This window comes from Microbacterium sp. PRF11 (genome assembly GCF_031844085.1).
Taxonomy (GTDB): Bacteria; Actinomycetota; Actinomycetes; order Actinomycetales; family Microbacteriaceae; genus Microbacterium.
The window spans coordinates 732,831-847,601 of record NZ_JAUZUP010000001.1 but is presented as its reverse complement, the minus strand read 5'-3'; the positions used below and the strand labels follow the sequence as shown (position 1 = coordinate 847,601).

At 70.5% G+C, this 114,771-nt stretch carries 106 protein-coding genes (1 of these 106 cut by a window edge); 85 read left to right on the top strand and 21 right to left on the bottom strand.

All coding sequences use genetic code 11. The features are described 5' to 3' along the window. From Q9R20_RS03990 to Q9R20_RS03960, 7 genes are all read left to right on the top strand, one after another. Positions 1-167 carry the final stretch of an argininosuccinate synthase gene (locus Q9R20_RS03990; RefSeq protein WP_311248097.1) on the top strand. Its footprint begins 1,039 nt before the window's first position, so only the last 167 of its 1,206 coding nucleotides appear in the window; its start codon lies beyond the left edge, outside the window; its stop codon occupies positions 165-167. A 43-nt stretch (positions 168-210) separates the two neighbouring features. After that, positions 211-711, top strand: coding sequence for a TetR/AcrR family transcriptional regulator (locus Q9R20_RS03985; RefSeq protein ID WP_311248096.1), 501 nt, complete (start codon positions 211-213; stop codon positions 709-711). A 113-nt stretch (positions 712-824) separates the two neighbouring features. After that, positions 825-1,454, top strand: coding sequence for a GntR family transcriptional regulator (locus Q9R20_RS03980; RefSeq protein ID WP_295838629.1), 630 nt, complete (start codon positions 825-827; stop codon positions 1,452-1,454). Further along, a complete protein-coding gene (locus Q9R20_RS03975; RefSeq protein WP_311248095.1) occupies positions 1,451-2,977 on the top strand; it encodes an MmgE/PrpD family protein in 1,527 nt (508 codons plus the stop codon). Before Q9R20_RS03980 ends, Q9R20_RS03975 begins: the two co-directional genes overlap by 4 nt. Before the next feature lie 181 nt (positions 2,978-3,158). Then, positions 3,159-4,058 (top strand): methylisocitrate lyase, encoded by a 900-nt coding sequence (prpB, locus tag Q9R20_RS03970; protein ID WP_311248094.1) that lies wholly within the window; start codon positions 3,159-3,161, stop codon positions 4,056-4,058. A 198-nt stretch (positions 4,059-4,256) separates the two neighbouring features. Further along, positions 4,257-5,537, top strand: a complete 1,281-nt coding sequence (locus Q9R20_RS03965; RefSeq protein WP_311248093.1) for a citrate synthase/methylcitrate synthase — start codon at positions 4,257-4,259, stop codon at positions 5,535-5,537. After that, on the top strand, positions 5,537-6,715 hold the full coding sequence (locus Q9R20_RS03960; RefSeq protein ID WP_311248092.1) for a thiolase family protein: 1,179 nt from the start codon (positions 5,537-5,539) through the stop codon (positions 6,713-6,715). The genes Q9R20_RS03965 and Q9R20_RS03960 overlap by 1 nt, the downstream gene beginning before the upstream one ends. 97 nt (positions 6,716-6,812) lie before the next feature. Here Q9R20_RS03960 and Q9R20_RS03955 read toward each other — a convergent pair whose 3' ends face one another. Next, on the bottom strand, positions 6,813-7,247 hold the full coding sequence (locus tag Q9R20_RS03955) for a GNAT family N-acetyltransferase (RefSeq protein WP_311248091.1): 435 nt from the start codon (positions 7,245-7,247) through the stop codon (positions 6,813-6,815). 108 nt (positions 7,248-7,355) lie between these two features. Between Q9R20_RS03955 and Q9R20_RS03950 the strand changes: the two genes are divergently transcribed. Then, entirely contained in the window at positions 7,356-8,072 is a 717-nt protein-coding gene (locus Q9R20_RS03950; protein ID WP_311248090.1) for a Type 1 glutamine amidotransferase-like domain-containing protein, read from the top strand. A gap of 135 nt (positions 8,073-8,207) precedes the next feature. Here Q9R20_RS03950 and Q9R20_RS03945 read toward each other — a convergent pair whose 3' ends face one another. After that, positions 8,208-12,053 carry a choice-of-anchor I family protein gene (locus Q9R20_RS03945; RefSeq protein WP_311248089.1) on the bottom strand — a complete coding sequence of 1,282 codons (3,846 nt, stop codon included), beginning with the start codon at positions 12,051-12,053 and terminating at the stop codon, positions 8,208-8,210. A gap of 208 nt (positions 12,054-12,261) precedes the next feature. Here Q9R20_RS03945 and Q9R20_RS03940 point away from each other — a divergent pair, with 208 nt between their 5' ends. Both Q9R20_RS03940 and Q9R20_RS03935 read left to right on the top strand, forming a co-directional pair. Then, a complete protein-coding gene (locus tag Q9R20_RS03940) occupies positions 12,262-13,425 on the top strand; it encodes an acyl-CoA dehydrogenase family protein (protein WP_311248088.1) in 1,164 nt (387 codons plus the stop codon). A 218-nt stretch (positions 13,426-13,643) separates the two neighbouring features. Then, positions 13,644-14,432 carry an enoyl-CoA hydratase-related protein gene (locus tag Q9R20_RS03935; protein ID WP_311248087.1) on the top strand — a complete coding sequence of 263 codons (789 nt, stop codon included), beginning with the start codon at positions 13,644-13,646 and terminating at the stop codon, positions 14,430-14,432. A 4-nt stretch (positions 14,433-14,436) separates the two neighbouring features. Here Q9R20_RS03935 and Q9R20_RS03930 read toward each other — a convergent pair whose 3' ends face one another. After that, on the bottom strand, positions 14,437-14,964 hold the full coding sequence (locus Q9R20_RS03930) for a MarR family transcriptional regulator (protein ID WP_311248086.1): 528 nt from the start codon (positions 14,962-14,964) through the stop codon (positions 14,437-14,439). A 168-nt stretch (positions 14,965-15,132) separates the two neighbouring features. Between Q9R20_RS03930 and Q9R20_RS03925 the strand changes: the two genes are divergently transcribed. The 3 genes from Q9R20_RS03925 to Q9R20_RS03915 all read left to right on the top strand — a co-directional run bounded on the left by Q9R20_RS03925 (position 15,133) and on the right by Q9R20_RS03915 (position 18,734). Further along, the gene (locus Q9R20_RS03925) at positions 15,133-15,909 is read left to right on the top strand and encodes an electron transfer flavoprotein subunit beta/FixA family protein (protein ID WP_311248085.1); all 777 of its coding nucleotides are present in this window, start codon (positions 15,133-15,135) and stop codon (positions 15,907-15,909) included. Then, entirely contained in the window at positions 15,909-16,874 is a 966-nt protein-coding gene (locus tag Q9R20_RS03920; protein ID WP_311248084.1) for an electron transfer flavoprotein subunit alpha/FixB family protein, read from the top strand. The genes Q9R20_RS03925 and Q9R20_RS03920 overlap by 1 nt, the downstream gene beginning before the upstream one ends. A gap of 900 nt (positions 16,875-17,774) precedes the next feature. Beyond that, positions 17,775-18,734, top strand: coding sequence for a cytochrome b/b6 domain-containing protein (locus tag Q9R20_RS03915; RefSeq protein ID WP_311248083.1), 960 nt, complete (start codon positions 17,775-17,777; stop codon positions 18,732-18,734). 284 nt (positions 18,735-19,018) lie between these two features. Here the strand turns inward: Q9R20_RS03915 and Q9R20_RS03910 are convergent, their stop codons facing one another. Beyond that, positions 19,019-19,639 carry a TetR/AcrR family transcriptional regulator C-terminal domain-containing protein gene (locus tag Q9R20_RS03910; protein WP_311248082.1) on the bottom strand — a complete coding sequence of 207 codons (621 nt, stop codon included), beginning with the start codon at positions 19,637-19,639 and terminating at the stop codon, positions 19,019-19,021. Positions 19,640-19,693: 54 nt separating this feature from the next. Between Q9R20_RS03910 and Q9R20_RS03905 the strand changes: the two genes are divergently transcribed. Genes Q9R20_RS03905 through Q9R20_RS03895 form a run of 3 tightly spaced genes read left to right on the top strand, consistent with a single transcriptional unit; the run spans position 19,694 to position 21,622 of the window. Beyond that, complete coding sequence (locus Q9R20_RS03905; protein ID WP_311248081.1) at positions 19,694-20,299, top strand: biotin transporter BioY; 606 nt, start codon at positions 19,694-19,696, stop codon at positions 20,297-20,299. A 37-nt stretch (positions 20,300-20,336) separates the two neighbouring features. Continuing rightward, entirely contained in the window at positions 20,337-21,020 is a 684-nt protein-coding gene (locus Q9R20_RS03900) for an ABC transporter ATP-binding protein (protein WP_311248080.1), read from the top strand. Further along, a complete protein-coding gene (locus Q9R20_RS03895) occupies positions 21,014-21,622 on the top strand; it encodes a CbiQ family ECF transporter T component (protein ID WP_311248079.1) in 609 nt (202 codons plus the stop codon). Before Q9R20_RS03900 ends, Q9R20_RS03895 begins: the two co-directional genes overlap by 7 nt. A 114-nt stretch (positions 21,623-21,736) precedes the next feature. Here the strand turns inward: Q9R20_RS03895 and cofE are convergent, their stop codons facing one another. Continuing rightward, entirely contained in the window at positions 21,737-22,507 is a 771-nt protein-coding gene (gene cofE / locus Q9R20_RS03890; protein ID WP_311248078.1) for a coenzyme F420-0:L-glutamate ligase, read from the bottom strand. Between the two features lies 1 nt (position 22,508). Continuing rightward, positions 22,509-23,015: a GNAT family N-acetyltransferase gene (locus Q9R20_RS03885; protein ID WP_311248077.1), complete on the bottom strand. Its 507-nt coding sequence runs from the start codon at positions 23,013-23,015 to the stop codon at positions 22,509-22,511. Positions 23,016-23,173: 158 nt separating this feature from the next. Between Q9R20_RS03885 and Q9R20_RS03880 the strand changes: the two genes are divergently transcribed. Then, entirely contained in the window at positions 23,174-23,734 is a 561-nt protein-coding gene (locus tag Q9R20_RS03880) for an acyl-CoA thioesterase (RefSeq protein WP_311248076.1), read from the top strand. A gap of 9 nt (positions 23,735-23,743) precedes the next feature. Here the strand turns inward: Q9R20_RS03880 and Q9R20_RS03875 are convergent, their stop codons facing one another. Continuing rightward, positions 23,744-24,721 (bottom strand): acetylxylan esterase, encoded by a 978-nt coding sequence (locus Q9R20_RS03875; protein ID WP_311248075.1) that lies wholly within the window; start codon positions 24,719-24,721, stop codon positions 23,744-23,746. Positions 24,722-24,968: 247 nt separating this feature from the next. Here Q9R20_RS03875 and Q9R20_RS03870 point away from each other — a divergent pair, with 247 nt between their 5' ends. After that, positions 24,969-30,506, top strand: coding sequence for an alpha-L-arabinofuranosidase C-terminal domain-containing protein (locus Q9R20_RS03870; protein WP_311248074.1), 5,538 nt, complete (start codon positions 24,969-24,971; stop codon positions 30,504-30,506). A gap of 68 nt (positions 30,507-30,574) precedes the next feature. Here the strand turns inward: Q9R20_RS03870 and Q9R20_RS03865 are convergent, their stop codons facing one another. Both Q9R20_RS03865 and Q9R20_RS03860 read right to left on the bottom strand, forming a co-directional pair. Beyond that, complete coding sequence (locus tag Q9R20_RS03865; protein WP_311248073.1) at positions 30,575-31,198, bottom strand: NAD(P)H-dependent oxidoreductase; 624 nt, start codon at positions 31,196-31,198, stop codon at positions 30,575-30,577. A gap of 270 nt (positions 31,199-31,468) precedes the next feature. Continuing rightward, a complete protein-coding gene (locus tag Q9R20_RS03860; RefSeq protein ID WP_311248072.1) occupies positions 31,469-32,593 on the bottom strand; it encodes a S1 family peptidase in 1,125 nt (374 codons plus the stop codon). 232 nt (positions 32,594-32,825) lie between these two features. Between Q9R20_RS03860 and Q9R20_RS03855 the strand changes: the two genes are divergently transcribed. Beyond that, on the top strand, positions 32,826-36,536 hold the full coding sequence (locus Q9R20_RS03855; protein ID WP_311248071.1) for an aldehyde dehydrogenase family protein: 3,711 nt from the start codon (positions 32,826-32,828) through the stop codon (positions 36,534-36,536). A gap of 66 nt (positions 36,537-36,602) precedes the next feature. Here Q9R20_RS03855 and Q9R20_RS03850 read toward each other — a convergent pair whose 3' ends face one another. Further along, positions 36,603-38,270 (bottom strand): ABC transporter ATP-binding protein, encoded by a 1,668-nt coding sequence (locus Q9R20_RS03850; protein ID WP_311248070.1) that lies wholly within the window; start codon positions 38,268-38,270, stop codon positions 36,603-36,605. Positions 38,271-38,446: 176 nt separating this feature from the next. Between Q9R20_RS03850 and Q9R20_RS03845 the strand changes: the two genes are divergently transcribed. The 5 genes from Q9R20_RS03845 (at position 38,447) to Q9R20_RS03825 (ending at position 49,232) form a co-directional block, all read left to right on the top strand. Next, complete coding sequence (locus Q9R20_RS03845; protein ID WP_311248069.1) at positions 38,447-39,199, top strand: 5-oxoprolinase subunit PxpA; 753 nt, start codon at positions 38,447-38,449, stop codon at positions 39,197-39,199. Further along, positions 39,193-40,746 carry an urea amidolyase family protein gene (locus tag Q9R20_RS03840; RefSeq protein WP_311248068.1) on the top strand — a complete coding sequence of 518 codons (1,554 nt, stop codon included), beginning with the start codon at positions 39,193-39,195 and terminating at the stop codon, positions 40,744-40,746. Before Q9R20_RS03845 ends, Q9R20_RS03840 begins: the two co-directional genes overlap by 7 nt. A 273-nt stretch (positions 40,747-41,019) precedes the next feature. Then, complete coding sequence (rpoB, locus tag Q9R20_RS03835) at positions 41,020-44,517, top strand: DNA-directed RNA polymerase subunit beta (RefSeq protein WP_311248067.1); 3,498 nt, start codon at positions 41,020-41,022, stop codon at positions 44,515-44,517. Positions 44,518-44,573: 56 nt separating this feature from the next. Next, entirely contained in the window at positions 44,574-48,449 is a 3,876-nt protein-coding gene (rpoC, locus tag Q9R20_RS03830) for a DNA-directed RNA polymerase subunit beta' (RefSeq protein WP_311248066.1), read from the top strand. A 183-nt stretch (positions 48,450-48,632) separates the two neighbouring features. Then, positions 48,633-49,232 (top strand): hypothetical protein, encoded by a 600-nt coding sequence (locus Q9R20_RS03825; protein WP_311248065.1) that lies wholly within the window; start codon positions 48,633-48,635, stop codon positions 49,230-49,232. A gap of 8 nt (positions 49,233-49,240) precedes the next feature. On the opposite strand, the gene Q9R20_RS03820 is transcribed toward Q9R20_RS03825, so the two are convergent. Beyond that, on the bottom strand, positions 49,241-49,828 hold the full coding sequence (locus Q9R20_RS03820; RefSeq protein ID WP_311248064.1) for a hypothetical protein: 588 nt from the start codon (positions 49,826-49,828) through the stop codon (positions 49,241-49,243). Between the two features lie 119 nt (positions 49,829-49,947). Between Q9R20_RS03820 and Q9R20_RS03815 the strand changes: the two genes are divergently transcribed. The 48 genes from Q9R20_RS03815 (at position 49,948) to Q9R20_RS03580 (ending at position 91,116) form a co-directional block, all read left to right on the top strand. Beyond that, on the top strand, positions 49,948-51,033 hold the full coding sequence (locus tag Q9R20_RS03815; RefSeq protein WP_311248063.1) for an ABC transporter: 1,086 nt from the start codon (positions 49,948-49,950) through the stop codon (positions 51,031-51,033). Positions 51,034-51,043: 10 nt separating this feature from the next. Further along, positions 51,044-51,526 carry a hypothetical protein gene (locus Q9R20_RS03810; protein WP_311248062.1) on the top strand — a complete coding sequence of 161 codons (483 nt, stop codon included), beginning with the start codon at positions 51,044-51,046 and terminating at the stop codon, positions 51,524-51,526. Positions 51,527-51,582: 56 nt separating this feature from the next. Beyond that, entirely contained in the window at positions 51,583-52,245 is a 663-nt protein-coding gene (locus tag Q9R20_RS03805) for a spermidine/putrescine ABC transporter substrate-binding protein (RefSeq protein ID WP_295838720.1), read from the top strand. 102 nt (positions 52,246-52,347) lie between these two features. Continuing rightward, positions 52,348-53,484, top strand: coding sequence for a serine/threonine-protein kinase (locus Q9R20_RS03800; RefSeq protein ID WP_311248061.1), 1,137 nt, complete (start codon positions 52,348-52,350; stop codon positions 53,482-53,484). A 20-nt stretch (positions 53,485-53,504) separates the two neighbouring features. Continuing rightward, complete coding sequence (locus Q9R20_RS03795) at positions 53,505-59,426, top strand: Ig-like domain-containing protein (protein WP_311248060.1); 5,922 nt, start codon at positions 53,505-53,507, stop codon at positions 59,424-59,426. Positions 59,427-59,475: 49 nt separating this feature from the next. Beyond that, positions 59,476-60,441 carry a MoxR family ATPase gene (locus tag Q9R20_RS03790; protein ID WP_295838726.1) on the top strand — a complete coding sequence of 322 codons (966 nt, stop codon included), beginning with the start codon at positions 59,476-59,478 and terminating at the stop codon, positions 60,439-60,441. 40 nt (positions 60,442-60,481) lie between these two features. Next, positions 60,482-61,843 carry a DUF58 domain-containing protein gene (locus tag Q9R20_RS03785; RefSeq protein WP_311248059.1) on the top strand — a complete coding sequence of 454 codons (1,362 nt, stop codon included), beginning with the start codon at positions 60,482-60,484 and terminating at the stop codon, positions 61,841-61,843. Continuing rightward, the gene (locus Q9R20_RS03780; RefSeq protein WP_311248058.1) at positions 61,840-64,350 is read left to right on the top strand and encodes a transglutaminaseTgpA domain-containing protein; all 2,511 of its coding nucleotides are present in this window, start codon (positions 61,840-61,842) and stop codon (positions 64,348-64,350) included. The genes Q9R20_RS03785 and Q9R20_RS03780 overlap by 4 nt, the downstream gene beginning before the upstream one ends. Next, complete coding sequence (locus Q9R20_RS03775; protein ID WP_311248057.1) at positions 64,347-65,951, top strand: DUF5684 domain-containing protein; 1,605 nt, start codon at positions 64,347-64,349, stop codon at positions 65,949-65,951. The genes Q9R20_RS03780 and Q9R20_RS03775 overlap by 4 nt, the downstream gene beginning before the upstream one ends. Next, positions 65,948-66,832 (top strand): hypothetical protein, encoded by an 885-nt coding sequence (locus tag Q9R20_RS03770; RefSeq protein ID WP_311248056.1) that lies wholly within the window; start codon positions 65,948-65,950, stop codon positions 66,830-66,832. Before Q9R20_RS03775 ends, Q9R20_RS03770 begins: the two co-directional genes overlap by 4 nt. A gap of 357 nt (positions 66,833-67,189) precedes the next feature. Next, positions 67,190-67,558, top strand: coding sequence for a 30S ribosomal protein S12 (gene rpsL, locus Q9R20_RS03765; protein ID WP_013584051.1), 369 nt, complete (start codon positions 67,190-67,192; stop codon positions 67,556-67,558). A gap of 5 nt (positions 67,559-67,563) precedes the next feature. After that, the gene (gene rpsG / locus Q9R20_RS03760) at positions 67,564-68,034 is read left to right on the top strand and encodes a 30S ribosomal protein S7 (RefSeq protein WP_295838734.1); all 471 of its coding nucleotides are present in this window, start codon (positions 67,564-67,566) and stop codon (positions 68,032-68,034) included. An 87-nt stretch (positions 68,035-68,121) separates the two neighbouring features. Next, positions 68,122-70,236, top strand: coding sequence for an elongation factor G (gene fusA, locus Q9R20_RS03755; RefSeq protein WP_311248055.1), 2,115 nt, complete (start codon positions 68,122-68,124; stop codon positions 70,234-70,236). A 160-nt stretch (positions 70,237-70,396) separates the two neighbouring features. After that, entirely contained in the window at positions 70,397-71,590 is a 1,194-nt protein-coding gene (gene tuf / locus Q9R20_RS03750; protein WP_056226238.1) for an elongation factor Tu, read from the top strand. A 148-nt stretch (positions 71,591-71,738) separates the two neighbouring features. Next, positions 71,739-71,957 (top strand): Rv0909 family putative TA system antitoxin, encoded by a 219-nt coding sequence (locus Q9R20_RS03745; RefSeq protein WP_311248054.1) that lies wholly within the window; start codon positions 71,739-71,741, stop codon positions 71,955-71,957. Positions 71,958-72,393: 436 nt separating this feature from the next. Further along, a complete protein-coding gene (gene rpsJ / locus Q9R20_RS03740) occupies positions 72,394-72,702 on the top strand; it encodes a 30S ribosomal protein S10 (protein ID WP_013584016.1) in 309 nt (102 codons plus the stop codon). 8 nt (positions 72,703-72,710) lie between these two features. Next, on the top strand, positions 72,711-73,370 hold the full coding sequence (gene rplC / locus Q9R20_RS03735; protein ID WP_295838225.1) for a 50S ribosomal protein L3: 660 nt from the start codon (positions 72,711-72,713) through the stop codon (positions 73,368-73,370). A gap of 2 nt (positions 73,371-73,372) precedes the next feature. Further along, the gene (gene rplD / locus Q9R20_RS03730; protein ID WP_311248053.1) at positions 73,373-74,035 is read left to right on the top strand and encodes a 50S ribosomal protein L4; all 663 of its coding nucleotides are present in this window, start codon (positions 73,373-73,375) and stop codon (positions 74,033-74,035) included. Then, positions 74,032-74,331: a 50S ribosomal protein L23 gene (gene rplW, locus Q9R20_RS03725; RefSeq protein ID WP_144829723.1), complete on the top strand. Its 300-nt coding sequence runs from the start codon at positions 74,032-74,034 to the stop codon at positions 74,329-74,331. The genes rplD and rplW overlap by 4 nt, the downstream gene beginning before the upstream one ends. 24 nt (positions 74,332-74,355) lie before the next feature. Further along, positions 74,356-75,195 carry a 50S ribosomal protein L2 gene (gene rplB, locus Q9R20_RS03720; RefSeq protein WP_013584012.1) on the top strand — a complete coding sequence of 280 codons (840 nt, stop codon included), beginning with the start codon at positions 74,356-74,358 and terminating at the stop codon, positions 75,193-75,195. Between the two features lie 12 nt (positions 75,196-75,207). Continuing rightward, the gene (gene rpsS / locus Q9R20_RS03715) at positions 75,208-75,489 is read left to right on the top strand and encodes a 30S ribosomal protein S19 (protein WP_013584011.1); all 282 of its coding nucleotides are present in this window, start codon (positions 75,208-75,210) and stop codon (positions 75,487-75,489) included. Positions 75,490-75,511: 22 nt separating this feature from the next. Continuing rightward, on the top strand, positions 75,512-75,910 hold the full coding sequence (gene rplV, locus Q9R20_RS03710; RefSeq protein ID WP_013584010.1) for a 50S ribosomal protein L22: 399 nt from the start codon (positions 75,512-75,514) through the stop codon (positions 75,908-75,910). Then, positions 75,910-76,668: a 30S ribosomal protein S3 gene (gene rpsC, locus Q9R20_RS03705; RefSeq protein ID WP_013584009.1), complete on the top strand. Its 759-nt coding sequence runs from the start codon at positions 75,910-75,912 to the stop codon at positions 76,666-76,668. The genes rplV and rpsC overlap by 1 nt, the downstream gene beginning before the upstream one ends. After that, a complete protein-coding gene (rplP, locus tag Q9R20_RS03700; protein ID WP_056226254.1) occupies positions 76,668-77,087 on the top strand; it encodes a 50S ribosomal protein L16 in 420 nt (139 codons plus the stop codon). The genes rpsC and rplP overlap by 1 nt, the downstream gene beginning before the upstream one ends. Continuing rightward, the gene (rpmC, locus tag Q9R20_RS03695) at positions 77,087-77,398 is read left to right on the top strand and encodes a 50S ribosomal protein L29 (protein ID WP_013584007.1); all 312 of its coding nucleotides are present in this window, start codon (positions 77,087-77,089) and stop codon (positions 77,396-77,398) included. The genes rplP and rpmC overlap by 1 nt, the downstream gene beginning before the upstream one ends. Next, positions 77,398-77,730, top strand: coding sequence for a 30S ribosomal protein S17 (rpsQ, locus tag Q9R20_RS03690; RefSeq protein ID WP_295838215.1), 333 nt, complete (start codon positions 77,398-77,400; stop codon positions 77,728-77,730). The genes rpmC and rpsQ overlap by 1 nt, the downstream gene beginning before the upstream one ends. Positions 77,731-77,765: 35 nt before the next feature. Then, positions 77,766-78,134 (top strand): 50S ribosomal protein L14, encoded by a 369-nt coding sequence (gene rplN / locus Q9R20_RS03685; RefSeq protein ID WP_013584005.1) that lies wholly within the window; start codon positions 77,766-77,768, stop codon positions 78,132-78,134. A 2-nt stretch (positions 78,135-78,136) separates the two neighbouring features. Beyond that, a complete protein-coding gene (gene rplX, locus Q9R20_RS03680) occupies positions 78,137-78,496 on the top strand; it encodes a 50S ribosomal protein L24 (protein WP_094736303.1) in 360 nt (119 codons plus the stop codon). 2 nt (positions 78,497-78,498) lie between these two features. Further along, positions 78,499-79,089: a 50S ribosomal protein L5 gene (gene rplE / locus Q9R20_RS03675; RefSeq protein WP_295838209.1), complete on the top strand. Its 591-nt coding sequence runs from the start codon at positions 78,499-78,501 to the stop codon at positions 79,087-79,089. 92 nt (positions 79,090-79,181) lie between these two features. Further along, positions 79,182-79,580 carry a 30S ribosomal protein S8 gene (gene rpsH, locus Q9R20_RS03670; protein ID WP_013584002.1) on the top strand — a complete coding sequence of 133 codons (399 nt, stop codon included), beginning with the start codon at positions 79,182-79,184 and terminating at the stop codon, positions 79,578-79,580. A 6-nt stretch (positions 79,581-79,586) separates the two neighbouring features. After that, positions 79,587-80,123, top strand: coding sequence for a 50S ribosomal protein L6 (gene rplF, locus Q9R20_RS03665; protein WP_058623966.1), 537 nt, complete (start codon positions 79,587-79,589; stop codon positions 80,121-80,123). 2 nt (positions 80,124-80,125) lie between these two features. Further along, positions 80,126-80,485 carry a 50S ribosomal protein L18 gene (gene rplR / locus Q9R20_RS03660; RefSeq protein WP_311248402.1) on the top strand — a complete coding sequence of 120 codons (360 nt, stop codon included), beginning with the start codon at positions 80,126-80,128 and terminating at the stop codon, positions 80,483-80,485. Then, positions 80,482-81,162, top strand: coding sequence for a 30S ribosomal protein S5 (gene rpsE / locus Q9R20_RS03655; RefSeq protein ID WP_056226274.1), 681 nt, complete (start codon positions 80,482-80,484; stop codon positions 81,160-81,162). The genes rplR and rpsE overlap by 4 nt, the downstream gene beginning before the upstream one ends. Then, the gene (gene rpmD / locus Q9R20_RS03650; RefSeq protein ID WP_013583998.1) at positions 81,162-81,347 is read left to right on the top strand and encodes a 50S ribosomal protein L30; all 186 of its coding nucleotides are present in this window, start codon (positions 81,162-81,164) and stop codon (positions 81,345-81,347) included. The genes rpsE and rpmD overlap by 1 nt, the downstream gene beginning before the upstream one ends. After that, the gene (gene rplO / locus Q9R20_RS03645) at positions 81,347-81,880 is read left to right on the top strand and encodes a 50S ribosomal protein L15 (RefSeq protein WP_307446343.1); all 534 of its coding nucleotides are present in this window, start codon (positions 81,347-81,349) and stop codon (positions 81,878-81,880) included. Before rpmD ends, rplO begins: the two co-directional genes overlap by 1 nt. Positions 81,881-81,991: 111 nt before the next feature. Continuing rightward, positions 81,992-83,314 (top strand): preprotein translocase subunit SecY, encoded by a 1,323-nt coding sequence (gene secY / locus Q9R20_RS03640; RefSeq protein ID WP_056226277.1) that lies wholly within the window; start codon positions 81,992-81,994, stop codon positions 83,312-83,314. Beyond that, the gene (locus Q9R20_RS03635; RefSeq protein WP_311248052.1) at positions 83,311-83,907 is read left to right on the top strand and encodes an adenylate kinase; all 597 of its coding nucleotides are present in this window, start codon (positions 83,311-83,313) and stop codon (positions 83,905-83,907) included. Before secY ends, Q9R20_RS03635 begins: the two co-directional genes overlap by 4 nt. Position 83,908: 1 nt before the next feature. Further along, positions 83,909-84,748 (top strand): type I methionyl aminopeptidase, encoded by an 840-nt coding sequence (gene map / locus Q9R20_RS03630; protein WP_311248051.1) that lies wholly within the window; start codon positions 83,909-83,911, stop codon positions 84,746-84,748. Beyond that, positions 84,748-85,452, top strand: coding sequence for a thioredoxin domain-containing protein (locus Q9R20_RS03625; protein ID WP_311248050.1), 705 nt, complete (start codon positions 84,748-84,750; stop codon positions 85,450-85,452). The genes map and Q9R20_RS03625 overlap by 1 nt, the downstream gene beginning before the upstream one ends. A gap of 141 nt (positions 85,453-85,593) precedes the next feature. Then, positions 85,594-85,815 (top strand): translation initiation factor IF-1, encoded by a 222-nt coding sequence (infA, locus tag Q9R20_RS03620; RefSeq protein ID WP_013583992.1) that lies wholly within the window; start codon positions 85,594-85,596, stop codon positions 85,813-85,815. A gap of 58 nt (positions 85,816-85,873) precedes the next feature. Beyond that, positions 85,874-85,990 carry a 50S ribosomal protein L36 gene (gene rpmJ / locus Q9R20_RS03615; protein ID WP_005050492.1) on the top strand — a complete coding sequence of 39 codons (117 nt, stop codon included), beginning with the start codon at positions 85,874-85,876 and terminating at the stop codon, positions 85,988-85,990. Between the two features lie 148 nt (positions 85,991-86,138). Beyond that, on the top strand, positions 86,139-86,513 hold the full coding sequence (gene rpsM, locus Q9R20_RS03610; RefSeq protein ID WP_295838192.1) for a 30S ribosomal protein S13: 375 nt from the start codon (positions 86,139-86,141) through the stop codon (positions 86,511-86,513). A 36-nt stretch (positions 86,514-86,549) separates the two neighbouring features. After that, positions 86,550-86,948, top strand: coding sequence for a 30S ribosomal protein S11 (gene rpsK, locus Q9R20_RS03605; RefSeq protein WP_013583990.1), 399 nt, complete (start codon positions 86,550-86,552; stop codon positions 86,946-86,948). A 178-nt stretch (positions 86,949-87,126) separates the two neighbouring features. After that, positions 87,127-88,116, top strand: a complete 990-nt coding sequence (locus Q9R20_RS03600) for a DNA-directed RNA polymerase subunit alpha (RefSeq protein ID WP_056226291.1) — start codon at positions 87,127-87,129, stop codon at positions 88,114-88,116. A gap of 42 nt (positions 88,117-88,158) precedes the next feature. Beyond that, on the top strand, positions 88,159-88,722 hold the full coding sequence (gene rplQ, locus Q9R20_RS03595) for a 50S ribosomal protein L17 (protein WP_311248049.1): 564 nt from the start codon (positions 88,159-88,161) through the stop codon (positions 88,720-88,722). A gap of 89 nt (positions 88,723-88,811) precedes the next feature. Further along, entirely contained in the window at positions 88,812-89,669 is an 858-nt protein-coding gene (gene truA / locus Q9R20_RS03590) for a tRNA pseudouridine(38-40) synthase TruA (RefSeq protein WP_311248048.1), read from the top strand. Positions 89,670-89,731: 62 nt separating this feature from the next. After that, a complete protein-coding gene (locus Q9R20_RS03585) occupies positions 89,732-90,421 on the top strand; it encodes an endonuclease/exonuclease/phosphatase family protein (RefSeq protein WP_311248047.1) in 690 nt (229 codons plus the stop codon). Positions 90,422-90,486: 65 nt separating this feature from the next. Further along, positions 90,487-91,116 (top strand): hypothetical protein, encoded by a 630-nt coding sequence (locus tag Q9R20_RS03580; protein ID WP_311248046.1) that lies wholly within the window; start codon positions 90,487-90,489, stop codon positions 91,114-91,116. Here the strand turns inward: Q9R20_RS03580 and Q9R20_RS03575 are convergent, their stop codons facing one another. Both Q9R20_RS03575 and Q9R20_RS03570 read right to left on the bottom strand, forming a co-directional pair. After that, positions 91,117-92,235: a hypothetical protein gene (locus Q9R20_RS03575; protein ID WP_311248045.1), complete on the bottom strand. Its 1,119-nt coding sequence runs from the start codon at positions 92,233-92,235 to the stop codon at positions 91,117-91,119. Further along, a complete protein-coding gene (locus Q9R20_RS03570; protein WP_311248044.1) occupies positions 92,232-93,896 on the bottom strand; it encodes a PAS domain-containing sensor histidine kinase in 1,665 nt (554 codons plus the stop codon). The genes Q9R20_RS03575 and Q9R20_RS03570 overlap by 4 nt, the downstream gene beginning before the upstream one ends. A 174-nt stretch (positions 93,897-94,070) precedes the next feature. Between Q9R20_RS03570 and Q9R20_RS03565 the strand changes: the two genes are divergently transcribed. Next, positions 94,071-94,871: a fructose 1,6-bisphosphatase gene (locus Q9R20_RS03565; protein ID WP_311248043.1), complete on the top strand. Its 801-nt coding sequence runs from the start codon at positions 94,071-94,073 to the stop codon at positions 94,869-94,871. 43 nt (positions 94,872-94,914) lie between these two features. On the opposite strand, the gene Q9R20_RS03560 is transcribed toward Q9R20_RS03565, so the two are convergent. Continuing rightward, complete coding sequence (locus tag Q9R20_RS03560) at positions 94,915-95,994, bottom strand: hypothetical protein (protein ID WP_311248042.1); 1,080 nt, start codon at positions 95,992-95,994, stop codon at positions 94,915-94,917. Positions 95,995-96,137: 143 nt separating this feature from the next. Here Q9R20_RS03560 and Q9R20_RS03555 point away from each other — a divergent pair, with 143 nt between their 5' ends. Next, on the top strand, positions 96,138-97,607 hold the full coding sequence (locus tag Q9R20_RS03555) for a glycosyltransferase (RefSeq protein ID WP_396653654.1): 1,470 nt from the start codon (positions 96,138-96,140) through the stop codon (positions 97,605-97,607). Positions 97,608-97,695: 88 nt separating this feature from the next. Here the strand turns inward: Q9R20_RS03555 and Q9R20_RS03550 are convergent, their stop codons facing one another. Together Q9R20_RS03550 and Q9R20_RS03545 are read right to left on the bottom strand one after the other, a co-directional pair. Then, entirely contained in the window at positions 97,696-98,643 is a 948-nt protein-coding gene (locus Q9R20_RS03550) for a response regulator transcription factor (protein WP_311248041.1), read from the bottom strand. 121 nt (positions 98,644-98,764) lie between these two features. After that, the gene (locus Q9R20_RS03545; protein ID WP_311248040.1) at positions 98,765-99,790 is read right to left on the bottom strand and encodes a glycoside hydrolase family 6 protein; all 1,026 of its coding nucleotides are present in this window, start codon (positions 99,788-99,790) and stop codon (positions 98,765-98,767) included. A 74-nt stretch (positions 99,791-99,864) separates the two neighbouring features. Here Q9R20_RS03545 and Q9R20_RS03540 point away from each other — a divergent pair, with 74 nt between their 5' ends. Beyond that, positions 99,865-100,182: an ATP-dependent DNA ligase gene (locus Q9R20_RS03540; protein WP_311248039.1), complete on the top strand. Its 318-nt coding sequence runs from the start codon at positions 99,865-99,867 to the stop codon at positions 100,180-100,182. Between the two features lie 4 nt (positions 100,183-100,186). On the opposite strand, the gene Q9R20_RS03535 is transcribed toward Q9R20_RS03540, so the two are convergent. After that, positions 100,187-100,642, bottom strand: a complete 456-nt coding sequence (locus tag Q9R20_RS03535) for a MarR family transcriptional regulator (protein ID WP_311248038.1) — start codon at positions 100,640-100,642, stop codon at positions 100,187-100,189. Positions 100,643-100,831: 189 nt separating this feature from the next. On the opposite strand from Q9R20_RS03535, the gene Q9R20_RS03530 reads away from it, so the two are divergent. After that, the gene (locus tag Q9R20_RS03530; protein ID WP_311248037.1) at positions 100,832-101,164 is read left to right on the top strand and encodes a hypothetical protein; all 333 of its coding nucleotides are present in this window, start codon (positions 100,832-100,834) and stop codon (positions 101,162-101,164) included. A gap of 34 nt (positions 101,165-101,198) precedes the next feature. On the opposite strand, the gene Q9R20_RS03525 is transcribed toward Q9R20_RS03530, so the two are convergent. Next, positions 101,199-101,492 (bottom strand): hypothetical protein, encoded by a 294-nt coding sequence (locus tag Q9R20_RS03525; protein ID WP_311248036.1) that lies wholly within the window; start codon positions 101,490-101,492, stop codon positions 101,199-101,201. Positions 101,493-101,651: 159 nt separating this feature from the next. Between Q9R20_RS03525 and Q9R20_RS03520 the strand changes: the two genes are divergently transcribed. From Q9R20_RS03520 to Q9R20_RS03485, 8 genes are all read left to right on the top strand, one after another. After that, positions 101,652-102,029, top strand: coding sequence for a hypothetical protein (locus Q9R20_RS03520; RefSeq protein ID WP_311248035.1), 378 nt, complete (start codon positions 101,652-101,654; stop codon positions 102,027-102,029). Between the two features lie 6 nt (positions 102,030-102,035). Further along, positions 102,036-102,578 carry a 2'-5' RNA ligase family protein gene (locus tag Q9R20_RS03515; protein ID WP_311248034.1) on the top strand — a complete coding sequence of 181 codons (543 nt, stop codon included), beginning with the start codon at positions 102,036-102,038 and terminating at the stop codon, positions 102,576-102,578. After that, positions 102,572-102,949, top strand: coding sequence for a PPOX class F420-dependent oxidoreductase (locus Q9R20_RS03510; RefSeq protein ID WP_311248033.1), 378 nt, complete (start codon positions 102,572-102,574; stop codon positions 102,947-102,949). Before Q9R20_RS03515 ends, Q9R20_RS03510 begins: the two co-directional genes overlap by 7 nt. A gap of 247 nt (positions 102,950-103,196) precedes the next feature. After that, on the top strand, positions 103,197-103,688 hold the full coding sequence (locus tag Q9R20_RS03505; protein ID WP_311248032.1) for an FBP domain-containing protein: 492 nt from the start codon (positions 103,197-103,199) through the stop codon (positions 103,686-103,688). Between the two features lie 60 nt (positions 103,689-103,748). After that, positions 103,749-104,753: a right-handed parallel beta-helix repeat-containing protein gene (locus Q9R20_RS03500; protein WP_311248031.1), complete on the top strand. Its 1,005-nt coding sequence runs from the start codon at positions 103,749-103,751 to the stop codon at positions 104,751-104,753. Positions 104,754-104,834: 81 nt separating this feature from the next. Further along, positions 104,835-106,103: a glycosyltransferase gene (locus tag Q9R20_RS03495; protein WP_311248030.1), complete on the top strand. Its 1,269-nt coding sequence runs from the start codon at positions 104,835-104,837 to the stop codon at positions 106,101-106,103. Then, positions 106,093-108,165 carry a right-handed parallel beta-helix repeat-containing protein gene (locus Q9R20_RS03490; protein WP_311248029.1) on the top strand — a complete coding sequence of 691 codons (2,073 nt, stop codon included), beginning with the start codon at positions 106,093-106,095 and terminating at the stop codon, positions 108,163-108,165. Before Q9R20_RS03495 ends, Q9R20_RS03490 begins: the two co-directional genes overlap by 11 nt. Further along, positions 108,162-109,052 (top strand): helix-turn-helix domain-containing protein, encoded by an 891-nt coding sequence (locus Q9R20_RS03485; RefSeq protein ID WP_311248028.1) that lies wholly within the window; start codon positions 108,162-108,164, stop codon positions 109,050-109,052. The genes Q9R20_RS03490 and Q9R20_RS03485 overlap by 4 nt, the downstream gene beginning before the upstream one ends. A 39-nt stretch (positions 109,053-109,091) precedes the next feature. Here the strand turns inward: Q9R20_RS03485 and Q9R20_RS03480 are convergent, their stop codons facing one another. From Q9R20_RS03480 to Q9R20_RS03470, 3 genes are all read right to left on the bottom strand, one after another. Next, entirely contained in the window at positions 109,092-110,057 is a 966-nt protein-coding gene (locus tag Q9R20_RS03480) for an LLM class F420-dependent oxidoreductase (RefSeq protein WP_311248027.1), read from the bottom strand. A 104-nt stretch (positions 110,058-110,161) separates the two neighbouring features. Next, on the bottom strand, positions 110,162-111,184 hold the full coding sequence (locus Q9R20_RS03475; protein WP_311248026.1) for a TerC family protein: 1,023 nt from the start codon (positions 111,182-111,184) through the stop codon (positions 110,162-110,164). 222 nt (positions 111,185-111,406) lie between these two features. Next, the gene (locus tag Q9R20_RS03470) at positions 111,407-111,976 is read right to left on the bottom strand and encodes a TetR/AcrR family transcriptional regulator (protein ID WP_311248025.1); all 570 of its coding nucleotides are present in this window, start codon (positions 111,974-111,976) and stop codon (positions 111,407-111,409) included. A gap of 120 nt (positions 111,977-112,096) precedes the next feature. Here Q9R20_RS03470 and Q9R20_RS03465 point away from each other — a divergent pair, with 120 nt between their 5' ends. Next, a complete protein-coding gene (locus tag Q9R20_RS03465) occupies positions 112,097-114,706 on the top strand; it encodes an MMPL family transporter (RefSeq protein WP_311248024.1) in 2,610 nt (869 codons plus the stop codon). The last annotated feature ends 65 nt before the right edge of the window (positions 114,707-114,771 follow it).

The window sequence follows — 114,771 nt, the reverse complement described above, 5'->3', positions numbered from 1 at the left end:
GAGGATCTGCGCGAGTAGTGACACGAAGCTCGCCGAATTCCTTGTATCGGCACGACCTCGTCACCTATGGTTCGAGTTGCCGTTTTGATGAGACCAGCGCGGTGGGATTCATCGACATCTTCGGTCTCTCGTCGAGAGTGTGGACATCGGCTCAAGCGCATTCGTAGAGACCGGAGTGGGGGATGCCTCGCGATCGGCGGGTGTGTCCTCGTGAGGCTCCAGGTAGATGCGCCTCCCTGCACGTGGCGTCCCGCCGCATGTAACGCCTTCGGGAGCAAGCGCGGCCTGTTCGATGCGGTGCTCGCGGCCTATCTCGACGACGTGGTCCGCACGCGCCTGCGCCCGCTCGGCGGCGGAGACCCCGGCGCCCTCGAGGCCTACATCGACGACATGCGCTCGGCCATCGAGGCCGACACCCCGCGCGCGCGGCTCGGCTGTCTGCTGCTCAACGCGGGATCGTCCCCGCTCGCGAGCGACGACGCCGAGGTGCGCACGCTCGTCTCGGACTACGCCGCCGAGATGCGCGCCGCGATCCGCTCCGCGGTCGCCGATCGCCGTCCGGATCTCACCCCGGATGCCGTGGACGCCCTCGCCGCGGTCTGCGCCTCGCTCGTGGTGGCCGGCCTCACCCTCGCCCGCGCCGACCGCGACGCGGCGCTGGCGACGCTGGCATCCGTTCCGACGACGTTGGAGTCGTGGGGTCGCGGTTGACGCGTTCGTACGGAGGGTGGTCTGTGTATACCGAGACACAGCCGGGACCTCCCGAGAACCCCATGGCGCCCGCCGATTGCATACACTGGAGCCCGTGACGGCGAGGAGGCGCGATGCGGGCGAGTGAACGCGCCTATGCGACCCTCCTCGACGAGATCCAGACCGGCGCGCTGCCGCCGGGGACCGTACTGGGCGAGGTCGAGCAGTCCACGCGCCTCGGGGTCAGTCGCACTCCGCTTCGCGAGGCGCTGCGCCGGTTGGCATCCGATGGGCTCGTCGCCCAGGCGTCGGCGCGTGTGACGGTGGTCGCCGGGATCGACGCCGACGACATCCGTTCGCTGTTCGACCTGCGCCGGGCGCTCGAGACCGAAGCCGCGCGCCTGGCCGCCCGTCGCGGCGATCACGAGGTATTCCGGGCGCTCGCAAGCGAGTTCGCCGACCTCGACACCGCGGACGCCGATGCGTCGTACGCCCTGATCGCCCGCTTCGACTCCGCGATCGACGACGCCGTCGCCAACACCTACTTCTCTGCCGCGCTCCGCAGCGTCCGCACCCACCTCGTGCGGGTGCGGCGCATGGCGCGGTACAACCCCCTTCGGCTTTCCGCCTCGGCGCGAGAGCATCGATTGATCGCCGAAGCGATCAGTGGCGGCGACCCCGAACTCGCCGCCCACGCCACCCACGTGCATCTGCACAACGCCCTCACCACCATCCTCGAAGCCCTCACGGAGGACCCCTCATGACGATCACCCACCACGTGCGCGTGCACCGCAGCGACGAGAACCTCGCCCGCGAGGGGCAGCTCGCCTGGGCGCTCGCGCGCGTCGCTGTCGACCCGGTCGCGGTCGACGACGACGTGGTCGACATGATCGTCAACCGCCTGATCGACAACGCCGCCGTCGCTGCCGCGTCGATCACGCGTCAGCCCGTGAGCGCGGCGCGTCAGCAGGCCCTCGATCACGCCGTCTCGATCGGCGGACCGGGCGCCACGGTCTTCGGCTGCCTGCTCGAGCGCCGCACGAGCCCCGAGTGGGCGGCGTGGGCCAACGGCGTGGCCGTGCGCGAACTCGACTACCACGACACCTTCCTCGCTGCCGACTACTCGCACCCCGGCGACAACATCCCGCCCGTGCTCGCGGTGGCCCAGCACACCGGTCGCGACGGAGCCGCCCTCGTGCGGGCCCTCGCCACGGCGTACGAGATCCAGATCGACCTCGTCCGCGCGATCAGCCTCCACAAGCACAAGATCGATCACGTCGCCCACCTCGGGCCCGCCGCCGCCGCCGGCATCGGCACCCTGCTCGACCTCGACCAGGAGACGATCTACCAGGCCATCGGACAGGCCCTCCACACCACCACCGCCACGCGCCAGTCGCGCAAGGGCGAGATCTCGACGTGGAAGGCGCACGCCCCCGCCTTCGCCGGGAAGATGGCGATCGAGGCCGTCGACCGGGCGATGCGCGGCGAGACCTCTCCCTCGCCGATCTACGAGGGCGAGGACGGCGTGATCGCCTGGATGCTCGACGGCCCCGACGCCTCCTACGACGTGCCCCTCCCCGGTGAGGGCGAGAGCAAGCGCGGCATCCTCGCCTCGTACACGAAGGAGCACTCCGCCGAGTACCAGGCGCAGGCCTGGATCGACCTGGCCCGCCGCCTCGGCACGGAACGCCCCGATCTGCGCGACCCCGCGAATGTGGCATCCATCGTCCTGCACACGAGCCACCACACGCACTACGTGATCGGCTCGGGCGCGAACGACCCGCAGAAGTACGATCCGACCGCGTCGCGCGAGACGCTCGACCACTCGATCCCGTACATCTTCGCCGTCGCGCTGCAGGACGGTGCGTGGCACCACGTCGACTCGTACACCCCGGAGCGCGCGGGTCGCACGGACACCGTCGAGCTGTGGCACAAGGTGACGACGGCAGAGGATGCCGAGTGGACGCGCCGCTACCACTCCGAGGATCCGAACGAGAAGGCGTTCGGCGGCCGCGTCGTCATCACGCTGACCGACGGCTCGACCGTCGAGGAGGAGATCGCCGTCGCCGATGCCCACCCGCTCGGCGCCCGGCCCTTCGCGCGCGAGGACTACATCCGCAAGTTCCGCCTGCTCGCCGAGCCCGTGCTGCTGCCCGAGGAGATCGAGCGCTTCCTCGAGCTCGTGCAGCGCCTGCCCGAGCTGACCCCCGCCGAGGTCATGCAGCTCACGATCGTCGCGAAGCCCGGCGTGCTGGCGCTGGCGCCGGCGCCGAAGGGGCTGTTCTGATGTCCGGCCGCGGGTGCGCACCCGTGCTGCCGGGGCGCCCGGCCGGCGGTGCCGGGTCTCTCCGTCATCGAAATCCTGAGATTCGGAGGCGCGGCACGGCCGGAACCGCACCGGCGCGTGCCGCGAGGGCCCGCGGCCGCGCGATTCTCAGGAGTTCCGCGATCCCCCGGGGAGGAAAGTGATGCTGTACGCCCAGACCACCGCGGCCCAGAAGCGTCGCGCGCTACGCGAGAAGCTGGCATCCGGTGAGCTCGTGCGGATGCCGGGGGCTTTCAACCCGCTGTCGGCGCGGCTCATCGAGCGGAAGGGCTTCGACGGCGTCTACATCTCGGGCGCCGTGATCTCGGCCGACCTGGGCCTGCCCGACATCGGGCTGACGACCCTCACCGAAGTCGCCGGGCGCGGGCAGCAGATCGCGCGCATGACGGAGCTTCCGGCGATCATCGACGCCGACACCGGGTTCGGTGAGCCGATGAACGTCGCGCGCACGATCCAGACGCTCGAAGACGCGGGCCTCGCCGGCGCGCACATCGAGGACCAGGTCAACCCGAAACGCTGCGGCCACCTCGACGGCAAGAGCGTCGTGGACGCCGACACGGCGATCAAGCGCATCCGCGCGGCGGTCGATGCCCGGCGCGACCCCGACTTCCTCATCATGGCGCGCACCGACGTGCGGGCGGTCGAGGGACTGGATGCCGCGATCGACCGCGCGAAGGCCCTGGTCGACGCGGGCGCCGATGCGATCTTCCCCGAGGCCATGCGCGACCTCGGCGAGTTCGAGGCGATGCGCGAGGCGCTCGACGTGCCGATCCTCGCGAACATGACCGAGTTCGGGAAGTCGGAGCTCTTTTCGACACGGCAGCTGCAGGACGCGGGGGTGAACCTCGTCATCTGGCCGGTGTCGCTGCTCCGACTCGCGATGGGGGCGGCCGGCCGCGGCCTCGACGCCCTGGCATCCGATGGTCACCTGCGCGAGCAGCTCGGCGAGATGCAGCACCGCGCCGACCTCTACGACCTCATCGACTACGAGGGCTATACCCGCTTCGACGCCGACGTGTTCGACTTCACCGTCGAGCGCTGAGGCCCGAGCCGGCTGCGCGTGCCACCATGTCGCACCTCTCGCGAACCTCGTCCCACTTAAGACGGTGCTCGTCCCCCTTGTCGCCGGTGTGGGGTCGCCAGACCGGCAACAAGTGGGACAGGGTTCGCACCCCCGCCGCACCACCGTCACCACCGCATCCGGCAGCATGAACACTGAGCACGACTCAAGGGAGAGACGATGACCGACATCAAGAAGGGCCTCGCCGGCGTCACGGTCGACGAGACGGCCGTCAGCAAGGTGAACCCCGAGACGAACAGCCTGCTCTACCGCGGCTACCCCGTGCAGGAGCTCGCCGCCACGCAGCCCTTCGAGGCCGTGGCGTTCCTGCTGTGGAACGGCGAGCTTCCGGATGCCGAGCAGCTCGCCGCCCTGCGCCGGGTCGAGCGTCAGCACCGGGCGTTGGCCGACGACGTCCGCGCCGCGATCGACCTGTTGCCCACGAGCGCCCACCCGATGGACGAGGTGCGCACCGCCGTGAGCGTCATCGGCGCGCGCGAGACCGCGGGGATCTCGAACGTGATGGATGCCGTGGGCACACCCGAAGAGAACCTCGAGCGCTCGATCCGCCTGTGGGCGCAGCTGCCTGCCGTGGTCGCGTACGGTCAGCGCCGTCGGCGGGGCGAGGACCTGGTCGCCCCCCGCGACGATCTCGACTACGCTGCGAACTTCCTCTGGATGACGTTCGGCGAGGAGATCTGCACCCGGGCGGAGGTGGCTGATCCTGTCGAAGCCACCGGTACGGGCTCGGCGCCGGGCCCTTCGACGGGCTCAGGGTCCTCCGCGGGTGCTCCCGACCCGGTCGTCGTCGACGCGTTCAACCGCTCGATGATCCTGTACGCCGAGCACTCCTTCAACGCCTCGACCTTCACCGCCCGGGTGATCGCCTCGACCCTCAGCGACCTGTACTCCGCGGTCGTCGGCGCGATCGGCGCCCTCAAGGGACCGCTGCACGGCGGCGCGAATGAGGCGGTGCTGCACGTCTTCACCGAGATCGGCAGCGCCGAGAACGTCGGCCCGTGGCTCGACGCCGCCCTCGCCGAGAAGCGCAAGATCATGGGCTTCGGGCACCGCGTCTACAAGCGCGGCGACTCGCGCGTGCCGACGATGAAGGCCGCCCTGGACACGCTCGTGGCGCACTACGACCGGCCCGACGTCGCCGCGCTCTACGACGCGCTCGAGTCGCAGTTCGTCGAGCGCAAGGGCATCTACCCCAACCTCGATTACCCTTCGGGTCCGGCCTACGACCTCATGGGCTTCGACACCCTCACCTTCACGCCCCTCTTCGTCGCGGCGCGCGTGACCGGCTGGACCGCGCACATCCGCGAGCAGCAGGCGTCGAACGCCCTCATCCGACCCCTGTCGTTCTATGTCGGGCCCGACGAGCGGCACGTCGAGGGATACGTCCCGGATGCGGCGGACGTCGAGGCCCAGGAACGCCCCGAGGAAGCGGCGAGCTGATGTCGGGGCAGAAGATCGTCCTCGTCTCGGGCGCGCGCACGCCGATCGGCTCGTTCGGCGGCGCCCTGTCGGGCGTCGACGCGTACGAGCTCGGCGCGGTCGCCGTCAACGAGGCGCTGCGGCGCGCGGGCGTCGAGAAGGACGCGGTCGACGAGGTCGTCATGGGCTGCATCGCCCAGAACGGCCCCGACGCCTACAACGCCCGTCGCGTCGCGCTCGCCGCGGGGCTGGCGACGCGCGTTCCCGCCTTCACCGTGAACCGCCTGTGCGGTTCGGGTCTGCAGGCGGTCTGGTCGGCGGCCCAGGAGCTTCGCTGGGGCGGCATCGACGTCGCCGTGGCGGGCGGCGACGAGAGCATGTCGCGCACGCCTTTCCTCGACTACGGCGCGCGCGGCAACGCGCGGCTCGGTGACCGCACCCTGCTCGACGGCACCCTCGCGATCCTCACCGACCCGTTCAGCGGCCGGCACATGGGTACGACGGCCGAGGTCGTGGCATCCCGGTACTCCGTCACGCGCGAGGAGCAGGACGCCTTCGCCGTCGAGAGCCAGAGGCGGGCCGCGACGGATGCCGCCCACGCGGCCTTCGCGGAGGAGATCGTGCCCGTGACGACCGGCGGGAAGCGGCCGGTCGAGGTCGCGGTCGACGAACACCCGCGGCCGGGGACGACTCTCGAGGCCCTGGCCGGGTTGCGCCCGGCGTTCGAGAAGGACGGGTCGGTCACCGCCGGGAATTCCTCGGGCATCAATGACGGCGCCGCCGCGACCGTGCTGATGCGCGAGGACGACGTGCGCGATCGGGGCCTTACGGGTCTGGCGACGCTCGAGGCCGTGACGACCGCTGGTGTCGACCCCGAGATCATGGGCTACGCGCCCGTCATCGCGCTGCAGCGGTTGTGGGAGCAGACGGGGCTCACGCCCGCCGACGTCGACGTGATCGAGCTGAACGAGGCCTTCGCCGCGCAGGCGGTCGCGGTGATCCGCGACGCCGGACTCGACCCGTCGAAGGTGAACCCTTACGGGGGTGCGATCGCCCTCGGGCACCCGGTCGGCGCGACGGGTGCGATCCTCACCGTGCGCGCGGCCCTCGACCTGCAGCGCCGCGACCTCGAGTACGCGGTGGTGACGATGTGCATCGGCGGCGGCCAGGCCCTGGCCGCGCTGCTTCGCCGGTACTGACCCGGTCGCGCGCTCGCGCTGGCGTGCGCGCTCGAGCTCGCGTGAGTCGCCACGATTTGTCGCTCGCGGGTGTCCCGAAGCGACAAATCCTGGCGACTCACGCGCGGGGAACGAGGGTCAGGAAGACATCGACCTCGTCCTCGGAGTCCAGCGTGAAGCCGGCGCGCTCGTAGAGGCGTCGGGCGGGGCTGCCCTGCAGCACGTTCAGGCGCGTCGGGCCGTCGTGCGGCTCCGCGAGCACGCGCGCGAGCACCTCGCCGCCCACCCCTCGACCCTGCAGAGCGGATGCCAGGTAGAAGTGCTCGATCCAGCGCGCGGCCCCGTCGGGTCGGACCGTGATCGAGCCGGCATCCGCCCCGTCGACGACGATGATGCGCGTCCACTCCGGGCGGAAGCCTCCGCGAAGGCGCTGGCGCACCCGATGGTCGTCGAAGCGGCCGAGGCGTTCGAGGTCGGCGCGCAGCACCTCGGCGCGGAGCTCGACGAGCCACTCGATGTCGGAGGGCACGCTCGGCCGCAGTCGGATCTCCATCCGTCGAGCCTAGGACCGCGCGAGTCGCCGCGATCTGTCGCCTGCGGGTGCCCCGAAGCGACACATCCTGGCGACTCACGCGGAGCCCGACCCGGGGATACTGGGCGCATGAGTGTCTTCCTTCTCGGCGGCGGGCGCGACGTCACGCGCTGCGGTGATGTACTGCGTCCCTTCGTCGCTGAGGCGCGGGAGCGCGCCGGCGATCGCCCGACCGTGATCGCGGTGTTGCTCGTGCTCGAGCCCGACGACGAGGCCTCGGTCGCTCGCTTCGCGGCGGTGCTCGAGGCTGCGGGGGCGACGGCCGAGGAGCTGCGGGTCGCGACCATTGTCGAAGGCGAGGTCTTCGACACCGCGGTGCTCGACGCCGACGCCCTCTTCGTCGGCGGCGGCCTCACCCCGGCGTACCAGGCGGCGGTGGGCCCGATCCGGGATGCCGTGACCGACCGTGTCCGCCAAGGGATGCCGTATGCCGGGTTCTCGGCGGGCGCGGCCATCGCGGCCGGACCCGCGCTCGTCGGCGGATTTCGCGCGAGCGGGGTCGAGGTCGTGTCGGAGGATGCGGGCGAGGAGCTCGACGAGGTCGAGGTGCGCCCGGGCCTCGGGCTCCTGGACTTCGCCGTCGACGTGCACGCCGCGCAGTGGGGCACCCTCTCGCGTCTCATCGCCGCGGTCGAGGCGGGGCTCGTCTCCGACGGCGTGGCGATCGATGAGCACACCGCTCTGGTCATCTCGGCGCAGGCCGCCCCGGCCGTCCACGGCAGCGGGCAGGTGTGGCGGGTCGAGTCCGCGGCATCCGGAGCCCACGTTCAGGTGCTCCGCGCCTGACGCTCCGCCCGTTGTGGCCGCGTGAGTCGCCAGAATATGTCGCTTGCGCGGGCACCGAAGCGACGAATTCTGGCGACTCGCGCGAAGGGGAACGGCCCCCACCCGAGGGTGAGGGCCGTTCCGGAGGGCCGTGCGTCAGGCGGTGCGGCGGCGACGCAGTGCGAAGGCGAGACCGCCCGCGACCACGAGCATCCCGCCCGCGAGGGCGATGCCCCAGGGGCCCTGAGCGCCGGTCGCGGCGAGGGTGCCCTTGTGGACGACCTCGATCGCGACCGCGGGGAGCACCGTGCCGTCGGCGCGCGTGACGACGACCGTGTGCTGGCCCGGCGCGAGCGCCGCGGGGACGGTGACCCGGAAGGTCACCGCGCCCGACGTGTCGGCGGCGGGGATGCCGGTGACCACCGTGGGCGTGCTGTTCAGCGTGGCCGAGACCTGCTCGCCCGCGCGCAGACCCGTGACCGTGACCGTGAACGACCCGCCCTGCTCCACCCGCGAGACGCTCGCGGTGACGGTGACCGCGGCCGGAGCGGCGGTCGGCTCCGTCGTCGGTGCGGTGCTCGGCTGACCGGTCGCCCCGGACGTCGGGGTCGCGGTGGGCGTCGGGCCCGTGGTCGGCGCGACGGTGGGCGTAGGCGTGACGGTGGGCGTGGGCGTGACGGTGGGCGTGGGCGTGGGCGTGACCGTCGGGGTCGGGGTCGGGCTCGGCGTGCCGGTCCCCTCGTCGACCGGCTTCGAGCCGGTCAGGTACGCCCGGCCGAGCGGCGACGGCGCGACGCTCTTCTTCGCGGTGAAGAAGTCGACCGTGGCCTGCAGGTCGATCTGACCCGAGTCGGCCTTGCCCGTGCCCTGCGCGAAGGCGGTGAAGTTGTCGCCGCCGGCCGCGAGGAACGAGTTGGTGACGACGCGGTACGACGCCGCGGGGTCGATCGCCTTCCCGTTCAGCTGGATGGTCTTGATCCGCGAGCCCGCGGCCGCGGACGGGTCGTACTCGAAGGTGAAGCCCTTGGAGACGCCGAGCGCGAGGACCGGGCGCGAGGCGCCCGACGGCTGCCACTGCTGCTCGAGCACCTGCTTGAGCTGTGCGCCGGTGAGCGACAGCGTCACCAGCGTGTTGCCGAAGGGCTGCACGTTCGCCGCCTCGCGGTACGAGACCGAGCCGTTGTCCGAGCCGTACAGCAGGTCGGCGCGCAGACCGCCGGGGTTCATGAACGCGATCTGCGCGTCCTGCCCGTTGAACGAGGGGTTCTCGCTCGTGGCCCACAGGTACACGTCCGCGACGGTGTTGCCGAGCGTCGAGTACTGGCCGCGGTCCTCGTTGCCCGAACCGTTCTTCGCGCGGGTGATGTCGGCCGTGATCTTGCCGACCTCGACCTGGCCCTTGGTGTCGGCGGTGGCCTTGGCATCCGCCACGATCTTCGCTGTTGCCGCCTGGGGGTACGCGATGTACTGCGTGACGGCGGGCTCGAGCAGTGCGCGCACGCCCGGGGTGATCGAGACGAGCTTGCCGGCGGCATCCAGGTCGATGTCGAGCGTGCCCAGGTTCGTGCCGTACTGGCCGGTCTGGATCACCGAGCGTCCGCCGATGCTGCACGCGTACTTCTGGTGCGTGTGCGCCGAGACGATCGCGTCCACGTCGCTCGACGCTCCGCGCACGAGGTCGCCGAAGTCGCCCGACTCGGTGGCGATCTTGGTGCAGTCGGTGCCCTCCGAGCCCTCGTGGGCGAGCAGGATCACGATGTCGGCGCCCGCGGCGCGCGCGTTCTTCGCCTCGCGATTGGCGGCCTCGACCTGATCGCCGAACTCGATCGTGCTGATCTTCGACGGGTCGACCATGCCTGCCGTCTGACGCGTCACGGTGCCGACGAACGCGACCTTCGTGGCGCCGACCTGCTTGATCGTGTACGGCTTCAGGGCGGGGGTCTTCGTGCCCTTCTGATAGACGTTCGCGCCCAGGGCGAAGTCGCTCGACGCGCCGGTGTTGCCGCCGTAGGCGGGGATCACGCGGTCGGTCAGGTCGGCGAAGCCGCGGTCGAACTCGTGGTTGCCCACCGCGCTGACGTCGAGGGTCGCGGCCTTCAAGGCCTTGATGGTGGGGGTGTCCTGGTCGATGAACGACTCGAACGCGCTCGCGCCGATGTTGTCGCCGGCCGAGACGAACAGGGTGTTCGGGTTCTGCTGGCGGTATTTCTCGACGGCGCCGGCGAGCACTCCGGCTCCCGCGACACCACCGGTCTCCTGTAGCAGACGGCCGTGGAAGTCGTTGATCGTGAGGATCTGCAGGTCGGGCGTCTTCGGCTGCGTCGGGCGGACCTCGAACACCGTCGTGGTGCCCGAGACCTCGTTGCCCGTGACCAGCAGCGGAACGCCGGTGGGCGAGCGCAACGCCGAGACGAACGCGATGCCCTCGGGGCCGAGGTCGCCGGCCGCGGCGGTCTTGACGTCGGCGGAGGCGTCGCGGTTGTTGACGTAGGTGACGTAGGTCGCCTTGGTCGGGTCGGTGATGTCGTAGACCATCACACCGCCCGCGCGCTCGAGGCCGATGAAGGCGTAGGTGCGTCCGTCGACGACGCCGATCGTGACGTTCTCGGGCTCGGGTCCCTTGTCGTCGCTGCGGTCGTCGACGGTGTTGTTGTCGTTCGAGACGTTGAACAGCTGCGGGGCGACCTCTTTGAGCTTCTGCTCGAACTGGTCGCCCGAGTCGAACACGAGCTTGCCCGTCGTGTCCCAGATCGAGAACGAGCGGCCGCCGTAGGCGTACAGCTCGCTGTAGCAGCCGTCGGCGGTCTTGCCGAGGTCGGTGACGACCTTCAGGCGCCCGAGGTCGGTGTCGGCGGAGCGCCCGGCCAGCGGCGAGGTCGCGCAGACCGCACCCAGACCGTTCTTGCCGAGGTCCTTCACACGGGCTTCGTCGATGAACGAACCCCACTCGCGCCCGTCGCCCTCGTTCGCGGTGACGAGGTAGGTCGCGGCCTTGCCGTTCGTGCTCGCCGAGTAGGACGCGATGCCGTCGGGCATGTAGAGCCCCTTGAGGCCCGCGACCGTGCGGATGTTCGCGCCGTCCTTGTCGCTCGGGTCGAGGCCGACGGTGCCCCAGTCCTTGTACCCCAGGGGCAGGATGCCGGTGACCTCGGCCTTGGTGAGGTCGACCGTCGCGACGGCATTGGCCTCCTGCAGCGTGACGTAGGCCACGGTGCCGTCGGTGGTGATGTACTCGGGCTCGAGGTTGCGCGACACACGGTTGGTCGACAGGGTCGCCGGGTCCTGGCCGGGGGCGGCGACGTCGGGGCCGAAGACGCGCACCTTCGGGTCGAGCGTCTTGCTGCCGCCCGGCTCGAATGCGCGGAAGCCGGCGGTCTTGACGGCGCTCTGGGCGGGGGCGGCGAGAGCGGACGAGAGGGCGATGACGCTGACCGCGCCCTCGGGGTCGACCGAGAAGTCCGCTGCCGGCTCGCCCTCGTTGGCGACGACGGCGTAGGAGCCGTCCTTCGAGAACGTGACCATGTCGGGGAGGGCCCCGACGGTGACCTCGCCGAGCTTCGCGCTCGCGGCATCCGTCTTGTTCGCGTCGAAGAACACGAGGTGACCGGGGTCGGTCTTCGTGGTGGCCTCGAAGGCGATGACACCGAGGCCGTCGTCGCGCACGGCGACCGAGTTGGCGACGCCGTTCGAGGAGAGGTCGAAGAGCTTCACGGGCTTCTTCGGGTCGCGGTTGTCGAGCACCGTCACGGTGCCGGCCTGCGCGTTGACGACGAACAGGCGGTCGCGGTAGGCCTGGACGATCTCGGCGGCGGACTGCTTGTACACCCCCGTGTCGTAGGAGCCGACCGGGGTGACGGACAGAGCTGCACCGGCGGAGCTGTTCGAGACGGGCTGCGGGACGATCGCGGCGGAGGCCGCGGTGGCGCTCGACAGGGCGAGCGCGCACACCGCCGCGGTCGTCGCGGTGAACGCGGCGGCGCGGCGGAGGAAGGTCGAAGGCATGGCTGTGTCCTCGGGTTCGGGTGGGGATGCGATCGGCGCCAACGGCGCGATCCTGTGGATTCTGCCTGGGTTTCGTGTCGGTCCGGTGAACGGGCGGAGAACGCGAGCGCGGGGCGTCCCGTCGGTGATCAGGACCCCTATCAATTACTAGGACGTCCAGCTATCGTGGAGCACGCGACGCCGCCGTCGCTCCACGAAGGAGAGCCGCATGGACACCACCCCTGCTCCCGCGCTCGACGCCCTGTCCGCCGACGAACGCGCCGCCATCCTCGACGCCGTCCGGGACTTCGCCGCGACCGAGCTCGCCCCGCATTCCCTCGAATGGGATGCCGAGAAGCACTTCCCCCGCGACGTCCTGCGTCGCGCGGGGGAGCTGGGTCTCGGCGGCGTCTACGTCAACGACGACGTGGGCGGCGCCGGGTTGTCGCGTTCCGACGCGGTGGCGATCTTCGAGGAGCTCGCCTACGGCGACCCCACGGTGACGGCGTACATCACGATCCACAACATGGTCGCGTGGATGATCGACGCCTACGGCACCACCGCGCAACGCGAGCGTTGGCTGCCGGGTCTGGTCGCGATGGACGAGCTGGGCGCCTACTGTCTCACCGAACCCGGCGCCGGTTCCGATGCCGCAGCCATCACGACCTCGGCGATCCGTCACGGCGACTCCTACGTGCTGACGGGCGTGAAGCAGTTCATCTCGGGCGCGGGCGAGGCCGGCGTCTACGTCGTCATGGCCCGGACGGGCGAGCCAGGAGCACGCGGGATCAGCGCCTTCCTCGTGCCGGCGGACGCCGTGGGGCTGTCGTTCGGGCCGAACGAGAAGAAGATGGGTTGGAACGCCCAGCCGACCCGCGCCGTCGTCCTCGACGAGGTACGCGTTCCGGCCGAGAACCTGCTCGGCGGCGAGGGCCGCGGGTTCTCGATCGCGATGACCGCGCTCAACGGCGGGCGGCTGAACATCGCCACGTGCTCGATCGGCGGTGCGCGCTGGGCGTTGGACCGCGCGGTCGCCTACGTGCACGAGCGCTTCACGTTCGGCGAGGCGCTCGCCGAGAAGCAGTCGGTGGTGTTCGCGGTCGCCGACATGGCCACCGAGCTCGAGGCGGCGCGGCTGCTCGTCCGCGACGGTGCGGCGGCGCTGGATGCCGGGGCGCCCGACACCGCGACCCGCTGCGCCATGGCGAAGCGCTTCGCCACCGACGTCGGCTTCCGCGTCGCCAACGAGGCGCTTCAGCTGCACGGCGGATACGGCTACCTGCAGGACTACGGCATCGAGAAGGTCGTGCGCGATCTCCGCGTGCACCAGATCCTCGAGGGCACGAACGAGATCATGCGCCTGATCGTCGGCCGGAGCGTGCTGGCGGCGTGAGGGCCTCGCCTCCGGTTCGGCGTCCGTCGTTCGGGGCGGTTTTCGCCGCTCGGGGCGGACGTCTCCCGCCCCGAATCGCCGGATCCGTCCCGAACCCGTCCCGGACCGCCGGGAGGCGAACGGATGCCGACGTCTCGCGGCAAGACCCTCGGTCGATGTCGGAGGGGCGTGCGAGCATGCGAGGGCGGGGTCGTCCGCACCGTCACGACAGGAGTGAAATGACTGATCAGGATGCCGGGTACGAGACGATCCGCGTCGAGCAGCGCGGCCGCGTCGGGTGGATCACCCTCGACCGCCCCGAAGCGCTGAACGCGCTGAACACGCGGACGATGACCGAGGTCGTCGCCGCGGCCGAGGCGTTCGACGCCGACGAGGGCGTCGGGGCGATCGTCGTGACCGGCAGCGAGAAGGCCTTCGCGGCCGGCGCCGACATCAAGGAGATGGAGCAGAAGTCGGGCCTCGACATGATGCTCACCGACCACTTCGGCGGCTGGGCGCGCTTCGCCGCCGTGCGGACGCCGGTGATCGCCGCGGTCTCGGGATACGCCTTGGGCGGCGGGTGCGAGCTCGCGCTCATGTGCGACGTGATCCTGGCGTCCGACCGTGCGAGGTTCGGGCAGCCCGAGGTGCAGCTGGGCGTGATCCCGGGCATGGGCGGAACGCAGCGGCTCGTCCGCGCGCTCGGGTACTACAAGGCCGCCGAGCTCGTGCTCACCGGCCGCATGATCGACGCCGCCGAGGCCGAGCGCGCCGGGCTGGTCTCGCGCGTGGTCCCCGCGGCCGACCTTCTCGACGAGGCCGAGGCGATCGCCCGCACCATCGCCGAGAAGCCCCTGCCGGCCCTGTACGCGGCGAAGGCCGCCCTCGACGTCGCCCTCGAGTCCACGCTCGCCGAGGGCGTGCGCTTCGAGCGTCAGGCGTTCGCGGCCCTCTTCGACACAGCCGACCAGAAGGAGGGGATGGCGGCCTTCCGCGAGAAGCGGTCGCCGTCGTTCACGCACCGATGAGCGCTCAGAGCGGATCGGGCACGGGTGCGGGGTCGGCGAAGTCACCCGCGCCCTTGCGGAAGCGCGCGATGATCCGCACCAGCGCCGTCGCGTCGTCGTCGTCGAGGCCCAGGTCGGCGAACACCGCGTTCAGAGCGGCCGTGGCCTCATCGACTCGTCGGCGGCCGTCGTCGGTGAGCGCGAGCAGCGCCGCGCGCCCGTCGGTCGGGTGCGGCTCGCGCGTCACCAACCCGTCGCGGGCGAGGCGCTCGACCGTGTTCGTGACGCTCGTCGGGTGCACCTGGAGGCGCGCGATGGCGCTGGCCATCGGCATCCGTCCCTCGCGCGTGAACGCGAGCAGTCGCAGCATCTCGAATCGCGAGAACGACAGGTCGAACGGCTTCAACGCGCGATCGATGGATGCCATGAGCAACTGGTGCGCGCGGATGACCGAGGTCACGACCGTCATGCCGTCGGCCGCGTCGTCCCACCCGTGCGCGAGCCATTGGCGTTTGGCCTCGGCGATCGGGTCGACCGGCAGTCGTCGCGTCATCGGTCCTCCTCGCGTTTCACGGTACCGCTCGAGCGGCTCCGGTGTTCTCTCGCCGGTCTCCGGGGCCGGCCGTGAGCGGTGGCTGATCCTGTCGGAGCCTCCGGGCCCCGCATTCACACGCTGCCGCGCGGTCGCGGCATCCGTCCCCTCACCGAAGGAGCCTGGTCGATGAAGATCGTGGTGCTGATCAAAGAAGTCCCCGACACCTGGGGCGAGCGACGGCTCGACCTCGAGACCGGACTCGCCGACCGTGCCGCGTCGGCCGCGGTGCTCGACGAGATCGACGAGCGCGCGGTCGAAGTCGCCCTCGCCCACGCCGACGCGCACCCCGGCACCGAGGTCGTGGTGCTCACCATGGCGCCCGCCTCGGCTGCGACGACCGTGCGCAAAGCCCTCGCGATGGGGGCGACCTCCGCGGTGCACGTGGTCGACGACGCCCTGCACGGGGCCGACCTGCTGCTCACCGCCGACGTGCTCGCGGCCGCCGTCCGGCGCACGGGTTTCGACCTGGTCATCGCGGGCAACCTCTCGACCGACGGCGGCGGCGGAGTCGTCCCGGCAATGGTCGCCGAACTGCTCGGCGTGCCGCAGCTCACCGCGCTCTCGAGCATCGAGGTGACCGACGACGCCGTGTCCGGCGACCGCGTGAGCGATGCCGGGACGCTGCGGGTCTCGGCATCCCTGCCCGCGGTCGTCTCCGTCACCGAAGCGCTGCCCGAAGGGCGGTTCACCACGTTCAAGGGCATCATGGCGGCCAAGAAGAAGCCCTACGAGACCCTGGATGCCGCCGAGCTCGGCGTCGAGGCCGAGGATCCCGCCCAGGCGCGATACATCATGCTGTCGGTCGCCGAGCGGCCGCCGCGAGAAGCCGGGACGAAGATCGTCGACGAGGGCGACGCGGGCGAGAAGCTCGCGGCGTTCCTCGTGGCCGAGGGGGTCGCGTGATGAGCGTCGCGCTCGTGCTGCTGGAGGTGCTGCCGTCGGGGGCGCTCGCCGCGTCGTCCGCAGGGCTGCTCACGGCCGCGGCCGGAGTGGGGGAGCCCGTCGCGGTGATCGCCGCCCCCGCAGCGGCGCTCGATCGCGCCGCGGCGGAGGCCGCGGAGCTCGGGGCGGTGCGCGTCCTCACCGCCGAGACCGACCCCGAAATGCTCACCGGGCCGGTCGTCGACGTCCTCGCCGCCGCGGTGGCGGCGGAGGGTCCCGAGCTCGTGCTGGCGTCCCACGCGATCGAAGCGCGCGACGCTCTCGCCCGCCTGGCGGCGCGGTTGCGGCTGCCCCTTGCGGCCGACGTCATCGGCATCGCGCGCGACGACCTCGGCGTGGTGGCGCACCACTCGGCGTTCGGCGGGGCGTTCACCGTCGACGGGGCGCCGACGTTCGGACCTCTCGTCGCCACCCTGCGCCCGGGAGCCGTCGAGGGGCGCCTCGACCCGCGGCCGCTCGTTGCGCGGGGCCTCGAGGTGCCGGCATCCGCGATGCCATGCGCCCGGGTCGAAGCGTTCACCGAGACGGTCGCGCCCTCGACGCGACCCGAGCTGCGCGGGGCGGCCGCGGTGGTCGCCGGGGGCCGCGGCGTGGGCTCCAAGGAGGACTTCGCCCTCGTCGAGCGGCTCGCCGACGCGCTGGGGGCGGCCGTCGGTGCGTCGCGAGCGGCCGTCGACGCCGGCTACGTTCCCGCGACCGCGCAGGTCGGGCAGACCGGGGTGTCGGTGTCGCCGAAGCTCTACGTCGCGCTGGGGATCTCGGGCGCCATCCAGCACCGCGCCGGCATGCAGACCGCCCGCACGATCGTCGCGATCGACAAGAACCCCGACGCACCGATCTTCGACATCGCCGACTTCGGTATCGTCGGAGACCTGTTCACCGTCGTCCCGCAACTCATCAGCGCGCTCGAGGCCCACAAGAAATAGATGGCGTCCACACCCCGCACCCCGCGTCGCGGGCTGCCGCGCGTCCCCGGTGGGGAGCCGTGGCCGCCCGCGGGCTCCGACCTGCCTTCGGCGGGCGATGCCGGCGGCTCCGCCGTACAGGAGCCGTTCGTTCCGGCAGAGGATGCGGGGGAGAGCAGCGGATTCGGAGCGGCAGCGCCCGAGCGTCCGCATCCGGTGCACGGGTCCGCATCCGTTGAGGCTATGGATGGTGCGGTCCCGGCGGAGGTGGACGCCGGAGCGAGTGTCGTGCGCCGGGGGCTTCCGCGCGAGCCGGGCGGGGAGCCCGGGCCGCCGGCATCCGGCGGTTCTGGTGCGTCGGTGGTGGATGCGGGGGAGAGCAGCGGATCCGGAGAGGAAGCGCCTGGGCGTCCGCATCCGGTGCAGGGGTCCGCATCCGTCGAGGCTGTGGAGGCCGAGGTGGGTGGTGTCGTCCCGGCGGAGGTGGACGCCGTAGCGAGTGATGTGCGTCGGGGGTTGCCGCGCGAGCCGGGCGGGGAGCCCTGGCCACCGGCATCCACCGTTCCACCAGCTGCTGCGCGGCCCGGAACCGCATCGGAATCGGAGGACCGCAGCGGGATCGGGGGGTCTGAGCCCGTGCGTCCGCGTTCGGCGAGCCCGTCCGATTCCCGTGCGCCCGCAACGACACCGGCGCCCGCGGCGGTGAGCGGATCCGGTCCCCGTGCGGATGCCGAGACCCTGAGAGGAGCCGGCGCTGCGCCCGCCGCGACCCACGCCCCGCCCGCGGAGGATGCATCCGAGACGGCGCCCGCGCGTCCGCCCCTGACCGTTCCGCGCACCGTCTGGCCCGGCGCCGCGGCCCGCCGCCGGGCGACCCCGCCCGCCGGCACGGCCCGACCCCCCGCGGCCCGACCCGCCGGCGTGGCGCAGTCCGCCGCCGGAAGATCAGGGCCCGCCGCCCTCGGCGACTACTCGCCCGTCCAGCTGCTCGGCTCGGCCGCCGTGCTCGGGGTCTTCGCGCTCGCCCTCGTCGGCATCGCGGTGCTGCTCGCACGCTTCGTGCTCGCACTCGGGCCGGGGCAGGAGTTCCTCGCTGCCTTCCCGGGCGAGTACCACCTGCCCGCGTCCGCGCCCGTCGGCATCCCGGTCTGGCTGAACTGGTCGCACTTCCTCAACAGCTTCTTCCTCCTGCTGATCATCCGCACCGGCTGGCAGGTGCGCCGCGAGAAGCGGCCCGCGGCGTTCTGGTCGCCGCGGAACAACAAGAGGCGTCGCATCAGCCTCGCCCTGTGGTTCCATCAGGCGCTCGACATCCTGTGGATCGCGAACGGCGTCGTGTTCGTCGTGCTGCTGTTCGTCACGGGGCAGTGGATGCGGATCGTCCCGACCTCGTGGGAGGTTTTCCCCAACGCCCTGTCGGCCGCGCTGCAGTACGCCTCGCTCGACTGGCCCACCGAGAACGGCTGGGTCAACTACAACAGCCTGCAGCAGCTGTCGTACTTCGCGATCACCTTCGTCGCCGCACCGTTGGCGATCCTCAGCGGCGTCCGTCTCTCGGGGGTCTGGCCGAAGGATGCCGAGAAGCTGAACCGGCTGTATCCGATCGAGTGGGCGCGCAAGGTCCACTTCCCCACGATGCTCTTCTTCGTGGCGTTCATCGTCGTGCACGTCGCGCTCGTGCTCGCCACGGGAGCGCTGCGCAACCTCAACCACATGTACGCCGCTCGCGGCTCGGAAGACCCCGGGGCGTACACCAGCGACCCGACGGGCTTGCTGGTCTTCGCGGCATCCCTTCTGGTGATGGCCGCCGCGTGGGTGGCCGCGCGTCCCGCGGTGCTCGTGCCGATCGCGCGCCTGTTCGGCGAGGTCAAGCAGCGCTGAGGCCGTCGCCGGGCCGGGATGCCGTCGAGATCACGTGTCCTCGACGGGGGCACGTGCTGCTGCGTGTCGTCTCGACCGGGTCACGTGATCTCGGCGCCGCACCGTTCGGCCCGGCCGCGCGCCGCACCGTCCGGCCTCCCGCGCCCGAACGCCGTCGAGATCACGTGATCTCGACGAGAGCACCCGCTGTGGCGTGTCGTCTCGACCGGGTCGCGTGACCTCGGCCACACGGCCCCGCCCAGCCGCACCCGACCCGGCGCGCACCGCCCCGCCGCCGCCGCGTGTCAGACGCGACCGCGTGCGCGCAGGCCCGCGGCGATCAGGTCGAGGCCGAAGGCGAAGTCGTCGGCGTTCGGCGCGGCGTCGGAGGGCGCCCCGGCGGAGTCCTCGCGCGCCCCCGCGCTGTCGTACTGCAGGCGCTGCTGCTCGTGCCAGACGAAGCCCAGCACGTAGTGCAGCACCGTGGTCGCCGCGCGCCGCGCGGTGTCGGCCGGGAAGCCGTCGGCGGCGACCGCGTCGGCGAGTCGGTCGTGAGCGAGGCTCGAGCCGAGGCCGAGGGCGAGCGTGCTCGAGACCACTTCGGCGCCGTCGCGGTAGGCGAGGAGGGCGTCTCGCAGCGCGCCGGCGCGGGCGCGGAGGTCGTCCGCTGCCCCGGATGCCATGTGGCCGGCGCCGGCGCGAGAGCGCAGGTCGTCCGCCGTCCCGGATGCCATGCGGCTCACGATGCGGTCCGACAGCTCCGCGAGCAGCGTCTGCTTGTTCGGGAAATGCCAGTACAGGGCGCTGGGCTGCACGTCGAGAGCGGTCGCGAGGCGCCGCATGGTGAGGTCGGGCAGGCCGTGGTCGTCGAGGATGCGCAGGGCGGTGCGCGCGACGTCGTCGGCCGTATGTCCTCGCGATGCCATGGTCCTGAGTATAGTGAACGCCGTTCAGGTGAACAGTGTTCAGGAAGGAACCCCATGTCGCGATCCCTCGACGCCACCGATCTCGCCCGCGTCGCCGTCTTCGCCGCCCTCATCGCGGTGCTCGGGCTGCCCGGGAGCTTCCCGCTCGTCGGTGGCGTCCCGATCACGGCGCAGACGCTGGGCGTCATGCTCGCCGGCGCGGTACTCGGCCCGTGGCTGGGGGCCCTCTCGGTGAGCGTCCTGCTCGCGCTGGTCGCGGCGGGCCTGCCGCTGCTGGCCGGCGGGCGCGGCGGCTTCGGCGTCTTCCTCGGGCCGACCGCGGGTTACGCGCTCGGCTGGATCCTCGGCGCGTTCATCGTCGGCCTCGTCGTCCACGCTGGAGGACGTCGCCCGGTCGTGTGGCGCACGGCGCTGGGAATGGTCGCCGGCGGCATCGTCGCGATCTACGCCCTCGGCATCCCGGTCCAGAGCCTCGTGACGCGCCTGCCGCTGGGTGAGACGGCGCTGACGAGTCTCGTCTTCGTCCCGGGCGACCTCCTCAAGGCGGCCCTGGCGACGGTGATCGTCACGGCGCTCGTGCGCGCGTACCCGCGCGGTTTCCGTCGCTCCTGGCGCGCCGGGTCCGCGCGCGCCGACGTGCCCGTCGGCGCGGGGGTGTGACGGTCGGCGTCCGCGGCCGCGCTTCGTGGGCGGGGCGATGAGGCTCCGCTGCGCCGGCCTCGGCGTGCGGCTCGACGACCGGCCGGTGCTGCGCGCGGTCGACCTCGACCTCGACGCCCGCACGGTGGCCGTGGTGGGCGACAACGGCTCGGGCAAATCGACGTTCGCGCGCGTGGTCGCCGGGCTCGTGCGCCGCACCGAGGGTGCCCTCGAGGTGGGCGGTCACGACCCCGATGCGGATGCCGCGACGCACCGCCGCCGAGTGGCCCTCGTGCTCAGCAACCCCGACGCGCAGATCGTGATGCCCACGGTGTCCGAGGACGTCGCGCTCTCGCTCCGCCCCGAGCGCCTCCCGCGGACGGAGCGCGATCGCCGTGTCGCCGACACCCTCTCCCGGTTCGGTCTCGACGGACTCGGCGACCGGGCCGCCCACGACCTCTCGGATGGGCAGAAGCAGCTGCTCGCGCTGTGCGGCGCCTTCGTCCGCCGCCCCGAGCTGGTCGTCGCCGACGAACCCACGGCGTTCCTCGACGGACGCAACGCCCGCGTCGTGTCCGACCATCTCCTCGCCGACACCGGACACGCGCTCGTGGTCGTCACCCACGACCTCGCGCTGGCCCGCCGGTGCGAACGGGCGGTGCTGTTCGAGGAGGGCCGGGTCGTGGCATCCGGGGCCTCCGCGGCGGTCGTTGAGGCCTACGAGCGAGCGCTGGCGTGCTGAGCCTGTACCGCCCCGGTGAGGGGTGGATGCACCGGATGCCGGCGGGCCCGAAGATGGGGCTCCTGTCGCTCGTCGCGCTGCTGCTGGCCGCCCTGCCGTCGGCGTGGGCGGCGCTGCCCGCTGCCGTCGGCGCACCGGTGGTGCTGTATCTCTGCGCCGGCATGGGGCCGGTGCGGGGGCTGCGCGAGTTGGGGCGTCAGGTGTGGGCGCTGCGGTGGGTGATCCTGGTCACCGCCGGGGGTCAGCTGATTTTCCTCGGGCCGGAGGCGGCGACCGCCAACACGGCGCGGGTGGCGGCGGCGCTGGTCGTCGTGGGCCTGCTGCCGCTGACCACCCGTGTGTCCACCATGCTCGACGCGATGGAGCGCGGGATGACGCCGTTCGCTCGCGTCGGCGTCGACCCGGGGCGTGCGGCTCTCCTGCTGACGGTGACCCTTACGACGATCCCCGTGCTCGCGCGCCTGGCCGCCGAGGTGCGCGACGCGCAGCGGGCCCGGGGTCTGCGTCCCTCGCTCGGGCGTGCGGCGCTGCCGTTCCTCGTGGTGGCTCTGCGCCATGCCGACGATCTCGGCGACGCCCTGGCCGCGCGCGGCATCCGGTGATACCCGCGAGGTCACACGATCCGCACGAGATCACACGTTTCGGGGCCACCGGACGGGGTGATCTCGGACCGATCGTGTGATCTCGACGCCGGCCGACGGCACCGGCGCCGCGCGTCAGCGCCCCGCCGCGCGACCCGCAGCGAACCCCGCCGCGTACGCCTCGTCGGCGCCCTGGCGGAACATGTCGCGCGCGGGGTCGCGCACGATCGAACGGGCGCCGGGCAGGTCGAGGTCCCCCACGAGGTCTCCGCGGCCGCGCACGATGGCCACGGGTCGTCGCCCGGCCTTGCCCTTGACGAGGTCGGTGGCGGCGGCGATCTCGTCGGCCACGCACGGCAGAGTCACCACGAGGGGGCGGCCCTCGGCATCGGTGGTCCCGCGCAGGTCTTCAAAGACGTGCACGCCCGCGGCACCGATCGCGTGATCGGTCTGGCCCTCGCGCCACGCGCGGCCGAGCGTGTCGGTGATGATGACGCCCACGCGAGCGATAGCGCGCAGGCCCTCGGCCAGGCGTCGCGCCGAGGCGTCGGGATCGACCGGCAGCAGCAGCACGGTCCCCTCGGGGGTGTTGCTGGCGTCGACCCCGGCGGCGGCCGAGACGATCCCCAGCGGGTTCTCGACGATGCGCGTGACGTGCCCGGTGGGGGAGGTGCGGGATGCCACGAGCCGCACGGTCTCCCGGGTGATGGCGTCCTCGCGGTCGTCGGCGCGGATGATGCGCCCCTCGGCCTTCGACACGACCTTGCTGGTCACCACGACGATGTCGCCGTCGCGCAGGGCCGCGTCCGATCCCGGCGCCGCGTCGACGGCATCCCGGATCACCCGGACGAGGTCGTCGCCCGGGGTGATCTCGGGAATGCCGTCGAGGGCCCAGATCTGCAGCACGTCAGCGGACGAAGCGCACCTCGGTGAGCTCCTCACCGAGGAAGGGCTGCACCTGCGAGGCGCCGTCGAGCGAGAAGCCGTTGCGGGTGTAGAACCGGTGCGCGCGCGGGTTGTCGTCGGCGACCCAGAGATACAGGCCCTCGCCCTCCTCGACGGCGGCGTCGAACAGCTGCTGTCCGATGCCCGTGCCGTGGAACGCGTCGAGCAGGTAGATGAAGTACAGCTCCCGCTCGCGCGGGGCGTCGTCGTCGCGCGCGGGGCCGGAGCCGACGAAGCCGACGATCTCGCCGTCGACGAGAGCGGCGTGCATGCGGTAGCCGTCGCCCTGGGCGGCCCAGTGCGTCCACAGCTCGGCCATGCGCCGGGGGGAGACGGCCTCGAGGGCCGCCTTGCTGATCAGGTGGTCGTAGGTCTCGTGCCAGCAGGTGGCGTGCACGCGGCCCAGGGCCTCGGCATCCACATCTCGTACCGGACGGACGACGATGTCGGTTCGGGTTTCCGCAGTCATGGCGCGACTCTACGCGCGGGTCACCTCCGGGTGAAATCGGATGCCGTCGCCCCCGTGATGCGGTATGCCAGGCCGCCCGACCCGTCGGCGACCGCACTCTTGTCGGAACGGGACAACGAGATGGAGGATCCCTCGTCGGATCGCTACGCTCGCCCCTCGTGAACGTCCTCTGGCGCACCCTGCTCGTGCTCTTCCGTGCCCGTCTCAGCCTGCGCCGGGAGGGCCCGGTCGACCCGAACACGGTCGGCCGGATGCGCATCCGAGTGCTGCCCACCGACATCGACCTGCTGCGTCACCTCAACAACGGCCGGTACCTGTCGCTGTTCGACCTCGGGCGCTGGGACCTGCTCACCCGCAGCGGCCTGATGGCCGCCATGACGAAGCAGGGCTGGTACGCCGTCGTCGCCGCCGAGACGATCACGTTCCGCCGGTCGCTCGAGCTGTGGCAGCGCTTCGAGCTCGAGACGCGCCTCATCGGTCACGACGACCGCGCCGTGTACCTCGAGCACCGCGCCTTGGTGGGCGGCGAGATCTACGCCCGGGCGATCATCCGCGCGCGCATCCTCCGACGCTCGGGCGGCACGGTGCCGCACGACGAGCTGTTCGCCGCCGTCGGTCGCCCCGAGGGGCTTCCCGACATCGAGCCCTGGGTCCACGACTGGGCCGACGGATCGGCTCTGCCGTCGACGCGGCGCCCCGCGCCGAGCGTCTGGAGCTGAGCCGCCCGCTCAGCGTCCGACGCGCGCGTCGAGCCAGGCGACCTGCTTCAGGAAGTGGCGGTAGCCGCCGCCCTCGTGACCGTTGTACGGGTAGACCTCGATCGCCGAGTCCTCGGATGCCACCGCGTGATACGCCGCGAACACGCCCGACGGCAGCACGATGTCGTCCATCAGCCCGACCGAGAAGTACGCCGGCGCCGTGATCCGCCGCGCGAGGATCGCCCCGTCGACGTACGACACGGTCCGCAGCGCGGTCTCGGCGTCGTCGCGGTGCACCGAGAGGTACCGCGTGATCTCGGTGAAGGGCGGCAGGGGCGTGCGCAGGATGGCGTTCGGGAAGTCGCAGAGGAACGGCACATCGGGGAGCACCGCGGCGACTGCGTCGCCGGCGAGGGCTGCGGCGGCGATCGAGAGCCCGCCGCCCTGGCTCACCCCGGTGACCGCGATCCGGTCGGGGTCGACGCCGGGGAGGCTCCGCACCACGTCTACCAGGCGCACGGCGTCGGTGATGAGGCGCCGGTAGTAGTAGTCGTGGGGATCCCGGATGCCGCGGGTCATGACGCCGGGGAACGCTGCGGCCGAGCCGTGCGCGTCGGGGGTGACGCCCACGCTCCAGCTCGCCCCCTGCCCGCGGGTGTCCATGATGACGTGGACGTATCCGGCGTTCGCCCAGGTGACGCGCTCGCCGGGGAGGCCGCGCCCTCCGCCGTACCCGATGTACTCGATCACGGCGGGGAGCATCTCGTCTCCCGGGGGCCGGACGATCCAGCCGCGGATCTCGTCGCCCGCGAAGCCGCTGAAGGTGAGGTCCTCGATACGCAACGATCGAAACGGGCCGTCCACCGGGGTGATCCGCGGCGCCGCCGCCGCCGCGCGGGCCTCGGTCAGCGTCGCGTCCCAGAACGTCTCGAGGTCATCCGGCGCGGTCAGCTCGGGGCGGTAGGCGTGCAAGGCCTCGAGAGGCATATCGGTGAGGGTCACGGCCATGGGGTCCTCCTGACGGTCCGGTCCGACAGTAGCGAAAGCCGGAGGGCCGGGTCGGAAGGGCGATGAGACCGCGCGAAGCGCCTCGCCGTGTGAAGCCTCACATCGTCGAATCGGTTGCGCTGGTCACGATCGGGAAACGTGCTTGACGTAGACAACGCGAACCGCGGAAGATTGCGCAGAGTTAGCGCTCACATCTGCGCGACGTTCACCGGCCCCCGCCGGACACCCATCGTCGAGGAGGACGAATATGGTGCTGCCCCGATCCCGGTCGATCGACCGGAATCCCCGCCGAGGCGGCCGCCGCGCCGGCTCGCTGCTCGCCGCGGCAGCGGTCGTGCTGAGCGGGATCGTTCCCGCCGCAGCCGCGTCAGCGGCGCCGCTGCCGACGCCCCTGGCGTCGTACGACTTCGGCGCGACCACGGGCACCACCGTGCCTGACGCGTCGGGTCACGGACACGACGCGGTCATCCGCGGCACCGGCTCCAGCATCGAGGGCGACGCCCTCTCGCTCCCCGGCGGGGCGAACGGCTCGTCCGCCGCCTACGTCGAGCTCCCCACGGGCCTGTTCGACGAGCACGACACGGTGACCGTGTCCGCGTGGCTGCAGGACCGCACCGGCGCCGGCAACCAGGCGGCGATGTTCTTCGGCACGACCGAGAACCTGCCCTCGCAGTACTGGTTGCTCAACCCCTCCAACCCCGCCGGTCAGGTGAAGTCGGTGCTCACCGACGGCCCCGTCGGCACCCAGCCGTGGACCCTCGAGCGGGGTATCGCACCGACGAACGCCGCGCGCGGCATCCCCGGACCGGCCGCGACCGGCGAGTGGGCGCTGTACACCACGGTGATCACGCCCACCTCGATCACCGCGTACCTCGACGGCACGAAGATCGGCACCGTCGCGACCTCACGCACCGTCAGCGACTTCGGCTCGGGCCTGGTGTCGTACATCGGCAAGTCCTCCTACCCCGACCGCATCTGGAAGGGCGGGGTGCGCGACGTCGCCATCTTCGACAGCGCCCTCACCGACGACGACGTGAAGGCCCTCGTCGAGGCGGGCACCCCGTCGAACCAGGAGGACGTGGATGCCGCGGCCGCGGCCCTCGCGATCCCCGGTGCCGACGACGTGCGCGGCAACGTGACGCTGCCCACGACCGGCCGCAACGGAACGGCCGTCGCATGGGAGTCCTCGGACACCGCGGTCGTGACCGCCACCGGCGAGGTCACCCGCCCGGCCACCGGCGCCGCCGCGAAGAGCGTGACGCTCACCGCGATCGTGACGAAGGGCTCGAGCACTGCTGAGCGCACCTTCACCGTGAGCGTGCAGCCCCTCCCGAAGGCGGAGGAGCTGGGCGCCTACTTCTTCCCGTTCTTCACCGGGGAGAGCAGCACCACCGACGAGGAGATCTCGTTCGCGACCACCCGCGGGGACGACCCGAAGAGCTGGCTGACGCTGAACGACGGCAAGCCGGTGCTCACCTCCGATCAGGGGGAGCAGGGCATCCGCGACCCGTTCGTGATGCGCTCGCCCGACGGCGACCGCTTCTACATGCTGTCGACCGACCTGAACATGTTCGACCTGTACAACGGCGACTTCGGACGCGCGCAGGAGGTCGGCAGCCGCAAGCTCAACGTCTGGCAGTCCGACGACCTCGTCTCCTGGAGCCCGCTGCGTCAGATCACGGTGTCGAGCGAGCTGGCCGGCAACACCTGGGCTCCGGAGGCCACCTGGGACGCCGACCGGGGGGAGTACGTCGTCTACTGGGCGTCGAACCTCTACCCCAGCGCCGCGACTTCCGGCCGCCGGGCCGCCGACAGCTACAACCGCATGATGATGGTCACCACGCGAGACTTCGTCACCTTCAGCGAGCCGCAGCCCTGGGTCGACGTCCAGCGCGGAGCCGGTAAGGGCACGATCGACGCCACCGTCGTCCGCGACGGCGACACCTACTACCGCTTCATCAAGGACGAGGCGAGCATGACGGTGCGCCAGGAGCGCTCCACCGACCTGACCGCGACCGTGACCGGTTCGCTGCCCACCACCACGTCGGCCCCCGGCTGGCAGCTCGTGAAGGAGCAGATCGGCGTCGGCCAGCCCAACCCCTGGGGCGGCACGTTCACCAACGGCGAGGGCCCGACCGTGTTCGAGGACAACGCCGAGGCCGGCCACTGGTTCATGCTCATCGACCAGCCCAGCTACCACGGCGGTCAGGGCTACATGATGTTCGAGACCCGCGACATCGCCTCGGGGAACTGGACGTCGGTGCCCGACGCGCAGCTGCCCGACCGCCCGCGTCACGGCACGGTCATGCCGATCACCGCGACCGAGCAGCAGCGCTTGCTCGCCGCCTACCCCACCGATGAGACGGCCGACTACGCCATCACCGCCGACACGGCGAAGCAAGGTGCCGAGATCGACGACGCGATGTACGGCGTCTTCTTCGAGGACATCAACAACGCGGCCGACGGCGGCCTCTACGCCGAACTCGTGCGCAACCGCTCCTTCGAGTTCCTGCCCGTCGACAACCGGGGCTTCACCGGCATGACGGCGTGGACGCCGGTCGGGCTCGGCGGCGGTTCGGGCTCGGCGAAGCCGGTGAACGACGACAAACGCATGAACGAGCGCAACCGCACCTACCTGCAGCTCGATCTCGCCAGCGGGGCCGCAGGCACCTACGGCGTCGAGAACGCCGGGTTCGACACGGGCATCGCGCTGAAGAAGGACGCGCAGTACAAGCTGTCGTTCTGGGCCCGCACGACGGCCGCGGCCGGCACCCCGGTCTCGCTCGTGCTGCGCGCGGCCGACGGCACGTCGGTCTCGAACCCCTTCACGGCCACCGTGGGTGGCGACGGCTGGGTCAAATACACGGGGTCGGTCACGGCATCCGCCACCACCGACGCCGCGCGCCTGCTCGTGCAGGCGGCGGGCGCGGGGACGCTCCGCCTCGACGAGGTCTCGGTGTTCCCGACGGACACGTTCATGGGCCGCGAGAACGGTCTGCGCAAGGACATCGCGCAGAAGATCGCCGACCTGCACCCGAAGTTCGTGCGCTTCCCCGGTGGCTGCATCGTCAACGTCAACAGCCACGAGGACTACTCGGCGGACTCGAACTACGAGCGCGCCCGGTCGTACCAGTGGAAGGACAGCGTCGGCCCGGTCGAGACCCGTGCCACCAACGCCAACTTCTGGGGCTACAACCAATCGCTGGGCCTGGGGTACTACGAGTACTTCCAGTTCGCGGAGGACATCGGCGCCAAGCCCGTGCCCGACGTGCCCGCCCTGCTGAACGGCTGCGGTCAGGCTCTCCAGCCCACCGACCCCGCTCAGCTGCAGCGGCACATCCAGGACACGCTCGACCTGATCGAGTTCGCCAAGGGCGACGTCACCACGACCTGGGGCAAGCTCCGCGCCGACATGGGGCACCCCGCCCCGTTCGAGCTCGATCGCATCGAGATCGGCAACGAGGAGAACTACCCCGAGGCGTTCATGGCGAACTTCGTGAAGTTCCGGGATGCCATCAAGGCGAAGTACCCCGACATGATCCTCATCAGCAACTCGGGTCCGGATGCCGAGGGCGCCAACTTCGAGAAGCACTGGGAGCAGAACAAGGCGGAGAAGGTCGACATGGTCGACGAGCACTACTACCGCGACCCGTCGTGGTTCCTCTCCCACAACCAGCGGTACGACTCCTACGACCGCAACGGACCGAAGGTGTGGATCGGCGAGTACGCCTCGCGCGACAACCGCTTCGCCAACGCCCTGTCCGAGGCGGCCTACATGACGGGCCTGGAGCGCAACGCCGACGTGGTCAAGATGGCCTCGTACGCGCCGCTGCTCGCAGATGTCAGCAACACCCAGTGGCGTCCGGACCTCATCTGGTTCGACCGCGACCAGGTGTGGGGCTCGGCCAACTACGAGGTGCAGAAGCTGTTCATGACCAACGTGGGTGACCGCGTGGTGCCGACCACGGCGACCGGGGATCTGGCATCCACCGCCCTCACCGGGGCCGTCGGACTGTCGACGTGGAGCACCTCGGCGCGTTACGACGACGTCAAGGTGACCGCGCCCGACGGGTCGACGCTGTTCGCGGACGACTTCTCGGACAAGAACGACGACGGCTGGACGAAGCTCGCGAACGCGGGCTCGTGGTCGGCGGCCGACGGCAGCTACGTGCAGTCGTCGACGACGGCGAACAACACGCTCGTCGCCGGTCCCGAGCTCGCGGCGACCGACTACGACGTGTCGCTGAAGGCCACCAAGCTGGCCGGGGCCGAGGGCTTCCTCGTCGGCTTCGGCGTGCAGGGCTCGGCGGACTACCTGTGGTGGAACCTCGGCGGCTTCGGCAACTCCCGCAGCGTCGTGGAGAAGGCCGTGGGAGGGGCGAAGTCGATCGTCGCCGACACCGGCACGCCGCGCATCGAGACGAACCGCACCTACGACCTGCGCATCCAGGTGCGCGGCTCGCAGGTGACGCTCTTCGTCGACGGGGCGCAGCAGGGGCAGTTCACCAACACCGCGGTGGAGCCCTTCGCGCAGGTGATGACGAAGGACGAGTCCTCGGGTGACGTGATCCTCAAGGTCGTCAACGCCCAGGCGAAGGCCGCTGAGACGAGCATCGACCTCGGCGGGCTGGCGGTGCAGCCCACCGCCGACGTGACGACTCTCGAGGCGGCGCCGGGCGCAGTGAACACCGCGACCGACACCCCGGTGGCGCCGAAGACCTCGACGCTGCAGGTCTCCGGGTCGTTCACGCACTCGTTCGCGCCCTACTCGGTCACGTTCGTCCGCATGCACACCGCCCCGGCCGACACCACGGCGCCCACGGTGACTGTCTCGACCACCCCGGCCGTGGCCGACGGAGCGGAGGGCTGGTACGTCTCGCAGCCCTCGGTGACGGCGACGGCGAAGGACGACGTCGACGCGTCCCCGCGTCTCGAGGTCAGCACCGACGGAGGCGAGACGTGGGCTTCTTACACCGGGCCCGTGACCCCGGCCGACGGCTCATGGAACCTCGCGTTCCGGGCCATCGACGCCGCGGGCAACGTCTCGCCGAAGTCGACGGTCGCCCTCAAGGTCGACCGCACCGTGCCGACCATCACCGCCGACGTGGATGCCACGGCCCGGACGGTCCGGCTCACGGGGAGCGACGCGGGGTCGGGCGTCTCCCGTCTGGAGTACCGCGTGGGCGAGGCGGCGACGTGGACCACCGTCGCCGGTGCCGAGTCGGTCGTCACGGTCGGTGAGGACGCCACCACGGTGTCGTACCGCGCCGTCGACGTGGCCGGCAACGTCAGCGGCACCGGGTCGACCTCGGTGGGCGCGGAGGCGGGCGAGCCGACTCTGTCGGTGGCCGGCGACCTCGTCGCGGGCGGCGTGATCACCGTCTCGGGCACCGGATGGCCCGCCGACGCCGACGGTGTGCTGGAACTGCACTCGACCCCGGTCGAGCTCGGCACCGTGCGCACCGACGCGACGGGCGCGTTCCGCGTGAACGTGACGCTGCCCGCGGACGTCAGCGGATCGCACCAGGTCGTCGCCCGCATCGGCGGGGTCGAGGCCGCGGTCGCGGTCGAGATCCGCGCGGCGGCGACACCCGGCGGCACCGGGGGCGTCGTCCCCACGCCGGGAGCCTCGGCGGCGCCGGGTGTCTCGACCGGTGGTGCCCCATCGCCGCTCGCGGTGACCGGTGGCGTCGTCTCCGGCGGTGCGCTCGTGCTGGGTCTGCTGGCGGTGCTGATCGGTGCGGCGATGAAGCGCCGTCGTCGGGCGGTGGGCGGTGACGCCTGACGCTTAGGACATGAACGAGGTGCCCCGGTCGCGGATGCGGCCGGGGCACTCTCGTCTCCGCTCGCTCCTCAGTCGTCGGACGACGCGAGCCGGCGTGCCCGCTCGACGCCGTCCGCGATCGCCTCCTCGGCCGCGGGGTCCCACGTGCCGTCGACGATGAGCGAGCGCACGTCGCGCACGCCGATCGTGCGCAGGAAGAACTCCACGAAGGCGACCTGGTGGTCGAAGATCGACCCCGGGGTCGGCCCGTCCTCCCCGTAGTACTGCCCGCGGACGAACACGACGTCCGCGCGCGCCACGTCCACGGCCGGCCCGAAGTGCACGCCGTCGTACGTGAAGAGCAGGTTGCGCTGGGCGGCGAGGTCGATGAGCTGCTTCAGCTTGTACGGGATCGACCAGTTCCACATCGGCACGCCCAGCACGATGCGGTCGGCCTCGCGGATCCGGCGCGCGAGCGCGTCGATCTTCTCCCAGGCGCGGGCCTCCGCGGCATCCAGGTCCTCGCCGTCGACCCACTTGTACTTCGCGGCGATGACGCTCTCGTCGAACTCCGGAAGATCCTCGCGCCAGACGTCGAGCGTGTCGACCTCGGTATCCGGATGCCGCTCGCGCAGCGCCTCGATGAGGGCGGACGCGATGGTGACCGAGGCGCCGTCGTGCCGAGGGGAGGAGATGATGTGGAGGATGCGCATGCCGCCAGTGTCGCGCGCGCGTTCCGGCTCGGCGGCCGCTTGACGCCGACCGGTGCCGCACGTACGCCGGACCGCGCGGACTCGTCGAACTCCTGAGAGGCAGGCGCTCGCCCGGGGGCGCCCGCGGCGGGGCGTGAGGAAGCGGCAGGTGCCGCCGAGAGATCTCAGGAGTCAGGCGACGGCCGGCGCCCCCCCCGGCCACCCCGCGCCCACGACGAAGCCCCGGCCGCCGACGGCGACCGGGGCTCCGGGGTACCCGGGGGGAGGGGATCAGCTGGTGAGGAGCGTCAGGCCGTAGGTCTGCAGGATCTCGTTGACGGGCTGGAAGTAGGTCGTACCGCCCGAGGTGCAGTCGCCGGAGCCGCCGGAGGTGACGCCCTGCGCCTGGTTGCCGGCGAGCAGCGAGCCGCCGGAGTCGCCCGGCTCGGCGCAGACGTTCGTGCGGATGAGGCCCGACACCGAACCCTGCGGGTAACGCACGGTGGAGTTGAAGCCTTGGATCTGGCCGCAGTGCCATCCGGTCGTCGAGCCCGAGCGGCAGACGGTCGCGCCGACAGCGGCCTGGGTGGAGCCCTTCACCGCGACCGCGCCACCGGCGTAGTCCATGACCTGGCCGACGGGGGTGTGGTTGGGGGTGGCGACCCAGGCGTAGTCGTTGCCGGGGAAGGACGAACCGCGGAAGGTGCCGTAGTTCGTGCTGTCGCCGGTGACGCCGCAGTGTCCGGCGGTGACGAAGCCGCCCTGCACGGCGAAGCCGACGGAGCAGCGGCTGGCGTTGTTGATGAAGTACGACATGCCGCCGCGGATCGTGGCGAACGTCTCCGGCGCCTCGACGCCGGTCTGCAGGCGCACGGCGTCGGCAGGGGCGTCGAGCGTGGCGACGAAGTCGGCCGCCGCCTGGTCGCCGCCGACGACGACGTCGACGACGAGGTCGTTCGCCTCGACGTCGATCCACCAGGAGGGGATGACGTCGGGCACCGGGCTCGCCTCGATCTGCGCCGCGATGGCCTCGAGGTCGGCGAGCGAGTGCTCGGCCGCGACGGGCACGGCGCCCGCGTCGGCCGCGGCTTCGCGAGCGGCATCGGTGGTCGCGGCGGCGTACACGGTGCGCGTCGACTCGTCGAGCCAGGTGCCCGCGAAGGCGTCGCCGGATGCGGCCTCGACCTCGTCGGCGGTGCCGGCGGCGTCGGCCTGGAAACGCAGGACGTCCTGGGCTCCCGCGACATCGGTGCCGAGGTCGGCGGCCATCGCCTCGAGCAGCTGCGCGTCGACTCCGTCGACGGCGGCACCCGTGGGGGCGGCCGGGGTCTGCGCCAGCGCGGGGGCGGTGGCGGCGGTGGTCAGGAACAGGCCGAGGGCGGCAGCGCCGACGACCGTCTTCGAGAATCGGTTCACGTTGGAGTGACCTTCCATCCAGGGGGATAAATGGTGGGTACCCGCGGACATATAAACACGACAGGGCCGGAAAGCGAAGGAATTCCTCCACATTGGTGGCCCCGGTACAAAAATGTCGGCCATTCGGGGGACACGCGACGGGGCGCGGGCGAGAGGGCCCCCACGACCCCGATCCGCGGGTTGCGCGGCGGGCCGTCCGGCCGTCGCCCGGCCGGTCTTTAGGCTGACGGACATGAGCACGAACGACCCCGGCACCACCGGTCCTGCGCTCTCCGCCGACCTCGCCTCGCGCGCCGCGGCCGCGTCCGCGGCGTTCGCTCCGCGCGCCGACGCCCTCGCCCCGGCACGCCGGGGCGAACTGCCGGTCGACCCCGATGCGGCGGCCTTCGTCGCCGCCGCGGTCGACGGCGTTCTGCGCCCCGAGAGCATGAGCGCCGCCGCCGCCGCGCTGCATCGTCTCGCCGGGGAGATCCCCGCGTCGCTGCCGTGGTTCGTGCGCGGGGCCCTGCACCTCGGCGGTGCCGTCGCTCCCGTGCTGCCGACGCCCGCCGTGCCTCTCGCGCGGCGCGCCCTGCGCGACCTGCTGGGCGCTCTGGTGTTCGACGCCCGCCCCGAGCACCTCGGCGCCGAGCTCGCCGCCTCTGCCTCAGACGGCGTCGTCCTCGACCTGCGCCTGGACGGCCCCGCCGTGCTCGGCGACACCGCCGCCCGCCGCCGGCTCGACGGCATCCGCTCCCTCGTCTCGCGCGACGACGTCGATCGCGTGTCGTTCGCCGTCGCCGACGTGGTGCCGGGGCTCTCCCGGTGGGACTTCGACGCCGACGTCGAGCACGCCGCGGAGCGGGTGCTCCCGGTGCTCCTCGCCGCGGCGACGGCGGGCACCCACGTGACGCTCGTGGCTCCCGGCCGCGACGAGCTCGATCTCACCGTGGCGGTGCTCACGCGCGTGCTCGAGGAACCCGGTCTGCTCGACCTGCACGCGGGCATCGCGCTCCCGGTCGCCGCGGCCGAGACGCTCGATGCGGTCCGCGAGCTGGCCGCGTGGGCCCGTGTGCGCGTGAGCGCCGGTGGCGGGCGTCTGACGGTGCGGCTGAGCGATGAGCTCGCCGATGTCCCGGATGCCGTCCGCGCGGCCCGCCACGGATGGCTCGCCCCGGTCGCCACAGCGCGCGACGAGGTCGACGCCCTGCTCGTGCGCGCGCTGCGCGAGGCGCTCAGCGACCGCGGCCGCGAAGGCTTCGTCGTCGAGGTCGCCACCGCCGATCCCGAGCGCGCCGCTCTCGCCCTCGCGCTGGCCGACGACGCCCGAGCCGAGGACGGCCCGACCGACGCGCTGCGCCTGGTCGTGCCGCGCGGCGCCGCCTGGCGTCCCGACCGCGCGCACGTGGTCGCGGCGGCAGCGGTGCATCCCGACGACCTCGACGCGGTCTCGGCCCGGCTCGCGTCGCGTTACGCCGCCGAACTCGCCGAGGCCGCCGCCCTCCCCGTCGCCGTCCCTGCCGACGAGGACTCCCAGCCCGGCGACGAGGCCCCCGAGACCCGTGCCGTGTCCGCCCGCGTGCGGCGGGCCGTCGACGCTGCCGCCGTCCCGTCCCCGGCGCCCCGGCCCGCGCAGCGCCGCGCAGAGGACGACCCGGCGATCCTGCGCGATCGCGCCGACGACGACACCGCGGAGCCCGGGCTCACCCAGGCGGTGCTGGGCATCGCGCGGGAGGCCGCGGCATCCGGGGACACCTCCGCCCTGGGGCCGGACGTGCAGCAGATGCTCTTCGGCGGACAGGCCTTCGTCGACACCGCGGTCTTCTCGGCGCGCGAGAGTGCCGAGCTCGCCGGCGGGGCGCCCGGGTTCCGCAACGTCGCCGACACCGATCCGACGGTCGCGGAGGATCGCGCCTGGGCGTTGGCCGCCCTGCGCGGCGTCGCCGCGTCCACCGCGGGCGACGCGACCGCCGCCGCGGGTCGTGTCGACGACGAGGCGGGACTGGACGCCGTCATCGAGCGCGTGCGGACCGCGGCCGAGCCGTGGGGCGCGCTCGCCGCCGCCGACCGAGCCGCCGTCCTGCAGTCGGCCGCGCGCACGCTCGCCCAGCGCCGCGCCGAGTTCATCGAGGTGCTCGCCTCCGAGGGCGGGGCGCTTCTGACCGAGGCCGACGCCGAGGTGAGCCAGGCGGTCGATGCCGCGGCCTACTACGCGGCGACGGCCAAGGAGCTCGACCGCGTACCGGGTGCGGTGTTCGTGCCCGATCGGGTCACCGTCGTCGCCCCGCGCTGGAACGCCCCCGTCGGTCTGTGCGCCGCCGAGACGCTCGCGGCGCTCGCCGCCGGGTCCGGTGTGGTCCTCACACCCTCCCCGCGCGCCCGACGTGCCGGCGCCGTCGTCGCGGAAGCGCTGTGGGCGGCGGGGGTGCCGCGCGATCTGCTCGCCTACGTCGATCTCAACGAAGACGCCTCGGGGCGCGCGCTCATCGTGCACCCCGGCGTGGATCGGGTGCTGCTGGCGGGCGCGCGCGCGACCGCGGAGCGCTTCGCCGCGTGGCGACCCGCGCTGCCCCTGCAGGCGTTCACCGCGGGGCGCAACGCCGTGATCGTGGCCCCCTCGGCCGATCTCGATGCGGCGGTCGCCGACATCGTCGCGAGCGCCTTCGCCCGGGCGGGGCAGGCCGCCACCGCGGTGTCGCTGGTGATCCTCGTCGGCGCCGTGGCGCGCTCGACGGCTTTCCACGATCAGCTCAGGGACGCCGTGTCGTCGCTGCGGGTCGGTCCCGCCGACGACCCGCTGTCCGACATCGGTCCGCTCGTCGAGGAGCCGGCCGGTGAGGTGCGCCGCGCGCTGACCGTGCTCGGCGAGGGCGAGCGCTGGCTCGTCGAACCGCGTGAGCTCGACCTCGGTGCCGAGACCGCGGGTCGGTTCTGGTCGCCCGGGGTGCGTACGGGTGTGACGGCGGGTTCCCACCTGACGCGCGCGGCGGTCGCGGCGCCCGTGCTCGGCATCCTGCACGCCCCCACCGTGACGCGGGCGATCGAACTGCAGAACGCGATCGGTTCCGGCTTCCTCGCGGGGCTTTATACGCGCGACGCCGCCGACCTCGAGCTGTGGCTCGACACGGCGGAGGCGGCGGTCCTGCGCGCGAACCGACCGTCTCCGGGCGGCGTGGTGCAGCGCGAGCCGCTCGGCGGCTGGGGCGAGGCGAGTGTCGGCGACGGGGCGATGGCGGGCGGTCCGAACCGCCTCGTGACGCTCGGGTCGTGGCGGCCGAGCGCCGGTGGGGCGTCGTCGTCGACCCTGCACCTGCGCGGACTCGACAGCCGCATCACGGCCCTCATCGAGGCCGCGCAGCCGACGCTCTCGTACGAGGCCTTCGACTGGCTGCGCCGCGGTGCGCTGTCGGACGCCGTCGCGTGGGACCGCGAGTTCGGTCGCGTGCGCGACGTGTCGCGGCTCGGAGTCGAACGCAACCTCCGCCGTTACCGTCCGGTCGACGTCGCGGTGCGGGCGACGGGTGACGCGTCCTGGCAGGCGGTGTTGCGCGTCCTGGTTGCGGCGGTGCGGTCGGGCTCGAGCTTCTCGCTCAGCACCCCGGTGGGCCTGCCCGCGGCGGTGCGGCACCTGCTGGGCGACGGCGGTGTGGCCGTGTCGGTCGAGACCGACGCCGAGTGGCTGCAGCGTCTCGCCGGTGGAGGGACGGATGCCGCTGACGCCGCCGCCCTCGCGGGCGTTCCGCTTCCGCCGCGGATCCGTCTGGTGGGCCCGGCCGAGACCGTCGCGGCGCTTCGCGCGGCGGTCGCCGAGGTCGCCGGCGCCGACCTGTCACGGACGGTGTACGCCGACGAGGTCACAACGGCTGGGCGGCTCGAGCTGCTGCCGTTCCTGCGGGAGCAGGCCGTGTCGATCGGCGCGTTCCGGTTCGGCCGTCTCGACGGCTGGAGCGGCGAGGTCATCTGACCCGGCCTCCGCGGCGGGGCGCCGGCCCGCGCGGACGCGGGGCCGGCGCCGAACCGGCGCCGCGTCTCAGCCGGCGAGCCCCAGCTCGTTGCCCGGGATCGACGACAGCAGGCGTCGCGTGTACGGGTCGCGGGGGTTGGTGAAGACCTCTTCGCTGGATGCCGCCTCGACCAGACGCCCGTCCTTCATCACGCACACGTAGTCGCTGATCAGGCGCACCACCGCGAGGTCGTGGGAGATGAAGAGGTAGCTCAGGCCGTACTCGCGCTGCAGGTCGCCGAGCAGATCGAGGATCTGCGCCTGCACGAGCACGTCGAGCGCCGACACCGGCTCGTCGCAGACGATCAGCTCGGGCGAGAGCGCCAGGGCCCGCGCGATCGCGACACGCTGGCGCTGCCCGCCCGACAGCTCCGAGGGGTAGCGGCGGAGCATGGATGCCGGCAGGGCCACGTCGTCCATCAGCTGGCGCACGCGCTTCGAGCGCTCGGCCTTGGACCCTCGTTTGTAGAAGGAGAGGGGCTCCTCGACGATGCGCTCGATCGTGAACATGGGGTTCAGGCTCGAGTAGGGGTCTTGGAAGATCGGCTGCACCTTCTGGCGGAACTGCCGCAGGGCATCGCCCTTGAGAGCGGCGACGTCCTGCCCGTCGAAGGTGATCGAGCCGCTGGTGGGCTCGACGATGTTGAGGAGCATGCGGGCGGTCGTGGTCTTGCCCGAGCCCGACTCGCCGACGATCGCGACGGTCTGACCGCGGGGGATCGACAGCGAGACGTCGTCGACCGCGCGGAAGTCCTCGGCCTTGCCCCGTGCGGGGTACACCTTGGTGAGATTGGTGATCTCGACGATGTTGTCGCGGGCGGGTTCCACCGGTCGGTCGCTGCGGAAGTCCTCGGGCCGCAGCCGCACGGCCGCCACCGACGGCGCCGCCGCCACGAGCGACTTCGTGTACGAGTGCTGCGGGTTCTCGAGGATCTGCCGCGCCGGGCCCTGCTCGACGACGCGCCCTCGGTGCATCACGACGACCTTCGACGCCCGCTCGGCGGCGAGGCCCAGGTCGTGGGTGATCAGCAGGACGGCCGCGCCGAGCTCGTCGGTCTGCTTGTCGATCTGGTCGAGGATCGTCTGCTGCACCGTGACGTCGAGGGCGCTCGTCGGCTCGTCGGCGATCAGCAGGCGGGGCCGACAGGCCAGACCGATCGCGATGAGCGCACGCTGGCGCATGCCGCCGGAGAACTCGTGCGGGTACTGCGTCGCCCGCTTCTCGGCATCCGGGAGCCCGGCCGCCTGCAGCGCCTCGACGACGCGGCCCTTGACGTTCGAGCGGTCGGCCAGGCCGTGCGCGAGCAGCGTCTCGGCGACCTGCGTGCCGATCTTGGCGACGGGGTTGAGGTTCGACATCGGGTCCTGGGGCACGAGGCCGATCTGGCGACCGCGCACCTGCCGCATGCGGGCCTCGCCGAACGTCGTGAGGTCTTCGCCGTCGAGGAGGATCTGCCCGCGGGCGACGCGCCCTCCCGAGGCGAGCAGCCCGATGATCGCCATGGCGGTCGTGGACTTGCCGGATCCGGACTCGCCGACGATCGCGATGGTCTCCCCGGCGTGGATGTCCAGATCCACGCCGTCGACGGCCCGCACGGGGCCGTCCATCGTCGCGAAGTCGACGGCCAGGTCGCGGACCGAGAGGAGGGGGATGGGGGATGCCGGAGCGGGAGGACCGGCGACATCGGAGGTCATCCCTCCATCCTGACCGGTCGGTGCGGTTCTGCCCAGCCTTTCGCGCCGATCGTCACGCGGCCGTAACGCGTCGGCGATCGCACGGCTCCCGCAGATCGGACCCGGGCCGCCGGAGACGGAGGTTCCGCAGAAGACGCGCAACGCTCGGGCCGGCCGGCCGCCGCTACCGTGGCAGCATGCGCGTGGACCTCAACGCCGACCTCGGCGAGACCGTCGACGGCGTGCCCACCGCCGACGACGAGGCGATGTTCGCCGTGATCTCCAGCGCGAACGTCGCCTGCGGCTCCCACGCGGGAGACGCGGCCTCGATGAGGGATGCCGTCGAGCGCGCCGCACGTTTCGGCGTCGCCGTCGGCGCGCACCCCTCCTACGACGATCGCGCCCACTTCGGACGCGTTCGCCGCGACCCCGCGCCCGCCGACCTGCGTGCGAGCGTCGCCGCGCAGCTCGCCGCGCTCGCCGCGGCGGGGGCCGACCTCCGATACGTCAAACCGCACGGGGCGCTCTACCACGCCGTGATCGACGATCCGCGGCAGGCCCACGCCGTCACCGCCGCCGTCGCCGACCTGTCGGAGCGACTCGGACGCGCGCTGCCCGTGCTCGGCATGCCCGGCGCGATCGCCGAGGCCGCGGCATCCGCGGGTCTGCCCTTCGTGCAGGAGGCGTTCCTCGATCGCGGCTACACCGCCCGGGGCTTCCTCGTGCCGCGCGGCGAGCCGGGCGCCCTCGTCGAGGACCCCGCCGTCGTCGCCGACCGCGCCCTGCGCCTCGTGCGTGCGGGCGAGGTCGAGGCAGTCGACGGGACGCGCATCGCGGTGGATGCCGCGTCCCTGTGCCTGCACGGAGACACCCCGTCGGCGGTCGCGATGGCCCGCGCCGTGCGTGCAGCGCTCGACACCGCCGGGATCATGGTGCGCGCGCCGTGGTGACCCTGCTGCCGATGGGGGAGCGGGCCGTGCTCGCCGAGGTCGCGGACCTCGCCGCCGTCCTGGCTCTTCACGCGGCCCTCGACGCCGACGTCCTCGACGGCGTCGACGATCTCGTCCCCGCCGCGCGCACCGTGCTCGTCGTCTTCGACCCCGCGCGGGTGTCGTCCGAGAGCATCGGGTCCTGGGTCCTCCGTGCGGCAGGGCGAGCCCCGGATGCCATCGCCCCCGGTCCCCTCGTCGAGGTGCCGGTGCGCTACGACGGCGCGGACCTCGACTCCACCGCCGAGCTCCTCGGCATCCCCGTTCCCGATCTGGTGTCCCGCCACGCGGGGGTGGAGTGGACGGTGGCGTTCACCGGGTTCGCCCCGGGCTTCGCCTACCTGGTGAGCGCGGACTGGCCGTTCGACGTGCCGCGCCTGGCCGAGCCGCGCACGCGCGTGCCGGCAGGAGCGGTGGGGCTCGCGGGCGGGTTCAGCGGCGCCTACCCCCGCGAGACCCCCGGCGGGTGGCGGCTCATCGGGACCACCGACGCCGTGCTGTTCAACCCGGATGCCGCCGACCCCGTGCTCCTGCCCCCGCGGGCTCGCGTGCGGTTCGTGCCCGAGCGCGTCCGCCTCACCGCCGCCTCCGCGTCGACGGAGGCGGCCGAGCCCGTCGGGGCGTCCCCCGTCGCGGCGTCGTCCGCCGCGTCCCGTCCCGTCCTGCGGATCGACTCACCCGGCGGCGCCACCACCGTGCAGGACCTCGGCCGACCCGGCCGCGCGGCGCTCGGGGTCGCCCGCTCCGGCGCGCTCGACCGCGCGGCGCTGCGTATCGCCAACCGGCTGGTCGGCAACGCGGAGGGCGCCGCGGCCCTCGAGATCACGATGGGCGGTTTCGCCGCCCGTGCTGAGACCGACACGTGGGCCTGCGCGACCGGCGCTCTCGCCGACGTCACCGTCGACGGACGGGCGGTGGACGCCTACGCCCCCGTCCTCGTGCCCGCGGGCGCCGAGCTGCGCATCGGTGCCCCGCGTGCCGGGCTCCGCGCGTACCTCGCTGTGCGGGGCGGCATCCTCGCGCCCATGGCGCTGGGCTCGCGGGCGCGGGACGTACTGGCCGGTCTCGGCCCCGCACCGCTGACCGCCGGGGAGGAGCTGTCCGTCGGGGAGCCGGCATCCGCCGTCCCGACCGTCGACTCGTTCCCCTGGACGGTCCCGCCGCCCTCGATCGACGTGCTCATCGCCCCGGGACCCCGCGCCGACTGGTTCGCGCCCGGTGCGCTCGACACGCTGGCGGATACGGCGTGGAGCGTGTCGCCGCACGCCGACCGCGTCGGCATCCGCCTCGACGGCCCCGCCCTCGACCGGAGGCGCCACGACGAACTGCCCAGCGAGGGCATGCGGCCCGGCGCGATCCAGGTGCCGCCGCACGGGCGCCCGGTCGTCCTGCTGGCCGACGGCCCCGTGACCGGCGGGTACCCCGTGATCGCCGTGGTGTCGGATGCCGCGCTGGACGCGCTCGCGCAGGTGCGGCCGGGTGATCACGTGCGCTTCCGGCGCGTCTGACGAGGCCCGCAGAGGGGAATGAGCGACGGGCGCACGCGGTTATACCGCAGGTCCGCAAACGCGTCAAGAATTGGACTGGACACGGCGAGTCCTCCCGCGTATGCTTGGACTTTGCGCTCCTCGATTCCCCCTGCCCTCATATGGTGGTCGGCTGAGCCTGCCCGTCCCCGCTTCACCGCGGTGTGCGGCGAGCAGGTTTTCGGGGCAGGAACGCACTCCACCTGACGACAAGGAATCACGAGCCCCTCGCCCGGGCTTCTGGAGGTTATTCCCTTGGCTGCTGCGAGCAACGCATCCACCACCACCACCCCCAAGAGCGGACGCGGAGCATCCCGCCTCTCGTTCGCGAAGATCTCCGACAAGCTGACCGTTCCGGATCTGCTCGCCCTGCAGACCGAGTCGTTCGACTGGCTCGTCGGTAACGAAGCCTGGAAGGCGCGCGTCGCCGAGGCCCAGGCCGCCGGTCGCACCGACGTTCCCGAGATCAGCGGTCTGGAAGAGATCTTCGAGGAGATCTCCCCGATCGAAGACCTGAGCGAGACCATGCAGCTCTCGTTCACCAACCCGTACCTCGAGCCCGAGAAGTACTCGATCGAAGAGTGCAAGGAGCGCGGCAAGACCTACGCCGCCCCGCTGTACGTCGAGGCCGAGTTCATGAACCACCAGACCGGTGAGATCAAGACGCAGACGGTCTTCATGGGCGACTTCCCGCTCCAGACCGACAAGGGCACGTTCATCATCAACGGCACCGAGCGCGTCGTCGTGTCGCAGCTCGTGCGTTCGCCCGGTGTCTACTTCGACAAGACGCCCGACAAGACCTCCGACAAGGACATCGTGTCGGCGCGCGTCATCCCCTCGCGCGGTGCCTGGCTCGAGTTCGAGATCGACAAGCGCGACCAGGTCGGCGTCCGCATCGACCGCAAGCGCAAGCAGTCGGTGACCGTCTTCCTCAAGGCCCTCGGTCTGACCAGCGAAGACATCCTCGCCGAGTTCTCCGGCTTCGACTCCATCGAAGAGACGCTGTCCAAGGACACGATCCTCACGAAGGAAGACGCCCTCCGCGACATCTACCGCAAGCTCCGTCCGGGCGAGCAGGTCGCCGCCGAGGCCGCCCGCGCGCTGCTGGACAACTTCTACTTCAACGCCAAGCGCTACGACCTGGCCAAGGTGGGTCGCTACAAGATCAACCAGAAGCTCGGCCTCGACAAGCCGCTGAGCGACTCGGTGCTCACCGTCGACGACATCGTCGCGACGATCAAGTACCTCGTCCGCCTGCACCGCGGCGACGTCTCGTTCGACGGCGTCCGCGGCGGCCAGGCCGCCGAGATCCGTCTCGACACCGACGACATCGACAACTTCGGCAACCGCCGCATCCGCGCCGTCGGCGAGCTCATCCAGAACCAGGTCCGCACGGGTCTGTCCCGCATGGAGCGCGTCGTCCGCGAGCGCATGACCACGCAGGACATCGAGGCCATCACGCCGCAGACCCTGATCAACGTGCGCCCCGTCGTCGCCGCGATCAAGGAGTTCTTCGGAACCTCGCAGCTGTCGCAGTTCATGGACCAGAACAACCCGCTCGCGGGTCTGACCCACAAGCGCCGCCTGTCGGCCCTGGGCCCCGGTGGTCTGTCGCGTGAGCGCGCCGGCGTCGAGGTCCGCGACGTCCACCCGTCGCACTACGGCCGCATGTGCCCCATCGAGACGCCGGAAGGCCCGAACATCGGTCTGATCGGCTCGCTCGCCTCGTTCGCGCGCATCAACGCCTTCGGTTTCATCGAGACGCCGTACCGCCGCGTCGTCGACGGTCGCGTGACCGACACGATCGACTACCTCACCGCCAGCGAAGAGAGCGACCACATCGTCGCGCAGGCCGGTGTCGCCCTCAAGGCCGACGGCCACTTCGTCGAGGACCGCATCCTGGCCCGCCGCGGCCAGGGCGGCGAGGTCGACCTGTTCCCCGTCGACGAGATCGGCTACATGGACGTCTCGCCGCGCCAGATGGTGTCGGTGGCGACCTCGCTCATCCCGTTCCTCGAGCACGACGACGCCAACCGCGCCCTCATGGGTGCGAACATGCAGCGTCAGGCCGTGCCGCTCGTGCGCAGCGAGTCGCCCGTCGTGGGTACCGGTATGGAGGGCTTCGCGGCCATCGACGCCGGTGACGTCGTCACCGCCGAGAAGTCGGGCGTCGTGCTCGAGGTCTCGGCCGACGTCGTGACGGTCCAGCTCGACGAGGGCGGCACGCAGGACTACTTCCTGCGCAAGTTCGACCGCTCCAACCAGGGCACCTCGTACAACCAGCGCGTCGTCGTCTCCGCCGGCGAGCGCATCGAGGCCGGCGAGGTCATCGCCGACGGCCCCGCCACCGAGAACGGCGAGCTCGCCCTCGGCAAGAACCTCCTCGTCGCCTTCATGACGTGGGAGGGTCACAACTTCGAGGACGCCATCATCCTCAGCCAGGACCTCGTGAAGGACGACACGCTGTCGTCGATCCACATCGAGGAGTACGAGGTCGACGCGCGCGACACCAAGCTCGGCAAGGAGGAGATCACCCGTGACCTCCCCAACGTCAGCCCCGACCTGCTGAAGGACCTCGACGACCGCGGCATCATCCGCATCGGTGCCGAGGTCCGCCCCGGCGACATCCTCGTCGGCAAGGTCACGCCCAAGGGTGAGACCGAGCTGTCGGCCGAAGAGCGTCTGCTCCGCGCGATCTTCAACGAGAAGAGCCGCGAAGTCCGTGACACCTCGCTGAAGGTGCCCCACGGCGAGCAGGGCACGATCATCGCCGTCAAGGAGTTCAACGCCGAAGACGGAGACGACGAGCTCGGCTCGGGCGTCAACCGCCGCGTCGTGGTCTACATCGCCCAGAAGCGCAAGATCACCGAGGGCGACAAGCTCGCCGGCCGCCACGGCAACAAGGGTGTCATCGCCAAGATCCTCCCGATCGAGGACATGCCCTTCCTCGCCGACGGCACGCCGGTCGACATCATCCTCAACCCGCTCGGCATCCCCGGTCGAATGAACTTCGGTCAGGTCCTGGAGCTCCACCTCGGCTGGATCGCCCAGCAGGGCTGGAAGGTCGAGGGCACTCCGGAGTGGGCCGCGCAGCTGCCCGAGTCGGCCCGTGAGGCCGCCCCCGGCACGAAGGTCGCCACCCCGGTGTTCGACGGTGCGTTCGAGGACGAGATCGCGGGTCTGCTCGACTCGACGATCCCGAACCGCGACGGCGACCGCCTGGTCGACCGCTCGGGCAAGACGCGTCTGTTCGACGGCCGTTCGGGTGAGCCCTTCCCGGCGCCCATCTCGGTCGGCTACATGTACATCCTGAAGCTGCACCACCTGGTCGACGACAAGATCCACGCGCGTTCGACGGGCCCCTACTCGATGATCACCCAGCAGCCGCTCGGCGGTAAGGCCCAGTTCGGTGGCCAGCGCTTCGGTGAGATGGAGGTGTGGGCGCTCGAGGCCTACGGTGCCGCGTACGCGCTGCAGGAGCTGCTCACGATCAAGTCCGACGACATCCTCGGTCGCGTCAAGGTGTACGAGGCCATCGTCAAGGGCGAGAACATCCAGGAGCCCGGCATCCCCGAGTCGTTCAAGGTGCTCATGAAGGAGATGCAGTCGCTCTGCCTGAACGTCGAGGTCCTCTCGGCCGACGGCACCGCGGTCAATCTCCGCGACACGGATGACGACGCCTTCCGCGCGGCGGAGGAGCTCGGCATCAACATCTCCAGCCGCTTCGAGTCCTCGTCGATCGACGAGATCTGAGCTTCCAGCTCAGCGACCCAGCTCAGATTTCAGAGAATTCCGACACAGGAGAACCAGTGCTCGAATCAACCACTTTCGATCAGATCCGTATCGGTCTGGCCACCGCCGACGACATCCGTCGTTGGTCCTTCGGTGAGGTCAAGAAGCCCGAGACGATCAACTACCGCACGCTGAAGCCCGAGAAGGACGGCCTCTTCGGCGAGCAGATCTTCGGACCCTCCCGCGACTGGGAGTGCGCCTGCGGCAAGTACAAGCGCGTCCGCTTCAAGGGCATCGTCTGCGAGCGTTGCGGCGTCGAGGTCACCAAGAGCTCGGTCCGTCGCGAGCGCATGGGCCACATCGAGCTCGCCGCGCCCGTCACGCACATCTGGTACTTCAAGGGCGTGCCCTCGCGCCTGGGCTACCTGCTCGACATGGCGCCGAAGGACCTCGAGAAGGTCATCTACTTCGCCGCCTACATGGTCATCTCGGTCGACGAGGATGCTCGTCACCGCGACCTGGCCACGCAGGAGAACAACATCCGTCTCGAGCTCAAGACGCTCGGCGACCGTCGTGACGCCCGCATCGCGGCGCGCATGGCCAAGCTGGAGGAAGAGCTCGCCGCCCTCGAGGCGGAGGGTGCCAAGGCCGACCAGAAGAAGAAGGTCAAGGACGCCGCCGAGAAGGACATGACGGCGGCCCGCAAGAACGCCGACGAGCAGATCGCCAAGCTCGAGCGCGTGTGGGAGGACTTCCGCACGCTCGAGGTGGGCGCCCTGAAGCCGGAGGACGACGTCTTCCACGAGCTCCAGGACCGCTTCGGTCAGTACTTCGAGGCCCACATGGGTGCGGAGTCGATCAAGCGCCGCCTCGAGACCTTCGACCTGCAGGCCGAGGCCGACAGCCTCCACCTGCAGATCTCGGAGGGCAAGGGCCAGCGCAAGATCCGTGCGATCAAGCGCCTGAAGGTCGTCAACTCGTTCCTGCAGACCGGCATGACGCCGGCCTCGATGGTGCTCGACGTCGTCCCGGTGATCCCGCCGGAGCTTCGTCCCATGGTCCAGCTCGACGGTGGCCGCTTCGCCACCTCCGACCTGAACGACCTCTACCGTCGCGTGATCAACCGCAACAACCGCCTCCGTCGCCTGATCGACCTCGGTGCCCCCGAGATCATCGTCAACAACGAGAAGCGCATGCTGCAGGAGGCCGTCGACGCCCTGTTCGACAATGGCCGCCGTGGTCGCCCCGTCACCGGTACCGGCAACCGCGCCCTCAAGTCCCTGAGCGACATGCTCAAGGGTAAGCAGGGTCGTTTCCGTCAGAACCTGCTCGGAAAGCGCGTCGACTACTCGGGTCGTTCGGTCATCATCGTCGGACCCCAGCTGAAGCTGCACCAGTGCGGTCTGCCCAAGCAGATGGCGCTCGAGCTGTTCAAGCCGTTCGTGATCAAGCGCCTGATCGACCTCGGTCACTCGCAGAACATCAAGGCCGCCAAGCGCGCCGTCGAGCGCTACCGTCCCGAGGTCTGGGACGTGCTCGAGGAGATCATCCGCGAGCGTCCCGTGCTGCTGAACCGTGCACCCACCCTGCACCGTCTCGGCATCCAGGCGTTCGAGCCGCAGCTCGTCGAGGGCAAGGCCATCCAGCTGCACCCGCTCGTGTGCGCGGCGTTCAACGCCGACTTCGACGGTGACCAGATGGCCGTGCACCTGCCGCTGTCGGTCGAGGCCCAGGCCGAGGCCCGCGTGCTGATGCTCGCCTCGAACAACATCCTGAAGCCCTCGGACGGCCGTCCGGTGACCCTGCCCTCGCAGGACATGATCATCGGTCTGCACCACCTCACCACCCTCAAGGAGGGTGCCGTGGGCGAGGGCCGCGCGTTCGGTTCCGTGGGCGAGGCGATCCTGGCCAAGGACGAGGGCACCCTCGACCTGCAGGCCAAGGCGCGCATCCGCATCCCCGGGCTGACCTTCCTCGAGGGCCAGGCTCCCGAGGGCTACGAGGTGCACGGTCTCGTCGACGCCTCGCTCGGCCAGGCGATCTTCAACGACACGCTCCCCAAGGGCTACCCGTTCGTCCGCGAGCAGGCCGACAAGGGCAAGCTGTCGCAGATCGTCAACAAGCTGGCCGAGGAGTACCCCAAGACCGAGGTCGCGGCATCCCTCGACCGCATCAAGGACGCGGGCTTCTACTGGGCCACGCGTTCGGGTGTCACGGTCGCCCTGAGCGACATCCTGACCCCGCCGAACAAGGCGGAGATCGTCGCCGGCTATGAGAAGCAGGCCGCGAAGGTCCAGGGCCAGTACGAGAAGGGTCTCACCACCGACGCCGAGCGTCGTCAGGAGCTCATCAAGATCTGGACCGAGGCCACCGACGAGGTCCAGAAGGCGATGCGGGACAACTTCCCCGCCGACAACACCATCAACCGCATGGTCTCGTCGGGCGCCCGTGGTAACTGGCTGCAGATCCGCAACATCGCGGGTATGCGTGGTCTGGTGAACAACCCCAAGGGTGAGATCATCCCGCGTCCGATCATCTCCTCGTACCGCGAGGGTCTGTCGGTCGCCGAGTACTTCATCGCGACGCACGGTGCCCGTAAGGGTCTGGCCGACACGGCCCTCCGTACGGCCGACTCGGGCTACCTCACGCGTCGTCTCGTCGACGTCTCGCAGGATGTCATCATCCGCGAGGAGGACTGCGGCACGTCGAAGGGCCTCGAGCTCCCGATCGCCGCGGCCGACTCGACCGGTTCGCTGGTCAAGGACGCCAACGTCGAGAACTCGGTGTTCGCCCGCACGCTCGCCACGGCGGTCGTCGACCCGCAGGGCACCGTGCTGGCCGAGGCCGGCGACGACGTGGGCGACGTGCTCATCGACAAGCTGGTCGCCGGTGGCGTCGAGACGATCAAGGTCCGCTCCGTGCTGACCTGCGACTCGGCGGTCGGCGTCTGCGCGAAGTGCTACGGCCGTTCGCTGGCCACCGGCAAGATCGTCGACATCGGCGAGGCCGTCGGCATCATCGCGGCCCAGTCGATCGGTGAGCCCGGTACCCAGCTGACGATGCGTACGTTCCACACCGGTGGTTCCGCGTCGGCCGACGACATCACGCAGGGTCTGCCCCGCGTGCAGGAGCTGTTCGAGGCGCGTACCCCCAAGGGTGCGTCCCCGATCGCCGAGGCCGACGGTCGCATCACTATCGACGAGACCGAGAAGGCCAAGAAGGTCATCCTCACGCCCGACAACGGCGACGAGCCGGTGGTCTACCCCGTCCTGAAGCGTGCGACGCTCCTGGTCGAGGACGGCCAGCACGTCGCGGTCGGCGAGCCCCTCCAGGTCGGAACGCTCGACCCCAAGGAGGTCATGCGCGTGCAGGGTGCCCGCGAGGTGCAGAAGTACCTCGTCAACGGCGTCCAGGGCGTGTACCGCTCGCAGGGTGTGCCGATCCACGACAAGCACATCGAGGTCATCGTCCGGCAGATGCTCCGCAAGGTCACCGTCGTCGACCACGGCGACACCGACCTGCTGCCCGGTGAGATGGTGGACTTCAAGCGCTACCAGACCATCAACCGCGAGACGGTCGGCGAGGGCAAGCGCCCCGCGTCGGGTCGTCCCGAGCTGATGGGTATCACCAAGGCGTCGCTGGCGACCGAGTCGTGGCTGTCGGCCGCGTCGTTCCAGGAGACCACCCGCGTCCTGACGCAGGCGGCCATGGAGGGCAAGAGCGACCCGCTCGTCGGCCTCAAGGAGAACGTCATCATCGGAAAGCTCATCCCCGCCGGAACCGGTCTTGCGAAGTACCGCAACGTCACGGTCGAGGCGACGGAGGAGGCCAAGAGCGAGCGGTACCCCAACCGCATCTTCGCCTCGGACGGCGCGTACAGCGACGCCGACCTGAGCTACGTCGACTTCGACAGCTTCTCGACGGACGACTTCACGCCCGGTACGTACAACTGATCGAGGCGAGAGGAGAGCGAGCTCGCTTGCTCTCCTCTCGTCGATCGATGGATGCCGAGCCCCGGCGCGGCATCCTGATCCCCGAAGGCCCCCGGCTCGCGCCGGGGGCCTTCGTCGTGCTCGCGGCGTGTCGAGACGCGGCTCCGGCGGGGGAGTGCGCCTACCGTTGTCACGGAGGAACGCATGGCCCGGATCGGTGGACGAAGCCTGTGGTTGGCATGGCCCGTGGGGCTGTTGTGCGCGGCCGCCGTGTCGGGGTTGGGGCTGCTCGCCGCCCCCGGGATCCCCGGGGCGGTCGGCTTCGTCGGCGACACCCTGCGCGCGGCGACGAGCACGCCGGCCGTGACCGCCACGGCCGCACCCACGCCGGCGTCGGACTGCCGCCATCTGTACTCGCAGCCGATGTGGTCGTCGCTCGTCTGGTCGCCCGAGGCGCTGCTGACGCAGCGCCGTACGCCCCCGCTGTCGACGCCCGAGGCGGTGACGGCCGCGTCGCCCGCGGTGGTCGTGACGTGCCACTGGCGGGGAGAGGGCGGTCGTTCCCTCGAGACAACGGTCTCGACCGTCTCCGCCGAGGGCTCCGCCGCGGTCGTGGCGACGTTGACGGGCCAGGGATTCGCCTGCACGACGGAGGCGGAGGCGGTGCACTGCGAGCGCACGACGGCCGGGGTGACCGAGGTGCACGATCTGCTCGGCGACCGATGGGTGTCGTCGACCCTCACGGGCTGGGAACCGGTCGGCTACGCCGAGACGGTGGCATCCCACGCCTTCTTCGGGGAGTGACCGGGCGCTCAGCCGAAGATCGACGAGATGATGCTCCCGGTGTAGCCCGTCGGGGCGAGGTTGGAGTACTGGGTATCGATGAGGACGTCGTCGCGCCAGTAGAGCGTGCGCCCGTCGTTGACCGGGTACGTGTCGTTGATCCAGGTCTTCTCGCACCGCGTGCCGGCGTCGGGGGTGTAGCAGCTGAAGCCCTGCGTCGCGACGAGGTCGTTGAGCATGTCGAGAGCGGGGCCCCGGTCCATGCGCGAGATGCGGGTGGTCAGCCCGGTGGTGTCGGCCGCCGGGTCGCGCCAGATGCACGTGAGGGAGCCGTCGGACTGCACGCCGGAGGGACCGAGCGCGGGGTCGTTCAACGGGGTCGAGCCCAGCTGAGCCAGCACGTCGGCGGACAGCATGGACCGGCAGTCGGCCGGGATGCGCACCGCGGGCGCGGTCTGCGTGATCGTGGGGATGGGCGTGGGGCTCGTGGACACCACGGGCGGCGCGGAGGCGGTCGGTGCGGCGTCTTCGGCGGCGGGTGCGCACGCGGTCAGAGCGGCCAGGGCGGCGCCGACGACGACGGCGGTGAGGGCCGGGCGGAACACGCGACGGGACATGGGAACACCCTAAGGCGCACCACCGACACGGTCGAGACGGACTTCCGACGGCACGCCTGCGCGATCGGCCGCCTCGCGCGGGATAGCCTTGCGCCGCAATCACCGCGTGAGGAGACCCCATGAGCGACCACCAGTCGTACGGCGACCCCGTCGCTGAACCGAACGACTCCTACGGCGACCCCGTCGCCGAGCCGAAGGACGAGGCGCACGACGTCGTCGGGCGCGCCCACGAGGGGCTCGCCGACGCCGAGGCCGCCCGCCGCGACTCCGTCGACCCCGACGCGGCCGCCGCCGCCTGGGACGAGCGCGAGCAGCACGAGCGCGACGCCGCGTCCGCCGTCGCCGACCGTCGCGAGCACCCGGCGCCCGTCGTGCACGACGCCTCCCCGGTGGCGCCGCAGCAGAGCGCGTCCTCGTCCGTGGACCTCGACGACGAAGACGCACGCTGGGCGGCCTACGCCGCCTCGGCAGAGCCGCAGCACGACGCCGCGACCGCTCGTCACGACGTCGATCCCGTTCAGCGCGACGAGGCCCAGACCACCGTCTACCCGGCGGCCGGAGCCGCGGTCGCCGCGGGTGCCGCCACCGCCGGTTCGGCATCCGTCGCCGACGAGCCGACGCGGTCCACCGGTGCTCAGCAGCCCATCTTCGTGCAGGCGCCCGAGGCACCCCGCCCGCGCGGCAACCGCGGTGCGGCCGGGGCGATCGGTCTGCTCGCCGCCGTGGTCTTCGCCGCGCTGTACCTCGCCGCGATCCTGGGCCTGCAGCTGCTGACGGGCGAGACGCAGGCCGCCGACCTCGGTTCCGCCGCCCTTGCGGCCCTCACCACGTGGGGCCTGTGGGTTCCCACCGTGGCGTTCTACTTCGGGTTCTGGTTCCTCGGCGCCCTGATCAACCGCGGACGCTGGGGCCACTGGGTGGTCTGGGGTCTCGTGGTCGGCGTCGTGGCCTGGGCCGGACACCTGCTGGGCGTGCTCTTCGCCGCTCCGTTCTGGATGATCACGGCGCGCCAGTCGTTCGAGCTGCTGCAGGACAACGTCCTCGCACCGCTCGCGATCGTCGCCTTCGTGCTCGGCCGGGAGCTCACCATCTGGTTCGGCGCGTGGGTGTCGAAGCGCGGTCGCCGCGTGACCGAGATCAACGCCGAGGCGCAGCGCGAGTACGAGCGCACGCTCGAGGCCGGCCCGCAGCTCGCGCACCGCTGAGCGCGATGACATGACCGACGAACCGCGACCGGCCGGGGTGACCCCGCCGGTCGCGGTCGTCTTCGCCACGGTGACCTTCGTGGCGTCGGCGATCGCGGCCCTCGGGGTAACCAGTCTCGTGCTCGACGCCGACGTCATCCCCGTCCGCGGCCTCGGCGCGGTCCCCGGTGCGATCGGCTTGCTGGCGGCGACGGCGTCCTTCGCCGGGGTTCTCCTGTGGTCGCTCCGGGCGCAGCCGCCCACGTACCTCTCCGTCGTGCCGTGCGCGATCGCGGTGTACGTGGGCGAGGTGGTCGGCATCGTCATCGGAGCGCTGGTGAGCGGAGCGGATCCCGCGCGGGGGATCGCTGCGGCCGGCAGCGTCGCGGTGGGCTTCGCCGGGCCGGTCCTCGCCGGCGCCGGTCTGCTGTCGGCGCTGCTGGGGGTCTTCCTGGTGCGGGCGCGGTCTCGCGGTCCGCGGTGGGGCTGGGAGGACGACGACGACCAGTCCTGACGTCGTCCGCCGTGGCATCCGGCTCCTCCCGGGCGTGTCGGGCTAGCGTAGTCATCGTGGAGCGGTCGCTCGAGAACCAGGTCGGTCAGGCGGTGGACGCCTGGCTGCGCTGGTTGCCCCGGTGGGAGCCCGCGAACCATCGTGGCCGCGTCGCGCCCTGCCGGCGGTGCTTCGGTTCGCCCGTGCTCTCGGCGGCCGGGCTCGGTGCCGACGTGCCCCACGGCGTGCAGCACGGGCTGTCCACCCGTATCAAGGGCATCGTCGACCACGCCGTCGCCGAGTACACCTCCCGCAATCTCCCCATGCTGCAGGCGGAGCTCGATCAGCAGGCCGAACGCAACCGCCGCCGCACGTACCGGCCGGCCGAGGGCCTCGAACCCGAGTTCGAGGGGATGCCGCTGGACCCCGACCCCGAGCCGGGAGCACCGTTCCTGTTCACGCTCTCGGGGCTCGCCGCGGAGGAGGATGCCGGTATCCCGGCCCTTCCGCCGCTGTCCGACGCGGCGAAGGCGGCGCTCCGGCAGGAGGTCGGGCTCGCCGACGACTACGCCAACATGATCGGGCGCGAGGTGTGCACGATCCTGCTGCACCACCGCCTGCGTATCCAGGCCGCCGTCGCGGAGTACGTGGAGCCGCAGATCGCAGCTCTCCTGGACGACCTGACCCGGTCGCTGGACGCGCCGTTCGATCCGCGAGAGTCCGAACCGCCGGCATCCTGAGCGGCTGTGGATGATCGCGCGGTCGAGTCAGGCGGTTTTGTTAGCATCGACGGGTTGTCCGCTCGCCGATCCGCGGACGTCGTCGTTTCGGGAGGGGGCTCGATGCCGCAGCGGCTTCCGTCGTCGCCGCCCATCCTGCCCGGGCTGGCGTACATCCGTCCCCTCGGGTCGGGCGGCTTCGCCGACGTCTTCCTCTACGGCCAGGACATGCCCCGCCGCGACGTCGCGGTGAAGGTGCTGCCGAGCGACGTGCGCGACGCCGACCTGCTGCGCATGTTCAACGCCGAGGCCGACGTGCTGGCCCACCTCTCGGCCCACCCGTCGATCGTGACCGTCTACCAGGCGGGCATCTCCGCCGACGGGCGCCCCTACATCGTCATGGAGTTCTGCCCCGGCTCGCTCGCCCAGCGCTACCGGGTCGAGCGCATCCCGCTCGCCGAGGTGCTGTCCATCGGCGTGCGCATGGCCGGTGCCCTCGAGTCCGCGCATCACGCCGGTCTCATCCACCGCGACGTGAAGCCGAGCAACATCCTCGTCACGACCTTCGGCGCTCCCGTCCTCGCCGACTTCGGCATCTCGTCGTCCCTCGTGCGCCAGAGCGCTGACGAGATGATGGCGATGTCGGTGCCGTGGAGCGCGCCGGAGGTCGTGGCCGAGCAGACGGCGGGAACCGTCGCGAGCGAGGTCTGGAGCCTCGGGGCGACGGTGTACTCCCTGCTCGCCGGCCAGAGCCCGTTCGAGCGGCGCGAGAAGGGCCAGAACTCGCGCGAGCAGCTGCGCCGACGCATCGCGCGCGCCTCGTACACCCCGATCTCGCGCAGCGACGTCCCCGAGGCCCTGCAGACGGTGCTGGCGGCATCCATGTCACGCAACCCCTCCGACCGCTACCCCAGCGCGCGCGCGTTCGGCGAGGCACTGCAGGCGGTGCAGGTCGAGGTGGGCCTGCCGTCCACGCCCCTCGAGGTCCCCGCCGCCGAGTGGGCCCCCGCCGCACGCGCGGTCGACTTCGCCGACGGAACCCTGCGCGGACCCGCGCGATCGCGCATCGAGCGCGAAGGCTCGCGCAAGCTCCGCAATCCTTCGGGCGTCGCCGGATACGCCCGCGATGAAGACACCGACATCGCCGCCCCCGCCTCGCCCGTGTCACGGGCTCTGCCGTGGGTGCTGGCCTCCGCCACTCTCGTGACCGCCGGAGCCGTCGTGGTGGCGGCGCTGTTCGCCGTGGGGGTGCTGCGATGAGGCGGCGCACCATCGCGGGCATGGCTGCGACCCTGGTCACCGCCGCCCTCGTCGTCACGGCGAGCGTCGTGTGGCCCGGACTCGACGCGCAGCAGACACCCGAGGTCGACGCCTCGGTGTGGGCCCTGCAGACGGGCGACGGGCAGCGGTACGCGCGCGTCAACACCGCCGTCGGCGAGCTCGACACCGTCCGCACCGCGGGCAACCCGAGCCAGGTGGCGCAGGGCAGCGACGGCGCGTACCTGTTCACCGACAGCTACAGCAAACTGACGCGGATCGACGAGGCGCAGCCGATCGACCTGCAGCAGGAGCAGCTCGAGGCGGCACCCGACACCCCGCCCGGCACGACATCGGTCGCGACGGCGGGCGACTTCGCCGTCTACCGGACCGACACCGGCACGCTCTTCGCCAGTCGGCTCAGCCGTGCGGGCCAGGCGGCCACCGAGCTCGACCCCTTCGGCACCGCCGGTCAGGACGACGCGCCCGCCTACACGGCCGACGCCATCGCGCTCGACGCCCGCGGCATGCTCTTCGCCTACTCCTCGGCCGACGGCTCCGTCATCCGGTACGACATCGACGCCGACGAGCTGCGCGGGCGCGACGCCCTCGACGCCGAGGCCGCGGCCCCGGTCCTCTCGGCCGCGGGCGACACGTGGGTCCTCGTCGACGCCGATGCCGGCCGCGTATGGGTGCGCGGAGCCGAACCCACGAGCATCGACCTCGCCGACCAGGTCGTCGTCGGCGACGCCGACGCCACGGCCGACGCGGTGTACATCGCCGACGACCAGTCGCTATGGACCGTGCCCGCCGACGGCTCCGCGCCCCGCCGGGAGATCGGCGTCGGCGGCAACGTGCTCGGCCAGCCCGCGCGTCCGCTGTCGCACCAGGGCGTCGCCTACGCGGCATGGCTTCTCCCCGGCGATGCGCGCGGCACGCTGTGGCGGTCCGACCAGGGCGAGACCGCCCTGGATTACGCCGGGGCGACCATGCCCGACCAGCGTCGGCCGGTGTTCGTCGCGACCGATCACGCGGTCATCCTCAACGAGACGCGCACCGGGTGGGTCTGGACCGTCCCCGACGGGGCGCTCGTCGCATCGAGCCAGAACTGGTCGCTCGACGACCGCACCGAGCAGACCGCGGTGCAGAGCGAGGAGCAGCTCAGCGTCGTGCTCGACCCGAAGCCGCCGATCGCCGAGCCCGACGCGTTCGGGGTGCGCGCCGGACGTCTGGTGACCCTCCCCGTGCTGCTCAACGACCACGACCCCAACGAAGACGTCCTCAGCATCGTCGCCGAGAGCGTCACGGGCCTCGACCCCGGGTTCGGTGCTCTGTCGGTCACCGACTCGGGTCAGCAGCTGGCCGTGCGCGTCGCCGCGAACGCGACCGGCAGCGCCACCTTCAGCTACGCCGTCACCGACGGCACCGCCGCCGACGGACTCACCTCCGCCGCGACAACGGTGACTCTCACTGTCTCGGGGGCGGACGCCAACACCGCGCCGGTGTGGTGCGGGGTCGAGAAGTGCCTCCAGCCCTGGCCCGCACCGGAGGTCGCCCGCGGCGGCACCGTCACGGTGCCGGTGCTGCCGGGCTGGGTCGACCCCGACGGCGACCCGCTGCTCCTGCTGTCGGTCGACAACCCCGGAGGAGTCGGCACGGTCGCGGCGACGCCGTCCGGCGAGGTCGTCTACCAGCACGCCGACGACGGCTCGGGCGGCGAGCAGAACATCCAACTCGACGTGACGATCGCCGACACCCGGGGGGCGACCACCACCAAGCCCCTCGTCATCCGCGTCGCGCCCGATCCCGGCTTGGCGGTGCAGTCCTTCGCTGTCGTCGACACCGCCGGCTCCTCGCTCTCCGTCGACGTCGGGCCGCACGTGACCGGCACCGCAGGAGACGTCTCGCTCACGTCCGTGCGCGTCCTCGACGACGCGGCCGCGACGGCCACCGTCGTCGGCGGGAGCACGACCTTCGACTTCTCGGCGACGCAGCCGGGCGTGTACCGCGTGGACTTCACCGTCAACGGCGGCGGTCGCGACGCCAACGGCACCGCGCGCATCACCCTGCTCCCGCCCGACGCCTCCGCGCAGCTGTCGACCTCCCCCGTCGTGGCGTTCGTCCGCCCGCAGGAGGACGCCACGCTCGACGTGTTCAGCGCCGTGTCCAACCCGACCGGCCGGGTCCTGCTGCTGAGCGACGTGGGGGCCACCGCCGAAGAGGGCGCCTCCCTCACCGTCGACACGGTCGGACAGAACGACCTGCGCGTCTCGGGCAGCACTCCCGACGGCGCGGCGGGCCTGCTCGGAACCGTGGCGTACACCGTCAGCGACGGCACCGACGACGAGGGGTCGCGCGTCGCCGGCGAGGCCACGGTCTACCTGTTGCCGCCCGCACCCGAGATCGCCCCCATCGCCGTCGACGACTCCGTGACCGTGCGTGCCGGGGCGCAGGTCGACATCCCCGTGCTCGACAACGACATCTCGCCCGCCGGCGGACGGCCCACGATCGACCCCGCGAGCGTCCAGGCGCGCCCCGCCAGCGACGCCCTGGCCTTCGCATCCGGTGGACTGCTGCGCTACCTCGCGCCCACCACCCCGGGCGCCTACGAGGTCACCTACCGCGTCTACACCACCGGCACGCCCGCGCTGTGGGACGAAGCCACCGTGCGCATCACCGTGCTCGGCGGCGAGGCCAACCGGGCGCCCCTGCCCGACACCCTCGAGGGGCGCGTGCTCAGCGGCAGCACCACCTCGATCGACTTCCACGGCTTCGGCGTCGATCCGGACGGCGACGCCGTGACGCTCGACCGCATCGTCCAGCAGCCCGACCGGGGCACGGCATCCATCTCTCCCGACGGCTCGTCGATCCTGTACGCGTCGATCCCCGGCGACCGCGGACAGGTGTCGTTCCGCTACCGCGTCTCCGACTCCGCGGGCGCCTCGGGCGAGGGCACGGTGCGCATCGGAGTTCTGGATGCCGAGGCCAACCCCAGCCCGATCACCTTCACCGACTACGTGCAGGTGCAGGCCGGCCCCGACCGCACCATCCGCGTCGCACCGCTGGCCAACGACATCGACCCCACCCAGGGGCGGCTGACGCTGACCGGCGTGCGACCCGATCTCCCCGAGAAGCTCGTCGACGGCAGCGACAACGCCGAGTACTCCCGGCTCGACGGCTTCATCCAGACCGTCACCGACACCGGGGTCGTGCTGCGCGCCGGCGAACAACCGGGCACGATGTCGTTCCTCTACGACGTCACGAGCGATTCGGGCAACACCGGCCGCGGTCTCATCGTCGTCAAGGTCGTGCGCGAGAGCGTGCCCGACTTCCCGGTCGTCAGCGACACCGTGCTCACCGTCGAGAACCGCGACGATTTCTCCACCGGTGTCGACGTGATCGCCGGCAAGGCCACCTGGTCGGGTGGAGAGATCGGCGATCTCGCCGTGTCGCTGTGGGGCACTCCGACCGGCGTCCGGCTCGACGGGCGGCAGATCTCCGGCGAGCTCCCCGCCGCCCGCCGCATCATCCCGTTCGCAGTGACCGGCCGGGTCGGCGATGCCGATGTCACGACCTATGCGTTCCTGCGGGTGCCCGGCGACGACGACCTGACGCTCGCCCTGCGTCCCGGCGCGGCGCAGCGGGTCGACGAGCTGGCCTCCGTGCAGTTCGACATGGCGGCGCTCGTGGCGTTGCCGCGCCGCGCGACTCTCGAGGTCGGCTCCGAGGTGTCGACGACGGGTGTCCGTGGCGAGGGCCGGTGCTCCGTCTCCGGCTCGGTCGTCACCTACGACGCCGGCACCGGCTCGCCCTGGACCGACGCCTGCCGCGTGCCCGTCCGGGTCGCGGGGAGCGAGGAGTGGACGGTGCTGTCGGTGCCGATCGGCGTGGTCGCCCGCGACCCGCAGCCCGAGCTGCGCCCGGGCGCTCTCAGCGTGGGCCCCGGCGAGACGGCGACGTTCGATCTGCGCAACATGACCTCCTGGCAGCTCGGCCGCGAGGACTGGGCCGGCATCCGCTACGCGATGGAGTACTCCGGCTCCGCCTTCTCGGTGTCGCTCGACGGCTCGACGGTCACCGTCACGGGCAACGACCGTGCCGTGCCCGGCACCGAGAACGCCGCGCTCATCTCCGTCACCAGCCACACCGCCGTCGCCCCGGCGCGACTCGTCCTCCGGGTCGGTGCCGCACCCACGACCCTGCCGCAGGGCGGTACGACGTCGCAGCAGTGCTCGCAGGCGTCGGGCACGAGCTGTTCGGTCACCGTGGTCGGTGCGAGCGGCGAGGTCAACCCGCTGCCCCGCACACCGCTCGAGGTCGTGGCGGTCCGTCCCACCGCCGCCTGCACGGGCGTCTCGTTCGGCGTGGGGTCGTCGTCGAGCATCGTGGCCTCCTGGAGCCAGGACGCCCCCGGCGCCTCCTGCAGCGCCAGCGTGACCCTCCGCGACGCGCAGGGTCGCACCACGGCGTCCACCCGCGACGCCCGCGTCGTCCTCGATCTGCTCGGGTACCCCCGGCCGCCCGCCAGCGTGCGCCAGACCGCGTTCGCCGACGGTTCGCTCACGCTCCGGGTCGACCCGGGCGAGGCCGGCCGCGCGTACCCCGGCATCTCGGGCTTCACGGTCCGCACCAACGGACAGATCGTCGGTCAGTGCGCCGCCGACGGCTCCTGCCCGCCGATCTCCGCACCCAACGGCGAGCAGCGCGAGTACGTCGTCACGGCTGTGAACTCGGTCGGCGAGTCCCGCGGTGCCGTCCGCACCTCCGGCTGGGCGTACCGCGCACCGAACAAGCCAGGTGGGCTGGAGTTCACTCCCGTGCAGACCAACGGCGAGGGCAACGTGGCCGATCTCGTAGTCACGGGCGTCGACGGCGCCGAGACGGGGACGCTCGAGATCTCCAGCCCGGTCGGCGACAAGATCCAGGTCAATGTCGGACGCAACCAGGACACCGTGCAGGTGCGCCGCTTCAACGTCGGCTCCAACAACGCCACGAGCATCACCGTCCGTCCCGTCTCGCGTTTCACCACCCCGCCGGGTCTTGGCGGCGCGTCCAACGGCAGCGAGCTCGTGGGAACCGCCCACGGCGTGGGTGCCCCCACCAACCCGACGCTGACACTCACCTCGACCTCGAACGGTGACGGCACGGCCACGATCGACGCGCGCGCGACGGCGCAGCAGAACGGCACCGACAGCGAGGTGCGGTTCGACATCGTGCCCGAGGGGCGATTCTGCAGCCCCAAGGCGGGCGGCGACGTGACGCAGTTCCCGAGAGAGCGCGACGGCGAGACGTACCGGTACACGATGTGCGCCGAGTCGTTCTTCGGTGGGCGGTCGTTCGGCACGGTCACCACGACGCAGCAGGTCGACGCGTCCCAGAGCAAAGAGGCGCCCAAGGGGTACACGTTCACGGTCGGATCGCGTCCGAGCGTCAGCGAGTCGGGAAAACAAGCCGAGTGGAGGATCGCCAAGATCAACCAGGGCGATGCCCCGCCCCGCCGCAACGACGTTCTGTACGAAGGCTGGAGCAACGAGCAGAGCACCGTCTTCGACCGCGACCCCGAGATCAAGGTCTACTTCAAGCACCAGCTGTGGGGCACCGAGTCCCAGCGCGGCGCGGTCACCCCCGCGAGCGGCAGCGCCCCGTACCAGGTGCAGGCGCGATGGGACATCGGCGCCTGCGAGGCGGGCGGCACCCTGCGGGCCGACGGCTCGTCCGCGGGTGATCGCGCGACCTTTACGTTCACCTACGACAACGTGCGCTACCGCGATAAGAACGGCGCGACGCTCGAGCGGAATCCCGACAACCCGCGTCTCGTCCCCGCCGGAGCGACCGCCGTCGAGAACATCGGGGTCAGCGTCGACTGGTCGAAGCAGGGCTGGAACCTCGACAGGGCCACCTCGACCTTGTCCGGCGCGTGCAAGCCGGGCACCCCGGCATCCTGACCCCCTGCTCTTCCGAACCCACCCCCGACAATCCCTCGAAGGACTCGACATGACGATCACCCAGGAGCAGGCCACCTGGTTCTCCCAGACCTTCTCGCAGATCGCCGACAACGTCGAGCGCGCCGTCCTCGGCAAGCGGCACGTCGTGGAGCTGGTTCTGACGGCGATGCTGAGCGACGGGCACGTGCTTCTCGAGGACGTCCCGGGAACGGGCAAGACCTCGCTGGCCCGCGCGATCGGGCAGTCGGTGCAGGGTACGAACACCCGCATCCAGTTCACCCCCGACCTGCTGCCGGGCGACATCACGGGCATCACCGTCTACGACCAGAAGACCGGTGCGTTCGAGTTCCACACCGGCCCGATCTTCGCCAACATCGTCCTCGCGGACGAGATCAACCGCGCCAGCCCCAAGACCCAGTCCGCTCTGCTCGAGGTCATGGAAGAGGGCCGCGTCACCATCGACGGCGTCACGCGCGAGGTGGGTGTGCCGTTCCTCGTGCTCGCGACACAGAACCCCGTCGAGCAGGCCGGCACCTACCGCCTGCCCGAGGCGCAGCTCGACCGCTTCCTCCTGCGCACCTCCCTCGGCTACCCCGACCACGCGGCGACCGTGCGCATCCTCGACGGCGCCCCGATCGCGACGGGCGACCTGCGCCCCATCATCACGCCCCAGGCCATGGTCGGTATGGCCGACCTCGCGGCATCCGTGTACGTCGACGCGCTCGTGCTCGACTACATCGCCCGTCTCGTGGATGCCACCCGCACGGCCGACGAGGTGCGTCTGGGCGTGAGCATCCGCGGCGCTCTCGCTCTGACCCGCGCGACCCGTACGCGCGCGGCCTCGCAGGGGCGCACCTACGCCACGCCCGACGACGTCAAGGCGCTCGCGGTCGCCGTTCTCTCGCACCGGCTCATCCTGCACCCCGAGGCGGAGTTCGACGGTGTCACGCAGGAGGCCGTCATCGGGCAGGTGCTCCTCGACACCCTGCCGCCGACGCAGCGCGAGAGCGCGTGACGGTGCGTCCCCGAGCCCTCGCCCCCGCGGGAGGTGACCGATGCCCGACGTGAACCTCACGGAGTCGCGACTGACGCGCACCTCGTTCACCGGCTCGCGCACCTCGATCACGTCCACCTCGGTGCGCCGTCAACGGCGCATCGTCCGGGCCGTCGTGCAGATCGCCGAGGCCTGGCGGGTCACCACTCAGGCCGTCGCCGCCGCGGCGCGGTGGGCCGGCCGTACCGTGCGCCCGGCCGGGGCGGTCGCGGTCGCCGCGGCCGGGGGACTGTTCTTCGGTCTCGCGTTCGGGTGGGTCGAGTGGATGGTCGCCGGGTGCGCGGCCCTGCTGCTGCTCGCGATGAGTGTGCCGTTCCTGTTCGGTGCGCGCGCGTACGAGGTGGACCTCGCCCTCGCGCACGAGCGGGTGGTCGCGGGGACCGGGGTCACCGGCGAGATCGTGGTGCGCAACGACAGCGCCCGCCCCGCGCTCCCGGGTCGGCTCGACATCCCGGTCGGCAAGGGCCTGGTCGAGTTCGGGGTCCCGTTCCTTCGTCCCGGGCAGAGCACCGCCGAGCCGCTCGAGATCCCCGCCCTGCCGCGCGGTGTCGTGCGCGTGGGGCCGGTCACGACCGTGCGGAGCGATCCGGTGGGGCTGCTGCGCCGCGAACACGCCTTCGACGACGTGCACGACCTGTACGTCCACCCGCGCACGGTGAGTCTGCCCTCCACGAGCGCGGGTCTCGTGCGCGACCTCGAAGGCAACGCCACCCGGCGCCTGGTCGACGCCGACATGTCGTTCCACGCGATCCGCGAGTACGTCCCCGGCGACTCCCGCCGCCAGGTGCACTGGAAGTCGACGGCGAAGACCGGCCGGCTCATGGTGCGCCAGTACGAGGAGTCACGCCGCTCGCGGATGGCCGTCGTGCTCGCCGCGGCGACGCAGGAGTACGCGGATGCCGACGAGTACGAGCTCGCGGTCTCGGCCGCGGCGTCGCTGGGGCTGCGTGCGGTCCGCGATGCGCGCGACATCGACATCGTCACCGGTACCGAGATCCCGCGGGTCGTGAAGGGGCGGCTGCGGGCGATCCGCCACGTGCCCGTCGTGTCGCCGCGGGCGATGCTCGACGGGTTCAGCGGTCTCGACCGGCACGAGAACACGATGGCCGTCGAAGACGTGTGCCGCCTCGCCGCCGAGGCCAACGAGCGCTTGTCGATCGCCTTCCTGGTGGTGGGATCGACGGTTCCGCTGGCCCGCCTGCGACAGGCCGCCCTCGCCTTCCCGTCCGACACCGCGGTCGCCGCCGTCATCTGCGACGAGCGCGCGCATCCGCGAATGCAGAGCGTCGCGGGCTTGACGGTGCTGACGATCGGGACCCTCGACGACCTGTCGGGCCTGCTCGTGCGGGGGGCGACCTCGTGAGCGCGTCACGCGAAGACCGCCGCCCCCTTCGGCGCGACCCCTCGTCCGTCCCGCGGTGGACCGCCGGCGGGCTCTACGTCCTCGCCAGCGTCGTGCTGGCCGCGGTCGCGGCATGGCCCGTGTACGCGACGGGCTCCTTCCTGGTGCTCGTGGGCGTCTCGGCGGTCGTCGCCGCCGGCATCGTCGCCCTCGTCGTGTGGCGCCGGTGGGGCGGTTGGATCCTGGCCGCGGCCCTGTCGATCGCGTTCGCCCTGATCGCCGTGCCGCTGGCCGTGCCGTCGCGCCTGACGTCGCCGCTCGACGTGCTCCGGGGGGTGGGCGAGTCGTTCGCCGGCGTCCTGCTGGCGTGGAAGGACCTCGTCACGGTCGACCTCCCGGTGGGCACGTACCGCAACCTGCTCATCCCGGCCCTCCTGGTGTTCCTCGTGGGGACCGCCCTCGCCCTCGCCCTGGCCGTGCGTACCGACCGGCGAGCGCCGGCGGCGGTGGTCGTGGGGTTGGCGATGACCGGTTTCGGTCTGTTCTTCGGCCGCACCTCCCCGAGCGCACCGCTCATCCTCGGCCCCCTCGTGCTGCCCGCGCCGGTGGAGACGGCGGTGGGCCTGAGCGCGATGCTGGCGGCCGTGCTCTGGCTCGCGTGGCGGGCGCGCGATGAACGCGGACGGGCGCTGCGGCGTGCGAGCGACGTGTCGACCGTCGCGGTGGGACGCAGCTCCACCGCCGCGGATCGCCGGCGCGCGGCGCTGGGTGCGGCCATGCTGGCGATCGCCGTGGTGGCGACGGTCGCCGTCGTCCCGTGGGCGGCGCGCGACGCCGACCGCCAGGTGCTGCGTTCGATCGCCGGTCCCGAGCGGCAGATCGCCGAGGCCGTGAGCCCCCTGGCCGAATACCGCGCCCTGTTCTCCGACGCCCGCTCCGGGGACGTGCTCTTCCGTGTCACGGGAGACGGGGCACTGCCCGAACGCATCCGCATCGCCACTCTCGACTCCTACGACGGGGAGATCTTCCGCGCGTCGGGCGACGAGGGGTCGGGATTCGTCCGGCTCCCCTCCACCCGCGACGCGGGCGAGGGTCGCGCCGTGCAGGCCGACATCGAGATCGACGCCTTGAGCGGAATCTGGATGCCGACCGCCGGGCGCCTCTCCTCGGCCGAGTTCGAGGGCGAGCGGCGCGGGCAGCTCGCCGACCGTTTCTACTACAGCGCCGACGCCGAGGCGGGCGTCCAGACCGCCGACGGGGGCGTGCGCTCCGGCGACCGGTACCGCCTCACCGGCGTCGAACCCACCGCCGAGGATCTCGCGTCGATGACGGCGCCCGGCGACAGCGAGGGGATCGCCGGCGGCGACAATCTGCGCCGCTGGGTCGACGAGCATGCGGCCGGTTCGGACGGTGCGGCTCTGCAATCGCTCGTGCAGCTCCTCCGCGAGCGCGGATACCTCAGTCACAGCCTCGCGCCGGAGGGGGCGGCCCCGCCCGCCTGGACCGCGGATCTGCCGGGCTACCAGTTGCAGCCGAGTGCGTCCGGTCACTCGATCGCACGAGTGGACCGCATGTTCGAGCGGCTGCTCGAGCGCGAGGACGACCCGCGTGCGGCGGCATCCGACAATTACGTCGCCGCCGTCGGCGACGACGAGCAGTTCGCCGTCGCCGCGGCCCTCATCGCCCACGAGCTGGGCTTCCCGGCGCGCGTGGTCGTGGGGGCGCGGCTGGTGTCGACGGATTCCTCGCTCGCGACGTGCGAGGCGGGGGAGTGCCGCGCGCGCGATCTCAGTGCCTGGACCGAGGTGCGCGGCGACGACGGTCGCTGGGCCGCCCTCGACGTGACGCCGCAGTGGGAGAAGTCCCCGAGCCTCGAGGTCACGCAGCAGCAGGACCCGGAGAACGTCACCGAGGTGCGCCCCGACACCGTCGAGGAGGTCGTGCCGCCCGAGCCGGTGCAGGAGGACAACGCCAACGACGACGACACGCGATCCGACGATGCGCTGGACCTCACTGCCCTGTGGGCCGTGCTGCGCGTGGTCGGCATCGCCGTTCTCGTCCTCCTCGTGCTGTTCGGCCCCTTCCTCGCGATCGTCGTGGCCAAGGCGCTGCGCCGCCGCGGTCGTCGCCGCGACCCCGATCCGCGCTCGGCGATCGCCGGCGGATGGGACGAGTACGTCGACGCGGGGGTCGATTCCGGTCGCACGGTTCCGCGCGCGCCGACGCGGCGAGAGGTGGCCGAGGCCTTCGAGACACCGGCCGGAACCCGACTGGCCGACGACGCGGACCGCGCCGTGTTCTCCTCGGTCGCGGTGTCCGACGACGAGGTCTCCGCGTTCTGGCGCATCGTCGACGAGGAACGACGCGCGATGACGCGTCAGCGAGGCTTCTGGCGACGCGTGCGCGCGGCCGTATCGTTGAGATCGTTCCTGCGGTTCCTCGCCCCGCGCCGTTCACGGCGGGGGACGCCGCACCGCGACGAGAGGGGGAAGCGTTCCACCGCCCAGGGGGGACGCGACACGACATGACCGATTCGACCACGGTGGTTCTCGGAGCGACGTCGTTCGCGCTCGTCGTCGTGCTGTACGTGTGGTTCGCGCTCGCGCTCGCGGCGATGTTCCGCAAGATGGACGAGCCCGCGTGGCAGGCCTGGGTGCCCGTGCTCAACGTCGCCACGGTGCTCAAGCGCGGTGGCTTCTCGCCGTGGCTGGTGCTGTTGAACATCGTCCCGCTCTTCGGCGGGGTGGCGTTCATCGCCGTGTTCGTCGTGGCCGTGCACCGCATCAACACCGGCTTCGGCGTCGGCGGCGGGTACACCGTGGTCGGTGCGCTCTTCCCCGTCATCTGGGCCAGCATCCTCGGCTGGGGCTCAGCGCGGTACGCCGGTGCGCGGCGGTCCGAGCGCGTGAGCGAGGACTCGGCCCCCGTCCGCCGGGGGCGCGACTTCGACGGACCCTACGTCCCACTCATCGGCGGGTGGACGCCCGAGCCCGCGCTCTCCTCCGATCCCGGGGCCCCGGCATCGCGTCCCGCCGCCTCCGACTCGCCGTCGGAGCCCGTCGTCCAACCGTTCGCGGCCCCCTCGGGCTCGCTCGCCGACGCCGTGCCATCGACGAGCGACTGGGCGCCCCCGCTCGACTCGCGCCCGGTCTCGTTCGACGACCGCCAAGCTGCGCCTCCGGCCGCCGCTGCGGCTCCGGCCCCCGCGACGTCGGTGTTCGACGTGCTCGACGCCCTCCGCGACGGTGCCCCCGACGAGCAGTCGGATCGGGCGGTCCCGGATGCCGCGCCCCCGGCGTCGAATGCTCCCGCGGCCGCGTCGGCCGACGAAGACCGCCGCCGCCCCGCGACACCGTTCGCCGACGAGGAGCCGCCGACGCGTGCCGTTCCGATCGTGACGCCCGCGGCCGACATCCCGACCTGGTCCTCCCCGGCCCCCGCCGACGAGGCGCCCGCGGCGAACGAAGAGCCTGAGGTCGTGGCCCCGTGGGTCGGTCCTCCCCGTCGCACCGCCGCGTCGGACCCCTCGCCTCACGCGCCCATCACCGACATCCCCCTCACCCGGCCGGCGGCGGAGCCCGTCGCCGCGCCCCGCCCCGAGCCTGTGGAACAAGGCGACGACTTCCCCGAGCTGTCCGAGGCGGTGTCGGCGGTGTCCGGAGCCCCCGACGCCGGTTCGCCGCGTTCGGCTCGCACCTCCGTCTCGGCGCTGTACACGCAGCCCGAGGTGCCCGCGGTCTCGGCCGACGAGGACTTCGACGCGCTCGATCGCACCGTGGTGACTCGGCGGAAGCGCATTCCGTGGGCGTTGATCCCGCCCAGCGGCGCTCCCGTGGACATCACCTCCACGGTCGTCATCCTGGGTCGGCGTCCCGGCCCCGACGCCGCCCACCCCGACGCCCAGCTCGTCGCGATCTCCGACGAGACCCGGACCGTGTCGAAGACCCACGCCCGTCTCGAGCTGCGTGGCGACACCTGGTACGTCACCGATCTGCACTCCACGAACGGGGTGCTGTTCGCGACGCTCATGGGAACCGAGGTCGAGGCGCCTCCCGGGGAGGAGATCGAGGCGGGGGAGCGGTTCTTCCTCGGCGACGCGGAGGTGCGCCTCTCGCGGAGCGACGCGTGAGCGGACCGGCCGACCGCTCCGACGACCCCGACGAGGTGACCATCTGGGCGGGGCGCCTGCGGTCGTGGCCGGCCAACCCGCCGGCCGAGGTCGACGCCGTCCCGGTCGAGGAGTCGCCGGACGATGACACCGTCCTCGTCGCGCCCGAGGCGCCGGACGACGAGACGGCCCTGCCCTCGCAGCACGGCGCCGAGGACGACACCGTCCTGTCGACGGGTGCGTTCGCAGCGGATGACACGGTGCTGGCGCCGGGGGAGCTCGCGGCGGATGACACCGTGCTGTCGTCTCGAGAGGTCGCGGTCGATGACACCGTGCGGTCGCCCTCCGCTCCCTCGGCAGACGGCGTTGTCACGTCCCCGCCGGGTGGGTTCGGCACGCGCCCCCGGGGCGGTGCTGTCCCGGCTCCGCCCGACAGCCCCCTCGACGAGGCCACGGCGCGCTCCTCGAGGGCGGCCCCCGCGGCGCAGATCGCCGACGACGTCGAGACGACCGCACCGCGACGCGCTGCGGCGGGCGACCTCGACGAGGCGACCCGGCGGCGGTCGTCAGTCGAGTCCGGTGCGGATCCCGACACAGCCGCCGGCACCCGACGCGCCCGCCGGGCGTCGATCGAGGCGACCGTCGAACCCGAGACGTCGGTGCCGGGAGGCCGGCGCGACGCCCGTTCCCCCGTCCCGCTGCAGCGGGAGAGCTACGACCTGCGCCGCGATGTCCCCGTCCGCGTCGAGCGGCGGGTCGAGATGCGCTCGCCCGGTCTCGAGGATGCCGCCGCGGTCCGCCCGCGCGCCCGCCGCGGCGCGGCACGGGTCGTCGTGCTCGCTGTCATCGTCGGTGTCCTCGTCGCGGCGGCCGCGGTGGGCGCGGTCCTCCTGCTCGGCTGAGGCGCCGCTCGTCCGGGCGATCTCCCAGCTGCGGAAAGCGGCGGACGTTTGCCGCACCCCCGCAGAACGCGTATCATTGAGCGGGTGTGCGTTCACGCGCGCCGTGTGTCATGCCCTCGGGTGTGTCGCTCGGATCAACGCTCGCACCATCTCAGGGATCGGCCTGCGAACAGGTCGCCCCCACGGCATATCCACCACGAAGCGCGCGAGGTCATTCTCGCGCGGGGTGGATCACACGTGAGCCCGACACGTCACGAATCGCAAGATGAGCGGCATGGCGGGGGAGACACGACGCTGTCACCGTGCAGCACCCTGGGCGCCACCGCGAGGGAACGCCCAGCCAATCAAGGAGAGAACGTGCCAACCATTCAGCAGTTGGTTCGCAAGGGCCGCTCGCCGAAGGTCTCGAAGACCAAGGCTCCCGCGCTGAAGTCGAACCCCCAGCAGGCCGGCGTGTGCACCCGCGTGTACACCACGACCCCCAAGAAGCCGAACTCGGCCATGCGCAAGGTCGCCCGTGTGAAGCTGCGCAACGGCACCGAGGTCACCGCCTACATCCCCGGCGAGGGCCACAACCTGCAGGAGCACTCGCTCGTGCTCGTCCGCGGTGGTCGCGTCAAGGACCTCCCCGGTGTCCGTTACAAGATCGTCCGCGGTGCGCTCGACACCCAGGCTGTCAAGAACCGTAAGCAGGCTCGTAGCCGCTACGGCGCGAAGAAGGGCTGAGAACCATGCCTCGTAAGGGTCCTGCCCCGAAGCGTCCCGTCGTCAACGACCCGGTGTACGGCGCTCCCGTCGTCACCCAGCTGGTCAACAAGATCCTCGTCGACGGCAAGAAGTCCATCGCCGAGTCGATCGTCTACGAAGCCCTCAAGGGCGTCGAGGCGAAGAACAGCCAGGACGCCGTCGCCACGCTCAAGAAGGCGCTCGACAACGTCCGTCCCACCCTCGAGGTCAAGAGCCGCCGCGTCGGTGGCTCGACCTACCAGGTTCCCGTCGAGGTCAAGCCGCACCGTGCGAACACCCTCGCACTGCGCTGGCTCGTGAGCTACGCCAAGGGCCGTCGTGAGAAGACGATGACCGAGCGTCTGCAGAACGAGATCCTCGACGCCTCGAACGGCCTCGGTGCCGCGGTCAAGCGCCGCGAGGACACCCACAAGATGGCCGAGTCGAACCGCGCCTTCGCGCACTACCGCTGGTAAAACCCGCGGAGGGTCCGTGACCGCACCCCGGTCGCGGACCCTCCGATGGGCCCGGCATCAACCTCCCAACAGGTAAGGAAGACACCCGTGGCACAAGACGTGCTCACCGACCTGCACAAGGTCCGCAACATCGGCATCATGGCCCACATCGACGCCGGCAAGACCACGACGACCGAGCGCATCCTGTTCTACACGGGCGTCAACCACAAGATCGGTGAGACGCACGACGGTGCGGCTACCACCGACTGGATGGAGCAGGAGCAGGAGCGTGGCATCACCATCACCTCCGCCGCCGTGACCTGCTTCTGGGACAAGAACCAGATCAACATCATCGACACCCCCGGTCACGTCGACTTCACCGTCGAGGTCGAGCGCTCGCTCCGCGTCCTCGACGGCGCCGTCGCCGTCTTCGACGGCAAGGAGGGCGTCGAGCCCCAGTCCGAGACCGTGTGGCGTCAGGCCGACAAGTACGACGTCCCCCGCATCTGCTTCGTCAACAAGATGGACAAGCTGGGTGCCGACTTCTACTTCACGGTCGACACCATCGTCAACCGCCTGAAGGCCAAGCCGCTCGTCATCCAGCTGCCCATCGGTGCCGAGAACGACTTCGTCGGCGTGATCGACCTCGTCGAGATGCGTGCGCTGGTCTGGCCCGGTGACGCCAAGGGTGACGTGACCATGGGCGCCAAGTACGAGATCCAGGAGATCCCGGCCGACCTCGCCGACAAGGCGGCCGAGTACCGCCAGCAGCTCCTCGAGACGGTCGCCGAGTCCGACGACGCCCTGCTCGAGAAGTTCTTCGGCGGTGAGGAGCTCACGGTCGCCGAGATCAAGGGCGCCATCCGCAAGATGACCATCGCCTCGGAGCTCTACCCCGTGCTCTGCGGTTCGGCGTTCAAGAACCGCGGCGTGCAGCCCATGCTCGACGCGGTCGTGGACTACCTCCCCTCGCCCCTGGACGTGCCCGCCATCGAGGCGCACGACCCCAAGGACGAAGAGATCGTCATCGAGCGCCACGCCGACCGCGAGGAGCCCTTCGCGGCTCTCGCGTTCAAGATCGTGACGCACCCGTTCTTCGGTCGCCTCACCTACATCCGCGTGTACTCGGGTCACCTCGACTCCGGCGCCCAGGTCGTCAACGCGACCAAGGGCAAGAAGGAGCGCATCGGGAAGATCTTCCAGATGCACGCCAACAAGGAGATGCCGGTCGAATCCGTCACCGCCGGCCACATCTACGCGGTCATCGGTCTGAAGGACACCACCACCGGTGACACCCTCTGCGACCCCGCGAACCAGGTCGTCCTCGAGTCGATGACGTTCCCGGAGCCGGTCATCGAGGTCGCGATCGAGCCCAAGACCAAGGCCGACCAGGAGAAGCTGGGTGTCGCCATCCAGAAGCTCGCGGAAGAAGACCCGACATTCCGCGTCGAGCAGAACGCCGAGACCGGTCAGACCGTCATCAAGGGCATGGGCGAGCTCCACCTCGACATCCTGGTCGACCGCATGAAGCGCGAGTTCAAGGTCGAGGCCAACGTCGGAAAGCCGCAGGTGGCCTACCGCGAGACGATCCGCAAGTCGGTCGAGCGCCACGACTACACCCACAAGAAGCAGACCGGTGGGTCGGGTCAGTTCGCGAAGATCCAGTTCGCGATCGAGCCCCTCGAGGTCACGGCCGACAAGACCTACGAGTTCGAGAACAAGGTCACCGGTGGTCGTATCCCGCGCGAGTACATCTCGCCGACCGACCAGGGCTTCCAGGACGCCATGAACGTCGGCGTGCTCGCCGGCTACCCCATGGTGGGTGTCAAGGCGATCCTCCTCGACGGCGCCTCGCACGACGTCGACTCGTCGGAGATGGCGTTCAAGATCGCGGGATCCATGGGCTTCAAGGAGGCCGTCCGCAAGGCGAACCCCACCATCCTCGAGCCGATCATGGCCGTCGAGGTGCGTACTCCCGAGGAGTACATGGGCGACGTCATCGGCGACCTGAACTCGCGTCGCGGTCAGATCCAGTCGATGGAAGACGCCGCCGGCGTCAAGGTCGTCCGGGCGAACGTGCCGCTGTCCGAGATGTTCGGCTACATCGGCGACCTGCGCTCGAAGACCTCGGGCCGTGCCGTGTACTCGATGGAGTTCGACAGCTACGCCGATGTCCCGAAGGCCGTGGCCGACGAGATCATCCAGAAGAACAAGGGCGAGTAACACCGCTCTCACGGATGCCGGGAACCCGGGTTCTGCTCAGGTTCCCGGCATCCGCTCAAACTGAATACCGACTCTCTAGTAATCTGAGAACCATCCCCGCGAAGAACCGGTCGCAATCCAGTGCCCGGAACCTCGCAACCAACGTCCTGAGGAGGACCCAGTGGCTAAGGCCAAGTTCGAGCGGACCAAGCCGCACGTGAACATCGGAACGATCGGTCACGTCGACCACGGCAAGACCACGCTCACCGCTGCCATCTCGAAGGTGCTCGCCGACAAGTTCCCGTCGGCCACCAACGTTCAGCGCGACTTCGCGTCGATCGACTCGGCGCCGGAAGAGCGTCAGCGCGGTATCACGATCAACATCTCGCACGTCGAGTACGAGACCCCGAAGCGTCACTACGCTCACGTCGACGCGCCCGGTCACGCCGACTACATCAAGAACATGATCACCGGTGCCGCTCAGATGGACGGCGCGATCCTCGTGGTCGCCGCCACCGACGGCCCGATGGCTCAGACCCGTGAGCACGTTCTGCTCGCCAAGCAGGTCGGCGTGCCCTACCTGCTCGTCGCGCTGAACAAGAGCGACATGGTCGACGACGAGGAGATCCTGGAGCTCGTCGAGCTCGAGGTCCGCGAGCTCCTCTCGTCGCAGGACTTCGACGGCGACAACGCCCCCGTCGTCCGCGTCTCGGGCCTCAAGGCTCTCGAGGGCGACGAGCAGTGGGTCAACGCGATCGTCGAGCTCATGGAGGCCGTCGACGAGTCGATCCCCGACCCGGTGCGTGACAAGGACAAGCCCTTCCTCATGCCCATCGAGGACGTCTTCACGATCACCGGTCGTGGCACGGTCGTCACGGGCCGCGCCGAGCGCGGTACCCTCGCGATCAACTCCGAGGTCGAGATCGTCGGCATCCGCCCGACGCAGAAGACCACGGTCACGGGTATCGAGATGTTCCACAAGCAGCTCGACGAGGCCTGGGCCGGCGAGAACTGTGGTCTGCTCCTCCGCGGCACCAAGCGTGACGACGTCGAGCGCGGCCAGGTCGTCGTGAAGCCCGGTTCGGTCACCCCGCACACCAACTTCGAGGGCACGGCGTACATCCTGTCCAAGGAAGAGGGCGGCCGCCACAACCCGTTCTTCACGAACTACCGCCCGCAGTTCTACTTCCGCACCACCGACGTGACCGGCGTCATCACGCTGCCCGAGGGCACGGAGATGGTCATGCCCGGTGACACCACCGAGATGTCGGTCGAGCTCATCCAGCCGATCGCCATGGAAGAGGGCCTCGGCTACGCGATCCGTGAGGGTGGCCGCACCGTCGGTGCCGGTACCGTCACCAAGATCCTCAAGTAAGTCCTTCCAGACTTCACTCGGCGAAGGCCGGGCCTTCGGGCCCGGCCTTCGTCGTCGGTACCGGAGGGCTTCCCCCGGGCGGGGCGACGACTTCAGAATGAGGAGGAGGCCGACACACGGGTCGGCCCGCTCACCGAGGGAGACGCACATGGCTGGCGTGGACGACATCATCGCGAAGGGCAAGAAGCTCCTCGACGAGAACCGCGACAAGATCGACGAGGCGCTGAAGAGCGAGAAGGCCGAAGAGGTCAGCGACAAGATCCTCGACGGTGCGGCCGACGCGATCAAGAAGGTCGTGCCCACCGAGCATCACGCGAAGATCGACGAGGTGCGAGAGAACGTCGACAAGAACATCGGCAACGCCTGATCACATCAGAGCTTCCGGCGCCGCTCCCTCACGGGGGTGGCGCCGTCGGCGTTTCGACGGGCGATGCTGAGGATCCGCCGGGCGCGACACGCCCGGGTTTGCGACACACCCGAGCGGTCCGTAGACTAGTCCAGTTCCACATTCCGGTGCGCGCTCGGCGCGCGCCAGGATCACTGTCACGGCAGTGCACAGGCGGCGCGAAAGCGCAGGGTCCTGGGCCGCGGACAGCAGAACACACACCGAACCCCCTCTTCCCTCACGGGATCCGCGCGCGTGCGTGCGAGGGGCGGGCCGGAGGCCATGGCATCCGGTTTGACAGCTGAACAGCGGTGCAGCATCTCTCGCGCGAGCGAGGGGAAGTGCCAGGGTGCGTCAGCACCACCGTGCGTCCAATGCCCCAGGTCGGGTAAGACGCGAGAAAGAGAGAGAGCAGACAATGGCGGGACAGAAGATCCGCATTCGCCTGAAGTCGTACGACCACGCCGGACTCGATTCGTCGGCGCGCAAGATCGTCGACACCGTGACCCGTGCCGGCGCCACCGTGGTGGGCCCGGTTCCCCTTCCGACCGAGAAGAACGTCGTGTGCGTCATCCGGTCGCCCCACAAGTACAAGGACAGCCGCGAGCACTTCGAGATGCGCACCCACAAGCGCCTCATCGACATCATCGACCCGACGCCCAAGGCCGTCGACTCGCTGATGCGTCTCGACCTCCCGGCCGATGTCAACATCGAGATCAAGCTCTGAGGTTCGACATGGCTGACATCAACTCCAAGATCTCCAAGGGCCTCCTCGGCACCAAGCTCGGCATGACCCAGGTGTGGGACGAGAACGGCAAGCTCGTTCCCGTCACCGTCATCGAGGTCGCCCCGAACGTCGTGACCCAGCTCCGCTCGGTCGAGAAGGACGGCTACAACGCCGTTCAGATCGGCTACGGCCAGATCGACCCCCGCAAGGTGAACAAGCCCCTCACGGCTCACTTCGACGCCGCCGGCGTCACCCCGCGCCGCCACCTCACCGAGGTGCGCACCGCGGACGCCGCAGACTACGCGCTGGGCCAGGAGCTCACCGTCGACGGTCTGTTCGAGGCCGGCCAGCTGGTCGACGTCGTCGGCACCAGCAAGGGCAAGGGCACCGCCGGTGTCATGAAGCGTCACAACTTCAAGGGCGTCTCCGCATCCCACGGTGCGCACCGCAACCACCGCAAGCCCGGCTCGATCGGCGCCTCGTCGACCCCGAGCCGCGTCTTCAAGGGCATGCGCATGGCCGGCCGTATGGGTGGCGAGCGCGTGACCGTCCTCAACCTCACGGTGCACGCCGTCGACGCCGAGAAGGGACTCATGCTCGTCAAGGGCGCCGTCCCCGGTGCTCGTGGCCGCATCGTCTACGTCCGCAACGCAGTGAAGGGTGCCTGATCATGGCTGACTCGACTCTCGCGCTCGACGTCGTGAAGGCCGACGGCAACAAGGCCGGCTCTGTCGAGCTGCCCGCCGCGATCTTCGACGTCAAGACGAACATCCCGCTCATCCACCAGGTCGTCGTGGCGCAGCGCGCCGCGGCTCGCCAGGGCACGCACTCGACCAAGCGTCGTGGCGAGGTCTCCGGTGCCGGTCGCAAGCCCTTCAAGCAGAAGGGCACGGGTAACGCTCGTCAGGGCTCGATCCGCGCGCCGCACATGACCGGTGGTGGCATCGTCCACGGCCCGAAGCCTCGCGACTACGGCCAGCGCACCCCCAAGAAGATGATCGCCGCCGCTCTGCTCGGCGCGCTCAGCGACCGGGCCCGCGGCCAGCGCCTGCACGTCGTCGACGGCTTCGGCATCGAGGGTGTTCCCTCGACCAAGACCGCCGCGACCGTGCTCAACGCCCTCGGCGCCGTCAAGAACGTACTGGTGGTCATCGACCGCGACGACGAGCTGACGGTCAAGAGCGTGCGCAACCTCGCCTACGTCCACGTGCTGTCCTTCGGTCAGCTGAACGCCTACGACGTGCTCGTCTCCGACGACATCGTCTTCACCAAGGCCGCCTACGACGCGTTCGTCGCGTCGAAGTCCGGCGCCACCGAGGAGGTCTCGGCATGACCGCCGTCAACAAGGACCCGCGCGACATCATCCTGAAGCCGGTCGTCTCCGAGAAGAGCTACTCGCTCATCGACGAGGGCAAGTACACCTTCCTGGTGGACCCCCGCTCGTCGAAGACCGAGATCAAGCTCGCGATCGAGAAGATCTTCGGCGTCAAGGTCGCGTCGGTCAACACGATCAACCGCGTGGGCAAGGCCCGTCGCACCCGCTTCGGCATCGGCAAGCGCAAGGACACCAAGCGTGCCATCGTGTCGCTGAAGTCGGGCACCATCGACATCTTCACGTCTGTCGGCTGACGGTCGGGATAGAGGACAACAACAATGGCTATTCGCAAGTACAAGCCCACGACCCCCGGTCGCCGCGGCTCGTCGGTGGCCGACTTCGCCGAGATCACCCGATCGACGCCCGAGAAGTCGCTGCTGCGCCCGCTGTCGAAGACCGGTGGCCGCAACAACCAGGGCCGCATCACCACCCGCCACATCGGTGGTGGACACAAGCGCCAGTACCGTCTGATCGACTTCCGTCGTAACGACAAGGACGGCATCGACGCCAAGGTCGCTCACATCGAGTACGACCCCAACCGCACCGCGCGTATCGCGCTGCTGCACTACGCGGACGGCGAGAAGCGCTACATCCTCGCTCCCGCGAAGCTGTCGCAGGGCGACGTCGTCGAGTCGGGTGCCGGCGCCGACATCAAGCCCGGCAACAACCTGCCGCTGCGCAACATCCCCACCGGTACCGTGATCCACGCGATCGAGCTCCGTCCCGGTGGCGGTGCGAAGATGGCCCGTTCGGCCGGCGCCTCGGTGCGTCTGGTCGCGAAGGACGGCCCCTACGCGCAGCTGCGTCTGCCCTCGGGCGAGATCCGCAACGTCGACGTGCGCTGCCGCGCCACGATCGGCGAGGTCGGCAACGCCGAGCAGTCGAACATCAACTGGGGCAAGGCCGGCCGCATGCGCTGGAAGGGCGTCCGCCCGACCGTCCGCGGTGTCGCCATGAACCCGGTCGACCACCCGCACGGTGGTGGTGAGGGTAAGACCTCCGGTGGTCGTCACCCTGTTTCGCCGTGGGGCAAGGCTGAAGGCCGCACCCGTCACGCGAACAAGGAGAGCGACAAGCTCATCGTCCGCCGTCGCACCGCCGGCAAGAAGCGCAAGTAGGAGTAGAGGAAGATGCCTCGCAGCCTTAAGAAGGGCCCCTTCGTCGACGAGCACCTGCTTCGCAAGGTCGTCTCGCAGAACGAAGCCGGTTCGAAGAACGTCATCAAGACCTGGTCGCGCCGTTCGATGATCATCCCCGCCATGCTGGGACACACCATCGCCGTGCACGACGGTCGCAAGCACATCCCCGTGTTCGTGACCGAGACCATGGTCGGCCACAAGCTGGGCGAGTTCTCGCCCACCCGCACCTTCCGCGGCCACGTGAAGGACGACAAGAAGGGCCGTCGCCGCTAAGGCGACCGAGGAGGAGAGAGAAATGGTGGAGTCCATCGCACGCGTGCGACACATCCGCGTGACCCCTCAGAAGGCTCGTCGTGTCGTCGCGCTCATCAAGGGCAAGCAGGCCGAAGAGGCCCTCGCGATCCTGAAGTTCGCGCCGCAGGGCGCGAGCGAGCCGATCTACAAGCTCGTCGCCTCGGCGATCGCGAACGCTCGCGTCACCGCCGACAAGACGAACGAATACCTGGATGACGCCGACCTGTACGTGAAGAACGCGTACGTCGACGAGGGCACGACGCTGAAGCGTTTCCAGCCCCGCGCTCAGGGTCGCGCCTTCCAGATCAAGAAGCGCACGAGCCACATCACGGTCGTGCTCGCGACGCCCGAGACCGCTGAGGCGGCCCCGGCTCGCGCCAACAAGAAGGCGAGCAAGTAATGGGACAGAAGGTCAACCCGTACGGCTTCCGCCTCGGCATCACCACCGACCACGTGTCGCGGTGGTTCTCGGACTCGACGAAGGCCGGTCAGCGCTACGCCGACTACCTCGCCGAGGACATCAAGATCCGTCGCCTGCTGACCACGTCGCTCGACCGCGCCGGTGTCAGCAACATCGAGATCGAGCGCACGCGTGACCGCGTCCGCGTCGACATCCACACCGCCCGCCCGGGCATCGTGATCGGTCGCCGCGGCGCCGAGGCCGAGCGCATCCGCGCCGACCTCGAGAAGCTCACCGGAAAGCAGATCCAGCTGAACATCCTCGAGGTCAAGAACCCCGAGGCCGACGCTCAGCTCGTCGCTCAGGGTGTCGCCGAGCAGCTCACCGCTCGCGTGGCTTTCCGCCGCGCGATGCGCAAGGGTCTGCAGGGCGCGCAGCGTGCCGGCGCCAAGGGTGTCCGCATCCAGGTGTCGGGCCGCCTCGGCGGCGCCGAGATGAGCCGCTCCGAGTTCTACCGCGAAGGCCGCGTGCCGCTGCACACCCTGCGCGCGAACATCGACTACGGCTTCTACGAGGCCAAGACGACCTTCGGCCGCATCGGCGTGAAGGTCTGGATCTACAAGGGCGACCTCACCAACAAGGAGCTCGCCCGCGAGCAGGCCAACGCGCCCAAGTCGCGCGGTCGTGACGACCGTGGTGGCGACCGTCGTCGTGGCCCGCGCAACGAGGCCCCCGTGGCAGAAGGAGCGTCGGCGTAATGCTCATCCCCCGCAAGGTCAAGTACCGCAAGCAGCACCACCCGGGCCGTTCCGGCCAGGCCACCGGTGGCACCCAGGTGTCGTTCGGTGAGTTCGGGATCCAGGCGCTGACCCCCGCTTACGTGACCAACCGTCAGATCGAGTCCGCTCGTATCGCCATGACGCGTCACATCAAGCGTGGCGGAAAGGTGTGGATCAACATCTACCCCGACCGTCCCCTCACCAAGAAGCCCGCCGAAACCCGCATGGGTTCCGGTAAGGGATCGCCCGAGTGGTGGGTCGCCAACGTCAAGCCGGGCCGCGTCCTCTTCGAGGTCGCGGGTGTCGACGAGCAGCTCGCTCGCGAGGCACTGACCCGTGCCATTCACAAGCTGCCCCTGAAGGCACGCATCATCAAGCGCGAGGAGGGCGACGCGTAATGGCGATCGGCACCAAGCAGCTCGCCCCGAGCGAGCTCGACACGTTCGAAGACCAGCGCCTCGTCGAGGAGCTGCGCAAGGCCAAGGAAGAGTTGTTCAACCTGCGCTTCCAGTCGGCCACCGGCCAGCTCGAGAGCCACGGCCGCATCCGTGCAGTCAAGCGCGACATCGCGCGTCTGTACACGGTGATCCGTGAGCGCGAGCTCGGCATCCGCGCCACCCCGGCCCCGGTCGAGGCGACGAAGGCGAAGAAGAGCAAGGCGAAGAAGGCGGATGCCGCTGACGACGCCGCGAAGGAAGAGGCGGAGTAATGGCTACCGCGAAGAAGGCAGAGGCCGAGGCGCAGGTCGCCGGCCACGAGCACTCCGAGAACGACGTCCGTGACGAGAACGCCCGCGGTTACCGCAAGGCGCGTCGTGGCTACGTCGTGAGCGACAAGATGGACAAGACCATCGTCGTCGAGGTCGAGGACCGCGTGAAGCACCCGCTCTACGGCAAGGTCATCCGTCGCACCTCGAAGGTCAAGGCGCACGACGAGACCAACTCGGCGGGCATCGGCGACCTCGTCGTCATCAACGAGACCCGTCCGCTGAGCGCCACCAAGCGCTGGCGCCTGGTCGAGATCCTCGAGAAGGCCAAGTAAGCCTCGCGGCTTGCTTGGAACCCAAGGAGTAAAAAGTGATTCAGAACGAATCCCGGCTGAAGGTCGCCGACAACACCGGCGCCAAGGAGCTGCTCACCATCCGCGTGCTCGGCGGCTCCAACCGCCGCTACGCCGGCCTGGGCGACGTCATCGTCGCCACGGTCAAGGACGCGATCCCGGGTGGAAACGTCAAGAAGGGCGACGTGGTCAAGGCCGTCGTCGTCCGCGTCGTGAAGCAGACCCGCCGTCCCGACGGCTCGTACATCAAGTTCGACGAGAACGCCGCCGTGATCCTGAAGAACGACGGGGAGCCCCGCGGCACCCGTATCTTCGGACCGGTCGGTCGTGAGCTTCGCGACAAGAAGTTCATGAAGATCGTCTCGCTCGCCCCGGAGGTCATCTGATCATGGCGAAAATCAAGAAGGGCGACCTGGTTCAGGTCATCTCGGGCGCCAAGCCCGAGCGCGGCGGAGACCGCGGCAAGCAGGGTAAGGTCCTCGAGGTCCTCACCGAGCAGAACCGCGTCATCGTCGAGGGCGTGAACTACGTCACCAAGCACAACCGCGTGGGCCAGTCCCAGCGCGGCACCAAGACCGGTGGCATCGAGACGTTCGAAGCCCCGATCCACATCTCGAACGTCGCGCTCGTCGACCCCTCGACCAAGAAGCCGACCCGTGTCGGCCACCGTGTCGAGGAGCAGGTGAAGGACGGCGTCAAGCGCACCGTCCGCGTGCGTTTCGCGAAGAAGTCAGGCAAGGACCTCTGAACATGAGCACCTCGACTGCCGCGGCGGCTGGCAAGATCCAGCCCCGCCTCAAGCAGAAGTACAACGCCGAGATCAAGAAGGCGCTGCAGGACGAGTTCGGCTACGCCAACGTCATGCAGATCCCCGGCCTGGTCAAGGTCGTCGTGAACACCGGTGTCGGCGAGGCTGCTCGCGACAGCAAGGTGATCGATGGTGCGGTCGACGACCTCACTAAGATCACCGGTCAGAAGCCCATCGTCACCAAGGCCCGCAAGTCCATCGCGCAGTTCAAGCTGCGTGAGGGTCAGGCCATCGGTGCGCACGTCACCCTCCGCGGTGACCGTGCGTGGGAGTTCGTGGACCGCCTCGTCAACCTCGCTCTGCCCCGCATCCGCGACTTCCGCGGTCTGTCGGCCAAGCAGTTCGACGGCAACGGCAACTACACCTTCGGTCTCCAGGAGCAGTCCGTGTTCCACGAGATCGATCAGGACCGCATCGACCGCGTGCGTGGTTTCGACATCACCATCGTCACCACCGCGAAGACCGACGACGAGGGCCGTTCGCTGCTGCGCCAGCTCGGCTTCCCGTTCCAGGCGGCCGACGCTCAGGCCTGAGCCCCCGGGCCCCCGGGATCCCGGGGGCCCCTCATCGAAGGTCGACTGTCGCGTAACGGCAGCCGAAACCTCATGAAAGAAAGAAGCAACACATGACGATGACAGACCCGGTCGCAGACATGCTGACCCGTCTGCGCAACGCGAACTCGGCACACCACGACTCCGTGTCGATGCCGAGCTCCAAGCTCAAGACCAACATCGCCGCCATCCTCAAACAGGAGGGTTACATCGCCGACTGGAGCGTCGAGGACGCCCGCGTCGGCCAGACCCTCAACATGACGCTGAAGTACGGCCCGAACCGCGAGCGGTCGATCGCCGGCATCAAGCGCGTCTCGAAGCCCGGCCTCCGCGTGTACGCCAAGTCCACGGAGGTCCCCACGGTCCTCGGCGGCCTCGGCGTCGCCATCCTGTCCACCTCCTCCGGTCTCCTCACCGACCGTCAGGCCGAGCAGAAGGGCGTCGGCGGGGAAGTCCTCGCCTACGTGTGGTGATCTGACATGTCGCGTATTGGACGTCTTCCCATCGACATCCCCGCCGGCGTCACCGTTTCGGTGAACGGCCGGGAGGTCTCCGTCAAGGGCCCCAAGGGCGAGCTCGCGCTCACCGTGGCGCAGCCCCTCGAGGTGTCGGTCGAGGAGAACCAGGTTCTCGTCACCCGCCCCGACGACGAGCGCGAGTCGCGGTCGCTCCACGGCCTGACCCGCACGCTCATCAACAACAACATCATCGGTGTCACCCAGGGCTACACCAAGGGCCTCGAGGTCGTCGGCACGGGTTACCGCGTGGCGCAGAAGGGCAGCTCGGTCGAGTTCGCCCTCGGCTTCTCGCACCCCGTTCTGATCGACCCGCCCGCGGGCATCACCCTCACGGTGGAGGGCAACAACAAGCTCACCGTGAGCGGCATCGACAAGCAGGCCGTCGGCGAGGCCGCAGCCAACATCCGCAAGATCCGCAAGCCGGAGCCCTACAAGGGCAAGGGTGTGCGGTACGCGGGCGAGGTCGTCCGCCGCAAGGCCGGAAAGAGTGGTAAGTGACCATGGCTGTCAAGACAAAGTCCGTCGCTCGTGCTCGTCGCCACGCGCGTCTTCGCAAGAAGGTCGTGGGCACCGAGCTGCGTCCCCGCCTCGTCGTGACGCGTTCCGCGCGCCACGTCTTCGTCCAGGTCGTGGACGACAGCAAGGGCCACACCGTGGCCTCCGCTTCCACCCTCGAGAACGACCTGCGCGGCTTCGACGGTGACAAGACCGCCAAGGCCCGCAAGGTCGGCGAGCTCGTCGCCGAGCGTGCCAAGGCCGTGGGCGTGTCCGACGTCGTGTTCGACCGTGGCGGCAACCGCTACGCCGGCCGCGTCGCCGCGATCGCCGACGGAGCTCGCGAAGGAGGGCTGAACCTGTGAGTGACAACAAGGAGACCGAAGTGACCGAGCAGACTGCGCCGGCTGAGGGTGCGGCTGCGGCCCAGGCCCCCGCCGAGCGTGAGCGCGAGCCGCGTCGCGGTGGTCGCGAGCGCAACACCAACCAGCGCGACCGTGGTTCGCGCGACCGCAACGAGAGCCAGTTCCTCGAGCGCGTCGTGACGATCAACCGTGTCTCGAAGGTCGTCAAGGGTGGTCGTCGCTTCAGCTTCACCGCGCTCGTGGTCGTCGGTGACGGCAACGGTGTGGTGGGTGTCGGCTACGGCAAGGCCCGCGAAGTCCCCCTCGCCATCTCGAAGGGTGTCGAAGAGGCCAAGCGCAACTTCTTCCGCGTCCCGCGTTCGGGCTCGACCATCCCGCACCCCGTGCAGGGTGAGGCCGCTGCCGGTGTGGTGCTCCTGCGCCCCGCCGCCGCCGGTACCGGTGTCATCGCCGGTGGTCCCGTCCGCGCCGTCCTCGAGTGCGCCGGTATCCACGACGTGCTGTCGAAGTCGCTCGGTTCGTCGAACACGATCAACATCGTGCACGCGACCGTCGAGGCGCTGAAGTCGCTCGAGGAGCCCCGCGCCGTGGCCGCCCGCCGTGGCCTGGAGTTCGACCAGGTCGCCCCGGCCCGCCTCGTGCGCGCCGAGGCCGCCGCTCAGAAGGTAGGTGCCTGATGGCCGAGCGTCTGAAGGTCACGCAGATCAAGTCCAAGGTGAGCGAGAAGCAGAACCAGCGTGACACGCTGCGTTCGCTCGGTCTCAAGCGGATCGGCGACTCGGTCGTCCGTCCCGACGACGCGCAGACGCGCGGTTACGTCAAGACCGTCGCCCACCTCGTCAAGGTTGAGGAGATCGACTAATGGCTGCCAAGAAGGACGAGACCGCCACGGTCGACGCCCCGAAGAAGGCCTCGGCTGCGAAGACGGCCGAGAAGAAGGAAGCCCCCGCGGCGCGCCCCGGCGTGCTCAAGGTCCACCACCTGCGTCCCGTCCCGGGTGCTCGCACCGCCAAGACCCGCGTGGGTCGCGGTGAGGGCTCGAAGGGTAAGACCGCCGGTCGCGGTACCAAGGGAACCAAGGCCCGTTACCAGGTCAAGGTCGGCTTCGAGGGTGGGCAGATGCCGCTGCACATGCGCACCCCGAAGCTCCGCGGCTTCAAGAACCCGTTCCGCGTCGAGTACCAGGTCGTGAACCTGGACAAGCTCGGCGAGCTCTACCCGCAGGGCGGCGACGTGACCGTCGCCGACCTCGTGGCCAAGGGCGCCGTGCGCAAGAACGAGAAGGTCAAGGTGCTCGGCACCGGCGACATCTCGGTCGCGCTGACCGTCTCGGTCGACAAGGTCTCCGGCTCGGCTGAGCAGAAGATCGTCGCCGCCGGCGGCTCCGTCAACTGACGCCCGACCCAGGAGGGGCCGGCGGCCTTACGGCCGTCGGCCCCTTCTGCGTTAGTCTGCTTTGGTGCGTGCCATGACGCGCGCGCCGAGATCGTTCTGGAGGATCCTCCCTTGTTCAGCGCCATCGCGCGGGTTTTCCGCACGCCCGACCTGAGGCGGAAGATCGCCTTCACGCTGGGCATCATTGCCATTTACCGGCTGGGTGCCCACGTGCCGACGCCCTTCGTCGACTTCCCCAACGTTCAGCAGTGTCTGAACCAGTCGGGAGGGACCGAGGGCCTGCTGTCGTTGGTCAACCTGTTCTCGGGCGGTGCGCTGCTGCAGCTGTCGATCTTCGCGCTCGGCGTCATGCCGTACATCACGGCGACGATCATCGTGCAGCTCCTGCGCGTCGTCATCCCGCACTTCGAGACGCTCTATAAAGAGGGTCAGGCCGGGCAGGCCAAGCTCACCCAGTACACCCGCTACCTGACGATCGCCCTCGCGCTGCTGCAGTCGACGACGCTCGTCACGGTCGCACGCTCGGGTCAGCTGTTCGGCTCCGCCGGCGTGCCCGAGTGCCAGCAGCTGCTCACCAACGACATCTGGTGGGCGCAGCTGCTCATGATCATCACCATGACCGCCGGTACGGGCCTGGTCATGTGGTTCGCCGAGCTGGTCACCGAGCGCGGTGTCGGTAACGGCATGTCGATCCTCATCTTCACCTCGATCGCCGCCACCTTCCCCGGTGCGATGATCTCGATCCTCAACGCCCGCGGTGTCGAGGTCTTCCTCCTGGTGCTGGCGGTGAGCATCGTCATCGTCGCCCTCGTCGTCTTCGTCGAGCAGTCGCAGCGACGCATCCCGGTGCAGTACGCCAAGCGGATGGTGGGTCGCCGCACCTACGGCGGTACGAACACCTACATCCCGATCAAGGTGAACATGGCCGGTGTCGTGCCCGTCATCTTCGCCTCGTCGCTGCTGTACATCCCGGCGCTGATCGCCCAGTTCAATCAGCCGCAGGCCGGTCAGGAGCCCGCCCCCTGGGTGACGTGGATCTCGCAGTACCTCACGCGCGGCGACCACCCGCTGTACATGCTCGTGTACTTCCTCCTGATCATCGGCTTCGCGTACTTCTACGTCGCGATCACCTTCAACCCGGTCGACGTCGCCGACAACATGAAGAAGTACGGCGGGTTCATCCCCGGCATCCGTGCCGGTCGTCCCACGGCCGAGTACCTCGACTACGTCCTCACGCGCATCACGCTGCCGGGCTCGATCTACCTCGGTCTCATCGCGCTGCTCCCGCTCGTCGCCCTGGCGACGGTGGGCGCCAACCAGAACTTCCCGTTCGGCGGCGCCTCGATCCTCATCATCGTGGGTGTCGGACTCGAGACCGTGAAGCAGATCGACGCCCAGCTCCAGCAGCGTCACTACGAAGGGCTCCTGCGATGACCGCTCGTCTCCTCATCGTCGGCCCGCAGGGCTCGGGCAAGGGCACGCAGGGCGTTCGCGTCGGCGAGGCCTTCGGCATCCCGGTCGTCTCCACCGGCGACGTGTTCCGCGCGAACGTCAAAGACGGCACGGAGCTGGGGCTGCAGGTGAAGTCGATCATCGACGCCGGGAGCCTCGTCCCCGACGAGCTCACCAGTGCGGTCGTGCGCGACCGTCTCGCGCAGCCCGACGCCGCGGAGGGGTTCCTCCTCGACGGGTACCCGCGCAACCTGGCGCAGGTCATGCACCTCGACGAGTTCCTCGAGGGTCGCGACGAGGCGCTCGACGCCGTGATCGCCCTCGTCGTGCCGCGTGAGGAGTCGCTGGCGCGGCTTACCGCGCGCGCGGCGGAGCAGGGGCGTGCCGACGACACCGAGGAGGCCATCGCCACGCGTCTGGGCATCTACGAGCGGGAGACGGCTCCGATCCTCGACGTGTACGGCACCCGGGGCATCGTCGACGAGGTCGACGGCGTCGGCAGCCTCGACGAGGTCACCGCGCGTATCTTCGCGGCGCTCGAGGCCCGCGGCCTCACCGCCGTGCCGGCTGTCTGACGTGGTGTTCCGCTCCTCGATCTACAAGAAGCCCGCGCAGCTGCGGTCGATGATCGAGCCCGGTCTGATCACGGCCGATGCTTTGGATGCCGTGCGCGCCCTTGTCGCCCCCGGTGTCACGACTCTCGAGCTCGACGCGGCGGCATCCGCCCTCATCACCTCGCGTGGTGCGGTGTCGAACTTCCAGATGGTGCGGGGGTACCGGCACACCATCTGCGCCTCGGTGAACGAGCAGGTGGTGCACGGCATCCCGAACGATCGTCCACTCGAGGCCGGGGACATCCTCTCGATCGACGCGGGCGCCGAGTTCCGGGCCTGGAACGGCGACTCCGCCTTCACCGTGATCGTCCCCGGCGACGCGCCGGAGGAGATCGTCGCCCCGCGTCGTCGGCTGTCCGAGGTGACCGAGGGGTCGCTCTGGGCGGGGATCGCGGCGCTGAGCCGCGCCAGCCACCTCTCCGAGGTGGGTGCGGCGATCGAGCAGTACATCCAGGAGCATGCGCCCGAGGGCGGCTACGGCATCCTCCGCGACTACGTGGGCCACGGCATCGGCCGCAAGATGCACGAGTCGCCCAGCATCTTCAACTACGCCGTCGCCGACCGCGGCCCCGAGGTGCGCCCAGGGCTCGCCGTGGCGATCGAGCCCATGGTCGTGATCGGCGACCAGGAGACCTACACCGAGGACGACGGCTGGACCGTCTCGACGGTCGACGGCACCGAGGGCTCTCACTGGGAACATAGCGTCGCCGTGCATGATGGGGGCATCTGGGTCCTCACCGCGCACGACGGCGGTGCCGAGAAGCTGGCGCCGTTCGGAGTGGTGCCGAAGGAGATCGACTGATGATGATGGCGGCTGTCCGCAAGTCCACCAACTGGTTCGCGATCGGCGTCACGGCGGCAGCCGTGGTGGTCGTGCTGATCGTGGGCGGTGTGGTGTGGTTCGCCAACAGCCAGGCCACGTCGCCCGGAACACTGCCGGAGACGTCCGCGGTCAACACCGAGACCGGTGCTATCTCGATCGGTTCCGGACCGAAGACCGTCGACACCTACGTCGATTTCATGTGCCCCATCTGCAACTCCTTCGAGCAGGCGTACGGCCCGACGCTGCAACAGCTGACCGACGACTCCACCATCACGTTGAACTTCCACCCGATCTCGATCCTCGACCGGCAGTCGCAGGGGACGCAGTACTCCACCCGCGCGGCCAACGCGGCGTACTGCGTCGCCGTCGACGACGTGGCCAACGTCCCCGCGTTCGTCAAGGCGCTCTACGCGCAGCAGCCGCAGGAGGGAACGGCGGGGCTCGACGATGCCACGCTCGCCTCGATCGCGACGACGGCGGGAGCCTCGGATGCCGTGACCTCGTGCATCACCGACGGCACCTACTCGAAGTTCGTCACCGCGATGACGCAGAAGACGCCGTTGCAGCCGAACGCCAGCGGTATCGCGACGCCCACCATCGCGGTCGACGGCACCGTCCTGAACAACCAGCAGGACCTCACCGGCGACCCGCAGAAGGACATCGTCGCCCGCCTGAACGGCTGACGAGGTCCCCGGCGAGTTGCCGGGTCGAGCATTACCACGTATGCTTGATCTTTGGTGCGTTGCGCCTTCATTGGCGTGTCGAAGCACCGAATCCCCATCCACCGCAGACCGGCCGGTCTGCAACTGAGCGTGAGCGAGTTTATGGCGAAGAAAGACGGTGTCATCGAGATCGAGGGCACGGTGTCGGAAGCACTGCCCAACGCGATGTTCCGTGTCGAACTGACCAACGGTCACAAGGTGCTCGCCACCATCTCGGGCAAGATGCGGCAGAACTACATCCGCATCATCCCCGAGGACCGCGTCGTCGTCGAGCTGAGCCCGTACGACCTCACCCGCGGTCGTATCGTCTACCGCTACCGCTGAGTCCGGCCGAGAAGTAACGACCGCGTCCGCGCGTCGAAGACAGCGAAACAGGAACATCATGAAGGTCAACCCCTCCGTCAAGCCCATCTGCGACCACTGCAAGGTGATCCGTCGTCACGGGCGCGTGATGGTGATCTGCAAGAGCAACCCGCGCCACAAGCAGCGTCAGGGCTGAGCTCCTCACCGAGCTCGATCGCATTCCCAACTGAATACACACCGGCAGGATCAGATCCCCTTCGCGCGAGCGGAGGGGGGACACCTCGGGGCGGAGGCCCGAGCACCGATCCTGCTCCACACCTCCACGACACTCTGAGGAGAGCCGCATGGCACGTCTCGCCGGCGTCGACATCCCGCGCGACAAGCGCGTGGTGATCGCACTTACCTACATCTACGGCGTGGGTCGCACCCGCTCCGTCGAGATCCTGAACGCGACCGGCATCAGCCAGGACATCCGCGTCAAGGAGCTCACCGACGACCAGCTGGTCGCTCTGCGCGACCACATCGAGGGCACCTACAAGGTGGAGGGTGACCTTCGCCGCGAGGTCGCCGCCGACATCCGCCGCAAGGTCGAGATCGGTTCCTACGAGGGCCTGCGCCACCGCCGCGGCCTCCCCGTGCGCGGTCAGCGCACGAAGACGAACGCGCGTACCCGCAAGGGTCCCAAGCGCACCGTCGCCGGCAAGAAGAAGGCGCGCTAAGCCGCGGGCTGAGCGTCAGGATTCAGGAGAACGCACATGGCACAGGCCAAGTCCGCCGCGCGCAAGCCGCGCCGCAAGGAGAAGAAGAACATCGCCGTGGGTCAGGCCCACATCAAGTCGACGTTCAACAACACCATCGTTTCGATCACCGACCCCTCGGGTGCCGTCATCAGCTGGGCCTCGTCCGGCGGTGTCGGGTTCAAGGGCTCGCGCAAGTCGACGCCGTACGCCGCCGGCATGGCCGCGGAGTCGGCAGCTCGCCAGGCGCAGGAGCACGGCGTCAAGAAGGTCGACGTCTTCGTGAAGGGTCCGGGTTCGGGTCGTGAGACCGCGATCCGCTCGCTCACCGCGGCCGGCCTCGAGGTCGGTTCGATCCAGGACGTGACGCCGCAGGCCCACAACGGCTGCCGTCCGCCCAAGCGTCGCCGCGTCTGACGCGTCCGTTCCCGGGGAGTGCTCGTCGCTCCCCGGGAACGCCGCGCTCACGCGCGTTTCAGACTTCCGGATGCCGGCGCGCGCCGTCGAGGAGCCCCCGGCATCCCGCGAGTACAACTCAACACCTCACCCCATTACACGTGTCATATAGCGGGCACGTGATCGAAAGGAACACATAGTGCTCATCGCACAGCGTCCCACTCTGACCGAGGAGAAGATCGGGGAGTTCCGCAGCCGTTTCGTCATCGAGCCGCTCGAGCCCGGTTTCGGTTACACGATCGGCAACGCGCTGCGTCGCAGCCTCCTGTCGTCGATCCCCGGCGCGGCCGTCACGAGCATCCGCATCGACGGCGTCCTGCACGAGTTCAGCACCATCCCGGGCGTGAAGGAAGACGTCACCGAGATCATCCTGAACATCAAGCAGCTGGTCGTCTCGAGCGAGCGCGACGAGCCCATCACGGCGTACCTGCGCAAGACCGGCGCCGGTGAGGTCACCGCCGCCGACATCTCCGCTCCGGCGGGCGTCGAGGTGCACAACCCCGAGCTGGTCATCGCCACGCTCAACGACACCGCGAAGTTCGAGCTCGAGCTCACGATCGAGCGTGGCCGCGGCTACGTCTCGGCGACCCAGAACCGCAACGAGTACGCCGAGGCCGGTCAGATCCCGATCGACTCGATCTACTCGCCCGTGCTCAAGGTCAGCTACCGCGTCGACGCCACCCGTGCCGGTGAGCGCACCGACTTCGACAAGCTCGTCCTCGACGTCGAGTCGAAGGCCTCGATCGCCCCGCGCGACGCCGTGGCCTCCGCCGGCCGCACCCTCGTCGAGCTCTTCGGCCTCGCCCGCGAGCTGAACGTCGAGGCCGAGGGCATCGAGATCGGCCCCGCGCCGGTCGAGACCGTCCTCTCGAACGAGCTGTCGATGCCGATCGAGGACCTCGATCTTTCGGTGCGCTCGTACAACTGCCTCAAGCGCGAGGGCATCAACACCGTTTCGGAGCTGGTCGCCCTTTCCGAGACGCAGCTGATGAACATCCGCAACTTCGGTCAGAAGTCGGTGGACGAGGTGCGCGACAAGCTCACCTCCCTCGGCCTGTCGCTCAAGGACTCGGTGCCCGGCTTCGACGGCGCCCAGTTCTACAGCGGCTACGACGAAGAAACCGTCTGACCCCGTCGGACCCGACCGAACCTTCTCCTGGAGTAATACGACATGCCCAAGCCCACGAAGGGTCCCCGCCTCGGAGGCGGCCCGGCCCACGAGCGTCTGCTTCTCGCCAACCTCGCGGCAGCCCTCTACACGCACAAGTCCATCAAGACGACCGAGACCAAGGCCAAGCGCCTGCGTCCGCTCGCCGAGCGCCTCATCACCTTCGCCAAGCGCGGCGACCTGCACGCGCGCCGTCGCGTGCTGAGCGTGATCGGCGACAAAGAGGTCGTGCACACCCTCTTCACCGAGATCGCGCCGCTGGTGGCCGAGCGTGACGGCGGCTACACCCGCATCACCAAGGTCGGCAACCGCAAGGGCGACAACGCGCCCATGGCCGTGATCGAGCTCGTGCTCGAGCCCGTCGCGAAGAAGCCGTCGACCAAAGCCGCTGCGGCCCCCGCCGCCGCTGCCCCGGCCGCCGACGAGGCTCCCGCCGCCGATGAGACCGCCGCCGACGAGACGTCGGCCGACGAGACCGCCGCCGACGCCGGCGCCGAGTCGCAGGAAGAGGGCGCGGCCGCTGAGGCCGCCGCCGACGACGCCGTCGCCGACGACGCCAAGGCCTGAGTCTCTCCGCTCGCACGTAGCCCCCGTCCGGATCCGTCCGGGCGGGGGCTTCGTCGTTCGCGCGTGCGCCGCGCTCGTAGGCTGGAGGGGTGCGCATCCGCTTCGACATCGCCTACGACGGCACACATTTCCGCGGGTGGGCGCGGCAGCCGCGGTTGCGCACGGTGCAGGGCGAGCTCGAGGGCGCCCTGGCCCGCATCGTCGGCGGGGCGCCACGCCTGGTCGTCGCGGGGCGTACGGATGCCGGCGTGCACGCGTCGGGTCAGGTGGCGCACCTCGACCTCGACGACGAGCAGATCGCGCGGCTCCCGCGTCGCCGCCGCGACGGCGACGAGACCGACGCGGTCGCCGCGCTCGCGGGACGTGTGCGGGGCGTTCTCGGCGCGTATCCCGACGTGACGGTCCGCCGCACCTCGCTCGCCCCCGAGGGCTTCGACGCGCGCTTCTCGGCCGTCTGGCGACGGTACAGCTACCGACTGGCGGATGCCGCCACGGCGTACGACCCGCTCGACCGGCACCGGACCACCACCGTGCGTAGCGCGCTCGACGTGGAGGCGATGGATGCCGCGGCCGGCCGCCTCATCGGCCTGCACGATTTCGCCGCCTACTGCAAGGCGCGGGAAGAGGCCACCACGATCCGCACGCTGCTGGAGTACGACTGGCGCCGAGGCGACGACGGAGCGCTGGTGGCCAATGTGCGCGCCGACGCGTTCTGCCACAGCATGGTGCGCGCGCTCGTGGGTGCGTGCGTGGCCGTCGGCGAGGGCCGCATCGCGATCGACGACGTGGTGGCCATCCGCGACGCGCGCCTGCGCATCCCCGAGACGAAGGTGCTCGCCGCGCGCGGTCTCGTGCTGGCCGAGGTCGGGTATCCCGCCGACGAGCTTCTCGCCGCCCGTGCCGAGCAGACGCGCAATCGACGGGATGCCGAGGAGTCGGCATCCTGAATCGAGGGGGCTGTGCAACCCCTCGCCGGCACCGTCCGCGGCGGTCGTAGGCTGTCCAGGCCATGAAGGTCATCTCGTACAACCTCAACAAGCACCGTGCCGCGGGTGAACTCGTCGCTCTCGTCGACCAGCACGAGGCCGACGTGCTCTGCCTCCAGGAGTGCGACACCGCGGACATCCCCGAGACCATCGGCGATCTGCGCCTCGCCGAGGCGACGCAGCGCAATCGTCTGGGTCTCGCGCTGTACTACCGCGAAAACACCTTCCGCGCCGAAGAGGTGCGGGCGATCGCGCTGAAGAAATCGCTGCACGACTACGTGCTCAAGCCCGCGGAGGAGCGGATGCTGGGGGTGCGCCTTCGCGACATCGACCACGGGCGGGATGTCATCGTGGCCTCGTTCCACGCGGCGCCGCTCACGGCGCTCAACTCGCTGCGGCGGCACCAGATCCGCACGGCCCTGTCCGAGCTGCAGAACCTCGGCCCGGGCCTTCCGGCGCTCATGGTCGGCGACTACAACTACCCGGTGTTCAAGGAGAATCTCGGGCAGAAGGTCCGCGACCAGGGGTACGAGCTCACCCTGAGCGACGCCCGCACCTACACCCGCTACCGCTTCTTCCGCGGGCACTACGACTTCGCGACCTCGATCGGTTTCGACATCGCCCACATCCGGACGTTGCCGCAGGGACTCAGCGATCACCTGCCCATCCTCATCACCGCCGAGGTCACCGCGGCATACCCCGGCCGCGTCTGAGCCTGCCCGCGCGCTCGATGCGATCGCGGACACCTACACTGGGAAAACCATCCGGGGGAGGCATCATGCGGTTCGCAGCGCGTCGCGGCAGAGCGACCATCGGCGCGGCAGCGGCGGGGGCGATCCTTCTCGCGCTCACCGGGTGCGGCGCGCCGCCGTGGGCCCAGGGGGCCGCTTCCGAGCCGGTCGCCTCGGCGGCGCCGACGATGACGAGCGCACCGCAGCCGGTCCGCAACGACCTGTCCAGCGGATCGACGCAGCGCTCGCTCACCGCCGGTTCCGTGGCGGCGACGGTCGACTACTGGTCGACGCTGTCGATGGATCGCTGGACGCCCACGGCCCTCAAACCCGTCAGCCTCTCGATGGAGACCACGGTCACCCCCAACGACGGGCAGAAGGTGTACCTGCAGCGGGCGACCATGACCGCCGTGCCCGGCAACGCCTCGCAGTCGCTCGCGCCGCTCGCCGCGCAGGTCGATCAGACCGACGCCCCCGGGTACCTGGTGCTCTCGCCGTACAGCTATTCGCAGACGTTCAACGTGGGCGAGGTCCCCGCCGACGCCACCTTCGTGACTCTGCAGTTCACGTTCGAGTTCCTCGTGCAGACCACGCCCACCTCGAACGAGTTCGCGAAGCAGACCGCGAGCGACTCGGTGACCGTCGCGATCGCCGACGACGCCACCGCGACGGGCTGATCACACCCGCACTCGCTCCCAGCGGTCGCCGCCCTGGCGGCTGGCTTCGGCGGCCGCGGCGTCGGCCGCCGCGATGAGCACCGGTAGGTCGAAGTCGCCCGCCTCGGCCGGAACCCAGCCGACGCTCGCGGAGAGCTGGATGTCGACCAAGGCGGACACGTCGAGCTCGGTGATCCTGCGCAGCAGGGTGCGGACGGTCTCGCGCAGCACGGAGTCCGGCCGCGAGAGCACCAGCACGACGCGACCGCGAACCTCACGACCGAGATCGCACTCGGCGGGGAACGCATCGGCCACGACGGCCTCGAACGCCGCGACGAGGCGCAGCCAGTTGCTCTCGCCCGCGGCGCTGCGCAACTGGGTGGGGTCGTCGAGGCGGATGGTGAGCACCGCCCAGCTCTGTTCGCGCGCCCGTCCGGCGCGGCGGAGGCGATCACCGGCGGTGACGACGAAGTGCGGCCAGTTCGACGCGGAGTGCGTGCCGCTGGGCGACACCGACGTGAAGTACAGAAGCGAGACCGTCGCACACACCAGGAACACCAGCATCGCGAGCCCGTTGATGATGCGGGGGAGGGCGAGGTCGCCGATCGCGGCGGGGGCGGCGAGACCCGAGACCAGCACCGCGGCGCCGAGGGCGACGAACGCGGCGGACACGATCGTCAACGGCAGCGCGAGTCGCTCGAGGCGGTCCGCGGCGCGGCGCAGCTCCCCGACCGTGAGCCCTGCGAACACCGCGGCACCGACGAAGGCGATGCGGAAGGTGAGACCGTATGCGTTCGGGTCGACGGTCGCCACGAACGCCGTCGCCGTCACCACGGCCTGGACCGCGCCGAGCCAGGGGAGCGCGCGAACACCGCGTCGTGCGCGGAAACCCGACCAGATGAGGGCGGGCGCACCGAGCATGAGGCCCAGTCCGGCGCGACGCACCATCTCGTTCTCGAGGATGGCGCCCGTGACCGACACCCACGTGCTCGCCATCGCCAGCACGAAGGCGAGCGACCACAGCAGCGCGGAGCGCGAGGGCCGATGCAGGAAGCCGAGGCCGATGATCATCACGGTGCCCAGTGTCGCCACCGTCGCCTGGGCGAGGCCGAGGTTCGACAGCACGTCGGCCGGCGTCACGCGGCCGCACCCTCGCTGCGGACGGGCAGGATCACCGTCACCGTGGTTCCGGCGCCCAACTCGCTCTCGAGGAACAGCGATCCGCCCTGGTCCTCGACGATGCTGCGGATGATGCCCATGCCCAGGCCCGTGCCGGGGGTCGAACTCTCGCGCACCGACTGCGCACGGAAGTACGGATCGAACACGTGCGGGAGGTCGTCGGGGTGGATGCCGATACCCGTGTCGGCGAAGTGCAGGATGACGTCGTCGGGCGAGACGTCGCCGGAGATGCGGATGGTGCCGCCCGCCGGGGTGTACTTGATGGCGTTGCTGAGGATGTTGTCGAAGGCCTGACGCAGACGGAAGGCGTCGCCGGCGACCTCGGCGCTCGCGGGCAGCTCGTCGACGACGCTCACCCGCCGGGCCGCCGCGGCGGGGCGGAACGACGCCAGCGACGAGGCGATGATGCGACTCGCGTCGGCCCCGGCGGGGGCGGAGGTCTCCCGGAAGACGCCGCGCGAGGTCGCGAGGATCTCGGAGATGAGCTTCTGCATGCGCTCGCCGGCGGCGGCGATGACCTCCAATTGCTCGCGAACCTTCGGTGAGAGACCGGGGTCGTCGAGGGCGAGGTCGGCGTGGCCGACGATCGCGGTGAGGGGATTGCGCAGCTCGTGCGACACGGTCGCCGCGAGGCGTTCGCGCGCCCGCTCGGATTCGATCAGGGCGGTGATGTCGTGGACGATCAGGAGCGTGCTCTCCGGCTCGTCCGACGAGATGAGGCGGCGCGTCGACGCCGACAGGGCGTGCCACTCGCCATGCGGGTCGAACAGCCAGACGCGCTCGTCGTCGAACTGCTCGCCGCGCGCGGCCCGGGCGAACGGACGCTCGGACTCCGGCAGCGGCTCGCCGCGCAGCGTCGCGTACTCGACCGCCGCCCCGGGGCGCTGCGGCTCGTCGCGCTCGACGCCGTAGAGGGCGACGTAGGTGTCGTTGAGGGCGAGCACCTCGCCGTCGGCGGAGAGCCGCGCGATGCCGGTGTCGAGGCCGTTCAGCATCTGGGAGACGCGCCGCTCCTGGCCGGAGACGCGTTGGAGCGTGCCCTGCAGGCGGCTCGCCTGTCGACGCAGGAGCTGTTTGAACGCCCGGGTCTGCCGCGCCGACAAATGGGCGGTGATGGCGATGAACGTCAACGACAGGAGGACGACGATGAGGCGCAGGGCGCTCAACGGGCCGGTGTCGGTGACCGCGGCATCCACGACGATGATGACGCCCACCGTGCCCAGCGCCGGGATGAGGTAGGCGAGCGAGAAGTGCGTGGCGATCCAGATGATCGGGAAGACCCAGAAGAATCCGAAGCGCAGGTCGGTGCCGAAGCTCAGCAGACCGATGCCCAGGATGTCGCCGAGGGGGATGACCGACACCGCCGCCCGGGGCAGGCGATGCCACGGCACCACGATGGCGACGGCCGTGAGGGCGATGACGACGCCCACACCCGAGGAGAACGGCCACTGCGTGAACAGCGACGGCTCCAGCGCCTGGACGAGCAGGACGGTGATGACGACGCTCGCGCCGAGCACGAGCTGCTGCAGCCAGACGGAGCGGGTGCGGCTGCCGGGGTTCGCGTCGTCTTCGTGGACGCCGTCCGGAGGAACCGCCGGTCGGACGCTCCTCAGGGATGCCATTCCTCGAGTGTATAGAGAGTGGTGTAGTCTTCTGCGCGCCATCCTGTCTCTGCTCGCCGCGCGTGAGGACACCCTCGCGTCGCCCGGTCAGACTCCCCCTGAGGCCTGCATCCCGCAGCGTGATGGTCGTTCAGCGACCTCTGCGCCCTTGCGCCGACCCTCAGGAGACACACCGTGAGCACCCCTCGCCGCCGCGCTCGTGCCTGCGCCCTCGCCATCGTCCTCGCGCTCGCGGCGCCGGCGACGCTGACCGGATGCACGCAGGTCGCGGAGATGTTCAACGCCCTGCCCGGCCAGATGGGCGCCGGCGCGCAGTCCGTGGTCGTGGCGACGCCCGTGCCGCAGTCCAGCGCGGATGCCATGCCCTTCGACTCGCAGTTCACGTACGACGGATCGGTGTCGCTGACAAGCGAGGTGGCCGACGGTCTCGAGGTGCGCCTGGACGTGTGGGCGGTGAACCCGAAGCGGACGATGGAGTGGACGCCGACGAACGAGAAGCAGCTCGGTTTCGCGGTGAACGTCGTCGACCACCGCGTGGACGAGAAGGCCGTGCTGGCGCAGAAACGTCGCGTGTACGTGTCGTCGGTGTCGATCACCTCGCAGACCGCGCAGACGAACGGACAGGTCTCGAACCCGTTCCAGTTCAGCGCCGACCCGCGGACCCTCGTGCCGACCGACACCCTGCGCTCCGACCGGGGTCTGCTGCTGAACAGCTTCCAGGGCGGACTGCTCGTGCCCACCACCTCGATCCGGCAGCTGCCCGCCGACACCTACGGTCTGACCCTCGAGTTCGCGCTCAACGTCGCCGTCGAGGGGACGGCGAACAGCGACGCGTTCTCGCAGCAGACGGTGTACCAGTACCTGCCCATCGCGATCTCCGCGGATCAGGGGCAGAGCCCGACGGACCAGGGCACGGGGACGCGAAGCAGCACCGGCCGCGCGCCGGGCTGGGGTCAGACCACCGACCAGGGGTGAGCGCCGCGGGCCCTGACGGTCCGCGTAGCTGAGCCGCCGGGGGTCAGGCCGATCCGGACTGACCCTGACGGGGCCGCAGGCGCCGGCTCTCCATGAGCAGCGACAGATCGTCGACGTCCCGGGCCAGGTAATGCTCGAACGTCAGGTCGGGCACGTCGGCGTAGTCGATGGTCGGCATCCGGCGCGCGAACGCGCGCCGCACCGCCTGCTCGACCTCGGCGGCGTCGAGCGTCGCCGGCGCCACCGCGAAGACCGAGTCGCGAGCCGGAACGCCGGTGACGACCTCGGGGAGCGCGTCGACCACGGCATCCGCCACCGCCCGCAGCATCGTCTCTCCGCGCTCGGAGCTGTGCGCCGCCCGGATGAGATCGATCTCGGGCACCCGCACCACGCTGACGCGGACGAGGGCGTGCGTCTCGATCAGGCGGGCGGCCTCGCGGCGGAGGGCGCCGCGGTCGTGGGCGCGCGTCCCGGGCGCGGGGTCGTCATCGAGCTGTCGTCCGATCCACACGGCGCCCCACGAGACCAGGGCGATGGCGACCGCGCTCACCGCAGCGGTGGCCTCGGCCGACACCGGCCCCTGGCCCACGAGCAGCCCTCGCCCGAAGAAGGCCACGACCGCCAGACGGGCCAGGTTGTAGGCCGCGTACAGGCTGAGCGTCCACGACAGGAGTCGGGCGCCGTGCAGTTCGCTCAGCGGTCGTCGGGAGCACTCGAGCGCGCCGAGAGCGCCGAAGACGACCAGTCCCGCGGTCTTCAGCAGAGTCGCGTCATCGAGGGGGATGAGGAAGGTCAGCCCCAGCATGAGGATGCCGCCGGCTCCGGTGCTCACCGCACCGATCGCCCGGCGACCGTTCAGTCGTCGCGCACCCGCCCACAGCAGTCCTGGGGCGAGCAGGTTCGTGGCGTTGCCGACCGCTGCGGCGGTCGCCCCGCCGCCCGCCGTCTCGAACACGTTCATGGCTCCGCACAGCAGCGCCGCGATCGCGGCCATGCCGAAGTAGCGGACCATGTCCGCGCGAGGTCCGCCGCGATCGTCGTCGGGCCGACCGTGCGTGAGGAAGAGCATGGTCAGGGCGATCCCCGCCGCGGCGATCGAGGCGAGGAGAGCGAGGACGATCACGGAGGGTCGTCTCCTTCTTCGTCACGGTGCAATCTTGAGGAAATCTTGCGGGGACGGTGGTCTGGGGCGGCGGTCGTCTTGTGGTGAACGTACCAGAGTGGGATTCGGCTGACAGGCCACCTCGCCGACAGGAAGACACCGCCATGACCGATGCGCGCAGCTACACCTCGCCGGCGGGCGATTTCGGCATGCACCCGCGCGAGCTGGCATCGGCGGGGGAGCACGGTTTCGCCGACGACTTCGCGGCCGTCCTCGAGAACACCTCGGTGCACCGCTCGACCATCGGCTGCGTCATCCCCGCCTACAACGAGGAGGAGTCGATCGCCGATGTGATCGAGGCGCTGCTGGCACAGACCCGCGTGCCCGACGTCATCCACGTGGTGGTCAACAACACCTCCGACGCGACCGTGAAGATCGCCAGCGAGTACAGCGGGCCGCACGAGCTGCTGACCGAACTCGGCGAACAGTTCACCGAGGTGTTCGTGCACGACATCGGCAAGAACCCCGACAAGAAGGTCGGGGCCCTCAACTACGGCTACTCGCTCGTCGAAGGATACGACTACCTCCTCGGTGTCGACGGCGACACGATCGCCGACACCAAGGCTGTCGAGTACCTCGAGACCGAGGCGGTCTCCGACTCCCGCATCGGCGGCATCTCAGCGATCTACACGATCGACGACAAGCCGATCAAGGGACTCGTGGCGAAGTTCCTGACGGCCGGTCAGCGCACCCAGTTCGCCGCGTTCAATCTGCAGAACATGCTGCGCGGTCGCAACATGGCCGTGCTCGGCGGCCAGTTCTCCATCTTCTCGACCAACGCCCTGCGCGATGCGATGACGCAGAACCACCAGACCTCGCCCTGGGTGAAGGACTCCGAGGTGGAGGACTCGCTGCTGTCGCTGCAGATCAAGAGCGCCGGCTACCTGACCAAGATCAGCCCCTACGCCCGCGCCGACGTGGGCGGCATGACCACCCTCTCGGGATACGACGCCCAGCAGGTCAAGTGGACCTACGGTGCGATCGAGCTCATGTGGCCGGGGCAGCGCGGCGACACCAAAGGGCAGCCGTTCCACCCGAACCTACGTCTGCGGTGGTTCGAGAACTTCGGGATGCTGACGAACCTGTTCGTCCGTGTGGCCTTTCTGACCCTGTTGGCGGGCTCGCTGTCGATCGGCGCCTTCGTCTTCTCTCCCGTGTGGCTCATCCCGCCGGTGATCGCCATGATGCTCAACCTCCGCATCGCCCGGACCATGAAGAACGTCAACAGGCGCGATGTGCTGTTCGCGGTGCTGTTCTTCCCGGCCGAGATCTTCATGTGGATCCGCATCAGTCACTTCGTGCGCTCGTGGACCCGCTTCCTGTCGCGCAAGAAGGTCGACAACTGGGCCATGCAGGCCAAGGCGGAGCGCGGCGGGGGACTCGGGCACTGGACGCCCATGATCGTGCTCATCGCGGTCGCGATCGCTCTCTCCATCATCTGGATCATGGTCGGGCCGATGGTGCAGTCCTCCATCCTGTGGATCGGCTGGCCCATCGTCGGGGTGGTCACCGTGCTCCAGACCCTTCTCATGTTCTCCAAGCTCGTCCGTCGCCAGCACGGCTTCAAAGTGTGACGGACCCCGATCTGGTCGACCCGAACGACCGGAAACACGGATGCCTCGGCCCTGGGGAGGGTCGAGGCATCCGTTATTCACGCGAGGCTCAGGGTGCGGCGAGCAGCTCCGAGGTGAGTCGGTAGCCGACACCGCGGACGGTCTCGATGTAGCGCGGGTTGGCCGGGTTGTCGCCGAGCTTGCGGCGGAGGTTGGTCATGTGGGCTTCGATGGCCCGCTTGTCGGCCTCTCCCACGAAGTAGCTCGTCACATACGACTCCCCGCGCAGCACGAGAGTGAGATCGGCCTTGCTGCGCACGCGGCGCTTGGACTCCATGAGGGTCGCCAGCAGGTCGAACTCGGTGCGGGTGAGATCCAGCTCCTCACCACCGACGCGGACGAGGCGGCTGTCGGGGTCGAGCTGCAGGTCGCGATGCTCGACCCACGCGCCACCGGTGGGGGTGAGTCCGCCGGCGGCGGGCCGGGCGACGATGTCGGTGCCCGAGGCGGCGTGCCGCGGCTCGGGACCCTGCGACGACGGGACGATCACGGGCGCGGCCGGTGCGTCGGCGGTGGATGCCGCGGGCGCCGGGGGAGCGGTCTCGATGCGGCCGGTCGGGAAGGACGGGCCGACACTGTCCTGGCGCGGGGCGGGCGGAGCGGAGGAGTCGCCGGTGCGCGGACGACGCAACAGCGCCTCGATGCGCGCGCGCAGCTCGCGGGGGCGGAACGGTTTGACGACGTACTCGTCGGCACCGGCCCCCAGGCCCAGGACGACGTCGGCCTCCTCTTCGAGGCCGGTGAGCATGACGATGTAGGTGTCGCTCTGCTGGCGGATGCGGCGAGCCGCCTCGAAGCCGTCGATGCCGGGCATGTTGACGTCGAGCGTGGTGATGAGCGGCTGGTAGGCGACCACGGCGCGCACGCCGTCGATGCCGTTGCCGACCGAGACGGTCGAGAACCCGGCCGACTCCAGGACCTCGACGAGCAGGTGTCGGATGTCGGGATCGTCTTCGACGATGACGGCTGTCTTCAGCAACTCGGTGCTGTCGCTCATTTCACCCACTTTTCCCCGCATTGCACGAGACCGTGCACGCGCACTTCCCCGAGACGCGGCGTCGCGACGCGACGTGCGCAATCTTGACACATTTCCCGGGTCCCGCCGCGCCGGCCCGTGCTCAGCGCTGCGTGCGTGTCAACTCGGCTGCGGCATCGGGCCACCAGGTGCCGGCGGACGGGCCGCCGTTGCATTCTCCGTCGCTCTCTCCGGGCGGTTTGATCCACAGGTTCGTGTCGACCACCCCGTCGCCATAGGAGCCCCCGGCAGCACCGACGAGACGTTCGCTCGGATTGCACCATTGGGATCCGAGCGGCCCTGCGCCGTTGCGCGAGGTGTCGATCACCGCGTGGATGCCTCCCAGGCGCTCGGACAGTTCGTGCGCGTAGGCGAATTCGGCCGCGGTGTCCTGGTAGTTCGACACGTTGAGGGCGACGCCGCGCACCTCGGGCAGCAGGCCGGTGGCGCTCAGCAGCTCGGCCATCTCCGACGCGGGATGCCACGCGGAATGGCCGCCGTCGAGGTAGATCCAGGTGTTCACCCCGCGGATGTTCTCGACGGCCGAACGCAGATATCCGGCTCGGTCGGAGATCGATCCGCACGAGGAGGCCAGGGCGATGCTGTCGGGCTCGAGGATCACGATCTTCTGGAGGTCCGACGCGTTGCGCAGCGCGTCGCCGATGCGGGTCGCCCATTCGCGGTAGGCGTCGGGGTCGAGGCCGCCGGCGGAGTGGTTGCCGCAGTCGCGGTCGGGGAGCCCGTAGACGGCGATCGCGAGGGCCGCATCCTGATCGCGCGCCTCGCCGGCGAGGTGGGCGACGCGGTCCCAGACCTCGTCGATCGGGTCGATCTCGGGCGTCAGCCAATAGGTGGTCGGTTGCGCGGCGAGCCACTGCGCGGCGGTGTTCTCGGCGGCATCCCCTTCTCCGGCTCGAGCCGCCTGCGCCGCCTTGGATTCGTCGGGAATCACGATGCGGGTGTCGACCGCGGGGGGCTTGGCGCCCAGCGCCTGGAAGAGGGTCGTGACCGCGCCGCCGATCGCGGCGATGGCGGCGATGAGACCCGCGACGACGACCAGGGCGCCGATGGCGAGGACGACGCGGGGGATGCGTCGTCGGGGCCGCGCGGTGCGGGAGGTTCTCGCCACGCTGGCGACTCTAGCCGAGCCGGACGGGCGGAGCGCCCAGGTAGTTAACCCGGCGTTGCCGATAGACTGCTTTGGTGGGAAAACTGGTTTACAACACCCTGGGTCACTCGTTCGACATCGAGGACCGCACCCTCTCCCACCTGCGGGTCGTCTTCATGAACAAGCTGCGCCGCAACGAGCCGTTCATGTTCCACTTCCCGATGGGCGACGGCAGCGGCACGCGCACCCTGTGGATCTCGCCGTCCATCCCGCTGGTCTTCCACTTCTACGGGAGCCGGGCGCCGCAGCTGAACCGCCGCTGGATCGACGACCTGATGAACGAGGCGAGCACGCCCCACGGGCTGAGCGTCGTGGCCGAGCCCGATCCCGACTCGGTGCCCTCGACGGTGTGAGGGCTCAGGCGCACTCCGCGTCGACGACCTCGCGCACCCGATCGAGGAACGCGGCCACCTGGTCGGCGGCCCCCTCGGGCAGTTCGAGAGCGAAAGCGCGGATGCGTGCGGTGACGGGGTCGATCGTGTCGACGTCGGCATCCCGATCGAAGGGCACGACGTATTTGCTCCGCCGGTCGGAGGGGTTCGCCACGAACCCGATCAAGCCTCCGGCGTGCAGGCGGTCGAGCATCCCCGTGACCGAGGCCGTCGAGATCGCGAGCGACTGAGCGATCTCGGTGGGGGTGATGCTCGTGCCGGCGTCCGCTCGCTCGAGGATCAGGCGCATCGCGGAGCGCGCGTTCTCACTCGGCCCGCAATCCGACTGACGCCGGCGGGCGAGGCGTGCCTCGGCGAGCCGGAGGCGTTCGACGGCGCGTGCAGCCGTCGTTGCGGGATCGTCGTGCGTCTCGATCGTCATGGGTCTCCTCGGGATTCCGACCACCCGTGACGACAGTGTAGTTCGGGAGATGAGTTATCAGTCAGCCGATCGATTCCGGTCGCCGTCCAGAAACAGCACGTACAGCGTAAGGATCCCGTACGGAACTCTTGCGGTAGTTAGGCAATCTAGTAAAATATGAGACGTCGGATTCCCGGGGAGGGGACGCTCATGGGCTCGCTGTACTACGGCTCCTCCGAGAGCCCGATCCGCATCCCGGACCGCGTGCTCGCGCACGTGAAGGTCGTCATCGCCACCAAGCTGCGGCGCGGTGAGAGCTTCACCATGTCGTGGCGTCACCCGTCGGGAGAGCAGGCCGGTCGCAGCACCCTGTGGCTTCAGCCGTCGATCCCGTTGCGCTTCGTCTTCGGCGCCGCAGAGCCGGAGATGCTCGACCCCGCCCTCCTGCAGTCCTACGCCACCGCTGCCAACTCCTCCAGCGGGCTGACGATCGACCTCGAGACGCACGACGTCCCGGTCGCCCAGGCCGCGGAAGCCCCCTGAGTCCGGGCCCGCTCCGTCGGGCCGATCGTGCCGGTCAGGCCCGACCCGACGCGTGCCGGTGCGCGATCGCCGACATCCACTGCATTCCGGGGCAGGGCGGTGCCGCCCGTCCGCGCATGCGCTCCCAGGCCTCGACGTAGATCCCCTCGAGCAGCGCATCGGCTTTCTCGGCCACGCCCGTGAGGGAGAGCAGGACGGCGTATACGCGCGGGGCGGTGGCATCGTAGAACGCGACGAACGCGTCGCAGTCGCCCGTTGCGGCCCGCGCGAGGAGGGCGTCGAGGTCATCGTCGCGCGTCGCGGCGGACGCGGAGTCGGTCATGGTCACGGTGCACCTCCTTCGGGCTCGATGCCAGTCAACCGGGGTCGGTCATCGGCGGCCCGGGGTTGCGCAATCGGGACGAGTGGCCTAGCACCGCCCGTAGCCGCGGTCCGCGGGGCGTCAAGCCCACCGAGGCGGAGAATCCCGCCCCGTACCGTGACCGATATGAGATCTTTCGTGCGCTGGACGCTGGCCCTGGCGATGATGTTCGCCGGCGTCTCCCACCTGACGTTCGCCCGGCGGGACTTCCAGGCGCAGGTGCCGGATGCGCTGGCTGAGCGCGGCCCGCTCGACCGCGACGCCGTCGTGGTGGCATCCGGTGTCGTCGAGGCTTCGTTCGGTCTCGCCCTGATCGCCCTCCCTCGGGAGCGACGGCGGATCGGCGCGGCGCTGGCGGCCTTCTTCGTCGCCATCTTCCCGGGTAACATCGATCAGTGGCGCAAGGGCCGTTCGGCGTTCGGGCTCGACACCGATCAGAAGCGCTTCGGCCGACTGTTCTTCCAGCCGCTGCTCATGGCGGCCGCCTGGTGGTCGACGCGCTGAGCGACGATGGCGGAGGTCACCAGTCTCGAACTCGTCCTCGACGACGCCGCGGATGCCGCGGTCCGCGCCGAGTGGGACGCACTCGCCCGCGCGGAGCTGCCGAGTCAGGCGCAGCACACGGGAGCGAGCAACCGGCCGCACGTCACGATGCTGGTGCGTCCCACGCTCGCCCGGATCGACGTCTCGGTGCTGGCGGACGCCCTGCCGTTGCCGGTGACCCTCGGGGCGCCCGTGCTGTTCGGTGTCGGGCGGACCCGGGTGATCGCCCGGTCGGTCATCCCGACGGCGTCGCTCCTTCAGCTGCACGAGAGGCTGCACGCGCTCGCCGGGGCCGGCGACGACGCTGCGCACACGCGCCCGGGGGAGTGGACCGCGCACGTGACGCTCGCGCGGAGGGTTCCCCTCGATCGCGTGGGGGAGGCGCTCGGGGTGCTCGCCGATGCGGGGATCGACGATCTCGCGGCGACGGCGGTCGGGTTGCGCCGCTGGGATGCGGCCACGCGGACGACCACGGATCTGCTCGGGCGTGGCACGCTGGAGGGGTGCTGACCGACGACGCGCGCGCCTTCCTGCGCGAGTACCACCTGGCCACCCTGTCGACCATCGGGCGTTCGGGCCGCGTGCACGCGGTGCCCGTGGGCTTCACGTACGAGGACGGTGTCGTCCGCGTGATCGGTTCGCGAGGCACGCAGAAGTTCGTCAACGCCGAGCGCAGCGGCCGCGCCTCGGTGTGCTCGGTCGACGGGGCGAAGTGGCTGAGCTTCGAGGGGCCCGCCCGCGTCACCGACGATCCGGATGCCGTGGCCCGCGCCGTCGAGCTCTACGCGGCGCGCTACCGCCAGCCGCGCGTCAACCCCGACCGCGTCGTGCTGGAGCTGACGGTAGAGCGGATGCTGGGCTCGGCCTCTCTTCGCGCCTGACGGGCGTATCCTGAGCCCATGTCCTCGTTCTCCTCGTCGATGCCCGTCGGGCGTGAGGAGGTCGTCGGTGCGCGGAGCGCCGACGGCAGAGGCGTCGCGCACGCCGCGTCCTTCGCCGGGTGACCGGCGCCGGCGCTGAGCCCGAGGCTCGCGCCCTCCCGCCCACCCTCTCGTGGTGGGCTCCTTCCCGCGTTCTCGCGGGTGCTCCTGCCGCGGCGTCCGCCGCGGCCCTCCGACGGGACTCCTCATGCATGCCCTCTCCGCCACCGCCCTCCGCTCCAGCTTCATCAACGTCTCGACGCGCGAACGCGCCGCTCTCGTCATCCCGACCGACATCGACGGCCGCGACTGGGACGGACTGGACTACGTCGGCTGGCGCGATCCCAAGTCGCCGCTGCTGGGCTTCGTCGTCGCCGAGATCGACGGCGTTCCTGTCGGCCTGCAGCTGCGCCAGGCTGAACAGCCGACCCGTTCCCGCCCGCAGTGCTCCTGGTGCGCCGACGTGACCCTGCCCAACGACGTGGTGTTCTTCGCCGCCCGTCGCGCGGGCAAGGCGGGCCGGGCAGGTAACACCGTGGGGACCCTGCTGTGCGCGGACTTCCAGTGCTCGCGCAACGTCCGACGGCTCGATCCGCCCGCGTACCTCGGTCACGACGCACAAGCGGCGCGCGACCGGCGGGTGGAGGCGCTGCGCACGCACGTCGACACGTTCTTCCGCGATCTGCGCGACGGCGCCTGACGCGCGCGGGCCCGAGCCTGCGGCATCCCCCGCGCCGTCGGTCCTGCGATACTCGACCCGATGTCCTCTCTCGCGCGTCTCGTGATGCCGGTGGCGCTCACCGCGGTGCTGCTGGCGGGGTGCGCTCCCTCGAACGACTCCGTCGTGGGGGCGCCGGCCGTCGCGACCGGGACCGCGGCGCCGTGCGCGCCGGGTGCGGTGGAGGTCGGTCCCGACGCCGAGGATCTGCAACGCGCGCTCGACACCGCCCGTCCCGGCGCGGTGCTGCAGCTGTCGCCCGTCGTCTACTCGGGACGTTTCCGCGCCCAGGTCTCCGGAACCGATGCTGCCCCCGTCGTGCTCTGCGGTGTCGAGGGCAGCGTGCTCGACGGGGGCGGTCTCGACTCCGGCTACACGCTCCACCTCGACGGGGCCTCGCACTGGGTCGTCCGCGATCTCGGCGTGCGCGGCGGGCAGAAGGGCGTCGTCCTGGATGCCGTGTCCGGCGCGACGCTGTCGGGCGTGCGCATCTCCGACGTGGGTCAGGAGGGGCTGCACCTGCGCCGCGGCAGCTCGGATAACCTCGTCCGCGCGGTGTCGGTGTCGCGCACGGGGCTGAGCGACCCGGAGTTCGGCGAGGGCGTGTACGTCGGCTCCGCCGAGTCCAACTGGTGCCGGTACACCGCCTGCGAGCCCGACCGCAGCGATCGCAACATCTTCGAGTCGCTCTCGGTCGCCGACACCCGTGCCGAGGCCATCGATGTGAAAGAGGGGACGAGCGACGGAGTGGTCCGTTCATCGACGCTGTCGATCGCCCCGGATGCCGTCGTCGACAGCGCGATCGATCTCAAGGGCAGCGGCTGGCGGGTCGAGTCCAGCACGGTGACCGGTCCCGCCGAGGCGGTGTCGATCCACGTCATCCTCGCCCCGTGGGGCTCGGGCAACACCGTCTCCGGATCGGTCCTGCGCGCGGGGACGGGCGGGCGCGGTGTGCACCTCGTGGATGCTGCGGCGTCGGCGGACAACCTCGTCGCGTGCGACAACACCGTGGCCGAGGGGACAGCCCTCGGCGTCGACGGCTGCTGAGACGACACCGGTCGCGCGAACGCGCTATCGTTCAGTGTCTCCCCCGGCACGGTCTACGACTGCACGTCGGGAAGGAGCACGGTGGGGGACGCGTCGTTCAGCGACCAGCTGATGTGGGTGCTGCCTTTCGGATACCTCGGGATGGTGTCCTGGGGGTTCTGGATCGTCCGAAAGATCCTGGCCGCAACCGCGCGCCCGGTGCGCAACGACTTCCGCACGACGACGACGGTCGTGGTGCCCTCGTTCCGCGAGGACCCCGACGTCCTCATCCGCTGCCTGAAGACGTGGGTGCGCCAGGGACCGTCGCGCATCATCATCGTCCTCGACGTGGCCGACACCGAGGCGCAGCGACGCATCGAGGCGATGGACCTCCCGACGGTCGAGGTGGTGATGTTCGAGCACCGCGGCAAGCGGTCGGCGCTGGGGGTCGGCATGCGCATGGTCGACACCGAGCTCATCGTGTTCGTCGACTCCGACACGGCGTGGGAGGACGGGATGCTCGCGGCGGTGCAGATGCCCTTCATCGACCCCGCGGTGGGGGCGGTCAGCACCCGGCAGAACGTCTACCTCCCGAAGTCGAGCGTGTGGCGGCGCGTGGCCGACTGGATCATCGACCTGCGCTGCACCGATTACGCCCCGGCCATGGGGCGGTTCGGCGGCGTCATCTGCGCGTCCGGGCGGACGGCGGCCTACCGCACGTCGGCCATCGTGCCGCGGGTCGAGGAGCTCGAGAACGAGATGTTCTTCGGCCGGCAGTGCGTGGCGGGCGACGACGGACGCATGACCTGGCTCGTGCTGTCCCAGGGGTTCCGGGTGGCCCACCAGGACAGCGCCCGCGCGTTGTCGATGTTCCCCGGGACCTTCCGCGCGTTCGTGAAGCAGCGGGTGCGGTGGAGCCGCAACTCGTACCGGTGCTATCTCACCGCGATCCGGCACGGCTGGGTGTTCAAGGTGCCGCTGATCTCGCAGATCACGATGATGCAGATCCTGCTCACCCCCTTCACCATGTTCGTCGCCCTCGCCTACGTCGTGCTGGCGGTGCGCGCCGAGCATCCGGTGCTCGCCATGGTGCTCGCGGTGGTGTGGATGTTCGTCGGTCGCGGCATCCGGGGCATGTCGCACTTGTGGCGCCGGCCCGAGGACATCGTGCTCCTGCCCCTGGTGACAGTGGTCATCATCTTCGTGTCGCTGCCGATCAAGATCTACGCGCTGTTCACGATGAACAAGCAGGGCTGGCTCACGCGCTCGGCCGATACCCAGGGCGGAGAGGGTCAGACCGAGGCGAGCCTGCTCGACCCGACGGATGCCGCGCCCGCGACGCCGGAGCCGGAGGCACCGCGTGTCGGCTGACGACGAGGCCGCCCTCACCGCCCGGGAGCGTGGCGACACCCACGTCGCGTTGCGCGGCATCGGGCGGATCGTCATGCTCGTCGCCGTCGTCGTGCTCGTCGCGGGTGTCGTCCTGACCGGCAATTTCGTGCACACGGGCACCTTCCTCCCGTGGCTGCGCACCGCGACCGCCTCGACGACCGCGGTGGTGGGCGAGGCTCCGACCCCCTCCGCGTCGGCGGAGGACGACGGCGCCACGCCCCAGACTCCCGCTGAGCGCGTCGCCGCGGAGGACGAGCGGCTGTCCGCGGTCGCGGCGCTCGGCGGCACCGACCCGGCGCTGATCGAGAAGTGGAACACGGTCGTCCTCGGGGCGAAGGGCGGCCAGGCGACGATCTACGTCCTCGGCGACCTCGTGGCTCTCGGAGCTGTCCGGCAGGACGACGACACGACCTTCACCCTCGTACGCAACGTCGTGGTGCGCGCGGGCGTGGAGCTGGACCTCATCGTTCCCGGGGTGACGCTGCGGATGGCCAGCTCGCCCGCGGGCACCACCAGCATCGTCGGGTGGGGTGGGCACCTGCAATTCGCCGGCACGGAGGGCGAGCGCATGGCGATCACGTCCTGGGACGACGATCGTGGAGGTCCAGATGTCGACGAGTCCGACGGGCGAGCCTATATCCGTGTGCGCGACGGGATCATGTTGACCTCCTTCGCCGACTTCGCCTCGCTCGGCTATTGGAGCGGTCGAACGGGCGGTCTCGCGGTCACCGGGAGCGGGACGGTCGATGCCGGCGTTCGGCTGCAGGACACCACGATCACCGGCTTGCACTACGGCCTGTTCGCCTCGGAGAGCACCGGCGTCGGCGTTTTCGACACCACGATCACGGGTTCGACCCTCACCGGGGTCGAACTGACCAACGGGGGGCACGACTACGTGCTGCAGCGCTCGATCGTGCGCGACTCCGGCGGTGACGGCATCTCCCTGTCGCGCCAGTCGAAGGACCTCTCGCTCACCGAGACGACGGTGGAGGGTTCCGCCGGCTGGGGGATCCGCGTCGACGGTTCCGCGCTCGCCGCCGGTCCCACCAGCGGCGGCTACGGTCTGGACCCGTCGAGCGGCTTCACCCTGACCGAATCCCGGGTGCAGAACAACCGCGACGGCGGCGTCCGCGTCATCTCGAACGACACGACCGAGATCACGCGCACCACGATCGACGAGGTCCGCACCGCCGTGCTCATCGAGGGGCCGTCGAGGGGGCTGACGGTCGCGAACGCCGACCTGTCGTCGAGCGAGCTGCGGGCGCTGGACATCACGGGTCGCATCACGGATGCCACGGTCTCGGGCTCCCGTCTGGTGGGGCGCCGCATCGCGCTCGAGCTCGCGGGCGCCGCCGTCATCGTGAAGGACAACGACCTGACCGTGACGTCGGGCTACGCCGTGGAGCTCGCCGACGGGGCGCGCGCCGACCTCACCGGCAACGTCTTCCGCGGGGTCGGGCAGGACGCCGTGGCGATGTGGTCGGGCGCGCGCACCATGCAGGCCGACAACGACGACTCCCACTGGAGCTTCCAGTGGGCGTGGGTGGGATGGATGAACGAGCACCCCATGATGTGGATGTGGGCGCTCGTGCTCCTCATCCCCGCGATCGGCGTCACTCTGCTCTGGCGCCGGGCCCGGGAACACCGTCGCCTGCGCCGACTGCTGCGGGAGGCCCTGCTGCGCGAAGGGCAGGAACGCGTGGCGGCGTACGGCGGATCCGCGGCGCAGGACCCCGCCACTCCGTCGCCGACACCGGTGCCGCCCCCCGCGTCCGCGCCGCCGCTGTTCGCCGGGGAGCGTGCGCGGCCCGCCCGCGAGGCCCGTGCGGATCGACCCCGCTCCTTCGCCGACCTGCGCACCGGCCCGCTGGAGGGACGCACGTTCGCCTCCCTGCGGGAGTTCGCGGTCGCCGCGGTCGTGGAGGGCGGCTCCTCGGTCGGTTCGATAGCGCGTCTGTTCCGCATCCCGCAGTGGCGTCTGCAAAAGTGGGTGGACGAGGCCGCTTCCATGCCCGCCGGATCCGGGAGGACGTACACGTGAGCGAAGCTCCCATCGACGGGCGACTCGACGAGGTGCTGCGTGCCCTCTCCGAGCGGGTCCGTCGTCTGCGCGAGGAACGCGGCTTCACCGTGCCCGCGCTCGCCTTCGAGGCGGGGCTGTCCGAGTCGCGCGTCCGGGCCATCGAGAGTGGCCGCACGACGGCATCCCTCGCGACGCTGGTGGCGCTCGCCGAGACGTTCGAGATCGAGGTCTCGGCGCTCTTCGGCGACACCGACCCGTCCGCGGCGCCGACCGCGTCCGACAGCCCCTACGTGGTGCCCAGCGAGGTCGTCTGGGGCGGAGAACTGCCGCCCGCACCGTGGCTGACTCCCGCAGCGCCCGCGGCCAGCCCCTACGTGGTCGCGAGCGACGTCGTGTGGGGCGGGGAGCTCCCGGCCGCGCCCTGGACGAGCACGGCCGCAGCCGCGGAGATGCCGGCCTTCGACCCGGTGTCCGCACCGGCGGACGCGGCCTACCCGCGCACCGAGCACACGTGGAGCGCGCCCCTTCCCCCGGTGTCGCGGCCCGAGGCGGCCGCTCTCCGGCCGCCGGACGCCGCTCCCTCGCCATCCCACCTTCCCGTACCGGGGACGGCCCATGAGTCCGCCGCGACGCAGGTGCATCGGCGCGCGGCGGAACAGGGGATGCAGGGGACGTCGAGATACGTCCTCGTCGCGCCGGGGGCGACGGGGCCCAAGGAGCCTCGCACGTTCTCCGACCTGCGGGAGGGGCCGCTCGCGGGTCGCGAATTCCGTTCCCTGCGGGAGTTCGCCGTCGCCTCCGTCGTCGAGGGCGAGCACTCGATCACCGCGGTCGCGCGGGTCTTCCGTCTGCCCGTGTGGCGGCTGGAGCAGTGGGTCACCGAGGCGGGGTACATCGGGCGGTGACGACGGCGGGGCGCACCGGGCGGCGCACCCCGCGGCCGGTCACAGCGCGCGCAGCTTCTCGAGCAGCGGAGCCGCGATCTCGTCGACGAAGCGCTGCTGCTGCTCGTCGCCCACCTGCACGATCGCGATGTCGGTGAAGCCGGCGTCGATGAAGGGGCGGACGCTCTCGGCGAGTTCGTCGAGGTCGGGACCGCACGCGATGGACTCCGCGACGTCCTCCGGGCGCACGAACTGCGACGCGCCCGCGAAGCCGGCCGGGGTCGGCAGGTCGGCGTTGACGGCCCATCCGCCGGCGAACCAGCGGAACTGGTCGTGTGCGCGGGCGATGGCCGCGTCCTTGTCGGGGTCCCAGCTGATGGGGATCTGACCGATCTTGCGGGACTCGCCGTCGTGGTGCTCGTCCCAGCCCTGGATGAGATCGCCGTCGGGCTCCGTGGTGATCAGATGGTCGCCGAGCGGGGCGAAGCGCTGGATCGAGTGCTCGCCGGACACGGCGACGCCGATGGGGACCCCGCCGTCGGGGGCGTCCCACACACGTGCCGAGTCCACGCGGAAGTACTCCCCGTCGTACGTCACGAGGTCTCCGGTGTGCAACGCGCGGATGATCTCGATCGCCTCGACGAGCATGTCCTGGCGGGCGTGGACGGCGGGCCATCCCTCGCCGACGACGTGCTCGTTGAGGTTCTCGCCCGAGCCGAGGCCGAGCGTGAAGCGTCCGTCCGAGAGCAGCTGCAGGGTCGCCGCCTTCTGCGCCACGACGGCCGGGTGATAGCGCACCGTGGGGCAGGTGACGTAGGTCATCAGTTCGACGCCCGTCGTCGCCTGCGCGACGGCCCCGAGGACGGTCCAGGCGTAGGGCGCGTGGCCCTGGCTCGTCAACCACGGGGAGTAGTGGTCGCTCGAGACGAGGAAGTCGTAGCCGGCGCGCTCGGCGCCGACGGCGTAGTCGACGAGGGCCTTGGGGCCGCTCTGCTCGGTCATGAGGGTGTAGCCGAATCGCGTCATGCCGCCACGGTAGGGCGGCTCCCGTGCGCGCTCGCCGGGGTTGCGCTCGCGGTGCGGATACGGCAACGGGCCCGCGGCGTCGCCGCGGGCCCGTCATCGCCGGGTCAGTCCTCGGGAGCGTGGATGACCTTCTCGCCCTCGAAGGTCTTGCGGTCCTTCTTCTGGCGGTCGTTGCGGGTCTTGCGGAGGCTGAGGAACGTCGCCACGGCCACGGTGGCGGCGATGAACAGCAGCGAGAACCAGATCGGGATCTCGGGCACCCACAGCAGCGGCTCGCCGCCGTTGATGAAGGGTAGCTCGTTGACGTGCAGGGCGTGGAAGACGAGCTTTACACCGATGAACGCGAGGATCACGGCCAGGCCCTGGGCGAGGTAGACCAGCCGCTCCAGCAGACCGCCGATGAGGAAGTACAGCTGACGCAGACCCATCAGGGCGAAGGCGTTGGCGGTGAAGACGATGTACGCCTCGTTCGTCAGCCCGTAGATGGCGGGGATGGAGTCCACCGCGAAGACGAGGTCGATGAAGCCGATCGCGATGATGACCAGCAGCATCGGGGTGACGAAACGCTTGCCGTTCTTGCGCACGGTCAGCTTGTCTTCGTTGTAGTCCTCGCTCACGGGGAGCACCCGCCGCACGAAGGTCATGAACTTACCGTTGGCGGGGTCGCTCTCGCCGTGCGAGAACGCCTGACGGTAGGCGAGGAAGAGCAGCAGGGCGCCGAAGATGTAGAAGATCCAGGAGAAGTTCTCGATCAGCGCGGCGCCGACCGCGATGAAGGCACCGCGCATGATGAGCGCGATGACGATGCCGATCATCAGGACCTTCTGCTGATAGATCTTCGGCACCGCGAACCCGGTCATGATGATCAGGAACACGAATAGGTTGTCGATCGACAGCGCCTTCTCGGTCAGGTACCCGGCGAAGTACTCACCGCCGTAGGTCCAGCCCGAGAACACGCCGATCCCGACGCCGAACAGCAGAGCCAGGCCGATGTAGAACGCCGACCATCGTGCGGATTCGGCGATCGAGGGTTCGTGGGGCTTGCGCACGTGCGCGAAGAACTCGAACACAAAGAACGCGATGGTGACCGCGATCGTGATGATCCAGATCAGGGGGGTGACGCCCATGGCGACCTCCAAGGGAAATAGGTGTACAGCAAGACACCAAGGTCTCCTCCACCCGGCGAGTCGGGCCGACGTCCCGGGACCACGATGGCGTGGTCCGTACTGACGAGATCGTCGCGGTGGGAGTACTCCCCTTGCTGGGTAGATTCTAGGGCATAGGTCCGAGCGAGCCCGGCCTGGACATCGATCTCTCGGCTGTGATATCCGCCGAGCGCGGCGTGCGGCTCATCGGGGGAGGGTGCCGCCCACGACCGCGTCCACGAGGACGAGCATGTCGTTGCCGTCGAAGTCCTCCCGGCTCAGGGCCCGCAGGATCACCGCGCCGAGCAGGGCATCGACGGCGGCGTCGAGCCGCGGACCGGTGACTCCGCCCATGGCCCGCGAGAGGCTCTCCACGAGAGGGGCCGCGAGGATCTCGGCGCGCAGCCGTCGCCCGGTCTCGGCGCTCCCCGCGGCGGCGGCGACGAGGGAGCGCAGCAAGCCCTCCCCGTCGGGGCTGGTGCGCAGGGTGAACAGATTCGTCAACCAGACCGCGAGGTCGGTGCGGGGGTCACCGGTGTCGGGCAGCTCGCGTTCACTGCCGAGCAGGCGTCCCTCCAGGATCGCCTCCGCGATCACATCGCCCTTGCTCGACCACCAGCGGTAGATCGTCTGCTTGCCCACACCGGCGCGTCGGGCGATCCCCTCGATCGTGAGGTGGTCGTAGCCCCGCTCGGCGAAGAGGGCGACCGCGGCGTCGAGGATCGCCAGACGCGCCGCCTCGCTGCGGACGGGTCCACTACGCGCAAGAGCCATGACACACATTGTGGACGATCGCGCGCCGGAACGAGACGAGACGGTGCGTGTTATCTTTGCCCCGACTTGTCGGAGCCGACGGTGCTCCCTCGCGCGCACCGCACGAGAGGACCACCCCGCATGGCTGAACTGCTGCACCGCCTCGGAACCTTCGCGGCACGCCGCGCGTGGACGGTGATCGTCGCCTGGGCGGTGATCCTCGGCGTCGTCGTGGGCGGCTTCCTCATCGGCTTCAAGGGGCTCAGCTCGAGCTTCGACATCCCGGGAACGGCATCCGGAGACGTCATCGACGAACTGCAGGGCGAGCTCCCCGACTTCGCCGGAGCCTCCGGAGCCGTCGTGTTCCGCAGCGACGACGGCTCCGCGCTCACCGACGAGCAGAAGGCCGGGATCTCCGCCCTCGTGACCTCGGCGGACGACCTGCCCGACGTGGCGCGCGTGACCGACCCCTTCTCCGCGCAGCAGCAGCTCGAGGATCAGCGCCAGCAGGTCGTCGACGGCCGACAGCAGCTCGACGAGGCCCGTGCACAGGCGGAGTCGGGGCAGCAGCAGCTCGATGCCGGGAAGGCGCAGCTCGACGCCGGGCAGCAGCAGCTCGACCAGGGCAGGGCGCAGATCGAGGCCGCGCCGCTTCCCGAAACGCAGAAGCAGGCGCAGCTGTCGGCCCTCGAGGCGCAGCAACAGCAGCTCGACCAGCAGCGCTCCGCGCTGGAGCAGCAGCAGACCCAGCTGACCGACGGGCTCGCGCAGATCGACGCGCAGCAGACGCAGCTCGACGACGGGTCGGAGCTCCTCGGTTTCGCGGATGCCATCCGACTGGTGTCGGAGGACGGCTCGACGGCGATCGTCAACGTCTCGTTCGACGAACCCCGGCTCGAGCTCACGGAGGCGTCCAAGGAGGCGGTCGTCGAGCACTTCACCGCCGACCCCGTCGACGGCGTCGACGTCGCGTTCAACACCGAGATCTCGCAGGGCATCCCGGAGATCTTCGGCGTCGGTGAGGTCGTAGGCGTCGCGATCGCCGGCATCGTCCTCGTCGTCGTGCTCGGCTCGCTCCTCGCGGCGTCCTTCCCGATCGTGACGGCCATCATCGGCGTGGCCATCGGCGCGATGGCCACGCTGTCCTTCTCGGGCATGATCCAGATGGCATCCGTGACGCCGTTCCTCGGCGTGATGCTGGGACTCGCGGTCGGCATCGACTACGCGCTCTTCATCCTCTACCGCCACCGCCGCCAGCTCCTCGCCGGGGCCGACGTCCGAGAATCGATCGGCCTCGCGAACGGGACGGCGGGCAACGCCGTCGTCTTCGCCGGGTCCACGGTGATCGTCGCCCTGCTCGCGCTCAACATCACCGGCATCCCGTTCCTGGGGCTGATGGGCACCGCGGGTGCGGTGAGCGTGCTCGTCGCGGTCCTCATCGCGGTGTCGCTCACGCCCGCACTTCTCGGGCTCGCCGGGATGCGCATCCTCAGCCGCAAGGCCCGCGCGCGTGCCACCGCTGCCGCGGACGCCGCGGAGCACCCGCGCCGGGCCAGGCGCACCGCGCCCGTCGACGCGGAGGAGCACCCCCGTCGGGCCGCCCGCACCGAGACCGGCCCGGTCGCGACGAACGGACGGCCCATCCGGCCGATGTCGACGGCGCGCGCGGTGGTCACCATGCTCGTCGCGACGGTCGCTCTGCTGGTGGTCGCCATCCCGGCGCTCTCGATGCGCCTGGGGCTGCCCGACGGCGGCTCCGAGGCCGAGGATTCGACGGGCTACCAGGCCTTCACCTGGAGCGAGGAGGCCTTCGGCGCCGGCTCCAACGCCCCGCTCCTGGTGACGGCGGCTCTGCCGGACGGCACCGCCGAGGCGGACGTGCAGGGACTCCAGCTCGACGTCGCCCGGGAGCTGTTCGCGCAGGACGACGTGGTGGCGGTGGCCCCCGTCGCGGTGTCGGACGACCGCACGCTCGCCGCTTTCCAGGTCATCCCGGCTGAGGGTCCCAATGCGGTGTCGACCGACCGCTTGGTGCGCGACCTGCGCTCCCTCCCACCGGTGAACGGCGACATCGACCTCGGCGTCGCGGGTGCGGCGGCGATCAACATCGACATCTCTGAGGGACTCGCCGACGTGCTGCCCCTCTACCTCGTCGTGGTCGTCGGTCTGTCTTTCCTCATCATGGTGATGGTCTTCCGCTCGCTCCTCGTGCCGCTCATCGCGACGCTCGGCTTCGTTCTCTCGCTGTTCGCCACCTACGGTGCGGTGACCGCCGTCTTCCAGTGGGGATGGCTGGGCGGGCTCTTCGGGGTGCACAATCCCGGCCCGATCCTGAGCTTCCTGCCGGTGATCCTCGTCGGCATCCTGTTCGGTCTGGCCATGGACTATCAGCTCTTCCTCACCACGGGCATGCGCGAGGCGTGGGCGCACGGGGCGCCCCCGCGGCTTGCGGTGGCCCAGGGGTTCCGGGCCGGACGGACCGTCGTGATCGCCGCGGCGATCATCATGATCTCGGTGTTCTCGGGCTTCATCACCTCGGAGGCCGTCATCATCAAGTCGTTCGGTCTGGGCCTCGGCCTCGGTGTGCTCTTCGACGCGTTCGTCGTGCGCATGCTCCTCATGCCCGCCGTCATGCACGTGCTGGGCGGGGCCGCGTGGTGGCTGCCGAACTGGCTCGACCGCATCGTGCCGAACGTCGACGTCGAAGGATCGGCGCTCGAGCGCCGTCACCCGTCCCATCATGGGGTTTGAGCACCCGGCGGTCCGGGGCGCAAGCCCCGCCGTCGGCTCGGGTGCGGTTGTCAGGATGCCGGGAC

Excerpts from the sequence above, each read along its gene's own strand:
- Q9R20_RS03980 (WP_295838629.1), top strand. The coding sequence starts at position 825 with ATGCGGGCGAGTGAACGCGCCTATGCGACCCTCCTCGACGAGATCCAG.
- Q9R20_RS03975 (WP_311248095.1), top strand. The coding sequence starts at position 1,451 with ATGACGATCACCCACCACGTGCGCGTGCACCGCAGCGACGAGAACCTC.
- prpB (WP_311248094.1), top strand. The coding sequence starts at position 3,159 with ATGCTGTACGCCCAGACCACCGCGGCCCAGAAGCGTCGCGCGCTACGC.
- Q9R20_RS03965 (WP_311248093.1), top strand. The coding sequence starts at position 4,257 with ATGACCGACATCAAGAAGGGCCTCGCCGGCGTCACGGTCGACGAGACG.
- Q9R20_RS03960 (WP_311248092.1), top strand. The coding sequence starts at position 5,537 with ATGTCGGGGCAGAAGATCGTCCTCGTCTCGGGCGCGCGCACGCCGATC.
- Q9R20_RS03955 (WP_311248091.1), bottom strand. The coding sequence starts at position 7,247 with ATGGAGATCCGACTGCGGCCGAGCGTGCCCTCCGACATCGAGTGGCTC.
- Q9R20_RS03950 (WP_311248090.1), top strand. The coding sequence starts at position 7,356 with ATGAGTGTCTTCCTTCTCGGCGGCGGGCGCGACGTCACGCGCTGCGGT.
- Q9R20_RS03945 (WP_311248089.1), bottom strand. The coding sequence starts at position 12,053 with ATGCCTTCGACCTTCCTCCGCCGCGCCGCCGCGTTCACCGCGACGACC.
- Q9R20_RS03940 (WP_311248088.1), top strand. The coding sequence starts at position 12,262 with ATGGACACCACCCCTGCTCCCGCGCTCGACGCCCTGTCCGCCGACGAA.
- Q9R20_RS03935 (WP_311248087.1), top strand. The coding sequence starts at position 13,644 with ATGACTGATCAGGATGCCGGGTACGAGACGATCCGCGTCGAGCAGCGC.
- Q9R20_RS03930 (WP_311248086.1), bottom strand. The coding sequence starts at position 14,964 with ATGACGCGACGACTGCCGGTCGACCCGATCGCCGAGGCCAAACGCCAA.
- Q9R20_RS03925 (WP_311248085.1), top strand. The coding sequence starts at position 15,133 with ATGAAGATCGTGGTGCTGATCAAAGAAGTCCCCGACACCTGGGGCGAG.
- Q9R20_RS03920 (WP_311248084.1), top strand. The coding sequence starts at position 15,909 with ATGAGCGTCGCGCTCGTGCTGCTGGAGGTGCTGCCGTCGGGGGCGCTC.
- Q9R20_RS03910 (WP_311248082.1), bottom strand. The coding sequence starts at position 19,639 with ATGGCATCGCGAGGACATACGGCCGACGACGTCGCGCGCACCGCCCTG.
- Q9R20_RS03905 (WP_311248081.1), top strand. The coding sequence starts at position 19,694 with ATGTCGCGATCCCTCGACGCCACCGATCTCGCCCGCGTCGCCGTCTTC.
- Q9R20_RS03900 (WP_311248080.1), top strand. The coding sequence starts at position 20,337 with ATGAGGCTCCGCTGCGCCGGCCTCGGCGTGCGGCTCGACGACCGGCCG.
- Q9R20_RS03885 (WP_311248077.1), bottom strand. The coding sequence starts at position 23,015 with ATGACTGCGGAAACCCGAACCGACATCGTCGTCCGTCCGGTACGAGAT.
- Q9R20_RS03875 (WP_311248075.1), bottom strand. The coding sequence starts at position 24,721 with ATGGCCGTGACCCTCACCGATATGCCTCTCGAGGCCTTGCACGCCTAC.
- Q9R20_RS03870 (WP_311248074.1), top strand. The coding sequence starts at position 24,969 with ATGGTGCTGCCCCGATCCCGGTCGATCGACCGGAATCCCCGCCGAGGC.
- Q9R20_RS03865 (WP_311248073.1), bottom strand. The coding sequence starts at position 31,198 with ATGCGCATCCTCCACATCATCTCCTCCCCTCGGCACGACGGCGCCTCG.
- Q9R20_RS03855 (WP_311248071.1), top strand. The coding sequence starts at position 32,826 with ATGAGCACGAACGACCCCGGCACCACCGGTCCTGCGCTCTCCGCCGAC.
- Q9R20_RS03850 (WP_311248070.1), bottom strand. The coding sequence starts at position 38,270 with ATGACCTCCGATGTCGCCGGTCCTCCCGCTCCGGCATCCCCCATCCCC.
- Q9R20_RS03845 (WP_311248069.1), top strand. The coding sequence starts at position 38,447 with ATGCGCGTGGACCTCAACGCCGACCTCGGCGAGACCGTCGACGGCGTG.
- Q9R20_RS03825 (WP_311248065.1), top strand. The coding sequence starts at position 48,633 with ATGGCCCGGATCGGTGGACGAAGCCTGTGGTTGGCATGGCCCGTGGGG.
- Q9R20_RS03820 (WP_311248064.1), bottom strand. The coding sequence starts at position 49,828 with ATGTCCCGTCGCGTGTTCCGCCCGGCCCTCACCGCCGTCGTCGTCGGC.
- Q9R20_RS03815 (WP_311248063.1), top strand. The coding sequence starts at position 49,948 with ATGAGCGACCACCAGTCGTACGGCGACCCCGTCGCTGAACCGAACGAC.
- Q9R20_RS03810 (WP_311248062.1), top strand. The coding sequence starts at position 51,044 with ATGACCGACGAACCGCGACCGGCCGGGGTGACCCCGCCGGTCGCGGTC.
- Q9R20_RS03800 (WP_311248061.1), top strand. The coding sequence starts at position 52,348 with ATGCCGCAGCGGCTTCCGTCGTCGCCGCCCATCCTGCCCGGGCTGGCG.
- Q9R20_RS03795 (WP_311248060.1), top strand. The coding sequence starts at position 53,505 with ATGGCTGCGACCCTGGTCACCGCCGCCCTCGTCGTCACGGCGAGCGTC.
- Q9R20_RS03790 (WP_295838726.1), top strand. The coding sequence starts at position 59,476 with ATGACGATCACCCAGGAGCAGGCCACCTGGTTCTCCCAGACCTTCTCG.
- Q9R20_RS03785 (WP_311248059.1), top strand. The coding sequence starts at position 60,482 with ATGCCCGACGTGAACCTCACGGAGTCGCGACTGACGCGCACCTCGTTC.
- Q9R20_RS03775 (WP_311248057.1), top strand. The coding sequence starts at position 64,347 with ATGACCGATTCGACCACGGTGGTTCTCGGAGCGACGTCGTTCGCGCTC.
- rpsG (WP_295838734.1), top strand. The coding sequence starts at position 67,564 with ATGCCTCGTAAGGGTCCTGCCCCGAAGCGTCCCGTCGTCAACGACCCG.
- Q9R20_RS03745 (WP_311248054.1), top strand. The coding sequence starts at position 71,739 with ATGGCTGGCGTGGACGACATCATCGCGAAGGGCAAGAAGCTCCTCGAC.
- rpsJ (WP_013584016.1), top strand. The coding sequence starts at position 72,394 with ATGGCGGGACAGAAGATCCGCATTCGCCTGAAGTCGTACGACCACGCC.
- rplC (WP_295838225.1), top strand. The coding sequence starts at position 72,711 with ATGGCTGACATCAACTCCAAGATCTCCAAGGGCCTCCTCGGCACCAAG.
- rplD (WP_311248053.1), top strand. The coding sequence starts at position 73,373 with ATGGCTGACTCGACTCTCGCGCTCGACGTCGTGAAGGCCGACGGCAAC.
- rplW (WP_144829723.1), top strand. The coding sequence starts at position 74,032 with ATGACCGCCGTCAACAAGGACCCGCGCGACATCATCCTGAAGCCGGTC.
- rplB (WP_013584012.1), top strand. The coding sequence starts at position 74,356 with ATGGCTATTCGCAAGTACAAGCCCACGACCCCCGGTCGCCGCGGCTCG.
- rpsS (WP_013584011.1), top strand. The coding sequence starts at position 75,208 with ATGCCTCGCAGCCTTAAGAAGGGCCCCTTCGTCGACGAGCACCTGCTT.
- rplV (WP_013584010.1), top strand. The coding sequence starts at position 75,512 with ATGGTGGAGTCCATCGCACGCGTGCGACACATCCGCGTGACCCCTCAG.
- rpsC (WP_013584009.1), top strand. The coding sequence starts at position 75,910 with ATGGGACAGAAGGTCAACCCGTACGGCTTCCGCCTCGGCATCACCACC.
- rplP (WP_056226254.1), top strand. The coding sequence starts at position 76,668 with ATGCTCATCCCCCGCAAGGTCAAGTACCGCAAGCAGCACCACCCGGGC.
- rpmC (WP_013584007.1), top strand. The coding sequence starts at position 77,087 with ATGGCGATCGGCACCAAGCAGCTCGCCCCGAGCGAGCTCGACACGTTC.
- rpsQ (WP_295838215.1), top strand. The coding sequence starts at position 77,398 with ATGGCTACCGCGAAGAAGGCAGAGGCCGAGGCGCAGGTCGCCGGCCAC.
- rplX (WP_094736303.1), top strand. The coding sequence starts at position 78,137 with ATGGCGAAAATCAAGAAGGGCGACCTGGTTCAGGTCATCTCGGGCGCC.
- rplE (WP_295838209.1), top strand. The coding sequence starts at position 78,499 with ATGAGCACCTCGACTGCCGCGGCGGCTGGCAAGATCCAGCCCCGCCTC.
- rpsH (WP_013584002.1), top strand. The coding sequence starts at position 79,182 with ATGACGATGACAGACCCGGTCGCAGACATGCTGACCCGTCTGCGCAAC.
- rplF (WP_058623966.1), top strand. The coding sequence starts at position 79,587 with ATGTCGCGTATTGGACGTCTTCCCATCGACATCCCCGCCGGCGTCACC.
- rplR (WP_311248402.1), top strand. The coding sequence starts at position 80,126 with ATGGCTGTCAAGACAAAGTCCGTCGCTCGTGCTCGTCGCCACGCGCGT.
- rpmD (WP_013583998.1), top strand. The coding sequence starts at position 81,162 with ATGGCCGAGCGTCTGAAGGTCACGCAGATCAAGTCCAAGGTGAGCGAG.
- rplO (WP_307446343.1), top strand. The coding sequence starts at position 81,347 with ATGGCTGCCAAGAAGGACGAGACCGCCACGGTCGACGCCCCGAAGAAG.
- Q9R20_RS03635 (WP_311248052.1), top strand. The coding sequence starts at position 83,311 with ATGACCGCTCGTCTCCTCATCGTCGGCCCGCAGGGCTCGGGCAAGGGC.
- Q9R20_RS03625 (WP_311248050.1), top strand. The coding sequence starts at position 84,748 with ATGATGATGGCGGCTGTCCGCAAGTCCACCAACTGGTTCGCGATCGGC.
- infA (WP_013583992.1), top strand. The coding sequence starts at position 85,594 with ATGGCGAAGAAAGACGGTGTCATCGAGATCGAGGGCACGGTGTCGGAA.
- rpmJ (WP_005050492.1), top strand. The coding sequence starts at position 85,874 with ATGAAGGTCAACCCCTCCGTCAAGCCCATCTGCGACCACTGCAAGGTG.
- rpsM (WP_295838192.1), top strand. The coding sequence starts at position 86,139 with ATGGCACGTCTCGCCGGCGTCGACATCCCGCGCGACAAGCGCGTGGTG.
- rpsK (WP_013583990.1), top strand. The coding sequence starts at position 86,550 with ATGGCACAGGCCAAGTCCGCCGCGCGCAAGCCGCGCCGCAAGGAGAAG.
- rplQ (WP_311248049.1), top strand. The coding sequence starts at position 88,159 with ATGCCCAAGCCCACGAAGGGTCCCCGCCTCGGAGGCGGCCCGGCCCAC.
- Q9R20_RS03585 (WP_311248047.1), top strand. The coding sequence starts at position 89,732 with ATGAAGGTCATCTCGTACAACCTCAACAAGCACCGTGCCGCGGGTGAA.
- Q9R20_RS03580 (WP_311248046.1), top strand. The coding sequence starts at position 90,487 with ATGCGGTTCGCAGCGCGTCGCGGCAGAGCGACCATCGGCGCGGCAGCG.
- Q9R20_RS03570 (WP_311248044.1), bottom strand. The coding sequence starts at position 93,896 with ATGGCATCCCTGAGGAGCGTCCGACCGGCGGTTCCTCCGGACGGCGTC.
- Q9R20_RS03555 (WP_396653654.1), top strand. The coding sequence starts at position 96,138 with ATGACCGATGCGCGCAGCTACACCTCGCCGGCGGGCGATTTCGGCATG.
- Q9R20_RS03550 (WP_311248041.1), bottom strand. The coding sequence starts at position 98,643 with ATGAGCGACAGCACCGAGTTGCTGAAGACAGCCGTCATCGTCGAAGAC.
- Q9R20_RS03535 (WP_311248038.1), bottom strand. The coding sequence starts at position 100,642 with ATGACGATCGAGACGCACGACGATCCCGCAACGACGGCTGCACGCGCC.
- Q9R20_RS03530 (WP_311248037.1), top strand. The coding sequence starts at position 100,832 with ATGGGCTCGCTGTACTACGGCTCCTCCGAGAGCCCGATCCGCATCCCG.
- Q9R20_RS03520 (WP_311248035.1), top strand. The coding sequence starts at position 101,652 with ATGAGATCTTTCGTGCGCTGGACGCTGGCCCTGGCGATGATGTTCGCC.
- Q9R20_RS03515 (WP_311248034.1), top strand. The coding sequence starts at position 102,036 with ATGGCGGAGGTCACCAGTCTCGAACTCGTCCTCGACGACGCCGCGGAT.
- Q9R20_RS03505 (WP_311248032.1), top strand. The coding sequence starts at position 103,197 with ATGCATGCCCTCTCCGCCACCGCCCTCCGCTCCAGCTTCATCAACGTC.
- Q9R20_RS03500 (WP_311248031.1), top strand. The coding sequence starts at position 103,749 with ATGTCCTCTCTCGCGCGTCTCGTGATGCCGGTGGCGCTCACCGCGGTG.
- Q9R20_RS03480 (WP_311248027.1), bottom strand. The coding sequence starts at position 110,057 with ATGACGCGATTCGGCTACACCCTCATGACCGAGCAGAGCGGCCCCAAG.
- Q9R20_RS03475 (WP_311248026.1), bottom strand. The coding sequence starts at position 111,184 with ATGGGCGTCACCCCCCTGATCTGGATCATCACGATCGCGGTCACCATC.
- Q9R20_RS03470 (WP_311248025.1), bottom strand. The coding sequence starts at position 111,976 with ATGGCTCTTGCGCGTAGTGGACCCGTCCGCAGCGAGGCGGCGCGTCTG.
- Q9R20_RS03465 (WP_311248024.1), top strand. The coding sequence starts at position 112,097 with ATGGCTGAACTGCTGCACCGCCTCGGAACCTTCGCGGCACGCCGCGCG.